Origin of the sequence: Nocardia cyriacigeorgica (assembly GCF_029868385.1) — a bacterium.
Classification (GTDB): Bacteria; Actinomycetota; Actinomycetes; order Mycobacteriales; family Mycobacteriaceae; genus Nocardia; species Nocardia cyriacigeorgica_F.
Window position 1 is genome coordinate 1 of record NZ_JARWNX010000042.1, and the last position, 115,343, is coordinate 115,343.

The window sequence follows — 115,343 nt, forward strand, 5'->3', positions numbered from 1 at the left end:
CGGAGAAGATCCACAGCGTGCGGCCGTCGGGCAGTTCCACCGAGTACGTGCTGTTCGCGCCGGTCCAGGTGAGCTCGCTGGAATTGTCGTTGCCGTATGCGGTGAACAAGTCCGTGAGCTCGTCACGTTCCACCGAGACGATGGCGGGTACCCGCGCAGGCGGACGACTCGAGTCCGACGAACCATCGTGCACTCGATCGGGCACCTCGGGCTCTCGATGGTGTTCGGCCAGTTCGGCAAGGTCGCGCAGGGTTGCGTCGAATGTGTCCGCGAACTCTGCATCGAGGGCCAGGATCCGAAGGCTTTCCTCGCGGGTGTGCATCGAAACGATGTACTCCGTGAGAGACTCCTGCGCATTGGACAGTGAGGAGTGAAGCCGGCTGATCGTCTGGGCGGCATCCCACGCCGCATCGGACTCCGGAATGCGCTGGGCGATGACGTTCAACGTGTAGTCGAGTTCGGCCAACATGCCGACCGCCGCCGCTGAATCACGAGTGCGGGTCAGCTGGTAGCGCACCAGGCTGAGTAGATCCCGCACGTACGGCGCGGCGGCCGCGGCGAACTCCCGGTCTCGGTAGCCGCCCGCCCTGGCGAACGCCGTCATGCCCTGGCCCAATGATCGGTGGGCCGCAACCACGTCGGGCTCGAAATCCGTCCCGAGCCGACTCACCAGAAACCCGTCGACCTCCGCGGCCCAATTCGTGGTGATGTCACCCGCGAGGAGATGCTTCTTCAGATCGCTCGCCTTCTGGAGGCCGAATTCTACTGAATCCCAGAACATCTCGGTTGTTCGCTCGGGCAGCGCCGCCCGCATCGCCTCTGGGATCCTGGCCAGGCTCACGCCACGGCGGAACTCATGGGCCATCCATTGCAGATGCTGGGGAAAGTGGTGCAGCGCGCTGAGGACGGCATGGGGATTGTTTCCGGCCCATTCCGGCAGCGGACGCCCCGGCACCTCCAGCGCCGACATCCCCACTATGTGATAGACGGCGTTGGCTGTCTCGGCGAGCTCTTCCGCTTCGGGGATGAGGTCGGCCACCTGGTTCGCGAGCTCTTCGGCGACGGCGGCGCCGGGGAACTCGCCGCGGGGTGCGGGTGCCTTCGCCATCAGATCGGCAGTGCGCTTGTGCAGCAACACGTTCAACTCTCGCGCCGATTCGATCACCTCGTCGACCTGCGGCGGCTCGCCTCGGCGGAACTCAGCCGCATGTTGCTCGGCCACTGCACGCAGATCCGTCATGAGCTGCCGGGCAGTTTCCGGATCCATCGCCGCGACCCAGTCCTCGAGATCCGCGAACGTCCGGGGGCTGTCTGTGGGCGGATTGTCCGAGGTTGACCATTCGGCGCCGTTGTTCGGGTTGTGGTGGTAACCCAGCCACGGCGTCTGGTTCACGAAGGTGAGTTCCGACCCGAAATCCTTGGATCCGCGACGCTGAGCACCGCTTCCACCGCCACGGGGAGACGGTGGTTGCGCACCACCCGCCTGCGGGATCGTCCGATCCGCGGGATGTTCCTCGCGCAAGCCCGCGCGGAGCAGGGCGAATGTCTTGGAGCGCACCTGGAGGACAACGCGGCGGGTGGTGGACAGTCGGCGCCAGGCGGATTCATGCGGTTCGCCGTAGAGCAGCACAAGCACGCTGTACGCCTGCCGTTGCGGTGACAGGTTTCCGACCACCTCGGCCAGACGCGTCAGATCACCGTTGGCCAGTTCCGCGATGTCCTGCGGCAGTCGCGCGTGCACCTCGGCTGCCAGTCGCGCGTACTCGGGGGATCCGGCCGGGGGGAGCGAACCCACCCATTCCGACAGGGCGGGTACGGGATCGGGCTCGCTGAGCGCAACAACGAGGTAGTCCTGAACGTCGCCGCGGATCACCTTGGCGGTGGCCTTGGACCTGATGTCCATATCGGACATGGCCTGCGCCATGTCCTGGCCCGACAGGTACCGCGCCTGCGCCCAGCGTCGATGTTTGCCCGACAGGGTGCCGATGGCGTCGAGCAGACGCCCCAGGTCACCTGCCATCGCCGTCCTGACCGGTTCCGGCAGCCGTGTCTCGATGGTGAACAGCAGCTCGAGGTATTCCGGCGAGCCGACCCGTGGGAGCTCGTCGATTCCGAGTCGGAACTCGACAATGGTGCGCGCATAGCCGTCGGGGGGAACCAGACTCTTGACCCAGGACACCCGCAATGCTGTGACCAGGTCCTTGGCCGCAAGCCTGCGCATGGTCTTCATCTGCGTCTGATTCGACAGTCCCAGCGCGCTTTGGGTGTCAGCATGACTCCAACCGCGCAACACCCGCAGCTCGAGATACTCGGCCCGGTCCGCGGGTAGCTCCGCGAGAACCTCGAGCAACCGTGGCAGGTCGCCGCCGAGGAACGGAAGGACTCTCTCCGGCAGCCGTGCCTCGATCGCCGCTCGCAGTGCGAGGTACTCGGGGGTTTCCCTGGGCGGCAGCTGATCCATGCCGGGCCGGAACGCCGGACCGCCGTCCGCGGTGGGCCGGTCCTCAGGGATGATCTCGTCGAACGCGTCGGGTTCCTCGGTGAGCGCCGGCTGAGGCACGCCGAGGGCCGTCGCCAGCGAATGGACCAGCAGGCGTACGGTGTCTTGTTCGACCAGCTCGACGTAATCCATGGGCTTCGCGAGCCGGGAAGCCGCGTCCCGCGACGACAGACCCCGGAGGTAGCGAAGTTCGGCGATCCGCCGTCGTTCCTGGCTCAGGTCTGCGAGCGCGGCTCGGATAATCGACCAGCCCACGCCCGCGAAGGGGTTCGCCGCCGACTCCAGGTTCCTGTGCCGCTGGACGGCCGCCGCCCACAGCCGGTCGCCGAACCGCCGTGCGCCATCAGGGGCCGCAATTGCGTCGGAGTTGCCGTTCCCGACGGCCGCCGGTGCGGCTTCGCTGGTACCCGAACGGATCCGGTCGTCGAGCTCATCCTCGGACTGGCCGAGCGGCACCTGCTGCCGGTCGGCTGCGGATCCACCGGTGTTCTCCGTGTGCCGCCGGTGCGGCGCCGCATCGGTGAACCGGCCGTCGGTCCGCAGGAAGTCGACGAAGAAGGTGGTGCGCCCCGAATCGGCCGCGATCCTCTGCTCCAGTAAGCGCATGAAATACGTGCGGTCCCGGCCCGTTTGGCCGTCGAAATAGCGCACCGCACCGTCGTCGACGACGACGTTGAGCACATGACTGGACGCGTTCGCACCGTCGGCGTCACGCTGTCCGTAGATGACGAGACCACGTGCGGACGTGCTGCCTGTCTGCTCGGCGGCGAGCAATTCGGCATCGATATCGCCCATACTGCGCACCGCCCGGAACTCTCCGGAGTAGTAGCCCGCGAAATACGATTGCCGCGCAGGAGCTTCGCCGTCGGGCCAACCCAGGGTCGTCGGCGGCGCGGGAGCGGCAACATAGTCTTGTCGGCCCGCCAGCGCGAGGTCGGTGACGACGGCGACCTCCGCGCAGTTCGTCTCGCCACGGCCCGGGTTCACCCCGCGCACCTTGTCCAGCAGCGGATCCGGCCGTGCGGCAAGTCGACTCATGGTCGCGTCCAAGGCCATATCGGCACGGCGGTAGCGGTCCGCCGCGGCGCTCAGCGCTGCGTCCTCGGACTGTCGGAGAGCGGCGTCGATCTGGGTGACCGTCGGAAATCCGATCAGCGGCCCCACGCCTGCGATCCGCATCATCTCCAGCAGCGCTGCCCGCCATTCGGCGGCGGCGTCGAGGTTGGCGATCAGCGATTCGACGAGCTCTGGGAGCGCGGTCGGCGCTGCGCCGCTCAACACCACGTCCAGCAGGTCATCGAGCCGCTCTTTCACCTCCCGCAGATGCCGCGCCGCGTCCGGCCACAGCGCCTTGCCCGGGTCCTTACCCTGTTCGACGAGCTCTTCCAGCGTGAGGTTGTGGTCCGCGAGTTCCTCGGCCAACGCCGTGCGAACCATGTCCAACTTCGCTGGGTCGAACCGATCGGCTACATATCCCTCGGCCCGGGTGAGCTCAGCCGCTCTCACCGCGACAGTGCCGGCGAGCGGCACATTCGGGCCCGAGTCGTGCGGCGTCTGCTCGCCGGGTTCGGGCAGGGTCAACTCGGTCGGATCGGCCACGACGACCAGGGCCACGACAATGCCGTTGCGCTCGGCGATGGTTCCGGTCACCGACAACCGCGTGCCCCTGGTGGCGTCACGTACATCGGCTCGGAAGGTGTCACCGTCCAGATACGTTGTGATATCGGTGAATCGGGGATCGGGGATCAGATCGGGCAGGTTGGCCAGCATTCTGGACACCGCACTCTCCGCGGTGCTCTCCACCTGCCACGGTTCGCGCGCCACACTCGCGGCCATACCGATGGCGGCGGCATCGGTATGGCGGGCCACCACCGCGGCGCGATAGATCGCGGCCCGTGTCTCGTCGACGACGACCGCGATATCACCGACGACATCCTCACCCCACAGTGGCGAGCCCACCGGGCGTTCCACCGGGGGATAATCGGGTGCAACGCCGAGCGTCTGCAATCCGATGTAGGCGCACAGATCTCCGTCGGGATCGGCGGTTCCCAGTGGCCGAGACCGACCCTCCGCGCCGAAGAATCCAACGCCGACAACGGTATCCGGAAGTATTGATGGCAATAGCACCTCATCGGCATCGAGACGGAAACTCATCTCGCCGATCGGGTCGATATCGGCATCCGGCCCCAGTGAGGTGCTCGGGAGGAGCTGTCGAAGTGCTTGCTCATCCGTTCGCAGAAACTCGAATCGGCCCAGCGCGTTCAGGTACGGGCGGATCGATTCGGTCACCTCCTCGTCCGCATGAGCGTCGAAATAGCGAACCCGGCCATGATCATGGAACACATTCAGCAGATGCTGATCGCCGCCGTCGCGTGGCTGGTACCGCAGAATTCCGCGAGCGAGGTTTTCGCCCTGGAGCAGGATCCGTTCGAGGGCGTCCGCATGCCGATAGTCGAGGAACTCCGTGGAGTAGTGCGTATCGACCGGGCCGTCGGGAACGGCCCATCTGGTCTGCTCGATGGTCTCGGCGGACACCCCGAAGGCGATGATCTTGATTTCGGCCAGTAGCGCACTGCTGCGACGGTCCAGGGCGCCGCGCGGATTCACGCTGCTGATCACGTCCCGGAGCGAAACTTCACCGTCGGGTCGATCGCCGGCGGTCCCGGCCTGGGCCGCGGCGACCTCGCTCGAGGTCAGGCCTTCGACGACAACGGCCGTGCGATTCAGCACCACCCAATACCCGTATTGTCCGATCTCGTAGGCGTCGTATCCCCGCGCCGCCGCGAAGCGTCCCAGGTCCCGCAGCACCTCACGGCGGTGCTGTAACTCCTCGCGGCGGGCCGCATTGCGCCAGGGCCACGGCGTCCAGCGCAGTTTCCTCTCGATGGACGCCAGCGCGGCCGCCTGCTGTTTGCGCAGCGTGGCGAGGTCGATTTTTTTCGCGTCGGGTCGCAACGCCATCCGGACCAACCCGCCGCCGGCATCTCCGCCGCCGTATCCGTCGGCGACGTTCCTCGTGGTCGCCGCATACGTTCCGTTGCCGTGAACCCCTTTCCCGGGGAAGTGACTGCCCGACCGGAACATCTCGACGTAGCTCGGTTCTGCCAGCCCCCGAAAGAGTTCGACACCGCCCGCCTCGATGACCGCGTCGAGGCCGTCGGCACCGGCGATTGTCGGCAATCCGTCGAATCCTTGGTCCCGCCAGATCAGCGCCAAACCATCGTCGCGGTGCTCGTCGGGGTTGATGGCGGCATTGATCGTCTGGTAGTCCAGTGCGCCGATCAGGTCCCGCCCGGGAATGCGATCGCCCATGCCGATGGGCTTGTCGAACTGTGCCAGGATGTCGGGAAGTTCTCGAGCGAGCGCCGAATGCAGCTCACCATCGTTCGCCATGCGGAGGAGCTCGTCGCGAGTCACCCACCGCGCCGCCAGGATCTCCTGTCCGTCGACCACCGGATCGATCCGAGACGGAGCGTCGGCCGCGAGATTGTAGTACCGCCACACTCCCGGGCCGTCGAAGACGTGGGTGCCCCGATACACCAGAGTGTCCAGATAGTCCTGGCCGACGCCCAGCTCTTCGCTCATCTCTCTGGCCGCGCCGTTTCCGGGTAGTTCGGCCGAATCCAGCGCGCCGCCGGGAAGCTGCCACTTGCCTTTGCCGGTGGTTCCTTCCTGTGCCAGAAGGAACGACTCGATGCCCGCGTCGTCGATATTCCGAGTCAATATGCCTGCGGCGCGACGGCCCCACACACCCGGAGCCACCCAGACGTCGCCGGACTCACCCGGATCGGCCAGGATTCGGAACACACGGACGCCGTCCCCCGCGGCGCCCAGCGGAGGTTCGGTCTCCCGAGTGTGCGACTGGCCGATGTCGAATTGCTCGGGTGTCACCGCCTTTTCCTGGACGGACGAGTTCGACCGCGCTTGGTCGGCGGTCGTCTCCGCCTGTTGTGTCCGACTCGCCGGTTGATCGGATCGGGTGTCCGGGTCGCCTTCTGGTGTGGGGTCGGGGAACTTGTTGAAGCGGTTGAAAACGCCGGGGGAGTAGCCATCCGGGCCGAGTCGGCGGCTCGGTGTGGACAGACGGGAGGTGCGTTCTGATGCTAGGGGGTTGAAGCCATGGGCGGGTTGATAGCTGACTTCTGGCCCAGGGGTCGTTGCGGTACCGCCGGAGGTGCCGCGTCCGGGCTGGGCGTGTGGGCTCGGGTCCGCGGACTGCATGAACCCTTGGCGGGGATCGGCCTGCGGGCTGGGCTGATCGGGTGTCGCCGCTGCTGGCTCGTGCCAGATCAGCAGGTTGGTCATGTTGTCGTGGTTGCCGGTGGTGTGGGCGTGCTCGTTGAGCGCGGCGGCGACGGCGCGGTGGTCACCGGGGGACTGTTGATGTGCCTGCTCGACGATCGCGGCGAGTGCGTGGGCCTGATAGGTGTCGTGCCAGACGCCGTCGGTGGCGATGAGTACGTAGCCGCGGCCTTCCACAGGGATCTTCGTCGCATGTGATTGCGCGTCGTCGGGGAGGGGGCGCCCCAACGACCGGGTGGTCTGACCGGCGTACGACAGTTGCAGCGCTTCGCCTTCGGGCATACCGGAGGCGATCAGCTTCGGCACGATCGTGTCATCGACACTGAGCTGCTTCGGTGTGCCACCGTCCACCGGCAGCCAGTACACGCGGGTATCCCCGGCTGAATCGATGACGAGGTTTCCGGATTGCATCACCGCGAGCGCGGCTGTGGAATCGGGGGAATTCGGCTGTCCGGGGGTTTCGGCAAGTTCCGCCACCGCGGCACGGGCGGCCGACATTCCGCGACGGACGACGCGGAGCGGATCGAACTGGCCCGTGGATCCGAGCTCTGCCGAAGCGGCCGACATGCTGGCAATGGCCGCCCGCACCGCTGCCTGCGCCGCCTCGCCGCCGCGAGGGGAGCCACCCACTCCGTCGGCGACCACGGCGAGCTGCACCGGTGCGCCGTCCACGGTCACCGTGACGAATCCGAACGCATCCTCGTTCGAGTCGCGGCCGCCATGTTCGGGACCAACACCGATATCGCTGACCGCGGCGATCGGGCCGGCCGCCTGCGTGGAATGGTCGCCGGGCGCCGCCGGCAGCCGGCTGGATGCGGCGTTGAATGCCGGTTGCGGTTCGAGGCCTGCGATGACCGCACCGAGGCCCGGATCGGATGGCGTGGGCAACGGGGGCTGCGTCGACGATTGCGGGCTGGGTTGCGGTGCATTCGATTCGGACGACGCAATGCTGTGCTCAGGCTGAGCCTTGGTGCGCGGGGGTTCAGGGGGTAGCGGTGGGAAGACTGCGACCGGGTCCGGTGCGGGAGTCACGTCCACGGCCGCCCATGGAGAACCGGCGTTGTCGCCTACCTGAGTTCCTGGACCTGCCACGACGGTCGCATGCAACAGCCAGTGGCCTTCGCCCATATCTCTGGTCCGGTCGATGCGGATCGACAGACCGTTCGGAAGCAGCTGCAACGGAAAAGTGGCCGGTGCCGAAGGCAGGACGAACAACGGGAAGCTCGGAGTGCCTGCGGGAACGGTCAGCACGACCTTGAAACGATCCCCCAATACAGGCGGTGTCACTCCTGTCATCGCCAGCGTCAGATCGGGCAGCCGGAACTCGGCCCCGGGCACGATCGGGTTGTTCGCCATGTCGACGAGTTCAGCGGAAAGGCTGATGCTCATCACCATCGGCTCCGGCAGCGGACGGCGAGCCAAAACGGCATTGGTGGCGGCCAGCGTCCGGGCGAGCTCCGGCGTGAGCTCGTATCCGCCCCGCAGGGCTTCTTTCAGCTGAACGATGGACTCATGCCAGAACGGATCGATCGTATAGGGCCGCATCGCCGCGACCTCTGCGTCGGTTAACTGCGGCACCACCTCCTCCCAGATCTCTCGCCCGTACTGCAATCTGCTCGCGTAGTTTGTCGAGGCTTTCGTGGAATCGAACAGCACACGCACCGGATGGGTTGCGCCATGCTCGGCGTTACCGGTGCGCGGCTCCTGGCCGCCGGAGGACCTCAGTGTTTCGCGAAGGTAGTTGATTCGGTCGTTGATCGGTTGCCGTTCAGGCGCGGGCGTAGCGTGCCGTGCCTCGACCGCGTGGAACAAGTGGGACAAGAGCCGGAATCGCTGCGGCTCCGTATCGGAGGGATGTTTGGTGTGGTCGAGCAGTTCGTCGAGCAGTCCACGCACCTCGACGAGCCGACTCGTATCGCTCGGTGGTACCGCCTTGTTCGCAAAGTCGAGCGAAATACCATTACGTGCCGAACGGATTCGCTGCTCGTCCAGTATTTCCAGAAGACTCGCCACCGTGGGATCGATGGCCTCACCATCGTCGCCGGCGGGTCGGCCTTTGATTTTACCTTTTTCTCGCGGGGCAGGCTGGTCAGGGTCGATGGGGTGGAGGTTGGTGAGGTTGTTGTCTTCGTCGATAGTGAGTTCGGCGATGTAGATTTTCTCGATGTCGTCGGCGTAGGGCAGTTCGTATTCGTCGCGGGTGCGGACGCGGGGGATGCGGTCGGGGTCGTCGGGGTCGGTGTTGGTGGGGTCTTGGATGTTGGTGTCGAAGATGAGGAGTGCGTCGTTGCCGATGTTGGTGGCGACGGTGGAGTGCATTCCTTTCTTTTTGCCGTAGTCGTAGAGGATGACGGTGGTGTCGACGGGGTTGGTGGGATCGGTGATTTTGTCGAGGTAGGCCGATATCGTGGCTTCGGGTTCGCCGGTGTGGGGGAGTTCGACGAGTTGGGTGGAAATAGCCTCGGCGAGGTGTTTTGGGTTGTTCCTTCGTTTTTTGGGTGTGGTGCCGTGGAGGAGGCCGAGTTCTTGGGTGGCTCGGGTGGTCTGCGAGATGCAGTCGAGCAGTTCGCGGGCTTTGTTGCGACCGAAGAGTCGTTGCAGGACCGTCCACGCTCCGACCGCGCCCGCACCCGCGGCGAGCGCGGTTGCCGCAGGCCCCTGTCCCATCAACTCGAGTGCGCCGCCACTGGCCAGGCCGCCCAGTGCGACAGAACCGGTCATCGTCATGTTGCGAACGGCATTTGCCTGCCCGAGCACTGCACCCGGGGTCTTCCTACGTCCGTAGGTACTGACGGGGATGCTTGTCGCACCGATGAGTGCCCAGCCTGCGGCGAATGCCGCCGAAGCCGGCAACGGGTCGCTGGTGATTGCCGGCACCATGGCAGTCCCGGCCAGTCCCGCCAACCTCATAGTGGAAAGGGTCTTGACCCGGAATTTGTCCATCAACTTGGTGGGGATGACATTCCCGATGACAGCCCCGGAAGGGACCAGTGTCGCCACCAATCCCATCTGTGTAGCCGACATGCCGGAGTTGACGAGCAGATAGGTGAACTGGCTGCCCTGCATTCCGAGGTAGAGATTGGTGAGGGTATGGGCATTGTTGATGCTTCGCAGCATGGGGTTGCCATAGATCGTGCGAGGTCCCACTACGACCGCGTCGAGTATCTGCTTTCGGAAACTGTTCTTTCTCGGTGTGGTCGGAATATCAGGTATCCCCGACATGGTCGTCAAATTGGCGACGTTCGTACCTAGGTTGATAAGTGGGGCCAACCATGGTCCGACAGCCAGCAAGCTGGGAGCCGCCCCTCTTCCAACAATTCGCGGAATATTTTGTTTGAGATTGTTGTAGCGGCTCAGGCCATGTTGCGCGTCGCCGGCCATCGCGTTGAGCACCTTCGCCGAACTGCTTCCATAGACGACGGAGGCTCCGGCTGCCACGAATGTGGATCCGAGAAGTATGGGTATGGTGTACGGAGTGCCTGTCGCCAGCGCGATAGTCGATGCTGCTGAGGTACTTGCGCCCACGAATGCGCTGCCCCACATCAACTTCCTCGGTGAGAAGTGATCGGTCAGATACCCTGCGATCGGGGCTCCGACGAACGCGGGCACAGTAATGAGCGCCGAAACGGCACTCGCAACGGCAGGCCCAGAGTTCGTCATGTACCACTGGTCGATCGCTGTTTGCACGATCGAAATGCCGGTCGCGTTGAGGAACTCGGAGCTGAAACGCATGCCGACCTTGTGGTCGGTGCGCATGAGCTTCCACAGGTTGGTGATCTTTTCGCGGTCAGCCGCTGGTTCGACGCCGGAATCGTTCGGGACGGCCGCTGCTGGAGTTGTCGGGGCCGACTTGGATTCGAGCGATTTGGGGTCGCGACCGGTGTCGTCGTTGTTGTCGGAGGTCGGGTCGGGAAAACGATTGAAGCGGTTGAAGACGAGCGGTGTGTACCCGTCGGGACCGAGCTGGGGGCGGCCGCCACCGACGAGCCTGTGGCGTTCAGGTGCGAGTGGGTTTTCATATCGGGAACCTGCCGGGCCGGCGTCGTGGAAGGGAACGACGGGGCCGGGGGCCTGCCCGCCACCTCCGGACGACTTCGGTATTCCATTGGGTTTGCTGGATGTTTCACCGGCGATCGGCCGTTGTCCGGTTGCACTGTCCAAATGGCCGACATCGGTGGCGCCGGCCAGATATTCGGGCGGAACGTGCCCCGGGGCTCGCGAAATATCGGAGTGCGACGCTATGTCGGAGTTGGGCACATCGTCCGGAATGTTCTTCGGGTTCGGTTTCGGGCCCTCGGCGGGAGCGGGTGTGGTGGGGGATCGATCGTCGGACGCCGGCCCGGTTTGTTCTGGCGGGTCCATGCGGAACTTCATGAAGATCGATTTGCCGGGGGCGCCGTAAGCCTCGAGTTCATATCCGAATGAGGTGGCGAGCTTCATGATGATGTCGCCACCGCGTTCGTGGGTGCCGTCGGCCAAAACGGAGTTCAGACCGGTCGGATCACCGTCGCCCGCCAACAGGGTATCGATGTCGATCATTGCGAGAAGCCGTGCTTCTGCCTCCGGATCGGCTCGGTCGAGTGGAGTTGTGTCGGCGTCGTCCATCGGTGCGCCGACTTCGGACAGCTTCCATCCCGGAACCACTCGGGATGTGTCCGAGATGTGCACCACCATCTCGTCGCCATCTTCGGACATCCACGCTCGTACCTGTGCGCCGCCCTCCTTGGCGTACCGCGAGATGTTGGCGAACACCTCTGTCACGGTCAGCCGGATATCTTCGCGTTGCCCCTCAGACCAGCCATTTCGGTCGAGCAGTTCGACGAAGGCACGTCGCACGGCCCCGCCCCCTGGGAACACCTCTTCCCGGCTGAAGGACAGGTCGACGGCTGGATCGCCAAGCGGTGGCAGCGGTCCGTCGGGTACGGCGGGTGTGGCGAGGGTGAACCGCCTGGATCGATCGCCGTTCTCGAAGAGTTCGATTCCCCAGGTCCGTGACTTCTCGTCCAGCAGTTCGAGGAGTCGCCCGGTCTCGGTCGGCGTGACGACACCGGTATCGGGGTCGGCTTTGTCCCGGACCGGGGCGACCCTGCTCTGGTCGATGACCTCGATGGCCACCCACTGTGCGTCCGCCTGGCCACCTCTGGTGGTGCGCACCACCGCCGGGCCGTCAGCAGTGCTCAGCAGCGCCTCGAGCATTTCTGCCGCCGCAGCGGTCTGCGGTTCGAGCGGTGATCCTGCCAGCGTGCCTGCGACCACATCGCGTGCCTTGGCGCCGTCGAGCATGTCGGGTTTCACCGAGATGTCGATGCGGGTCAGCGGCGGTGGGGCCTCGTTGCCTCGTGTGGTGGTGAGTGAGTCGACCACCTGCTGGTCGACGGCCGTGAGATCGGCGTGCACCAGCCAGTGGTCGGTGTTCGTCTGGGTGATGCTGGACTCGGCAATATCGAATTCGCGTGAGGCGAGTATCAGGTCCGGTGCGCCGTCCCAGATAGGCACGGTCCGTGCATCAGCGGCTATGACGGGGGACAGGCCGATCTCGTCGAAGATCGCCCCGTACGCCGTCTGCGGGCGATCGGTGTTGAGATCGCTGGCGATCACCACCGGGCCGGTGGCCAACGCCCGCAACATCTGCCCGATCTCTTCGGCGTGGACCGCGCCGTCGCCGTGCTCATAGTTGTACCCGAAGACGCCGAGCGGTGTCGGGTGCGTATTGATGATGGTGACCCCGCCGATCTCGACGACCTGCGCGAACCGATCATGGGGCGCCACCGGCCGACCGCCGATCCGGAGCTCGAGCGTGGTGACGGGCAGCAGGTGTCCTTCGGCCGCATCGATCGGGATTCGGCTGATCACAGCCAGACTCAGCATCTTCGTCTGGCTCGGATCCATGTGCGACGGACACATCACGGTCTCGTATACGTACGGGTAGCCGAGCAGTGCCGCCAACTCCTGCGCGGTAGTGCCGCCCGCGCCGGCCTCGGATTCCTGTATGGCGACGACATCGAGATCGGCCTGGCGGATCTGCTCGGCAAAGTACGCAACATCGATGTGGTCGTATTGCTCGAGCGGGAAAGGACTGTTCCCATCCTCCGGGGCCGCGTGATCATCCGAGGAGACCGCATGGTCATCCGAGGACCGCATAACGCGTCCCCCAGCGATATTCCACGTCGCCACCCGCAGCGAACGTCCGCGATCCGCTGGTGTCGCACCACCTGGTGTCGTTTGCTGCGCCTGAACCGGCTCGGAGGTCGGGGCGGGCGGGTCGGTGGCGATGGATCCACCAGGGTGCGTGGATGTCTCAGTGGTCGATGGCGGTTCGGTGGCAGGCGTTGTCGCCCCCGGTCGGGACGGAGTCTCTGCCAACAACTGTTCGGTTGCCGGAGTCCAGGAGAATCCCGAGTCCTCGAGCCACGGGGTCAGCCTTTTGTAGAGCTGACGCAAGATCGGATGGGTTCGTGCGGGTTCCGGTCCGGGATCGAAGTCACGAAGACTCGCTGTCGGTGCCTCGCCGGCCGGACTCATGTCCAGCACCACCTGCCCGGACTCTCCGCGAACCGCGTTGAGCGCGATGTCGATGTGCAACCCGCCGTCGGCTGGAATGGTGAAATCGACTACTTTTATCCAGAAACCGTCACCGGCACCATTGAGTATCTTCTCGAGACGTCGTTCGAGGCCATTCCGAGAAACGATGGATCCGGCTTCGGGAACGATCTCTGCCGCTGAATGGTTGGCGGGTATTTCTGCGCCGTCCAGCCATAGCAGGCCTTGGATCTCCTCGAGCATAGCGAAATCGACGCGCGACAAATCCACGTGCTCGCTGAGCGCGTATCTGAGGTATGCGAGGTGCTTTGGATCATGCGATGCCGCTTTGAACAGGCCGCTGAACGGTCCGACCAGGTCCAGCCTTCCGTCGATAATCCTCCAATACCCGAATGCCGAGTAGATGCTGCTGCCACGGTGATGTGAGTTGTAGAGATGCGGGTGCTCTCCGGACACATTTGGAGTGGTGACGAAATTTCCGTGGAGGTCCATCAGGAACGTATCGCCGCCACGTGTTCGAGTGTTGTAGCGCCGCCCGTCCGGTCCGACGAACCGATCGCCATCGAACCGGACGACGACGACCTCGACCGGATCGAGCCAGCCGGGATAGGCATCGGTGGGCGTACTCGGATCCGCGACGTCGAATGTCGGTTTGCTCGGGGCGGTGGCCGGGTTCGTCGATCGGCCTGCTTTGCCCTTGCCGTCGCCCGGCTCTCCACCGGGTGGGTTGCGGAAGGCCATATAGCCTTCTGCCGGGCCGCCCTTCGAGAATGGAATATGAGGACGGGCGCCCGGGTCGTCGTATTCCCCGCGACCGGTATCCAGGGCGCCGGACATCGAGCCCGGGTACGACGATGAACTCGGCGAGATTGTTCGAGCGGGTTGTGGTGCTGTTGTTTGTCCATCTGCGGTTCGGTGTGAACCTGTGCGGTCGGCGTCAGGTGCTCCGTCCACAGCGGAGCGAACTAGCGCGATCATGTCTTCGATCGACATCCACTTGTGGGGCAGTCCGGCCGCCGTGAACGCACCGGTGAGTGCCAGCTGCACGTTGGAGGCGAGCATGCGGGCCCTGCGGTCGTCCAACTCGCCGGCCTGGGCCAGCTCGACCATACGAATCGTGTCATTCGATGCCCGGAAAGTGTCGAGCATGGGCAATACGGTAAGGATGAAGCGCGCCGTGCTCGGCGAAGTGAGGGTGGCCGATTCGAGTACCGGCATTCCATTGCGATGTAGCGCAATCAAACCGTCGACGGCCCTCGGGCCTGGGCCGGCATACTGAAAATCGATAAGCGTGACGTTTCCGTGCGCATCGACCAAAACGTTGTTCGGCGTCACATCCATATGCAGAGGGACCCACGGTTCGATCGGCGATTCGACGAAGTCGGTGAGCGCCTGCTCCAGGGCGTCGGTCAGCCGGGGCCCGAATCCGAACGCTTGACGAACCGCATTGATCGCGACGGATCGTTCCCCGAACTCTTGGAACACCTGCTCGGCATGGGCGGCGTGAATTCGGATGAAGTCCGCGAGGGTCCCCGACCGGAGATGCTGTGGGATGTCCCCGAAGTCGCTCAACGGGAGATTGTGGAAATCGGTGATGATCGTGGTCAGCTTCTGCATGATCACGGGATCTGAGAAGAAGTCCGCTATCGGTTCGCCCGCATCACGGTCGATACGGAAATCGTCCCCCACGTAGAGGATGCGAGGCAACCCGCCCATCTTGCGGGCAGCGGCCTCGATGATCGCGGCCTCGTCGGCCCAGGTGACGTGGTCCAGCACATTGTCCGGGCGCGACATGATCTGGACCGCGAATCCAGAAATCTTGTACACATTGCGAGAACCGCCGATCCGCAGTTCGCCGTGTTCGACGGCGTAGTCGCGCAATGCCACCGCGGTCTCGTGTGACATCTGCACACCTGAATCCGGCTCTGCCCCGAGTGAGTGATACTCGTTCGGCCCCAGTAGATCTCGCAAGACGGCCGATGCCTGCACCGCCGCAGGACTCTCCTGAACAGTTTCGGGGCTGTTCGGCCATTGGCCCGCATCGGCGACGCGTGTACCGCTCGAGGGTTTGATCACGAGGTAGCCGTCGCCGGCCAGGCTGCGGAACACCCTGCGGACAGTGTCTTTCGATATTCCCAGCGCCTCGGCGAGCTCCTTGGCAGGTGTCATGCGCTGACCCTGGCCGACGTGGCCGTCGAGAATCATTTGCCGCAACAGCGGTGTCAATGTGGCGTGCCAGCCGATATCGGCGGCGGTGTCGGCGAGCGAACCCGGAGAGGGCTCACCGGTGAGGATGGTCAGAGTTTCTGCGGCCGAGAGCGGTGCCTCGGTACCAGGGGCTACGCTCGGCCATCGGTCCCTGCTCGCCACGGTCGTGCTGACCGGATGCCTGACTTGCAGATAGCCTTCATCGTCGAGTTGGTTATAGGCCCTGCGGACCGATTCCGAGGAAATCCCCAGTTCTTCGGCGAGCTTTTCGATCGGAGTGAGCCGTTGGCCTTCGGGTGGGTAGCCGTCGAGGATCGCTTGGCGTAGACCGTCGGCCAGTGCTGCCTGCCAGCTGGTTCGGGCCGCGGTGTCCGCGAGAGAGCCTGGAAGCGAGGCCTCGATGAGGCCTGCCTGCTCATCGGCCGGGAGCGGTACGGATGTGTCGGCGGGTGCTTGCTTCGGCCAGTGATCCTTGCTCGTCACCGTGGTGCCCGCTTTACCACGGCTCACCAGATATCCCGCGTCGGCGAGTTCGCGATAGGCCCTGGTGACTGTTTCGGTCGAGATCTTGACGCGTGACTTCCGCGCAAGTTCGTCGGCGAAAGTCCTGGCTGGTGCCAGCTTTTGCCCGGCGGAGATGGTCTCGTCGAGGACGATTCGACGCAAGCCGGTGGTCAGCGTTTCGTGCCAGCCGACGGCGGACACAGTGTCGGCCAGGCTGTTCGGCAGCGCGGCTTTGACGAGTTCGGTTTGCAGTTGGGCCGACAGTTGTGGTTTGTCGGACCGAACGGGCGGTGTGTCGGACGATTGCTGCTTGCGCTTCGCCACATTGTCGGCGCCCTTACCGACACCCGGTTCTCGACCCGGCGGCGTGTGGAAGGCCATGCCGCCGTCTGGCGGTCCGACCTTCTTCGCGAACGGGGTGCGTGGCCGCACGTCCATACCGTCGTGGCTGGTGCGACCGGTGTCCACTGCGCCGTACATCAATCCGGGGTACGACGTCGGTGGGCTGGTATTCGCGCCGGGTCGGCGGGGTGTGTCGGGTGTCGGATCGGCCGCGGGCAGAGCGGGCGCGGGCTGCCACTTGCGAAGCAGGCGCTCGAGGTATTCCGTTGCGGTGGTATCGAGGCCCGGCTCGGCCAACTTTGCTCGGATACCGTCGAGGAGCTGGGACCTTACGTTCGACAGCGTGAACGCTATGTGATCGACATGAGGGTAGCGGCGAGCGTACTCGTCGCTCTGGAGCAGGTAGCGGGCGATGCGGTCGGCTCGGTCGAAGGTGAAGGCCGCTGCTTCGAGGTGGTGCGCGGCGCTTTCCGCGGTGGTATTTGCGAACTCCGACAATGCGGCGAGCAGGTCGTTCGCCGCACGGGCCATCGTCGACATGAGCCGTTCGGGCGTGATGTCTTCGGCGCCCGCGGGGATCAGGCGGGACAGGATGGCGAACCGCTGCTCGGGGCTGATCGGTGTGTAGGCGGGAACATGGTTCGGGTCGTGGGGTTCGCCGACGATCTGTGCTCGGTCGGCGAGCAACCGAAGCAGCTCGACGGTGTTGTTCGTATTGTCGTACGCGCCGCCGGCACCGAGCCGCTTGGCGGCCTGGTACAGCAGCTGTGCGGTCGCGCCGTCGTCGGCGAACGACCAGAAGGGTTGCTGATTCTCACTCGACCTGTTGGGGAGGTCGAGGATGTACTCGATCATTCCGGCCGCGGCGTCGGCGGCCTTGGCCGCCTGCTCGGGATCCAACCCCGCCAACCCGTTCCGAGCCGCGTGCGCGATCGCCTGCACCAGGTTGTTCTGGTATTCGTCCACGAGATCGGCCAGTTTCGCGTCGACGGACGCAAGGGCGGATTGCTCCTCGGCCGCAGACCTGACGCCCGCATGCCGGAAGTCCTGGTAGAGGCGCTGGAGGTAATCTTTCGTCTGGGGTTGGAGATCCAGGTCCTCACGCTGGAAATAGAGCTTCTCGACTCGTTCGAACAGCTTCTTGTTCGTCAGCACATCGTGGTTGTGCCGTGCCTTCATGCCGGTGATCAAGTTGTCCACTTGTTCGGCAACCGAATTGCGATCTTCTTTGTCGCGCTTGAGGATCTGCTGTTCGGCCAGTCTGCGGTAGTCGGCACCTGATTCGGCGAAACGATGCAGGGTGTTGTCGACGGTCGGTTCTTCGGCATCGTTCGCGATGTCGTCCAATTCGGCGTTGTGTTCCGCGATCGCCGCCGCGAGATCTTTGGCGTGTTGGACGAGATCGACTTCCTCCCACCACGGATCCTCGGCGGGTGCGAACGGGAACGGGTTCGTGCCGCGAATGTTGTGCCGGGTACCGGGCGTCGAGAGCACGGGGCGCCGGGTCTCGATCTTCGGCGGGGGCGGCGGTGCGAGGGTCGCGCCGGAGACGCCGCCCTGCGTGGTTTCCACGCCGGGGCTGTCGAGGTATTCGAGGCTGTCCGGGTTCAGGCCGGGGCGGCCGCCGGGTGTGCCGGGTGCGCCCGGCGCCTTTTCGTCGACGTCGGTGGGGTATTTGCGGCCAAGTCCGGCGTCCATGGGGACCGTGGTCGGGCTGGCGTCGAGTGAGGTCGACTGGGTGGCCGGTGGGCGGGGGATCGGGGTGACCTCAGGGCCTACCGCCGGCTCTGGAGTGAGTGGGCTGGTGGGGTCGTGTTCTTCCTGGGTGCCGTCGGGGGTGAAGCGTGGTCGGTTGGACCAGGAGTCGAGGGAGCCGTTCTCGCGAGGTCGGGGAACGATCGGGGTTCGGTTGCGTGTGTCCTCCTCCGGGGGAATGGGGAAGGCGGGGTTGGTGTAGATGGCGGGTGGCGGGAGCTTGAACTCCTCGGGCGGATCGCCCAACGGGAAGCCGGGGATGCGTGGGGTGGTGGCGTCTGTGCCCGTGGGGAATTCGACTGTGCTCGGCTTCGGCGGGATGAATTCCTCGGGTTCGGCGGGGAGGTCGTCGTCTGCGGGGGTCCGGTTGGTCGCCGGGAGCGGAGTCGCGGTCGACGCTTCCGGCTGTCTGTCGGGGGCCGACAGCGCGGTGGTATCGGCTGCATCGGGAAGAGCGGCTGCCCGACCCGCGCTCGGATCCACCGAACGGGCGGCAGGGTTTTGTGCGGTGGGTGGGCTCGCGGCCCGACTCGGTTCGTGTGTGTCGGGACCGGGCGGACCCGAGAGATTCGGCGCCGATGCCGATGCAGCCGTTGGTGAGGATGCTGCTGCCGCTGTTGCTGACGACGTCGCCGCCGCTGCTGTTCGTGAGGAGGTTCCCGCCGTCGTTGGTGACGAGGATGTCGACGTTGTTGATACAGGTGCCGATGCTGTCGTCGGAGTGGCTGTCGGTGCGGAGGCTGCTGATGACGCGGCCGACAACTCCGGTGACGACGCCGATACCTGCTCTGCTGCCGCCGGGGACGTCGACGCCGAGGATGCTGACGTCGATGTCGTTGTAGCCGAGGATTCCGACTTCGATGTCGTTGCAGCCGAAGGGCTTTCGGCAGCCGACGAGAGCGAGGGCGATACGGACGGCGCGGCCGCCGGGCTCATTGCCTCGGGTGGCGGAGTTCCCGGTACGGGTTCGGACCCGGTGGATGCGTCGGGGGCGGTGCTCCTGGCGGTTGCGGTGTCGCTGCCGAGCGTCGCCGAGGCGGTTTCGGGGGTCGGCTTCGGTGTTGCGGCACCGGTTGCGTCCGGTGTGCGGCTCTGCGCCGGTGCGGCCGTGGCCTCTGGTGACGCCGGGGACGCGGGCGGGCTCGACGGATGTGCGCTGGCAACGGTCTGCTCGGTGGGAGTGTCGGCAATGCGTGACGAGGTGGTGGCGGGCCGCGGATTCGGTGCGGGTTCTGCGGCGCCGGACGGGCGCGTTGTCTGTGCTGCGGTGTCGCGGGATGACTGGGTGCCAGGGTCGCGGGGCGCTTGCCCGCCAGACTCGTGTGCGGCGGGTGTGGCGGTGTCGCGGGGCGTTTGCGTGCCAGGCTCGCGGGAGGCTGGCGTGCCGGTGTCGCGGGGCGTTTGTGTTGCGGTATTGCCTGGCGGCTCCGTGCCAGTGTCCCGAGAAGCTTGCGTGCCGTCGCGGCCTGTATTCGCTTCGGTATCAAGGCTTCTCGACGCCCCGACGTCGCGGGTTGTCCGAGCGTCAACGTCGCGCGATGGCTGCGCGCCGGTGTCGTGGGCAGTCAGGTCGGCGTCGGTGGACCGCGAGACCGTTTCGGTGGTCGTCGCACCCGCGTCGATGCTCCGCGGTGCGGCGGCTGTCGGGCCTTCCGGCTCGTCAGCTGTCGTGACACCCAACCGCTCCAGATCGCGCTGGAACGCTGCCTCGAATTGTTCCTGGTTCACGGGCGCGGCTTCGTCCATCGCGTCCCGTGCGGACGCGTCACGCTCCAGGAGTGCCGTGCCCTTCAGCGGATCCCAGTCCGCCTTCGGCTTCGGCGCCTCGCCCGGCGCCAGCTCGAGTTGTGGGCGCCACCGGCCGCTGTCGGGTGCGGATTCCGAGAAGACGACACCGAGCGTTTCCTTCACGCGCGGTGCGATATCGCTCAGCCAGTTCTGCACGGCATTGTCTTGGATGTCGATACGGGGCGCGCCGATCCGCTTGCCCTGCGCGTCGACGGTCCACTCGACCACCAGATCCCCGGAGATCTCGCGGACGATATTGCCCTTCTGCTCATGGATTTCGACGCGGCCGACGCTGTTGCGGCTGAATGTGGCGGCGTGTGCGCCGGCGCCGTCCTTGAATTGCACGGCCCCGGCGACTTTCACATTGTTGTTCGCGACATAGTCGACGAGTGCCTGCGGTGAGTCGAAGGTGCGCCAGTGCCCGTTGAGGGCTTGGGCCCACTGCTCGACTTCGACCCCTCGCAGGGGAGTCTGCGAGTTGTCCAACAGCGAGGTGTTGATGCCGTCGTAGCCGGTGATCTCCTTCATGTACGAGACGGATTCGGGGGCACAGTTGCCCAGGCTCTCGCCGTCCTCGCGCGCATACCCGAACGACGAGCTGCCATCGTCGGGCGATGCGGGCCGGGCACCGTTGTCCGCGATGGGCTCGGCCGAGTCACGGCCGGTCGGTGCGACCGAATCACCTGTCATTGCAGGTGATTCCGGTGCTATAGGCGCGTCGGGCGCAGATGCGGGTGCGTCTGCGGTGACGGAGGTCGGGCCCGACTCCCCGCCGCCGGTGTCCGGCGTCGCTCGCACCTGGCCTGGATCGCCCGTCGACGGGGGAGGCGTGGTGACCTCTGGCGCCGAAACTCGGCCGGTGCCCTCCGGCGATGCCGATACCGCCGAGCCCCGGTTCGGCTGCGACGATTCCGCACCGCCCCGAATATTGTTCTGCGCGGCCGTATTCGGCGTGCCCGCCCCGTCACTTGTCCCGGATACGGTCGAGACGCTTCGCGGCGGTGGTGCGGACTCCCGTACGCCGGTGACGTTCCCGTGCTCCGGTCCGGAACCGCCGCTCGGAACCGGCGGTCGACGCTCGGGTCCGGATCCACCAGATCCCGGTGAATCAGGTGAATTGCGTTGTCCAGGAGGTATTCCCGGTGCATCGCCATCGGATCGCGGTGCAGGCGATTGACCGATGCCCATTTCCGCCAGCTGCTGTCGATAGTGAGCATCGGCGCGCTGCTGGAATTCGGTGATACTCGATTCGCGGAAGGATCGTGGACCGCTGGAGGTGTTCTGGCTGTCGACGAACGCGGCGACGAGGTCTCGATGCGGCCCGGGTGGCAGGTCTTCGGTGCGCATCCGCCCGGCGAGTTCCCGGCCGAGATCGTTGATCTGCGCTTCCGGTGACAGATCACGTGGACGTGCGGTGTGCCCGTCGTCGGCACCGGTGAGCGGGGATCTCAGCCGGGGCGGGGGTTCGGCGAACCGCGGTGTTCCCGAACCGGAGCCATCGGCAGGCGCCCCAGCGTGGGCGGATCCAGGTGGCGGAGTGCGTCCCGCGCGGATGGCCGCACCGATAGAGCTGGCGACCCCGGACCCGAACCCGGTCCAGATCATCGCGGCCATCTCTTTGTCGGTGAGCTCGACGCCGGACAGCCATTCCATCGTCTTTGCCCCGGCATATGCGGCCGGCGGGCCGCTGATCGCGCCGGCGGCGACGACGGCGGCGATTTGGCGGGCCTTCCAGGAGACCGGCGAGGTCGAGCGGGCACTCGACCCCATCACCTTCCGTGCGATGGCACCGCCGAGAGCGGCGCCGACTATGCCGCTGCTGAGACCTGCGCCCGCACCGATCCCTACCTGCTTCCAGTCCATTTCGTCGCGATTGCCTTCGGCGATCTGTCGACCCATCGCGTACGCCTGTGTGCCACCACCGAGCGCAGTGCCCATCACGGCGCCCTTGACCACCAACGCCAACCTCGGGTACGCCACCGCGAACTTCGCGTTGAGCAGCCGCAGCATCGTCACCAGATTGCGCAGCGAGAGCACCATCGCTTCCCTGGCGGCCAGCCGACGCTGCATCATCACCAACACGGTCGCTGGATGCGGCCTGGTCAGGTCGAAAAGGATCTGCCCGATCAGGACGAAAGCGATGCTCTTGACCACATACTGCTGGAACTCGATCTGGAGCGCGCCCTCTTCGAGCTGTTTGGCGCGATCCTCATGGTCTTTACACAGCTCCCTGGCGTCGACCGCGCACTGCCGGTACCAGTCGCGGACCTCATCGATGTAATCGCCGGAAATGCCGAGGTCCTTGCCGTGCTGAACGACCTCGTCGATGTCGGCGCCCAGCTCGGCCAGTGCGTTCGCCGAACTTCGCCAGTACTCGGCGGCGGCGCGCATGGCATCCGGGTCTCCCTCTGGGAGATGGCCAAGCACCAGATCGACCAGCCAGTCGGGAAACCAGTCGGGAAGATCGACCATCACCCGCCGCCCGGACGACCACGCGGTATCTCGACGACGAGCCGGTGTAGGGCTTTCGCCGGACCCGACGCGTCGTCACCGCGCAACTCGACCTCGGCGAACGCGCTCTCGAGCGCCGCCTGAGCATGAAAACGTCTGTCCTGGAAGCTGTTCGGGCCCAGCTGGGCGCGCCAGATCCGGTATCCGGCGACCACACCGGCCAGGGTGTCGCGGTGGTCCCATGGGCCGTTGATCCGCCGATACTCGGTGATCAGCGAGCGTTGCGCCAGCTGCTGTGCGCGCGGTCCCGCCGCGGCGACGAGTATCCGGCCCAATGCGTGGACCACGGTCGCGTAGATCGGCCGTTGCTCGGATCCCGGCGGCATCCGCCCGGCCCTGGTGGCCGCCTTGACCGTGGTGTCGAACAGGTCGGGATTCGCGGCGAGCTTGGCGTCGAGCGAGATCCATGGGCCGGTGTCGTCTCGGTTTTCGATCACCTCGGCGATCGAACCGTCGGTGCGCGCGGTGATCTCGATTCCGCCGAGGACGAGGTAGGAGTACTTGCCGAGAATGTCGTCGACCGCGGCGGCGATCTCGTCGACCGTGTGTTCGGCGATTCCCGAGGTGTCGAACCCCGAGATCCGCAGGTTGCGCCGGGTGGCGAGGGCATGCGCGGCGGCGAGTGCCGCCGCGTTGGTCGTCGGCTGACCGGCGGAGACGCGTGCGGTGGATTCTCGTTTCGACCGGCGTGGCTTGTCGGACTTGCCGCGGGTCGGCGGTGGTGTCGGACCCGGTTCGCGGTCTCGGCGCCGCGGCGGCGGGATGGCCTGTCCGGGCGGCAGCATCGGCCCGGTGCTCGGTGGGCGTGATCGGGGTGCTCCGGGACCCCACGGTGTTGCTGTCTGGGGCCGCGCCCATGGTGTCTCCGCCGACGGCCGCACGCCCGCTGGCCTCGCACCGGGATCCGTGGGTTTTGCGATGGCATTGCCGGCCGTCGGGGACTGCGCGCCGGTGGCGCCGCGCCCCGGTGCTGCTGTGGGCGCCCCCGTCGCCGAGGAGGTCTTGCCCTGCTGGGGCGTACCGCGATCACCGGACGACGGCGAGGTCGGGTTGCCACTCGATGGTGCCGCCGTCCATGGCGAATTCCCTTGGCCACCAGCAGGATCAGGGTAGGAACCATCCGCGCTGCCGGGGTGGTCGATCGGGTTCGCTGTCGGATCGAATCCCTCGGCGGTGGGATCGGAGGTCGCGGGCACCTCGTCGAGCGGCTGGTCCGTCGGAACATCGACCGGTACGTTCGCGCCGGTTTCGCCACCGACCGGCGCCGCGTCGGATCCGGCGGTGCCGGGAGGATAGCCGCCGGGGACCTCGACCGGCACGTTCGGGCCGGGGCCGAGGCCGGGGCCGGACTCGGGCGCCTGGTAGACGATCTGGTCGGGTCCCTGCTGCGGAACGCTCAGGTCGAGGTAGTAGGGGTCGGCGTTGCGGATTTCGAGGGCGTTGTCGTAGTCGACGTCGTACAGATTCTGGGTGGATTCGCGGACCTGTCGGCTTGCCTGGTTGAGCCGATCGGCCAGATTCCTCAGCGCTGTGATGCTCTTCTCGGCACGCGGTTCATAGCCTTCGGCGAAGGCCTTCCCCGGCTCATCCGTGCCCCAGGGCTCGCCCTGCCCGTCCAGCCCAGTCGTCAGCGTGCCGACCTGATCGCGGGCTGTTGTGGCGAAGGCGCTCAGTCGTGAGATCAGACCGTTGATCCGGTCCGGGTCGATCCACAGCGGCTGGCTCATGCGTGATGAACCCTCCTCATGACTGTGCACCGGATCAGAGAGGAAAATTGTGCCCGATCCTGAGGGGGTTACGGCGGTGCGTTATTACCTGTCCTGGGAAGGACTGTCAGCGGATGACGTCGACCCTGTCACCGGGGTTCAGATACTCGAAAAAGCGGTGTGCGCCTTCCTCTGTCATGCGTACGCAGCCATGCGATGTGGCCTCGACCGGGCCCACGTGGAAGGCGATGTCGTTGTTGAAGAACACGGCCCAGCGCATGGGGGCGTGGTGCATGGTGCTCCAGTGGAAGGGACGTTTGAAATCGACGTCGAACACGCCCGGTGGGGTTTCGTACCCACGCATGCCGTGCGAGATCGGTGTCGGACCGAAGACGACCCGCCCGTTGTCCACCAGCCAGGCCTCATTGGTGCTCAATCGCATGCAGGCGCGGGCCTCGGGCGCGCACGGCGAGGCGGTCGGGATGATCGCCGGGACGCCGGGGATATCCGGTCCGCCGGGGAACAGCGGTTCGGCCCCGGCCGGTGCGGCGAGCAGGAATCCGGCGGACGCGGCGCCGAGGAGTACCGCGCAACGCGCCGACCAGCTGCGGAAACGGTTATTGCGAATCAATTGTCCGAACCTCTCTAACCCTGCCGGTCGGCCTGTCTCACGCCAGGACACCCGGACCATCTCGTCTGCACAAGCCTGGGACCACCGAGGTAGAGGTGATCATGACCGACCACGCGCACGTGGTCAACGATGGCGCGCGACTGGGACGAGTCCGTTACCTGCGGTCGGGCGCGCCGCTGGAGCGTTCAGTCCTCGCTGCTGTCGCGGTGCGCCAGGTAATCGAGCAGATCGGGGTCCGACGAGGTCAGCTGGTCGATTTCCTCGCCGCCGGTACAGGGGTAGAAGGTGACCGTGACCGAGCCGGGGCGGCGGGCCGTCACCCGCCAGAGGGCGCCGGAGTCGTGCCAGCGCTGGAGGACCGCGATCGGCGTTCGGGCCAGGTCCTCCGGCATGGTGTGGCGGTTCCTTCGGGCGAGGGCGGGTGGTGTCGACGTTACCGGCCCACGGGCAAGCCGGCGGCGGCTGCGGCTCGGGTGAGCATGTCCTCGATCATGGTGGGGGTCAGGCGGCCGGTAAAGGTGTTCTGCTGGCTGACGTGGTAGCAGCCGAACAAGTGCAGCGGCGCCTGTGCCGGATCGGTGGGTGTCAGCTCGACGTGGGCGCCGTGTCCGAACTTCGGGCGCGGTCGCGGGAGCTGCCAACCGGCCTCGGCCAGTACCGGCAGCAGTGCCTGCCAGCCGAAGGCACCGAGCACCATGATCGAGCGCAGGGTCGGTGCGAGTAGCCGCAGTTCGGTGTCGAGCCAGTGCCGGCAGCGGTCGCGTTCCTCCGGTGTCGGTTTGTTGGCCGGTGGCGCGCAGCGCACGGGTGAGGCGATCCGCACACCGTGCAGGCGCAGGCCGTCGTCGCGGCTCACCGCGAGGGGCTGGTTGGCCAGACCGACCGCGTACATCGCCGCGTAGAGCACCTCGCCGCTGCGGTCACCGGTGAACATGCGTCCGGTGCGGTTGGCTCCGTGCGCGGCGGGGGCGAGGCCGACGATCAGCATGCGCGCGTCGGCGGGCCCGAATCCGGGCACCGGACGACCCCAGTAGGTCTGGTCCCGGAACGCCGCCCGTTTCTGCCTGGCCACCAGCTCCCGCCACGCCACCAGGCGCGGGCAGGCGCGGCAGTGTGTCAGAGTCTCGTCGAGTTCGGCGATGGTGCGGCACACGAGCCGATTCGATCACATCGGCGGCGGTTTCCTGTGCAAATGTCCAGTTCAGCGGGATCGTCGCGAGTCGATCTTGTCGGGGCGCCGCGCGGTGCGATTGGTAGCATGGCGTTTCTGGCCGACCGGATGCGGACCTTGCCCCGGATTCATCTCGAAAGAGTCTTTCCATGCAGTTTGAAATCGTCGAGCGGGACGAGACGTGGGTTGCCGGGCTCCCGGTGCGCAGCCCCAAGCGTGCGCTGCGGGAACTGCGGGATCAGGATCTGGAAGCCGCATGGGCCGCGGTGCTGCACCATGATCTCGGCGGCCCGCTGGCCAGCGCCTACACCGACTATTCCGGCGAACTCGGCACCTACAACACCCAGATCGTCGGATATCAGTGCTCGTCGTTCGATCAGGTCACCCGCGGCCATCTGGTGGCCAGACTGCCGCGCGGCACCTATGCGCGGTTCTCCTCGATGGGTGAGTTCCCGCAGATCATGACGGGCCTGTGGACCCAGATCGCCTACGCCGAGGAACACAAGCAGATCAAACGCACCTTCACCGGCGATTTCGAGTGTTATCCGCATGCGTACAAGATCGATCTCTACCTGGCGGTCGATCCACGATGAGCTACTCCATCGTCGTCCGCAGCGAGGCGATCTACGGCGGTCTGGTGGTGCCGCGGGTGCGCCCGAGCTTCAAGGTGAGCAACAGCGAGCTGATCGAGTTCCTCAAGGATCGGCTGCGTGATCGGGCCGCCGGGACCGCGGCGGCCGATGGCCCGATGTTCACCGTGTACGTGCCGGATCCGACCGAGACCTACAACGCGCTGGTCGGGTTCGAGTATCCGTCCGCCGAGGCGGCGCAGGTCGGCGACGTGCTGGTCCGCGTTCCCAAAGGGGTGTACGCGCGGTTCGTGCCCAATGGCGATTACCACGATCCGGTGGAAGATGCCTGGGCCCAGGTCGACGACGCGACGGCATCGGCCGAGATCACCCGTGCCTACCGTGAAGAAATCGAGATCTGGCACGGCCCGCATTCGGTGGAACTGTTCATCTCCATTCTGGTATAGCTTGCTGCCAGTTAGCTGGACGCATACCAACCGGTTTGCTTTCTCCCTCGGTACCTGGACGTGACCGGCCTGACCTGCGGGTTTTTCCCGACCGAAAATTGGTTTTCGGAAGATTAACCAGATATCTAGTCAATTCTGGCTCCGATGACCCATACTGCCCATGACGTACTCACTCGCGTTCGGGGCGCCGGGTGAGTCTGTCGGATGGGTTCGATCACTGTGTGTGCGCACGCAGCAACAAGAGTAGGAACGTCATGGCTGTCGAAACGATCGCCGTCGACCTGGTTGAAACTTGCAGCACCGCGACGCTGCGATTTCACGACATAGTCTCCGGATGCGACGTCACCGCGACCACCCCGGACGCAGACCCGGAACTGTGGGATCGATATCTCCACGGTGCGCTGGATGTTTACCGGCACTTCCGTGTCCAGTCCGCCCTCGAATACGACGTGGTGGCCGACGGCCGCTCCACCTCGCTGTTCTTCGCCGCCACCGATCGGACGGGAGCGGTCGTCGCCGGTGTCCGCGCGCAGGGCCCGTACCTGCGCACCGACGATGTCGGATCGCTCGCACCCTGGTCCGGCCGCCCCGGTGAACGGGAGCTGCGGGCGATGGTTGCTCGTCGGCTACCGCGCGGCATCGTCGAGTCTCGTGGGGCGTGGGTGGCGCGCGATGCGCCCAACCGGCGCGAACTCGGCGCCGCGATCTCACGCTGTATCGCGCACACCCCGCGCCTCCTCGGTGTTCGATACGGTTTCGCCACCGTCGCCTCGTTCACCACCGGTAGACACCGCGGTAGCGGCGGCGTCGCGGCCGATCTGATTCCCCCGGTGCCCTACCCCGACGATCGCTATCAGACCGTGCCGATCTGGTGGGACAGCCGGATGTACCGGATGTTCGCCGATCGGTTGCAGTATCTGCTGATGTGCGATGAACTGCGTGATATGGGTGTGGCCGACGGCGCGCTCGACCGAGTGCGGCGCGGCAACGGACGCAGAACGGAGGGTCGGCTCGGGTATGGCCGGTGAGGGTGACCGGGGGGTCGAATATCGGCCGTTGATACTGGACCCGCGACACCCGGGCGATATGCGGGTGCTCGCCGAACTGCGGGCCCGCAGCGATATCGAATTCGGTGATCTGCGCGATTTGCTGGACCGCGAGTTCGCCGAACTCACCGATCCGCCCGAACGCGTGGAGGGCCGCGAATCGGATCGCTGGGTGTACTACCCGTGGCGGCGGCGCGTACTCGGATTACCCGGTCCGCATACCCTCCGCGCCATTCGGCTCGACCGCAATCGCAATAAGCTCACCCGCGATGAGCAGCGGCGATTATCCGAGATGTCGATCGGGGTGGTCGGACAGAGCGTCGGTCATGCGGTGGCCTACACGATTGCGCTGGAAGGTATTTGCGGATCGCTGCGGCTGGCCGATTTCGATGTGCTCGAGTTGTCGAATCTGAACCGGGTTCCGGCCGGGTTGTTCGATATCGGCGTGAACAAGGCCGTGGTCACCGCGCGCCGGATTGCCGAACTCGATCCCTATCTGCCGGTCGAGATCTTCCGTGCCGGAGTGGACCAGGACTCGGTGGACCAATTCCTGTCCGGGCTGTCGGTCGTCGTCGAGGAGTGTGATTCGCTCGATATCAAACTCGTCGTCCGCGAAGCCGCACGCAGACACCGCATTCCGGTGGTCATGGAGACCAGCGATCGCGGCCTGCTCGACGTCGAGCGCTACGACCTGGAACCGGAACGGCTCCCGTTCCACGGCCTGCTGGGCGGGGTGGCGGCCAGCGAGCTGCGCGGGTTGTCCACCCGCGACAAGGCGCCCTACGTCGTCGCGCTGATGGGGCCGAACGACCTGTCGTCCCGGATGGCGGCGAGCATGGTCGAGGTCGGCGAAACTCTGAGCAGCTGGCCGCAGCTGGCCGGTGATGTGATGCTCGGCGGCGCGAGCGTCACCACCGCGATCCGCCGCATCGGGCTCGGCCAGAAACTGCCCTCCGGACGCACCAGGGTCGATCTCGAACGTGATCTGGACGGTCTCGCCGAACCGGTCCCGGTCGACGACCTGGACTGGGAGGCCGCGGACGAGGCCGCAGCCACCACCACCGATCCGGTGCGGCGCATCCTCGACTGCGCCCAGCGGGCGCCCTCCGGCGGCAATGTGCAGCCGTGGACGCTGCACGCCGACGGTGGCGAGATCAGGATCGATCTCGACCGCTCGGCCACCACCGCCATGGACATCGGCTTCCGCGGCAGCGCGGTGGCACTGGGCGCGGCGCTGTACAACGCACGGGTGGCCGCGGCCGCGCACGGTGTGCTCGGCACCCACGAACTCATCGAATCCGACGACCCGTCGGCCGCGCCGATCAGCGCCGTGCTGCGCCGCACCGACCGGCCCGCCGACGCGCCCGCCGCCGACTATCCGCTGACGCTGACCCGCGAAACCAACCGCCGCCTCGGCGACGCGCGCCCCTTCCCCGCCGCCGTCCTCGCCGAGCTGGCGGCCGCGGCCGCCGCCGAGGGCGCGACGCTGCGCGCGGTCACCGACCGCGACGGCATCGACCGCGCCGCGGCGCTGCTGGCCGAATCCGATCGCATCCGCTACCTCACCCCGCTGCTGCACGAGCAGCTGTTCGCGGAGCTGCGCTGGGCGGGCGACGACCTCACCACCGGTATCGATGCCCGCACCCTGGAGCTTGCGCCCGATGAGCGAGCGGCCATGCAGATCGGCCGACGCGCCGATGTGATGGCGCAACTGCACAGCTGGTCCGCCGGGGTCGCACTGGGCGATTACGCCCGCGATCGGGTGCGCTCGAGTTCGGCGGTCGTCGCGGTCACCTTCACCGATCCAGCGGGCACAGACGAGAGGTCATTGGCCGGATATGTGCGCGCGGGCGGTGCCGTGCAGCGGGTGTGGATCCAGGCTCAGCGCAATGGTGTGGCGGTGCAGCCGATGTCGCCGGTGTTTCTCTATTCGCGACGTCACCGCGACTCGAACGCGATTTCTCCCGCGTACGCGGATACACTAGCGTCACTTCAAGGCTGTTTCCTGGACCTACTGGGAGTGCCGGAACATGAGACCATGGCGTTGGTTCTTCGCCTGAGCTACGCGGCCGCGGCCGGTGTACGCAGCAGGCGGCGACCGGTGCCTGGCGCGGACACCCGCAGTTAGCGTGATCGGAGACAAAGTGCCTCGGCGGACGCTCGACTCGTTGGTGACGGAGGTCGCCGCGGAGCTCATGGGCGTCGACGCCACGACGATGGTGTCGGCGACCGAGAAGGTACTGGCCACACTGGTCGAATACTTCGACGTCGATTTCAGCTACGTCCGGCACACCGATACCGAACGACGGGCGACGGTGCTGGTCGAGGAGTGGCCGCACCGGGCCAACGTCCCGGACCCCGACCCACTGCGGGTGGTGTATTTCGAACAGGCCGATTCGGTATTCCGCGCCCTCGAACACGCCACCGAACCGTTCCTGGTCACCGGCAGTGACGCCGACTATCAGGAGACCATCCAGCGCGCCTCGGGGCTGCCGAATGTCACCTCGGCCGCGGTACCGCTGGTCTCGCGCGGTCAATCCACCGGCCTGCTCGGGTTCATCAAGATCGGCGACCGGGAGTGGAGTACCCGCGAACTCAATGTCCTCAAGGCGATCGCCGCGCTGTTCGCCCAGCTCCAGGCCCGGGTGGTGGCCGAGGAACGGCTGCGCTACATCGCCCTGCACGACGATCTGACTGGGCTGGCCAATCGGCGAGCCCTGCTCGAACACATGGAGCACCGGCTCGCCGAGGGCAGTCCCGGCCCGGTGGCGGCGTTCTTCCTCGACCTGGACCGGCTCAAGGCGCTCAACGATTTCCTCGGCCACACCGCGGGCGACAACTTCATCCGCAGCCTGTCCACCCGGCTGCGGGAGAACCTCGACTCCCATGACATGATCGCCCGCCTCGGCGGCGACGAATTCGTCATCGTGCCCGCCAAACCGATGGACGCCGTCGCCGCCGAACACGAGGCGGGCCGTATTCAGCAGCTGATCGGGCGCCGTGTCACCGTCGGTGGCGAATCGGTCAGCCGTGCCGCCAGCATCGGCGTCGCGGTCGGCATACCGGGGGAGACCACGGTGGCCGATGTGCTGCGACGTGCCGACCATGCCCTGCTGTCGGCGAAATCCGGCGGCGGCAACGGCGTCGCGATCTTCACCGACGCCATGCGCGCGCAATTCGAACTCCAGGACGATGTGGAGCTGAACCTGCGCGGCGCGGTATCGGACGGATCGCTGATCCTGCACTACCAACCCGAGGTGGACCTGCGCACCGGGCGGATCGTCGCCATGGAGGCGCTGGTGCGCTGGCTGCATCCGACCAGGGGACTGCTGCCGCCGGGTGCGTTCGTCACCGTCGCCGAAGCCACGAATCTGGCCGGTGAACTCGGCCGCTGGGTGATCCGTTCGGCCTGCGCCCAGTTCGCCGAATGGCGCAGGCAGGGGCTGGCCGCGAATGTGGTGATGCGGATCAACGTGTCACCGGTGCAGCTGGTGAGCCTGGATTTCGTCGAGCGCATCGAAGACATCCTGCGCATGTTCGGCATCGACGGCAGCTCGGTGTGCCTGGAGATCACCGAGCATGTGGTGGTGCAGGATCTGGCCCGCACCCAGGTGACGCTGCGCGGGCTCAAACGGATGGGCGTGCAGATCGCCATCGACGATTTCGGCACCGGCTACAGCTCGCTGTCGCATCTGAAGGCACTGCCGGTGGACGCGGTGAAGATCGATCGCGGATTCGTGCAGCGGCTCGGGGCCTCCACCGACGATCTGGCGATCGTGAAGTCGATCATCGGGTTGGCCGGATCGTTCGGACTCGGCGTCGTCGGTGAGGGCGTCGAGACGCCGGTCGCGGCCCGCACATTGGTCGGGCTCGGCTGCTACCGGGCGCAGGGCTTCCTGATCGCTCGGCCCATGCCCGCCGAGGAGGTCGAGCAGCATCTGGCCGCGGGGCGGATTCCGCTCAATTTGGATCTGCCGCGCGTCGACCGGAACCTGACCGCGCGCTGACCGGCGGGTCGGCCGGTTCTTTCACCCCTGTTCACCTGCCGTTCTTCGCGACGGTTCCGGCGGTCACCCGGCTCGCGTCACCATCGGCGGCGTGCGCATCGTGCAGCTGGCGAACTTCTACGGTCCGCGGTCGGGTGGTTTGCGCACCGCACTGCATCACCTCGGCGAGGGCTATGTGGCAGCCGGTCACGAGGTGATGCTGATCGTGCCGGGCCCGCGCCGCCGTGAGGAGCTGCTGCCCACCGGCGCATTACGGATCACCCTGCCCGCCCTGGCTATCCCGGGGACCGGCGGCTACCGGGCGGCCGATCCGCGCCGGGTGGCCGATGTGCTCGACGGGCTGCGGCCCGATGTGCTCGAGGTGTCGGACCGGTTGACCTTGCGCGGTTTCGGCCGCTGGTCCCGCCGCCGTGATGTCGCGAGCGTGATGATCTCGCATGAACGCCTGGACCGGCTGCTCGGCCAGATCATGCCGCGCGCGCTCGCCCGTCGCTGCGCCGATCTGGCCAACCGCCGCACCGCGGCCGAATACGACATCGTGGTCTGCACGACGGATTTCGCGCGCGCGGAGTTTCACCGGATCGATGCGCCGAACGTCGAACTGGTCCCGCTCGGCGTCGACCTGGACCTGTTCAGTCCGCGCCGGGCCGATACCGGACTGCGCGCCGACCTCGGTGTGCCAGGCCATCCGCTGCTGGTGCATTGCGGCCGGCTCTCGGTGGAGAAGCGGGTGGACCGCAGTATCGAGGCGGTGGCGGCGCTGCGGCAGTCCGGGGTGGCGGCGCGGTTGGTCATCGCGGGCGACGGGCCGCGCCGCGACGCCTTGCATCGGCGCGCGCGTGCGCTGCCCGCTCTGCCGGACGGGCAGCCAGCCGTGCATTTCACCGGTTTCATCAGCGACCGCTCGATGGTGGCGAAACTCCTGGCCACGGCCGATGTCTCGCTCGCGCCCGGCCCGCACGAGACCTTCGGATTGGCGGCGTTGGAGGCACTGGCGGCGGGCACGCCGGTGGTGGCGAGCCGGTCCTCGGCGCTGGCGGATATCGTCACCGCCGAATGCGGCGCGGTGGCCGATGACGATCCGCTCGCCTTCGCCGACGCCGTCACCGAGGTGCTCGCGCTACCGCCTGCCCGACGTCGGCAGGCCGCGCGTCGCCGCGCCGAGCAGTTCACCTGGCCCGCCGCGGTCGCGGGCATGCTCGCCGTGCTCGGCGGTTGAGCGAACCGCTACCGATTCCGGCGCGGATCGGTAATGTCCGGCTGACATTCGCTGATGGACGAACAAGATCGGAAGTGGGATCGATGGGTCGCGTGCGGGCACGCCGGAGGACGACGGTTCAGGGCGCCAGGACCGTGATCACGGGCGCGGCGAGCGGGATCGGCCGGGCCACCGCCCTCGCGGCCGGTGCGCGGGGCGCCGAACTGGTGCTCACCGATATCGATGCGGCCGGTCTGGCGGCCACCGTCGCCGATATCGAACGCGACGGCGGAAAGGTCCTGGTCGCGACGCCGCTCGATATCACCGACCACACGGCCGTCGCCGCGTTCGCCGCCGATGTGCACTCCCGGTTCGGCAGCGTGGACGTGGTGATGAACGTGGCGGGTACCTCGGCCTGGGGCACCGTCGACAGCCTCGAACATCGGCATTGGCAGCGGATGGTCGACGTCAACCTGATGGGGCCGATCCATGTGATCGAGACGTTCGTGCCGGAGATGGTGCGGGCCGGTCGCGGTGGCGCGTTGGTCAATGTCTCCTCGGCCGCCGGGCTGTTGGCGCTGCCCTGGCACGCCGCCTACAGCGCGAGCAAATACGGTCTGCGCGGCCTGTCGGAGGTGCTGCGGTTCGAACTGGCCCAGCACGGCATCTCGGTGCATCTGGTGGCGCCGGGCGCGGTGAACACACCGCTGGTGCAGAGTTTCGAACTGGTCGGCGTGGACAAGGAGGATCCGCGGGTCGGCAAGCTGGTCTCGCGGTTCACCAAGCATGCGGTCTCGCCGGAGCGGGTGGCCGCGGCGATCCTGCACGGCGTCGAACGCAACCGGTTCATCGTCTACACCTCGTTCGACATCCGGTTCGGCTACTGGTGGAAGCGGAAGTTCGCCTTCCCGTACGAGCTGCTGATGCGGCTGGCCAATGTGCAGTTCAGCAGGCTTCGAAGCTCTCTGAACAATCCGGATTCTGCGCGCCGCTGACCTCGTCCGGGCAGTTGAGGTGCACATCGAGCACGCGCGCGCCCGGACCTTCCTCGCCGAGGTGGTCGAACTCGTTGACGATCTTGCAGCTACCGAGTGACAGGCAGCCGCAACCGATGCAACCGGTGAGGTTGTCGCGTAGCCGCTCGAGCTGAGTGATGCGCTCGTCGAGATCCGCGCGCCAGGTGGTGGACAGGGTCTCCCAGTCGCGTCGGGTGGGGGTGCGGCCTTCCGGCAGCCGGTCGAGGGCGCCGCGGATTTCGCTCAGCGGTATCCCGACCCGCTGTGAGATGCGGATGAAGGCGACCCGGCGCAGCGTTTCTCTGGTGTATCTACGCTGGTTGCCGCTGGTGCGACGGCTGGAGATGAGCCCCTCGCGTTCGTAGAAGTGCAACGCGGAGACCGCTACTCCGCTACGCTCGGACAGCTGACCGGGGGTCAGCTCCTTGGCTCGCCAATCTGCTGTCGTCGTCATCCGGCACTCCTCCTTTACCTGAACCCTACTTCAGGTTATCCGGTGCGTGCGGGCGAATCGCCACACACACCGACGAGCAGCAGCGGACACGCGGCAATTCCGTGCTCTGCGGGCGCGGGCGAACTACGGTCGGAACATGGGACCAGACGCGGTGCCGGTGAACCCCGGCGACGGAGCGATTCCCGGTATGGGATGGGACGCCGATCCGGGCGCCGAACCCGCGGCCGCGCCGCGGCTCGCGGTGACCTCGGAGGTCGGCACGCTGCGCGCGGTGTTGCTGCACCGGCCGGGTAACGAGCTGCGCAGGCTCACCCCGCGCAACAACGACCAACTGCTCTTCGACGGCATCCCATGGGTCGAACGCGCCCAGCAGGAACACGACACCTTCGCCGGGGTGCTGCGCGAACGCGGTGTCGAGGTGCTGCTGCTGGCCGATCTGCTCGCCGAGACGCTCGCCGTCAGCGGAGCCGCCCGCATCCAGGGCATCTCCGCCGCGGTCGATGCCCGCAGGCTCGGCCACACCCTGGCCGATGAGCTGGCCGCCCATCTGCGCGGCGTCCCGGCAAGGGAGCTGGCCGAGATCCTGATGGCTGGTATGACCTTCGACGAACTGCCCTTCGGCGCCGACACCACCTCGCTGGTGCGCCGGATGCATCACGGCGCCGACTTCGTCATCGATCCGCTGCCGAACCTGCTGTTCACCCGCGACTCGTCCTTCTGGATCGGCCCGCGGGTGGCGATCACCGCATTGGCCTTGCCCGCCAGGATGCGTGAGACCTCGCTGACCGATCTCGTCTACGCCTTCCATCCCCGTTTCCTCGGCGTGCGGCGGGCCTACGAATCGCATACCGCGCCCATCGAGGGCGGTGACGTGCTGTTGCTCGCGCCGGGCGTGCTGGCCGTCGGTGTCGGCGAACGCACCTCGCCCGCCGGTGCGGAAGCCTTGGCGCGCAGCCTCTTCGACGACAACCTCGCCCACACCGTCCTGGTGGTGCCCATCGCGCAGAACCGCGCGACCATGCATCTGGACACCGTGTGCACCATGGTCGACACCGATGCGGTGGTGATGTATTCGGCGATGCGCGACACCCTGTCCGCGTTCACCATCCGGCGCGGTGACGATTACGAGCGCGACGGCGGCCGGGTCGCCATGCGCGGACCCGATCCGTTCCTGCCCGCCGCGGCCGAGGCCATGGGCATCGGGAAACTGCGGGTGATCGACACCGGGCTCGACGGTGTCACCGCCGAACGCGAACAGTGGGACGACGGCAACAACACCCTCGCCTTGCGGCCGGGTGTCGTCGTGGCCTATGAACGCAATGAAATGACCAATGCCCGGCTGCTGGACGCCGGTATCGAGGTGCTGCCCATTCCTGGATCCGAATTGGGTTCGGGGCGTGGCGGTCCGCGCTGCCTGTCGTGCCCGCTGTCCAGGGATGATCTGTGAGCTGGGGGCCATGCTCGAAATCACCGTGTCGCACGAATCCGCCGTGCCACCCTATGAACAGCTCCGGCTCGGCGTCGTCGCCCAGGTGCGCGCGGGCACGCTGACCGCAGGCACCAAGATCCCCACGGTGCGTGCGCTGGCCGCCCAACTCGGGCTCGCCCCGAACACCGTCGCCCGCGCCTATCGCGAACTCGAAGCCGACGGCGTCCTCGAAACCCGCGGCAGGCTCGGCTCGTTCATCGCCTCCTCCGGCGACCCGACCCGCGATCAGGCGGGCCGCGCCGCCACCGAATACGTCGCGGCGGTGCGCAGGCTCGGCCTCGACGACGAGGCGGCGCTGCGCTACGTGAGGGCGGCGTTGGAAGGCTGAGCCGTGCTGGAGGGCTGGCGGTGCCGGGTGCTGCCGGTCACCGCCAGCTCGGCAACCACAGATGGTCCTGCCAGTTGCCCGGCGTGATCGGCATGGCCGTGAGGATCGGCCACAACCAGATGAAGTTCGCGATCACCAGGCCCAGATACAGGCTCACGATGAGCAGCCCGAGTCGATAGCGTTCGGTGGGCGGGGCCGCGACGAACGTGCCGGTCGGCCCGCGTGGGACCGGTACCCGGCGGGCCGGGCCGAGGATATCGCCGAGCACCAGCGCCACCGCCATCACCAGGAACGGCGCGAGCACGACGCCGTAGAAGAAGTACATCTGCCGATCGAGGGTGATGAACCAGGGCAGCAGGCCGGCGACGTAGCCGGTGAGCACCGCCGCGTAGCGCCAGTCACGGCGCACGATGGTGCGCCACAGCGCCCACGCCAGCACCGGGAACGCGACCCACCAGATGGCGGGCGTGCCGACCAGCATGACAGCCTTCACACACTGGTTCTGACCGCAGCCGGTGACGCCGGTATCGGCGTAGTAGTAGAGCATCGGCCGCAGACCCATCGGCCAGGTCCACGGTTTGGACTCCCATGGATGATGGTTGCCCGCCGAGTTGGTCAGCTCCTCGTGGAAGGTCAGCACCTTGGCGCTGTAGTACCAGAGTGAGCGCAGCGCGTCGGGAACGAAGGAGAAGAAGCCGCCGGTGCCGACCTCGGTGCCCACCGCCCAGCGGCTGAAACCGGTCTCACTGGCGAACCAGGCCCAATAGGTGGCGAGGTAGACCCCGATCGGGACGAGGACCAGCGCGTAGAGCGCGGGCCCGATATCGCGCAGCGCGGTCCCGATCCATGGCCGGCGCACCCGGTAGCCGCGGCGCGCGGCGAAGTCGAAGCACACGCTGAGCAGTCCGAACGCGGCCATGAAGTACAGGCCCGACCATTTGGTTCCGCAGGCGAGTCCGAGCAGGACACCGGCGCCGAACCGCCACCACCGCACGCCGAGCCGTGGACCGAGCGGACTGTCACCGATGCGGCCCTCCAGATCGACCTTGGCCATGCGTTCACGCACTTGGTCGCGGTCGACGATCAGACATCCGAATGCGGCGGTCACGAACAAGGCCAGGAAGATATCGAGCATGCCGATACGGGAGGAGACGAAGGTGACCCCGTCGGCGATCAGTAGCAGGCCCGCGATCGCGCCGATCATCGTCGAGCGCGTCATCCTGCGCACGATCCTGATCACCAGCAGCACCAGGACGGTGCCCGCCAGCGCCGCCGAAAATCGCCAGCCCCAACCGTTGTAGCCGAACAGCGCCTCACCGAAGGCGATGAGCTGTTTGCCGACCGGCGGATGCACCACCAGGCCGTAGGCGGGATTGTCCTCGATACCGCCGCCGGTCAGGATCTGATAGCCCTGCGGTGCGTAATGCTTCTCGTCGAAGACCGGGGTGCCCGCATCGGTCGGGTAGTTGAGCATGGTGAACCGGGTGACCGCCGCCAGCGCGGTGAGGAAGACCGTCACCAGCCAGCCGCGGGCGGTGTCGAGCGGCCCGAAATCGGGGGAGGGGCGCAGCGGCGCCGGGCTCGACCAGGAACGGATCGGCCGAGAGGGCGCGATGGAGCGCTGGTCGGTCACCTGGGTCACGCCCCGATCGTATGCTGTGCGCTCTGCGGCACCGTATTCGTGGGGCGCGGGCCGTTGCGCCGGACCGCCGCATGCGGGACTCGCTCGCGGCTGCCCGTACGCTGCCAGAGTGCGGTTGGTGACGAGCGGGGCGATCGAGGCGGGGCTGCGGTGACCGGGGAACCCGATCCGACGGGCAGGCTGGTGCTCGCGGCGACGCCGATGGGCGATATCGGAGACGCCTCACAGCGGCTGCGCGACGCCCTCGCCACCGCCGACGTCGTGGCCGCCGAGGACACCCGTCGCACCCGAGCACTGGCCAAAGCGCTCGGCCTGGAGATCTCCGGGCGGGTGGTGAGCTTCTACGACCATGTGGAGACCGCGCGCATTCCCGCGCTCCTCGACGACATCGAATCCGGCAATACCGTCCTGCTGGTCACCGATGCCGGTATGCCGTCGGTGAGCGATCCCGGATATCGGATGGTCGCGGCCTGCGTCGAACGCGGGTTGCCGATCACTTGTCTTCCGGGTCCGTCGGCGGTCACCACGGCGCTCGCCCTGTCCGGGCTGCCGGTGGAGCGGTTCTGTTTCGACGGCTTCCCGCCACGCAAATCCGGTCAGCGTCGGGAATGGTTGCGGGCCCTGATCGCCGAACCACGCGCCTGCGTGTTCTTCGAGGCGCCGCACCGCCTCGCCGACTGTCTGGCCGACGCCGTCGAGATCCTCGGTCCCGACCGGCGCGCCGCCGTCTGCCGTGAACTGACCAAGACCTACGAGGAGGTCGTGCGGGGCACCCTCGCCGAACTCGCCGCATGGGCTGTCGAGGGCGCGCGCGGTGAGATCACCGTCGTCGTCGAGGGCGCCGAGCCGAGCACCGCCGAACCCGCCGACCTCGTCGCCGAGGTGGAGGCCAGAGTCGAGGAGGGTGTCCGTCTGAAGGACGCCTGTGCCGAGATCGCTTCCACCACAGGCGTTTCCCGTCGTGAACTCTACGATGCGGTCCTCGCCGCACGTCGTGCCGTCGAATCCTGAGGTCTCCCAGATGTGGGAGTACCCGGCCGGGGAACCGGAGGTAACTTCGGCCCGTGCAGCAGACCGATAGTGAAGGTACGCAGGATGCGGCGGTGTCGGAATACACCGTCGGCGACGTCGTCGCGATAATGGTCGAACTCGGTCTCATCGATGCGGGCACACTCGCGCAGACCTCCGTCGCGGACGCCCTCGACGAATCCCTCGACTACTACGACGACACCGTGCAGGGCGCGGTCCGCGATCTGCTCAGCGAGGTGGAGATCCAGTACGTCCTCGACTACAAGACCTTTCGCGGCATCGGCGAACGTACCCGCGCCGAGCGGCAGCAGTGGTACGCGGAGGAACTCGAGGCGATCGCGCAATGCAGCCGCGGCACGGTGACGATCACCGACGTCCGGCTGGTCGGTGACGGCCTCGACCAGACATTGCAGTTCGAATCCAATGGCGTCACCCAGATCTGGCCGGTGCATCCCGGCGCCAACGAGGACATGGAGGCCTCGCTCATCTTCGCCGAATGGGTGACCGAGCTGCACACCGGCGTCGCCGAACGCTTCTATGCGGTGGACCCGCACGACGAGGACCTCAACGGGGAAGCCGTATTCGGCGAGCTGGGCGCGCTCAACCGGTTCGGCGCCCATTTCGGACTCACCTTCGGGCCGTAGAAACGCGATCGGCGCCCGGTCGGGTGCCATGATCGACGCCATGACCTCTCTCGAACACAAGGCCAAGGAACTACTCGCGTTGCATCGACCGGGTGATCCGGTGGTGCTGCCGACGGTATGGGATGCGTGGTCGGCGAATCTCGCGGTCGACGCCGGATTCGCGGGGCTGACCATGGGCAGCCATCCGGTCGCGGATTCGGTTGGCCGCGCCGACGGCGAAGGGATGAGTTTCGACGAACTGCTGGCCCGGGTCCGCCAGGTGACCGGCGCCGTCGAGGTGCCGGTATCGGTGGACATCGAGTCGGGGTACGGCCTCGAACCCGCGCAGCTGATCGAAGGGCTGCTCGGTGCGGGCGCGGTCGGGCTCAATATCGAGGACACCGTGCACAGCGAGGGCGGACGGCTGCGCGGCGCCGAGGAACACGCCGATGTCGTACGCGGCCTGCGCCAGTTCGCCGACGCGGCCGGGGTGCATGTGGTCGTCAACGCGCGCACCGACCTGTTCCTGCGCAAGGTCGGCGAGGAGGCCGACCGGATGGACCGCGCCATCGAGCGGCTGCGGCTGGCCGCCGAGGCGGGCGCGGACGTGCTGTACCCGGTCGGTCGCCACGCGGATGCGGATATGCGCCGCTTGACCAGCGAACTGCCGCTGCCGGTCAATGCGATCGGCCTGCCCGCCGAGGCCGATAAGGTGCTGTTCGCCGATCAGGGCGTGGCCAGGATCAGCTTCGGTCCCTATTTGCAGTTCGCGCTCGCGGCCGAAGCGAATCAGCTGCTCACGCGCTGGAGGTGAGCGCTCAGTCCTTCGGTTCGATATAGCGCGGGTACACCGGCTCCGGCGCGGGCAGCGCCACCCCGGGGACCAGCGGCCTCGCGATATCGGCGAAGGTCCGGTGCTGCTGGGCCAGCAGATCGAGGATCTTGGCCGCCGAACCGGGCATCACCGGCTGGACCAGGATGGCGACGATGCGCACCACCTCCAGCGTCACGTACAGCACCGTCGCCATTCTGGCCAGATCCGCTTCGGTACCGGATTTGCGCAGCGCCCACGGGGCCTGCGCGGAGAAGTACCGGTTGGTCTCGCCGAGGGTCAGCCAGATCGCTTCCAGCGCCAGATGCAGCTGCTGGGTGTCGAATTCGGTGCGGCAGCGTTGCAGCAGGCCGTTGGCGCGGTCGAGCAGCGCACGGTCGTCGTCGGTGAATTCGCCCGGCGTCGGGACCGCGGCATCACAGTTCTTGGCGACCATGGTCAGGCTGCGCTGCACCAGATTGCCGAATTCGTTGGCCAGATCGGCATTGATCCGGCCGACGATCGCCTCATGGCTGTAGCTGCCGTCCTGACCGTAGGAGATCTCCCGCAACAGGAAGAAGCGGACCGCATCGAGTCCGTAGGTGTCGACCAGCGCGAGCGGGTCGATCACATTGCCGACCGACTTCGACATCTTCTCGCCCTTGTTGTACAAGAACCCGTGCACGAACACGCGTTTGGGCAACGGCACCCCGGCCGACATGAGGAACGCGGGCCAGTACACGGTGTGGAAGCGGGTGATGTCCTTACCGATGATGTGCACATCGGCGGGCCAGAACCGTTGGAACGCAGTCGATTCGGTGTCGGGGAAGCCGACGCCGGTGAGGTAGTTGGTGAGCGCGTCGACCCAGACGTACATCACGTGATCGGGATGGCCGGGCACCGGAACACCCCAGTCGAAGGTGGTGCGCGAGATCGACAGATCCTTCAGCCCCGCCTTGACATAGCTGACGATCTCGTTGCGCCGCGTGGCCGGTGCGATGAATTCGGGATGGGTCTCGTACAGCTCGAGCAGCTTGTCCTGATACTTCGACAGCCGGAAGAAGAAATTGGATTCCTCGGTCCACTCCACCGGCGTCTTGGTGTCGGTGGAGATCCGGCTGCCGTCGTCGAGCAGCGTGGTCTCCTCCTCGGTGTAGAACGCCTCGTCGCGCACCGAATACCAGCCGGAGTAGTTGTCGAGGTAGATATCGCCCGCCTCGAGCATCCGCTCCCAGATCGCGATACTCGCGGTCTCGTGATCGGCGTCGGTGGTGCGGATGAACCGGTCGAAGGAAATGTCGAGCGCCTTGTCCAGCTGCTCGAACACATCCGAGTTGCGCGCCGCCAGTTCCTCCACCGGGATGCCCTCGGTGGCGGCGGCCTGCTGCATCTTCTGGCCGTGCTCGTCGGTGCCGGTCATGAAGAACACGTCGTAACCGTCGAGGCGCTTGAAGCGGGCGATGGCGTCCGACGAGATGTACTCGTAGGCGTGCCCGATATGCGGCGCACCGTTGGGGTACGCGATGGCCGTGGTGATGTAGAAGGCTGGTGCCTCGATAGGCTCGCTGCGCTCGGTCATGGTGCATCTACTGTAATGCGCGTGCCATCTGACCTTCGCGTGAATATCCCCTCAGTGCACGGCCGGGACGCCGCGACGGGCGGTGCGCGCCGATGAGCGCCGCACGCCCCGCGCCCGCAGCGCCCGAGCCGCTGGCTCCGCTGATCGACGCGCACACGCATCTGGATGCCTGCGGCGCAAGCGATGCCGAATCGGTGCGGGCGGTGGTGGATCGAGCCGCGGCGGTCGGGGTCGGTCGGGTGGTGACCGTGGCCGATGATCTCGCCGCGGCACAGTGGGCGGTGCGGGCCGCGCAGTGGGATGAGCGGGTATTCGCCGCGGTCGCGTTGCATCCCACCCGTGCCAATGCCCTCGACGACGCGGCGAAGGCCGAGCTGGAGCGCCTCGCCGCCGACCCGCGGGTGGTCGCGATCGGGGAGACCGGTCTCGACTACTACTGGCCGGGCAAGCTCGACGGCTGCGCCGATATCGAGACCCAGGTGGAAGGCTTCCGCTGGCATATCGACCTGGCCAAACGCAGCGGCAAACCACTGATGATCCACAACCGCGAAGCCGATCATGATCTGCTCACCGTGCTGCTGGACGAGGGCGCGCCGGAGACGGTGATCTTCCACTGCTTCTCCTCCGATACGACCATGGCGCTGGCCTGCGTCGCCGAGGGGTATCTGCTCAGCTTCTCCGGGACGGTCAGTTTCAAGAACGCGCACGAGCTGCGCGAAGCGGCGAAGGTGGTGCCAGATGAGCTGGTGCTGGTGGAGACCGATGCGCCGTATCTGACGCCGCATCCGTTCCGCGGCGCGCCGAACGAGCCGTACTGCCTGCCGTACACGATGCGGGCGCTCGCGCAGGTGCGCGGTCAGGATCCGGGTGAGCTGGCCGAGATCACCACCGCGAACGCATGCCGCGTGTACGGAATCTGAACCCATTTCCGGCGGCGCCGAATAGCGTTTTGCGGCTCCGAATAAAAATGTGTCTCAGGTCACTTTCGTTGTCGGGTTTGTAATCTACCTGCGCCGTCTATATCTGAACGTAATGTGAAAAACCGCTGCTCCACGGCGTGCGGTTGTCGGTTTCGCGGGTCTTCGTTATCGTCCTGTGACCATGTCCCCTTTAGCGAGGATCAACTCGTCTCGGTCGCCGCTGCTGTACGCGGCGATTGCGGCGCTGCTGATGATTCTGATCATCGGCGCTGCCATGGCGATCGTGAATCGCAAAACCGTCACCGTCGTCGTCGACGGCGCGAAATCCTCGCAGACGACCATGTCGCGTGATGTGCGCGGAGTGCTGAAGGCGGCGGGCTACGAGCCGACCGAGCGGGACATGGTCTCGCCCGCGCTCGATTCGGACGTCGCCGACGGCGCAACCATCACCGTCGAGCGGGCCAGGGAAATCGAACTGACCCTCGACGGCAAGACCGAACTGGTCTGGACCACCGGCCGCACCGCGGGCGCGGCCATGGAGCAGCTCGGCATCGCCGAGGACGCATTCGTCGAACGCGGTCGCAGTCAGGCGCTGTCGCTCGACGGCGCCGCGCTCACCGTCGCGACGCCGCGGACGGTCTCGGTGATCGACGGCGAGGCCGCCCCGCACCGGATGCGGCTGGCCGCCCCCACCGTCCGCGATCTGCTCGCCCTCGCCGGGGCTCCACTGAGCGACCACGATGTCGTCGAACCCGCCGCCGACACCCGGCCGGCCGACGATATGCGGATCACGGTGACCCGCAAGCAGATCGAGACCCGGACCGAGACGCTGCCGCTCGCCCCGCCGGAGCACATCATCGAAGACCCGGACATGAACATGAGCCGCACGGTGGTGGAGAACCCCGGTGTAGCGGGTGTGCACGACGCCACCTTCGAGGTCACCATGGTCAACGGGCAGGAAGTCGCTCGCGAGATGGTCTCCTCCGACGTCAAGGTGCCCGCGCAGCCACGCACCATCCGCAAGGGCGCCAAGCCGGGCACCGAAGTGCCGCCGGTTCAGAACGGCGACATCTGGGACGCCCTGGCAAAATGCGAAGCGGGCGGCAACTGGCGGATCAACACCGGCAACGGCTACTACGGCGGCATCCAGTTCGACCAGAGCACCTGGCAGCGCCAGGGCGGACTCAAATACGCACCGCGCGCCGACCTCGCCACCCGCGAGGAACAGATCGCCATCGCCGAGGTCACCCGCGCCCGGCAGGGCTGGGGCGCCTGGCCGTCCTGCACCAGTCGTCTGGGCCTGAGTTAGACAGGTTCGGATATCGCGAGCGCCACTTCGACGACAGGGTGGCGCTCGCGGCATATCCGCCGAAACCGTCGCGCTCATCGCTACACTCGTCCCGGTTTGTCACCATGTGGTCGGGGCAGAGGAGCGATGGATGAATCTGCTGCACATCGCCGGGCGGACGGCGCTCGCCGTTGCCGTGGCGGCCGGAGCCGTGCTCACCGGAGTGGGCGGGCCCGCCGTGGCGGAGCCCGCGGGCTCGGTGATCTCGGTGATCCCGCAGCCGACCGGATGGCACGGAATGGCCGACGGCTCGGTCATCGAATACTGGATGGCCGCCTCCGACGGCACACCGCGCCCGGCCAGCGGCGCGCTGTTCCTGCCGGAAGGCACACCGCCGCCCGGTGGCTGGCCGATCATCGCCTACGACCACGGCACCAGCGGGCTCGGTAGGGGGTGCGGTGGGATATCGACGCCCGAGACCGCACCATTCCCCTCCTTGCAGAGCCGTCAGTCGACGATGTTGCGGCGCCTGGTCGACAAGGGCTTCGCCGTCGTCGCGCCCGACTACCTCGGGCTCGGCCGCTTCGACACCGGTCCGCATCCGTACCTGGAGGTGCGTTCGGAAGCCACCGCCACTCTCGATCTGCTGCGCGCGGCCCGCGCCACCCATCCGGAGCTGTCGAGCACCTGGGTGGCGTTCGGCGCCTCGCAGGGCGGACAGGCCGCGCTGGGCGCCGGGCACCTCCAGTCCACCTACGCGCCGGAACTGGATTTCCGCGGCACCATCGCGGCCGATCCGGAATCCGATGTCGAGAAGGTGCTGCCGCTGGCCGGTCCCGTCATCCCGGCGGTGGACGGTACCGATGGCGCGATCAGCTTCTTCGTCAGCATCCTGGCCGGACTACGTGCGGCGCGGCCCGATGCGCGCGTCGACGACTATCTGACCCCGCTGGGCAGGGCCGTGCTGGACGAGGTGGGCACCATGTGCCTGGACCGGATCATCGAGCGGGTCGAAGGCCTCGGCATCGGTGATCTGCTGGCCCGCCCGCTGTCGGATGAGCCCATCCGCACCGCCTACACCGAGTACCTCACGGTGCCGGTGTCGGGCTACGACGCGCCGATCCTGCTGCTGATCAATGTTACCGACACCGTGGTGCCCTCGCCGCTGCACGCGGCGCTGATCGCCCAGCTGGCGGCCAACGGCACCGACTTCAGGACCGTTCTCGGCACCGGTGAGCACACCGAGCTGAACCCGCAGATGTGGGCGGCGATCGACGCCTTCCTCGCACCGATCGCCGCACGCTGATCCCGAGGTCCGCCCGGACCGGCCGGGTGGCCGGGGCCGGGCGCGGGAGTTGGTAGGTTCATCGGGTGTCCGATGCCGAAGTCTCCGCCCGCGGTAGCGCCGCACTGCTCGGCCCCGCCGAGGTGCGGACGTTGGCCGAACAGCTCGGTGTGCGGCCGACCAAACAGCTGGGCCAGAACTTCGTGCACGATGCGAATACGGTGCGCCGCATCGTCACCGCGGCCGGGGTGGGGCGCGACGATACGGTGCTCGAGGTCGGGCCAGGGCTCGGTTCGCTGACGTTGGCGCTGCTCGATGTGGTCGATTCCGTGGTGGCGGTCGAAATCGATCCGGTGCTGGCGAAACATCTTCCGGTCACCGTCGCCGACCGTGCGCCGCGGCTGAGCGCGAACCTCACCGTCGTCGAGGCCGACGCGCTACGGGTGCGCGCCGATGACCTGCCCGCCGCGCCGACCGCGCTGGTGGCGAATCTGCCGTACAACGTGGCCGTACCGGTGCTGCTGCATCTGCTGGCCGAACTGCCGAGCATCACCACCTCGCTGGTGATGGTGCAGGCCGAGGTCGCCGACCGGCTGTCGGCGACGCCAGGTGGACGTATCTACGGGGTGCCGAGCGTGAAGGCGGGATTCTTCGGCGCCGTCCGCCGCGCGGGTGCGGTGGGGCGGCAGGTGTTCTGGCCGGTGCCGCAGGTGGAATCGGGGTTGGTGCGCATCGACCGCTACGCCGAACCGCCGTGGTCGATGGACGCCGCGCACCGCGCGAAGGTGTTCGCCGTGGTGGACGCCGCGTTCGCCCAACGCCGGAAGACATTGCGGGCCGCGCTGTCCGGATGGGCGGGTTCGCCCGTGGAAGCCGAACGTCGGCTGACGGCGGCGGGTATCGACCCGACCGCGCGCGGTGAGACGCTCGATACCGCGGCCTTCGTTCGATTGGCCGACCAGGGCTGATCGCGGTCGGGTCCGGGTGCACTACTGCCGCTGCCCGGAGTCGGCTCGGTCACGATCGCCCCTCAGGAGCGTCCTGTGCCGAGTACGACACGAACAGCGGCAGTAGCGCCCGTCGATCGCGGCGAACGTCCGGTATCAGCTCGCGATCGCGTATCCGGCCTCGTCGACCGCGGCGGCGACATCGGCATCGGCCAGCGGGGCCGCGCTGTCGACGGAGACCAGGCCCGAAGCCAGATCGACATCGACGCTGGTGACGCCGTCGATCTTGCCGATCTCGGCCTTCACCGAACCGACGCAGTGCCCGCAGGTCATTCCGGTGACGGTGTAGGTGCTGGTGGCCATGTCCACTCCTTCGCTCGCGATCCATAATACGGTCCGGGGGTATCCCCGACACCGACGAACATACCCCTAAGGGGTATTAGTGCGCAAGTGTCGGTGCGGTGCTGATCCAGTGTGCCGCGGCGATTTCCGCCACCGCGGCCAATTCCGCTCGGGTCGCACCGTCCCTGGCCGACTGGGACATGCCGAACATGACCGCGCCGACATATCGGGCCGACGCGGCGGCATTCGTGTCTTCCGGTAGCAGGCCCGCGTCGATATCGGCCTGAATCCGTTCGGTGAAGGCGCGGATATTGCTGTTGCGGATGCCGCGCAGGAGCTCGGCGACTTCTTCGCTGGTGGTGTTGATCCCCGCGCTCGTCACCAGGCATCCGTGTGGGCAATCCGCGCGGGTGTACTCGGAAGCCGCCTCGCGCAGTATCCGGCGCACCATATCGGCCGCGGTGCGCTCCTCGGCCAGTGCGGCGGTGGTGAAAGAGCCGTATCGCTCGCCGAAGGTGCGCACCACTTCGGCGAACAGTGTCGCCTTGTCGCCGAAGGCCGCGTACAGGCTCGGTGCGCCGATGCCCATGGCCGAGGTCAGGTCGCCGATGGAGGTTGCTTCGTAGCCGTGGGTCCAGAACAGGCGCGTCGCCTTGTCCAGTGCGGCTTCGCGGTCGAACGAGCGGGGGCGCCCCCTGGGTGATGCGCTCACCGATTCATTCTATAGCGGCCGCTAGATAATGTGCTACGGTCCCTTTCTGTAGCGAACACTAGAGAAAGGTTCCGGCCATGGGAGTACTGGCGGGGAAAACGGCGTTGGTGACCGGCGGCAGCCGTGGGATCGGACGGGCGATCGCCGAACGGCTCGGCCGCGACGGCGCGCGGGTCGCGGTGCACTACAACGGAAACGAACAGGCCGCGAAACAGGCCGTCGCGGCAATCGAGGCAGCGGGTGGTTCCGCCTTCGCGATCCAGGCCGAACTCGGGGTGCCCGGCGACGCCGAACGGCTCTGGGCCGCATTCGACGCCCACGCCGACGGCGTCGACATCATCGTCAACAACGCTGGCATCGATGGCATCAGGGAACCCATCGAGGCCACCGATGAGGCCGCCTTCGATCGGGTGTTCGCGGTGAATACGAAGGCGCCGTTCTTCATCGTCAAACACGGACTCGACCGGTTACGTGACGGCGGGCGGATCGTCAATGTCTCCACCGGCCTCACCCACGGCGCCGCGATGCCGGAACTCATCGCCTACACCATGACCAAAGCGGCCATCGACTCCTTCACCGCCGCACTGGCCAAGCACCTCGGTCCGCGCGGGATCACGGTGAACGCGGTGGCGCCGGGCGTCATCGACACCGAGATGAACGCGGGCTGGCTGCACGATCCCACCGCGCAGGAACAAGTCGTGCGGTTGTCGCCGCTGCGTCGGGTCGGGCAGGCCGCGGAGGTAGCCGATGTCGTCGCGTTCCTGGCGTCCCACGATTCGAGGTGGGTGACCGGTCAGTGGATCGACGCCACCGGAGGCGCGCTGCTCTAGCCGCCGCTCGCCCGGCATTCGACACGCGCGCCTGTCGTATTCACCCATTACGCTTGGTCACCGTGCTGTCCGTTGTGCCGAGCCCCGTCATCGTGCGTGCGCCGTCGAAGGTGAACCTCCATCTCGGAGTCGGTGACCTGCGCCCCGACGGATATCACGATCTCACCACCGTCTTCCAGGCGTTGTCGCTGAGCGACGATCTGGAGATCGCGCCATCGGCCTCGCTGACGGTGCGGGTCACCGGCGAGGGCGCCGCCGAGGTGCCGACCGACCGGACCAATCTGGTGTGGAAGGCGGCTGTGCGCCTGGCGCATCTGGCGGGTCGTGCGCCGCTGGTGGAGATCGCGATCAGTAAGGGCATTCCGGTGGCGGGCGGTATGGCCGGTGGCAGCGCCGATGCCGCCGCCGCGCTGGTCGGGCTGAACGAGCTGTGGGATCTCGGCCTGTCCCGCGAGGAACTCACCGCCGTGGCCGCCGAACTGGGCAGCGACGTCCCGTTCTCCCTGCACGGCGGCACCGCACTCGGCACCGGACGCGGCGAGCGATTGCTTCCGGTGTTGTCGCGCAACACCTTCCACTGGGTGATCGCCCTGGCCAAGGGCGGTCTGTCCACCCCGGCGGTGTACGCCGAACTCGATCGGCTGCGCGAGATCGGGGAGCCGCCACGGCTCGGCGCGCCACAGGATCTCATGCAGGCCTTGGCCTCCGGCGATCCGAAACAGCTTGCCCCGCTGCTCGGTAACGATCTCCAGGCCGCCGCGGTGTCGTTGAAGCCGGAACTGCGCCGCACCCTGCGCGCCGGGGTGACCGCGGGTGCGCTGGCCGGGCTCGTCTCGGGCTCCGGGCCGACCTGCGCGTTCCTGTGCGAATCGGAGGAGTCCGCCGTCGCCGTCGCGGCGGAACTGGCCGGTGCCGGGGTGAGCCGCAGTGTGCGCACGGCGACCGGCCCGGTGCCCGGCGCGCGGGTGGTCGGCGGTGAGGGCCCACACCCACAGCCCACTCGCGACGGCGGCAGAATCGGCTGAGGTCCTCGATCCGTCCGGAGCGCCACGATCGGGCGCGCGGTGCGGGCAGGCCCGCTGGTGATCGGGGATTCCTGGCGTCATGTCCGCCGTCGATCACCGGGCGGTGGCGCGGACGGTCCGGTCGGTACCCTTGCTCCGGGCAGGTGCGAAGACCGGCCTCGACGAGGGCGGCGCCCCACGACGCCCGGTAAGGCACGGAAAGGTTTCATGTCCAACCTGATCAACCTCGAACAGGTCAGCAAGAGTTTCGGGATCAAGCCGCTGCTCGATGACGTCTCACTCGGTGTGCACGCGGGCGAGCGCATCGGCGTCGTCGGCCTCAACGGCGGCGGGAAGACCACCCTGCTCGAGGTGCTGACCGGTATCGAGGAACCCGACAGCGGCCGGGTCAGCCGGGTCGGCGGGTTGCGTGTGGCCGTGGTCACCCAGCGCGGTGTGCTGCCCGAGGGCGCCACCGTCGGATCGGTGGTGCTGGCCGGACTGGCCGTCGACGCCATGACCGATTCGGTCGCCGAACACGAATGGGCTGCCGATCCGCGCATCCGCTCGGTGATGGAAGGCATCGGCATCGCCGACCTCGGCCTGGACACGGTGGTCACCAACCTCTCCGGTGGGGAACGCCGCCGGGTGGCGCTGGCCGCCGCGCTGGTGCGCGATCTCGACCTGCTGGTGCTCGACGAGCCGACCAACCACCTGGATGTGGAGGGCGTGCGCTGGCTGGCCGATCATCTGCTGGCCCGGCGCAGCGCGCTGGTCGTTGTCACCCACGATCGCTGGTTCCTCGACACCGTCGCCACGCAGACCTGGGAGGTCGTCGGCGGCAAGGTGGAAAGCTACGAGGGCGGATACGGCGACTGGATCTTCGCCCGCGCCGAACGCGCCAGGCAGGCCGACGCCTCCGAGGCGCGCCGCCGCAATCTGGCCCGCAAGGAGCTGGCCTGGCTGCGCCGCGGTCCGCAGGCCCGCACCTCCAAACCGCGGTATCGGGTGGAGGCGGCCGAGGCGCTCATCGCCGATGTGCCGCCGCCGCGCGACAGCGTCTCACTGAGCGCCTTCGCCCGCAAACGCCTCGGCCGGGTGGTGATCGAACTCGAGGACACCACCCTCACCACCCCCGACGGACGCGAACTGGTGCGCGATCTGACCTGGCGGCTCGCACCGGGCGAGCGGGTCGGTCTGGTCGGCGTGAACGGTTCGGGCAAGACCACCCTGCTGCGCGCCCTCGCCGGCGACGTGGAACCTGCCGCGGGTAAGCGGATCCAGGGCCAGACCGTGCAGATCGGCTGGCTGCGTCAGGAACTCGACGATCTGCCGACCGATATGCGCGTGCTCGAGGCGGTACAGCAGATCGCGATGCGGATCATGCTGGGCGATAAGGAGATATCGGCCGGCCAACTGGCCGAACGGCTGGGCTTCACCCCGGCGCGCCAGCGCACCCCGGTGGGCGATCTGTCCGGTGGTGAGCGCCGCCGTTTGCAGCTCACCCGGATCCTGATGTCGGAACCCAATGTGCTGCTGCTCGACGAGCCGACCAACGACCTCGACATCGATACCCTCCAGCAGTTGGAGGATCTGCTCGACAACTGGGCGGGCACGCTGGTGGTGATCAGTCACGACCGCTACCTCATCGAACGCATCTGTGACTCCACCTGGGCGCTGTTCGGTGACGGCAAGCTGACCAATCTGCCCGGCGGTATCGAGGAGTACCTGACTCGCCGCGAAGCGCGGCAGGCCCGCCCGTCCGGCGGCGCCAAACCCGCCGATGGCGCTGCCCCCGTGACCGATTCGGCCGCCTACCGCGCCGCGCGCAAGGAACTGGCCAAACTGGAACGCGCCATCGACAAGCTCGGCGAACGCGAGCAGAAACTGCACGCGGCCCTGGCCGATGCCGCCACCGACCCGGACAAGCTGCTCACCTTGGGTGCGGAGCTGAAACAGGTGCTGGCGGAGAAGGAATCGGCCGAGGAACGCTGGATGGAACTCGCCGACGACGCCTGAGCCGCTGCGACGCCTGGGCCGCACCGCCGCCGCGTCAGCTCGTCTCGGCGGCGGGCCCTTCGTGCAATACGACGGGCAGGCAGGTCTGCACGAACTCCTCGCCGAAGCCGGTGAGGATGATGCTGCGGTAGGACACCTTGGTCCCGAACCCGGAGCGCTTCAGCAGATCACGCACCGGTGATTGCGCCTCCAGCAGCTGATAACGGTTGGGGTTGCCGACCGGCTCCTTGGCGAGTTCGATCACCCCGAGCCGGCGCAGGTTGGTCAGATAATGCTGGATGCGGTTGGGGAAGCGCAGACCGGCGTGCTCGCCGAGCAGGGTGAGCCCCGATTCCTGGCGCAGGCCGAGCCGTTCGGCGCCGAGCCTGCCGAGCCGCCCACCGTGCACTTCGAGCGAGGGCTGCGGGCCGTCCATCCGCAGATAGCGCAGAATGCGCGCCTCGTCGGGGGTGATCTCGGCGAGGATATTCGCGAACGCGGGATGTCCGTCGTCGTCGGTGTGGGTGCTCGCCGACAATCGCAGCAGTGCGGCGCCCTGTTCCCGCAGCGTCGGCGTGCCGCCGGAACCTCCTCGACGCTCCGTCTCGGGAAGTCCGAGGGCCCGGCGCAGCGCGCGGCGCACCTCGGCCTCGGCTTCGGCGCGGATCTCGGCCGGTGGCACGCCGGCGGCGCTGCGCCGCACGACCGTCCCGGTCACGTCGAGCACGGTGCCGACGCCCCAGCCCGCCGCTCCCGTCACCGTCGACCACGCCACCCGCACCACGCCGGTGGCGGTGCGGACGGTGGTGAGGGGGTTGGCGCGCGCCGCCGGCACGGGCTCGTGCTCGAACAGGCGCGCCACCTCGGTGGATGCCGCCGCGGACGCGGCTTTCGGCTCGTTGTCCTCGCCGGAATCCGAAGACGCCGCCGATTCCGCCGAGTCCGTTACATCCATGTAGTGGCCACTCCTGTCCCGAAGATCAGGATGTGAGCGTATCCGGCGAAGAGCCCGAGCACACCGCCATGGACGAAAAGCAACCATTCGTCCTGTTTGATCGCCGATCGCAGCATTTCCACGAAGTCGGTCGGGGACAGGACCGACATTTGTTTGGCGATGTAGTCGTTGATCTGCCTGCCCTGGCGGATGTTGAAGTCCGGGTCGGCGAACGCGATCGGGGCGATGGACATGGCCTCGGTGGTCAGCGTCGATTGCAGGGCGTTGTACTCGCGGCTGCCGAGCACGAACTTCACCGCGCTGCGGGCCGGACCGAGGGCGCGGTCGGCGGCCGGGCGCAGGGTGTCCTCCAGCATCTGCATCGTGCGATCCGAGCGCGGACCGTTCAACAGTTCGTCACCGATATTCGCGACCGTCACCACCTGGCCCGATACCAATTCGGCGTAGCCGGCGGTGATTTCGGGCTGCCGCTTGATCAGCAGGCCCTGACGCCACGGGCACCACCATTTCGGCTCGGCGGGCGCGAAGATCATATTGATGCCGACCCAGTTCACCACCCAGCCGATGATCACGCCGCCGATCGGCAGTACCGCGAGGGTCGGCCAGCCGGTCAGATGCAGAATCGCGACCAGCACCGCGCCCATCGGCGCGCCGAAGTAGAAGCCGAAGTTCTGCATGAACCGCAGTTCCTTGGCGCCGAGCACCTGGAACAACTGGTTGAGCAATTGGGGGCGTGCCTGGAAATAGCGGATGACCATTTGCTTGACGTCGAGCAGCTGATCGATGTTCGCGCCGAGTTCCTGGGTCAGTTCGCGCAGGATTTCCGGCAGCTGGGCGCGCACCCGGTCGTGCACCATATCGCGCACCTGGGTGGGCAGGTTGTACCAGAGCTGCGGGTGTTCGCGGCGCAGGATCTCTTCGACGATGTCGTGGATCTGATCGTCGGCGATGCTGGCCAGATGTTCGGCGAGGGCGTCGGGTTCGAGTTCGCGATAGAAATCGGCGACGCTGCCCAGTTTCGACAGACCCTTGTCGACGGCGATGCTCGCCATTTTGTCCGCACGCGAGGGCACGATGCCCTGCCAGCCCATACGCCCGTCGTAGCTGAGCAGCGGCAACACCTGAATTCGCTTGGGCAGGAATGGATACAGCGCGCGCAAGCCTGGAACGTGAATGCCGTGGAAGGCGATCGGCCGAAACAGCATCAGCACACCGGTCCAGTTGGTGATATAGCCGATGACGCCTGTGAAAAGAGGAATCGTCAGAAGTTCAAGGAGGATCGTGGGATGGACCCCGAACACACTCTCTAGCACGACACCCTCCTGCCGATTCACCGGTGATCGCCGCCTCACCGGCACCTCAAATTAGCACCCCGTCGGCAGCAGGACCCTATGTGACGTGCGGCGCCGACTCCAAGCGCGAGTGCGGCGCACCACAGGTAGTGTCTGAGACGTTTACCACAGTGTCCCCCTGTGATGTCGTGGTTCAACCCGAAGGTGGGGACAATGACCACCACCACATCTGATCGTGACTGGTGGGCAATAATCTGTGAGCGGATTCGTTCACCTGGCGATACATCGGAGTACGACGTGGCAGACGACAGGACCGGACAGGACGTGGCCCGGGCCGGTTCCCGTGCTGTGGAACGCAGCTCGGATGTCGAACAGCGGCAGATCAGCAATGAGGCCCGGCTGATCCGCGGTGTGTTCCGCGCCGCCGGACTGGCGGCAGGCACCGTGGTGCGCGGCGGTCAGTGGGCGGTCGAGACCTCCTACGAGATGACCAGGGAGATCACCCAGGCCGCGCTCGACGGTGAATCCTCGGCCGAGATCGCCGAACGCACCGGCAACGCCCTGCGGTCGATCGCGCGCAGCGCGCTCGGTGTCACCGAGGGCTCGGTGCGCGAGATCGTCAGCTATGTGCCCACCCAGCAGAACTCCGGGCAGCAGTCCATCCCGATGGCCTCGTACCTGCGCTCGGCCAATGTCGACGAGCTGCGCAGGCGCGGTGACGCGCTGCTGGCCCGTTCGGCCGATGTCTACTTCACCGAGGACGTGCACCCGGCCTACGACCGCATCCTCGACGAACTCGCCCCCGATGAGGCGCGCATCCTGCGCTTCATGGCGCTCAACGGCCCACAGCCGTCGGTGGACGTGCGCACCAACCGTCCGCTCGGGATCGGCTCGGAGCTGGTCTCCGGTGATCTGACCTCGGTGCCGGAACAGGCGGGCGTGCGCTATCCGGACCGGGCCCGCTCGTATCTGATCAACCTCAACCGCCTCGGCCTGACACTGACCTCCGACGATCCGGTGGTGCTGAGCCGCTATATGGTGCTCGAGGTGCAGCCGCTGGTAGAGGCGGCGTTGAAGAAGGCGGGTCGGGCGCCCAAGATCGTGCGCAAGAGTCTGCGACTCACCGAATTCGGCGAGGACTTCTGCCGCACCTGTTTCACCATCGGCGGCTGAGAATCGCGCCTCGCACACGGTGGGCGAGTTCGCCCGGTGATAGCGATCTGATACAGATCTGGCCCAATACCGTAGTATGCCCGTGTGCTGGTGGGATCGTTGAGGTATGGACCAGGACGAGGAGCGTAGGGACTCCGAGTCGGGCGCAGAACCGGAGCCGGTGGGCCGGGTTCTGTTCGGGCGGATACCGGGGCCGACTCCGGCGCCCGAGAACGGCGCGCGCGACGACGTGTCCGAGATCTGCCGGTTGAAGTACCGCTATCTGCGGACACTCGACACCAAACTATGGGACGAGTTCGCCGACACCATGGTCGCGGAGGCGACGGCCACCTACAGCGAATATCTGCAATTCGAATCCCGCGAGGCGTTCATCGCCTTCATGCGCAATACGCTCGGACCGCACGTCATCACCGAACATCGCTGCGATCACCCCGAAATAGATATCGACGGCGATGCGGCCACCGGCACCTGGTACCTGGCCGATACGGTGCTCATTCCCGAACACAACATGCTGCTGCGCGGTGCGGCGTTCTACTCCGACCGCTACACCCGCTGCGATGACGGGCACTGGCGGATATCGCACACCGGCTACGAACGCACCTATGAAGTGGTGCTCTCGCTCAGCGACCTGCCGAGCCTGCGGCTGACCTCCAGCCGATGGGGGCTGATCGCCAGGGACTCCGGGCTCGAATCGGTGGAACGCGAGCCGGAAGCGGGCTGAACAGGCCGCTCAGTCGGCGGTGGCGACGAGCGGTTCCAGGGTCAGCCCCGGATGCTCCTTCTCGATGTATTGCAGCCGCCATTTATCGCTGAACAACGCGAGCAGCGCGCCATCGCTGCGGGTGAACACCTCCACCCCGCGCTGGCGGCCGAGTTCGTCGGCGGAGGCGGCGTCGGTGCGCCTGGCCAGTGTGTAGGGCAGATGGTCCAGCTGCGTCTCGACGTTGTATTCGCCCTGCATCCGGGCGGTGACCACCTCGAACTGCATCGGACCGACCGCCGCGAGCACGGGGGAGGCGTCGCCGCGTGCCTCATTGCGCAGGACCTGCACCACGCCCTCGGAGTCGAGCTGGTCGATCGCCTTGCGGAACTGCTTGTACTTGCCCGCGCTCTGGGCCCGCAGCACGGCGAAATGCTCCGGTGCGAAGGACGGAATGGGCGGGAACTCCACCTTCTTGTCCACGAACAGCGTGTGTCCGGGCGCCAGCGCGGTCGCGTTCACCAGGCCGACCACATCGCCGGGATAGGCGGTGTCGACGGTCGCGCGTTCCCGGCCGAACACGGTGAGCGCGTACTTCGTCGCGAACGGGCGTCCGGTCTGGGCATGGGTGACCACCATGCCGCGCTCGAACTCACCGGACACGATCCGCATGAAGGCCAGCCGGTCGCGGTGGGCGGTATCCATCCCCGCCTGCACCTTGAACACCACGGCGCTGAACGGGTCGGTCGTTGCGCGCTCGCCGCCCTCGACATCACGGCGCGCGGCCGGTGCGGGCGCCAGCGCCACCAGCGTCTCCAGTAGCTGGCGCACCCCGAAGTTCAGCATGGCCGAGGCGTAGATGACCGGTGAGGTCTGCCCGGCGAGGAACATTTCCTGATCGTGGTCCTGACCGGTGGCCGAGAGCAGTTCGCTCTCCTCGGCGGCGGTGGTCCACGCCTCGCCCTCGCGCGCCTCGGCCGATTCCGGGCTCAGCGATTCCTCCGGCGCGATGGTGGCGCCGCCAGCGGTGCGGGTGAAATGGATGTATTCGACGGCCGCACCCTCGACGCCGCGGCGCAGCAGGCCGCGGAAATCACCGGCGATGCCGACCGGGAGGAACAGCGGCGTCGGGGTCAGCCCGATGCGCTCATCGATCTCGTCGAGCAACTCCAGCGGCGCCCGGCCCGGCCGGTCCCATTTGTTGATCACGGTGATCACCGGGATGCCGCGATGACGGCACACCTGGAACAACTTCAGCGTCTGCGGCTCCAGACCCTTGGCCGCGTCGATCAGCATGACCGCGGCGTCCACGGCGGTCAGGACGCGGTAGGTGTCCTCGGAGAAATCCGAGTGGCCGGGGGTGTCGACCAGATTGATCACATGGTCGACATCGGAGCCCGCGGCGCGATAGTTGAACTGGAGCGCGGTCGAGCTGACCGAGATACCGCGCGCCTTCTCCATCTCCATCCAGTCCGAGACCGTGGACTTGCGACCGGCCTTACCGTGGATGGCACCCGCTTCCGAGATCATCCGCGCGTGCAGTGCGAGCGCCTCGGTGAGCGTCGATTTACCGGCGTCCGGATGCGAGATCACAGCGAAGGTCCGCCGCCTCGACACCTCGGCGGGCAGCCCGCGTGAACCGGACGAGACGCCGTCAGTGGAGGCGGTCAACAGCGGCAACCTTTCGGGGATGCGAGGAGGAATAGCAACCGGTCCAGCGTACTGTGTCTAATTTGCGCCGCCTGCGGCGGCGCGTGTTCGCGGCCCCTTTGGGTCTCGCGTCTCCGCTGCCGCTGCTTGCCTTCGGCTTGCCCAGCGGCCGCGGAGACGCGAGACGGGCCGCGAACTCTGTGCTCGGTCTCGCTTCGCTCGAAAATTGGTGGGTTACCGACCGTTGTGGGTTGTTGACCACCCGATTCCGGTGCTCGGCGGGGCTTGCGCTATGGTGTTCAGGTTGTCTCGGCGAGGGTGACCGCAGACTTTTGCGACACCGTGATCGACGCGGCTCGGCTTCCGGCCGTCCTCGTTGTTGTCTTCGCCCGACGAGTAGACCAACCGAGCCAGGACTCTCACGTCCCTGGCACCCACAGTTGACCAGCCCGGAAGAGCCGTAGGAGTAGATCAGGTCATGTCCGACGCCAACCTTCTCGAAGCCGCAGTCCGCACCGAGTTCGGCAAGGGCGCGGCCCGCCGCACCCGTCGTGACGGCAACGTCCCCGCCGTGCTGTACGGCCACCAGTCCGATCCCCAGCACCTGGCGCTCGACGCCAAGGCGTTCGCGGCGATCCTGCGTGAGCACGGCACCAACGCGGTGCTCAACCTCGTCATCGACGGTAAGAAGCAGCTGGCGCTGACCAAGTCGGTCGTCGTGCACCCGATCCGCCGCTACATCGAGCACGCCGACCTGCTCGTCATCAAGAAGGGTGAGAAGGTCACCGCCGACGTGACCATCACCATCGTCGGCGATGCGGCTCCCGGCACCCTGGTCACCCAGGACGCCACCACCGTCTCCATCGAGGCCGACGCGCTGAACATCCCCGAGACCATCGAGGTCTCCGTCGAGGGTGTCGAGGCCGGTACCCAGATCAATGCCGCCGACCTCCAGCTGGCCGAGGGCATCAGCCTGGCCGTCGACGGTGAGACCCTGATCGTCAACGTCATCGCCGCCCCGGCCGCCGCTGCCGAGACCGAGGGTGAAGGCGAAGGCGAAGCCGAGGGCGAGAGCGCCGAATAAGGATCACGGATCGGTTGTCTCGATGACCGACTCCACGCCCGCGCTCGTCGTCGGCCTCGGAAATCCGGGCAGCGAATACGAGCGCACCAGGCACAATGTGGGATTTCTGGTCGCCGACGTGCTCGCCGAGCGCGTCGGCGGCCGTTTCAGCGTGCACAAGAAGTCCGGCGCCGATCTGCTCACGGCCCGGCTCGACGGTCGTCAGGTATTGATCGCCAAACCGCGCACCTATATGAACCTGTCCGGCCGCCCGGTCGCCGCGCTGGCCCGTTTCTTCTCCGTGCCCGCGACCGAGGTGATCGTCGTGCACGATGAACTCGATCTGCCGTTCGGTGCGATCAAGCTCAAACGCGGTGGCGGCGAGGGCGGGCACAACGGTCTGCGCTCGGTGTCTCAGGCGCTGACCACCAAGGACTATCTGCGCACCCGCATCGGCATCGGCCGCCCGCCGGGTCGGCAGGATCCGGCGGACTATGTGCTCAAGCCCTTTTCCGCGCCGGAGCGCAAGGAAGTGCCGGTCCTGGTCGAGCAGGCGGCCGATGCGGTGGAGCTACTGCTGCGGGTCGGGTTGGAAACCGCGCAGAACCAACTGCATTAACGCAGGTGCACCGCGGTGGCGGCACGGCGGAGCTTGCCCGAGGAGGTCTTCGGCAGGGCGCCGGGGCCGAGCACCGCGACCGTGCGTGGGCGGGCGCCCACCTCGGAGACCACCGCGTGCACGATCTCGCGTTCGATGCGTTTGACCTCGTCCGGATTGTGGTGGTCGTTGCTCTCCACCACCACCGCGAAACTCTCCCGCTTCTGGCCCGCGTCCAATCGCACCGCGACCGCATTGCCGGGGCGCACGCCCGCCACGCGCATGGCGGCCCGCTCGATATCGGTGGGGAAGATATTGCGGCCCGCCATGATGATGACGTCTTTGATCCGGCCGCAGACCACGATCATGCCCTCCTCGGTGAAGTAGCCGATATCACCGGTGTCGAGCCAGCCGTCGGCATCCTGCGCGGAACGGAACCCCTCGACGGTCACATATCCGGAAGTGACGGCGGGACCGCGCAATTCGATCACGCCCACCGAGCGGGTGGGCAGCGGCTGACGTTCGGCGTCCACGATCCGGCCCTCCAGATCGTCGACCAGGTAGCCGAGCGTCGGCAGCCTGCGGATATTGCCGTGATGGGAGCCCTGATCATGCACCGGGACGGCTTTGCCGAGAGCTTCCAGCAGATCCGCGTCGACGATATCGAGCACCTGGCCGTGCCCTGGATCGGGAATGGAGACCGCGAGCGTCGTCTCGGCCATACCGTAGACCGGTGTCAGTGCCATCGGGTTGAGGCCGAAGCGTTTTCCGGCCACCGCCAGTTTGTCCATGGTGTCCGGATCGACCGGCTCGGCGCCGTTCCACATATAGCGGACACAGCTCAGATCCAGATTCGAGCCTTCGACCTGGTCCAGGCGCCGGGCCAGCAGCGAGTACGCGAAATTCGGTGCCGCGGTGACGGTGCCGCGATAGCGGTCGATCAGCTCGGCCCACAGGATGGGCCGTTGCAGGAAGTCGATCGGCGTCACGCAGACCACCTCGGCGCCGAATTGCATCGGGACGCTGAGGAATCCGACCATACCCATATCGTGGAACAGCGGCAGCCAGCTGACCATCACATCATTGTCGAGCTGGAACTTCACCCGATTGAACATGGCGTAGGCGTTGACGAAGAAGTTCTCGTGGGTGATCCGCACCGCCTTCGGCGAACCGGTGGAGCCCGAAGTCAATTGTTGCAGCGCGATATCGGACTCGCCGGTCGGAACCGGGTCGGTATCGGCGCCCTCGTGCAACTGGTCGACCCGCACCACGGCGATACCGCGTTCACGCAGCAGCGGCTCGGCCGCCTCGAACGGTGCGCCGAGGATCACCGCCCGCGCTTCGATCATGCCGAGCACCGTCTCGGTATCGCGGGCCCATACCGCGAGATCTGTCCGTGGCGTGGGCTGATGCAGCATGGTGATCGACGCGCCGCGCATCCATACGCCCTGACATGCGGGCGCGATATCGACCGGCATCCCGGCCAGCACGCCGACGGCATCGCCGTGCCCGATTCCGGCAGCGGCAAGGCCGCCCGCCATCCGTCGCGCGATCCGATGGATCTCGGCCCACGTCTGCCGTCGTGGTGCATCCGGTTCCCCGGTCACCAGCCCGCGCGTGGTCTCCTGCGCCGTCGCGTACATCTCCTCGGTGAACCTGCTCAACGCCCGCTCCTCACCGGCCAACCGGCCGACAACCGACCTGCACTCAACTATCCCGCTCTCCGGGCCCTGCGTTAACCCCTCCCGTATGTGCGCTGGTCAGCGCCATATTCCCGCATGAAATGAAGGGTGCGCCTGCGAGGGGAAATCGTCGGCCGCCCCGAACCCGCGCACCCTGTCCCCACCGCACCGCATCCGCCCGCCCGTCGGCACCGCCGCCGACCGGCCCAGGGATAGTAGCCCGCCCCACCGCAGACCGGTCCCTCGCGCCGCCGGCGTGGCGCCGACCTGACACGCCGAGCGCCTCGGCGAGCCGCTCCGCGACGCGCGAAACCCATTGGGATCGCGCCGAAATGCCCGCCTACGCTCCCCGCATGCCGTCCCAGCACCACGAGGTGATCATCGATCTGTTCCGGAACCAGCCGGAGATGATCGCTCCACTGCTGACCGGTCTGGGTTGTCGACTGCCCGATTACGAGAAGGTCCGGACGGAATCCGGTGAACTTCCCGTACTCGCACCCACCGAATACCATGCGGATTCGGTTGCGGTGTTCCACGGGGCGGACTCACCGGTGCTGGCGGTCGTCGTAGAGATCCAATTACGCCCTGATCCGGACAAGCTGTGGTCTTGGCCGGTCTATGTGTCCGCATTGCGGGCGCGATGGAAGTGCCCAACCGTGCTGCTTGTGCTGTGTCCCGACAGACGCACCGCACGTTGGGCGGCGGAGCCGATCGACTTCGGCTATGGGCATCCGGCCGCACGCTTGTCGCCGCTGGTGTTGGACCCGTCCGGCGTCCCGGTGATCACCGATCTCGACACCGCCACCGAACTACCCGAACTCGCCGTGTTGTCCGCGCTGGCGCACCCCACCCACCCCGAGAACCGTGCGGTCTTCGAGGCTCTGCTCGCCGCGCTCAGCACGATGAGTGTCGACCGTGCTTCGCTGTACTATGACTTCATCCTTTCGAGGCTGCCGAAGGCTGCCCGAGCTGCTTGGGAGGCGCTGATGACCGCCGGACTCCACGACTATCGGTATCAGAGCGAATATGCCCGCAAATACTTCGCCGACGGGCAGCTGCGCGGGGAGCAGCGTGGTGAGGCGCGGGCTCTGCTCGAGGTGCTCGATGCGCGTGGGATCGAGGTATCGGAGCAGGACCGGGCCCGTATCACCGGATGCGCGGATTCCGATCGGCTGGCTCACTGGATCCGCCGGGCCGTGGTGGTAACGACGGCGGAGGAATTGTTCGCCGAGTAGGTCGGCGCTCCGGCGCGCAGCCGTGGACCGTCCCTCGATACGGCGCCGAGGATGATCGGTTCGCGGTGGGATCGATCCGTGTCGGGGGTCAGAGTGCTGCGACTGCGGTGAGGAAGCGGTCCAGTTCGGCGAAGTCGACGAAACAGTGTGGTGAGGCTCGGACCACGGCGGCGAGGGCGCGGGCGGACATGTCGAGCAGGGTGGAGCTGCGGTGGCTGACGGTGACCGTGATGTCCTGTGCGGCAAGCCGATCACGCACCTGTACGGGGGCCACCGCGTCGAGGGTGAACGAGACGATGCCGCTGCGGCGCAGGCCGAGATCGCGGACCGTGACGCCGGGGATCTCGGATAGGCCCTTGCGCAGGTATTCGGCCCTGGCGGCGATGGCGGCGTAGACCTCGTCGGGGCCGAGTTCCAGCAGATAATCGACGGCGGCGCCGAGGCCGAGCCGGGCCGCGACATCGTGCTCCCAGAACTCGAACCGGCTCGCGTCGGGGGCCAGGCGGTACTCGTCCGGCGCCGTCCATTCCGCGCTGTGCAGGTCCAGTCGGGTGGGCTCCATCGATGCGGCCAATTCTGGACGCACGTACAGGAATCCGGTGCCGCGTGGGCCGCGCAGCCATTTGCGGCCGGTCGCCGACAGTGCGTCCACCCCGAGTTCGGCGACGTCGAGTGGGATCTGCCCAGCGGACTGGCAGGCGTCGAGCAGCACGAGCGCACCGGCCTCGTGCGCGATCCTGGTGGCCTCGGCCGCCGGGTTCACCAGACCTCCATTGGTCGGTGCGTGCAGCAGCGATACCAGCTTCACACGGTCGTCGACGAGGGCGGCGAACGCGTCGAGATCGAGCTGGCCGGTGGCGTCGCTGGGAATGTGCTCGACCACGGCGCCGGTCGCGCGGGCGCGCTGTAGGGCGGCGATGGCATTGCTGGCGTAGTCCGAGCCGGAGATGAGGATGCGGTCACCGGGGCGCAGCGGCACCGAATAGAAGAAATCGGCCCAGGACCTGGTGGCGCTGTCGCTGAGCGCGATACTGCCCGGCGTGGCATTGATGAGCGTGGCGATCGACTGTTTGACGGCGGCCAGATCGTCGAGCCGCTCATTGGCCGCGCGATAGCCGCCGACCTCGGCCTCCCGGCGCAGATGAGCGATCACCGTGTCGGTGACCACCCGCGGCGGCAGCGACGATCCCGCGCTGTCGAGAAAGACCAGACCGTTGCCGACGCCGGGGGTCCCTTCACGTATCCGCTGCTCATCAAGCATATCGACGACGATATCGGTTCGAATGTTCGACCGCTTGTCGGTTACTTGTCGGTATCCGTCGCTACCCTGGAATCCACCGTCGACGACGACACATGAACTCGCCATATCGCAGTACCGAATATCCGCACGATCCATCGCGAAACAGATCCACCGCGTACTGGAACCACCTGGAGGTCGAGCATGGCGGTCACACTCGAGCGCAGGCAGGCGCGGCAGAGTGCCACGGACCGGGCGCTGTCCACTCGGGCAGCGGCCGAGGCCTATATCGGCGGCGTCTGCTTCAAACTGGGCCCGCCGGGCTTGATCGGCGCCGAACTCGAATGGCTCACCATCCACGGTGAGTGTCCGGCGTCAGGCCCAACGGCCGCCCCGCGTCCGCCACTCGATCTGCTCGCGGACGCCCTCGGACCATACGCACCACGGTCCATCGCCCCCGATTCGCCCGCTCTCGCGCTTCCGGGCGGCAGCCGGGTCACCATCGAACCCGGCGGTCAGATCGAACTCTCCAGCGCGCCCTACGCCACCGCCGCTCAGCTCGGCCAACATCTGGCCGGCGATGCGCGCCTACTGCGCGACCGCCTCGAATCCCACTGCCTCGGTATCGTTTCCGCGGCCGCCGACGCCGACCGTCGCGCCCGCCGTGTGCTGCGATTGCCCCGCTACCAGGCGATGGAGCGCTATCTCGCCGGTATCGGCCCGTTCGGCAAACTCATGATGTGCAATACCGCGGCGACCCAGGTCAGCGTCGACGCCGGAGCCGACCCTGCCGAAGTGGCGGCCCGCTGGGCCGCGCTGTACACCATCGGCCCCGCACTGCTGGCCGCTTTCGCCTGTTCACCGGAGCTGCGCGGCGCGCCCGCGGGGGAGTGGGCCTCCCAGCGGATGCGGACCTGGTTACGTCTCGACCATTCCCGTACCCGCCCTCCGGTCGAGGACTGGGCAGATCCGATCGCCGGCTACGCCCGCTGGGCGCTGGACGCGCCGTTACTGTGCGTGCGCTCCGAACCGGACGCCGCGACGACCATGTCGGGCGGCTCGTCGACCAGTGACGGTGCGTGGGGCCATCCCGGTTTCGTGGATGCCGCCGCGCCGACCGACGGTGGCTCGCTGCCCGGCCGTGCCTCGTCGATCGACGGTGCCTCGTCGACGGGTGGTGCCTCTGCGAACGGTGGTGTCTCACGGACCGGTCGTGCCTCGCCGACCGGCGGGTTCTCGCCGAACGGTGGTGTCTCGTCCACCGGTCGTGGCGCGCCGAACGGCGGCTTCGCAATCGGCGACGGCTCATCGCCCCGTGGCGCTTCCTCGAACGGTAGCGGCTCAGTGCACCGCGACGGCGCACGCAATGGCCGTGGCCGTGCGACCGGCGGCACCGATTGCGCATGGGCCGCCCCGCCCGGCGCGACCTTCGCCGACTGGCTCTCCGGCGCCTTGGACGACGAGATCGGCCGCAGGCCCGACCGCGGCGATCTCGACTATCACCTGACCACCATGTTCCCGCCGGTCCGCCCGTCCGGGCATCTCGAGGTGCGCTACCTCGACGCACAGCCCGGTGCGAGCTGGACGGTCCCGATCGACGTCATCGACGCCCTGATGTCCTCCCCTGCCGCCGTGGCCGAGGCGACGTCGATCGCGCGCCCCACCGTGGGCCGCTGGCTGGACGCCGCGCGCTGCGGACTGGCCGATCCCGAGATCCGCGCCGCCGCCGTCGACCTGCTCGAGGCGGCGGCCACCCATGCCGCCACCCCGGCCGCGGCGGCCGATATCGGCACGGCCGCCCGTCGCTGCCGAAGCGCACGGCCACCAGGAGTGGATGAAGCTCGTGCCGAGCCATGAGTGCGACGACCTCGGCCGCCACCCGTTCGACAGCGACGGGGCTCGTTTCGTGGCCATACCGCTGCGTCGACGCCGATGGGCCGTCAGGTCGACGCAGCGGATCGTCCCGCCGCGCCCATGGGCACCACGCACCGCGACCACGCCACTTCGCCGACCAGCCGCATCCCGCATCAACCCCGAGCGACCCGGAGTTCCATCGTGACCATCCACGTGCCCGCCGATGACACCTCCCAGACCGAACGACTCCGCGCCCATATCGCCGAAACGCTCGGCCGGGCGCGATCACGCAGCGCCGCGCTGACCGATTGCCTGGACGAGGCCGAACTCGTCGCGCAACATTCGCGGCTGATGAGCCCGCTGGTCTGGGATCTGGCGCATATCGGCAATCAGGAAGAACTGTGGCTGGTGCGCGATGTCGGCGGGCGGGAAGCGGTACGCGCCGATATCGATGAGCTGTACGACGCGTTCAAACACGCGCGGGCGAATCGACCGGAGCTACCGCTGCTGAATCCGGGCCAGGCCCGCGACTACGTCGGCACGGTCCGCGACAAGGTGTGGGATGTGCTGGAGCGCAGCACTCTGCGCGGTGCGCCGCTGGTGGACGGCGGGTTCGCGTTCGGCATGATCGCCCAGCACGAACAGCAGCACGACGAGACCATGCTCGCCACCCATCAGTTGCGTACGGGGGCGCCGGTCCTGTCCGCACCGGCCGCGCCCGCGAGTACCGCCGCGGTGCGCGGTGAGGTGATCGTCCCGGCGGGTCGTTTCATGATGGGCACCTCCACCGACCCGTGGGCGCTGGACAACGAACGCCCCGCTCATCCGGTGCATGTGCCCGGGTTCGCCATCGATGCCGCACCCGTCACCAATGAGCAGTACCTGGCGTTCATCGGCGACGGCGGCTACCAGCGCCCCGAACTGTGGTCCGAGCGCGGCTGGGCGCATCGCGTCGAGGCCGGTCTGGTGGCGCCGCAGTTCTGGGAGCGGGATCCGGCCGGGCGCTGGTGGCGGCGGGTCTTCGGGGTGATGACGCCGCTGCGTCTGCATCAGCCGGTGGTGCATGTGTGTTGGTTCGAGGCCGAGGCCTACGCCCGTTGGGTGGGTAAACGCCTGCCGACCGAGGCCGAATGGGAGAAGGCGGCGCGGCACGATCGCGCCGCCGACCGGTCTCGCGGCTATCCGTGGGGTGATGCCGAACCCGAGGCGGACCGGGCGAATCTCGGTCAGCGGCATCTGGAGCCGGCCGATGTCGGCGCCTATCCGGCGGGTGCGTCGCCGGACGGTGTGCACCAGCTCATCGGTGATGTGTGGGAGTGGACATCTTCCGGTTTCGAGCCCTATCCGGGCTTCCGCGCCTTCCCCTACCGCGAATACTCCGAGGTGTTCTTCGGCGGCGACTACCGCGTATTGCGCGGCGGTTCGTTCGGCACCGATCCGGTGGCCTGCCGCGCGACATTCCGCAACTGGGACCACCCCATCCGGCGGCAGATCTTCTCCGGCTTCCGGCTGGCCCGCGATCTCGCACCGGGGGAGGGCCGATGATCGGCTCTCGGACGACATCGCGGAGTGCGCATGTGTAGACATCTCGCCTATGTCGGCCCGCGCGTACCGGTCGGCGACCTGCTCACTCGCGGCCCGCACGCGCTGCGCACCCAGGCGTGGGCGCCCCGCGATATGCGCGGTGGCGGCACCATCAATGCCGACGGATTCGGCGTCGCATGGTGGCGGCCCGCCGACGGCACCGGTCCCGCTCATGCGAGCCGCTATCGCAACGCCGCGCCGATCTGGACCGATCCGGCCGTGGCGGAGGTGCTACCGCAGATCGAATCGTGGGCGGTGCTTGCCGCGGTGCGGTCGGCGACGGTGGGGATGCCGGTCGAGCGGGCGGCCTGCGCGCCGTTCATCGATGACGGCTGGGCGTTCAGCCATAACGGTGTGGTGCCGAATTGGCGCAAGGCGCTCACCGCGTCGCTGGCCGATCTGGACAGCGCGGCGACCCGCGCGGGCGCGACCCGCATGTTCCAGACCGCCGATCTGCTCGACGCCGAATCCGCCACCGATTCGGCCGCGCTCTGGGTGCTGCTGCGCGGCCTGCTCACCCCCGGCGCCCCCGAGGATCTGGTGGCCTCTCCTGGCGAGGCGCTGCGGCTGCTCGTCACCACCGTGGTCGCCCACGCACCGAGCGCACGGCTCAACCTGCTGCTCGGTGACGGCACCGCGCTCTGGGCCACCGCATGGGAGCACGCGCTGTCGGCGCTGGTCACCGATGACTACGCCGTCCTCGCCTCCGAACCCTACGACGCCGATCCACGCTGGCAGTCGATCCCCGAGCACAGCCTGGTGTTCGCGGGTCCGGGCAGGCTCACGATCGAGCCGCTCGCCCGTCGTGAATCCGATGCGGCGACCTCATGAGCGACGCGGCCTACCGCGCGACGCCGGAGCCCCACATCGGCGGCGGCGCCTCTGCCGCCGAAGAGATGTGCTGCGCGATCGGACCTGCCGTACGGCGAAGTGGCGCCACCGGCCACCGTGACCGGTGCAGTAGCGAAAGCACCCCGGCCGAGGGGTGGCAGTGACCGATACGACCGGGCCCATCTTCGACGACAAGGATTCCGCAATGACCACACCTACGCTGGAAATCCATCTCACCGACGCCGACCTCACCGCCGCCCTGCGCGCGGACGCTCGGCGCGGACTCACCGCCGACCCGAAGTGGCTACCGCCCAAATGGTTCTACGACGCCCGCGGCAGTGAACTGTTCGAGCAGATCACCCAGCTGCCCGAGTACTACCCGACGCGCACCGAACGCGCCCTGCTGGAACGGGTGGTCGCCGAGATCGCCCGCGCGGCGCAGGCGGAGGTACTGGTGGAACTCGGCGCGGGCTCGGCCGCCAAGACTCGGCTGCTGCTCTCGGCGCTGAGTGCGGCGGCTCCACTGAAAACCTATGTACCCCAGGATGTCTCGTCCGCGGCGCTGCGCGCATCGGCGGCCGAGGTGGCCGCGGAGTTCCCTGGGCTCACGGTGCACGGCGTGGTCAGCGATTTCACCGACACCCTGCACACCCTGCCGCGGGGTGGACGCCGGATGATCGCCTTCCTCGGCGGCACCATCGGCAATCTCGTCCCGGCCGAACGCGCCGAATTCCTGACCGCCATCCACGAGGTCCTCGAACCCGGCGAACATCTGCTGCTCGGTGCGGGCCTGGTGGTCGATCCGTCGATCCTGGTCCCGGCCTACGACGATGCCGCCGGGGTGACCGCCGAGTTCAACCGCAATGTGCTGCATGTCCTCAATGCCAGGCTGTCGGCCGACTTCCAGCCGGACAAATTCCGCCATATCGCCCTGTGGGACGCTGAGAACGAGTGGATCGAGATGCGGCTCGAGGCCACCGAGGATATGCGGGTGACCGTCGCCGACCTCGATCTTCTGGTCGACTTCGCGCGCGGCGAGCAGATGCGGACCGAGATCTCGGCCAAGTTCCGGCCCGAGGGCCTGGACACCGAACTGTCGGCCGCCGGATTCACCCTCGACAAAGCCTGGACCGACCCGGACACCCGCTTCACCCTGGTCTTGGCCACGCGCGATTGAGAACGGCTCCGGTCGAGCGGCGAGACCACCGGGGCGTGGGCGGGCCGCAGTCCGGTGCCGGGCCGGCCGGGGACGAACCGGATCAGTCCTGTTCCGGGACGATATCGGAGTTGAAGATCGCGAAGCTGAGGACCAGTCCGATGGCCATCGCCACACCGGCGGCGACCGCCGCCCATTTACCCAGCGGTTCGCCCTTGTTGTGGCCGATGATGCCGAGGATGATGCCGGCCGGTCCGAACAGGATCGGACAGAACAGCAGGCAGATGCCCGCGCAGACGAACCCGATGATGGAGAACACCTGCGTGCCGGAACGCTGCGGTTCGGCGTCATAGGGCTGGAAGGACTGCTGCGGATAGGACGGGAACCCGCCTGCCTCGCTGCCCGGCCCCGATGCGGGCGGATAGGTCTCGCCGCCGGGATATCCGGGTGTCGCGCCCGGCCCACCCCACTGCTCGCCGCCCGGCTGTCCAGCCGGATACTGCTGCCCAGCCGGATACTGCTGACCGTAGGGTTGCGCACCCCCGGTCCACGGCTGATCACCGGCCGGTGGCTGCCCGGACGTCGACTGCACGCCACCCGGCTGCGCACTCCACGCCTGCCCCGGCCCGCTTTCCAACGGCTCCTCGCGCCACGCCTGCTCGGGCACCCCACCGCCGGTGGGTTTCTGTAGCGACGGCGGCTCCGTCCCGGCGCCCTCACCGGGCGCCGAACCGGTCACCTGCTCGGGGGTCTCCGGTTCCGGTGGCGTGGCACGGGGCTCCCCGTCCTGCGGTCGGTCCCCACCATCGGGGTCCTGCGGATGCTGCGGCGTGCTCATAGCGCTCTCCTCATTCGTCCGATCAAGGCGTTTCGGGTACAGCGATGGAGCGGTCGAACGGATCTACTGGTCGGGTTCCTCCACGATCTCCATCGCGGCCACCTCCGCGGGCCGGTCGTCATCGTCGGCGATCTCGGCGGCCCGCCGCCGCGGGGTCCACTCCTGCTCGAGTTCCTCCTCGATGCCGAGGCGACCGTCGTCATCGCTGGCGCGATTGCGGATCCGCAGGTCATCGGGCGGATCCTCGATGGCGCCCTCGTAAGCGCGGATCTCGTCCGCCTGCTCGTCGTCCCCCATGTCATCGTCGAGTGGGTCACGGTCCATATCCGCCAGTATGCGCCGAACGGCACGCCGAACGCGGGAACCGGAACAACAAAAATGGCGGGCCCGGACCGAATGGTCCGGGCCCGCCATCAAGCATCGACTCAAGCGTTGCCGTTGAACAGCCCCGTCACCGAGCCGTTCTCGAACACCTCACGGATGGTGCGGGCCAGCAGCGGCGCGATGGACAGCACGGTCAGCTGCGGGAACTTCTTGTCCTCGGTGATCGGCAGCGTGTTGGTCACCACGACCTCCTTGGCGCCGCAGGCGGCCAGCCGCTCGGCGGCGGGCGCGCTCAGCACACCGTGGGTCGCGGCGATCACCACATCACCGGCACCGGCTTCCTTCAGAACGCTGACCGCGCCCGCGATGGTGCCACCGGTGTCGATCATGTCGTCGATCAGGATGCAGGTGCGGCCCTCCACCTCACCGACCACACGGTTGGACTTCACCTGGTTGGGCACCAGCGGGTCGCGGGTCTTGTGGATGAACGCCAGCGGCGAACCGCCGAGCGAATCGGCCCACTTCTCGGCGACGCGCACGCGACCGGAGTCGGGGGAGACGACGGTGATGTGCTCGAGGCTGTAGTTCGCCCGGACGTACTCGGCCAGCTGCAACTGGGCGTGCATATGGTCGACCGGGCCGTCGAAGAAGCCCTGGATCTGGTCGGTGTGCAGATCGACGGTGATGATGCGATCCGCGCCGGCGGTCTTGAGCAGGTCGGCGACCAGGCGGGCCGAGATCGGCTCACGGCCGCGGTGCTTCTTGTCCTGGCGCGCGTACGGGTAGAACGGCAGGATCGCGGTGATCCGCTTGGCCGAACCACGCTTGAGCGCGTCGATCATGATGAGCTGTTCCATCAGCCACTCGTTCAGCGGCGCGGGGAAGCTCTGGAGTACGAAGGCGTCGGAACCACGGACCGACTCCTCGAAGCGAACGAAGATCTCGCCATTGGCGAAATCGCGCGCGGTCTGGGGCGTGACGTGGACATCGAGCTCCTTGGCGACCTGTTCGGCCAGCTCAGGATGCGAACGTCCGGCGAAGAGCATCAGGTTCTTCTGATTGTCGATCCATGACGCGGTCACTGCTGTTTGCCATCCTTTAGCTCGATTGCCTGACTCGACATCTCGTTTGCCGCGATGGCTTCCGCCGCCGCGCGCGCCGCAGCGGTTCCGGGACGATACCGCTGCACCCAGTTCTCAATATTGCGCTGTGGTCCACCCGACACGGCGAGCGCCCCCGGCGGAACGTTTCTGCGCAGTACAGTACCCGCCGCCGAATAGGCCCCGTCACCCACGGTGATGGGTGCGACGAACATCGTGTCGCTGCCCGTGCGCACATGGGAACCGACCGTGGTGTGATGTTTGTTCACTCCGTCGTAGTTCACGAAAACGCTGGACGCGCCGATGTTGCTGTGCTCACCGATGGTCGCGTCACCGACGTAGGTCAGATGCGGCACCTTGGAGTGTGCGCCGATATTCGCGTTCTTGGTCTCCACGAAGGCGCCGAGCTTGCCGGAATCGCCGACCACCGTGCCCGGCCGCAGAAAGCTGAACGGCCCGATGGTCGCGGCGGGCCCGATCACCGCGCCCTCACCGTGGGTGCGGACCACCTTGGCGCCGTCGCCGACGATCACATCGGTGAGGGTGGAATCCGGGCCGATCTCGGCGTCCTCGCCGACGACGGTGTTGCCGAGCAGCTGCACGCCCGGCCGCAGCACGACATCGCGTCCGATCCGCACCCCGGCATCCACCCAGGTGGTGGCCGGATCGACGATCGTCACGCCCGCGCGCATATGCCGCTCGACGATATAGCGGTTGAGGGTGCGCGCCGCCGCGGCCAGCTGCACCCGGTCGTTGACCCCGGTGACCTTGGCCGCATCGACCAGGCGCGCGCCCTGCACCGGATGGCCCGCCTCGTGCGCGAGCCGCAGCACATCGGTCAGGTACAGCTCGTGCTGGGCGTTGGCGGTGGACAGCCTGCCGAGCATGGTGCGCAGCACCCTGACGTCGAAGGCGTACACACCGGAGTTGACCTCGTTGATATGGGCCTGCTCCGGGGTGGCGTCGGCGTGCTCGACGATCTCGACGACCTGGCCGTCGGCGTCGCGCACGATCCGGCCGTAGCCGTTGGGGTCCTCGGGGACGAAGGTCAGCACCGTCACCGCGGGACGATCGGCGTAACTGCGGTGCTCGTCGAGCAGGGCCGCGAGCGTATGCCCGTCGAGCAGCGGCACATCGGCGGAGGTGACCAGTACGTCACCGGTGAAGTCGTCGGGTAGCGCGGTCAGTCCGCACTGGACCGCGTGGCCGGTGCCGAGCTGCTGCTCCTGCACGGCCGGAGTGATCTCGCGGGCCTGTTCGGCGGCCACCGCCGCGACCGCGGCACCGACCTGTTCCCGGTCGTGCCCGACCACCGTGATCAGATACGCGGGGTCGATCTCGTTCGCCGCATGCAGCGCGTGCGCGAGCATGCTTCGGCCGGCCAGCGAATGCAACACCTTGGGGGTCTTCGACCGCATTCGTGTCCCGGCACCGGCTGCGAGAACGACGACGGCGGTCTGCTGTGGCATGAATCTCCCTCGGCTGCCTGTCATCGTGCTGGTCCAACGCGTGCGGGCCCACGCTGCTCACACTGCCCGTGAGCCGGCACGGTATCCGTAGCAGGCCACCGTGCCATCGGCCGGTCACCGCACCTGTGCGCTGGACACCGTACCCGCGAGCTGTCGCACTGTGCTCGCCTGCTCCGCCGCCAGGACTCGAACCTGAACTATCTGAACCAAAATCAGAGGTGCTGCCATTACACTACGGCGGATTGTCGCATCGACGGGACACATACGCGCCCGCCAGTGCGCCTCGGCACGGCAACGATACTCGCATGCCGACCTCGGATCCGTCGAACCGTGGGCGTGATTCGCGCGCCCGGCTGTGCCACGGCCCGAGCTGTCTGGAACAGTTGTCCCAGACCGTTACGTCGGCGTAGGTAGGGAGGCCAATGCACGAGACACCCACGACCGGCGAGAATCCACGGGCGGGCGGTCAGGCCGACAAATCGCGCCGGGGATCGCAATCGGCACGGCCGCGCATGACGGGTACGCAGCGCCGCCAGCAGCTGATCGAAATCGGTCGCGCATTGTTCGCCGAACGCGGCTACGACGCGACATCCATCGAGGAGATCGCCCAGCGCGCCCAGGTGTCCAAGCCGGTGGTCTACGAACACTTCGGCGGTAAAGAGGGGCTTTACGCCGTCGTCGTCGACCGTGAGATGTCGATGCTGCTGGACATGATCACCTCCTCGCTGACCCAGAACCGGTCGCGGGTGCGGCTCGAGCAGGTGGCGCTGGCGCTGCTCACCTACATCGAACAGCGCACCGACGGCTTCCGCATCCTGGTCCGCGATCAACTGCCGCAGACCGGCGACGGACGCTATTCGAGCCTGCTCAACGAGGCCGTCAACCAGGTCGCGCACATCCTCGCCGGCGATTTCGACCGCCGTGATTTCGATACGAGTCTGGCCACCCTCTACGCGCAGGCGCTCGTCGGGATGGTCTCCACCGCGGCCACCTGGTGGCTGGATGTGCGCACCCCCTCCAAGGAGGTTGTCGCGGCGCATCTGGTGAACCTGTGCTGGAACGGTCTCAGCCACCTCGAGGCCCATCCGCAGCTCAGTTCCGAGTGGCCCGCCGGGACCGAGAACTGACCGGGAGAGTTAACCGGTGAATTGCGAACGAGCTTGCACCACATGCTCGAATCGGTTGGCGGGCGGCGCGCTGGTGGTACGGTTCACCCATCCTTTGGGTGCTGTTCGGGCGGTATGTCGGTCAAATTCGGGATGTCGGTCTACTTCAGGATGGCTGGTTTTTGGGATGACAGGCGGATCTGATGGCTAGGCAAGCGCGCGCGGAGATCACCCGCGACTCCGTCCTCGCGGGCGCGGCCGATGTCTTTCTGCGCTTGGGTTATGCGAACGCGAGCCTGAGCGAGATCATCGCGCAATCCAACGTGACCAAGGGCGCCTTGTACTTTCACTTCGGTTCGAAGGAAGAACTGGCCCGCGCGGTCGTCGATCAGGGCAACGAGCGCCTGGTCAGTTCCTGCCAGGGTTTCTTCGATTCCCGGGTGCCCGCGCTCGAGGCGTGCATCGGCATCACCTACGTGGTGGCCGACCTCTCGATGAACGATCCGATGGTCGGCGCGATGCTCAAACTGACCCACCAGATCGGCGACTACCGCGGCGCCGCGGGCGACAACATCGCCAAATCCTGGGGCGAGACCTACCGGCTGCTCGCCGAACGCGCCATCGCCCAAGGCGACCTGATCGCCGACCTCGATCCGGAAACCATCGGCCTGCTGCTCAACGGCGTCACCACCGGTGTGCACATCGTCGCGGTCGGCACCGATTCCATCGACCAGATGGCCACCCGCATGGAACGCGCCTGGTACTTCCTGCTCCCCGCCATCGTCCCCCCGGACAAACTCTCCTACTTCCGCGAATTCGCCGCCCGCCGCCTCCGCCGCTACGTGCCGTAATATTTGGCGGCGCCTGCGGCGCCTGCGGCGCCGCGGGTTCGCGCTGTGTTTGATTTGCGCCGCCTGCGGCGTCGCGGTTCGCGGCCCCTTGGTGTCTCGCGTCACCGGTGCCCCTGCTTGCCTTCGGCTTGCGCCGCGGCAGCGGAGACGCGAGACGGGCCGCGAACTTTGTGCTCGGTCTCGCTTCGCTCGAAATGTGGGGTTGACCAGCCATTGTGCTGGGTGTGCGTCCCGGATGGATCGGGCCATCGACGCCATGGTTGTGGTCACGGCCGGGCCGGATCTGGACAGTATCTTGCGGTCGGTCGTGGCTACCCCGCGTGGTTCTAGCGGGGGCGTACCGTTGATCGTCTGCCAGTCGAATCCCGACCGCGGGGCGACCTCGAGGAGCCCGTTCGCGGCCCGGCTCGCTTTTCGGGGGCCGCTGCGTACGCCGAAGGCAAGCAGCGGCCCCCGAAAAGCGAGCCACCAGGGGGCCGCGAACACGCCGCGACGAAGGAGCGGCAAAATGGCAGAGCCGGTCGATTCGCCCGTTCGCTTGTAGGAGTTGAGCATGTCTGCCCCACGTCCACCTCTGGCGGGCCTGGCCGCCGCGGCCGGCGCCGATATTGCGCTGCGGACCGTATCCGACCTGGTCGGCACGTCGCGGGTGGAGTTGGTCGCGCCTGCGGCGGTGCGTGCGTTCGTGGCGGCGACGGTGGCGGGGAGCAAGCCTGTTGTCGTGGTGACGGCGACGGGGCGTGAGGCCGATGATCTGACCGTCGAGCTGTCGGAGATCCTCGGCGAGGCGGTCGCGCAGTTCCCCTCCTGGGAGACGCTGCCGCATGAGCGGCTCTCGCCGGGCGCCGATACCGTCGGCCGCAGGCTCGCGGTGCTGCGGCGGCTGGCCCATCCCGACGATCCAGTGTTCCCGGAACCGTTGCGTGTGGTGGTGACCACCGTGCGCTCGCTGATGCAGCCGATGGCGTCGGGGTTGGGTGAGATCGAACCGATCGTGCTGCGGGTCGGTACCGAGACCGATTTCGACGAATTGCTCACCCGCCTGGTCGAATTCGCCTACACCCGAGTCGATATGGTCGGCAAACGCGGTGAGTTCGCGGTGCGCGGCGGCATCCTCGACGTCTTCCCGCCGACCGCCGACCATCCGGTCCGGGTGGAGATGTGGGGCGATGAGGTCAGCGAGCTGCGCCCGTTCTCCGTCGCCGATCAGCGCTCGCTGGCCGAACTCAGCGTCGATGTGGTGGTCGCGCCGCCCTGCCGGGAACTGTTGCTGACCGAGACGGTCCGCGACCGCGCCGCCGAGGTGGCGGCCGCCAATTCCGCGGACGCGGCGCTGGTGGAGATGCTGGAGAAGCTGTCGCAGGGCGTCCCGGTCGATGGCATGGAGGCGCTGCTTCCGGTGCTGCAACCGGGTGAGCTGAGCTTGCTCACCGAGGAACTGCCCGAGGGCGCCCATCTGCTGCTGTGCGATCCGGAGAAGATCCGCACCCGCGCCGCCGACCTGATGCGCACCGGCGCCGAATTCCTCGAGGCGTCCTGGACCGCGGCGTCGTTCGGCGGTGACGCGCCGCTGGGCGGCCACGGCCTCGACCTCGCCGCCTCGGCGTACCGTTCGCTGCCCGAGATTCACGACAGCGCCACCGAACAGGATCTGCCGTGGTGGACGCTGAGCCCGCTGACCTCGGGTGATCCGGCCGAGGTCGTGCTTCCGGTGCTGGCCGGACCGGCCGCGCGTGGTTCGGAAGAACTCGTCGCCACCATCTTCGCCTCGCTGCGCGCGCACGTCACCACCGGTGGCCGCGCGGTCGTGGTGGTGGCCGGTCACGGTACCGCCCAGCGCGTGCTGGAACGCCTCGCCGACGCCGACGTGCCTGCCGCGGCCCTCGACGCGGGCGCCGAACCCGAGGCTGGTGTGGTCGGTGTGCTGTGCGGTTCGCTGCACGACGGCATCATCTTCGATGACGCGGGCCTGGTCGTGGTCGCCGAATCCGATCTCACCGGCAATCGGGTCACCGCGCCCACCGAGGGCAAACGGCTGCCGGCCAAACGTCGCAATCAGGTCGATCCGCTGGCGCTCACCGCGGGCGATATGGTGGTGCACGATCAGCACGGCATCGGCCGGTTCGTCGAGATGATCGAACGCACCGTCGGCGGCGCCCGCCGCGAATACCTGGTCATCGAATACGCGCCGGGTAAGCGCGGTCAGCCCGGCGACCGGCTGTTCGTCCCGATGGAATCGCTGGACCAGCTCTCGCGCTATGTCGGCGGTGAGATGCCGAGCCTGTCCAAACTCGGCGGCTCGGACTGGGCAAACACCAAGCGCAAGGCGCGAAAAGCGGTGCGCGAGATCGCCGGTGAGCTGGTGCAGCTCTACGCCGCACGCCAGGCGGCGCCCGGCCACGCTTTCGGCCCGGACACGCCGTGGCAGCAGGAGATGGAGGACGCCTTCGCCTTCACCGAGACCGTCGATCAGATGACCGCCATCACCGATGTGAAATCGGATATGGAGAAGGCCGTCCCGATGGACCGGGTGGTCTGTGGTGACGTCGGCTACGGCAAGACCGAGATCGCGGTGCGCGCGGCCTTCAAGGCGGTGCAGGACGGAAAACAGGTCGTCGTGCTGGTCCCGACGACACTGCTGGCCCAGCAACATCTGCAAACCTTCACCGAGCGGGTCGCGGGCTTCCCGGTCACCGTCAAAGGCCTGTCACGCTTCACCGACCCCGCCGAATCGCGCGAGGTGCTCGAGGGCATGGCCGCCGGTGAGGTCGACATCGTGGTCGGCACGCACCGGCTGTTGCAGACCGGGGTGCGCTGGAAGGATCTGGGCCTGGTCATCGTCGATGAGGAACAGCGGTTCGGTGTGGAGCACAAGGAGCACATCAAGGCGTTGCGCACCCACGTCGACGTGCTGACCATGTCCGCGACCCCGATTCCGCGCACACTGGAGATGAGCCTGGCGGGCATCAGGGAGATGTCGACCATCCTCACCCCGCCGGAGGAACGGCATCCGGTGCTGACCTATGTCGGCGGCTACAGCGATAAACAGGTCACCGCCGCCATCCGGCGTGAGCTGCTGCGTGACGGCCAGGTCTTCTATGTGCACAACCGGGTGTCCTCGATCGACAAGGCCGCCAAGCGGATTCGCGATCTGGTGCCGGAGGCGCGGGTGGTGGTCGCGCACGGCCAGATGAACGAGGACACCCTGGAGAGCACCGTGCAGGGCTTCTGGCAGCGTGAGTTCGATGTGCTGGTGTGTACCACCATCATCGAGACCGGCCTCGACATCTCCAATGCCAATACCCTGATCGTGGAACGCGCCGATACGCTCGGTCTGTCCCAGCTGCATCAGCTGCGTGGCCGGGTGGGGCGCAGTCGTGAACGCGGTTACGCCTACTTCCTGTATCCGCCGGAGAAGCCGCTCACCGAGACCGCCTACGACCGGTTGGCCACCATCGCGCAGAACTCCGATCTCGGTGCCGGTATGGCGGTGGCGATGAAGGATCTGGAGATCCGCGGCGCGGGCAATGTGCTGGGTGCCGAACAGTCCGGGCATGTGGCGGGTGTCGGTTTCGATCTCTACGTGCGGCTGGTCGGTGAGGCGGTGGAGGCCTATCGCGCCGCCGCCGATGGCAAACCGATCACCACCGAGGAGACCAAGGAGGTGCGCATCGATCTGCCGGTGGACGCGCACATCCCGCCCGATTACATCACCAGTGATCGGCTGCGACTCGAGGCCTATCGCAAACTGGCCGCCGCGCAGGATGATCCGGCGCTGGCGGCTGTGGTGGAGGAGCTGGTCGACCGGTACGGGCCGCTGCCGGTGGAGGTCGGCAGGCTGGTATCGGTGGCCAAACTGCGGTTGCTGGCCCGCGAATACGACGTCACCGAGATCGCGGTCACCGGAACCACGGTGAAGATCTCGCCGCTGAACCTGCCCGATTCCAAACAGTTGCGGCTCAAGCGGATCTACCCGAGTGCCACCTACCGGGCCGCGAGTGGTGTGGTCGGTGTGCCGCTGCCGCGGGTGGAGGACAGTGTGGGCGCCGACCGGTTGCGTGATGTGCCGCTGCTGCAATATCTGGCCGATCTGCTGCTGGCACTGGACGGTAAGGCGAAGGGCGCGGTCGACCTCACCGTCGCCACCGAGGTCTCGGTGGCCCGATGAGCAATCCACTCGACGCCCGGCCGTTACCTGATGCGCTGCGCCTGGAATCCGATACCGCGACGCTCGCGGCGGGGTTGGCCGAGGCGGTCGAGGTGATGGATCGGCTGTGGCATTTCGGTGGTTGGGAATCCACGCAGACCCATGATTCGCTGCGCCCGTATCTGCTCGAGGAGACCTATGAGCTGCTCGACGCCATCCAGCACGAGGACGCCGAGACCATCAAGGAGGAACTCGGCGATCTGCTGCTCCAGGTGCTGTTCCATTCCCGCATCGCCCAGGCCGCGGGGGAGTTCACCGTCGATGATGTGGCCGCCGCGTTGGTCGCCAAGCTGGTCAACCGCAGCCCTCATCTGAGCGCCTCCGATCTGCCGCCCGATGCCGGGGTGGATGAAAAGATCGCCGCCCAGGAAAAGGCATGGGAGGAGCGCAAGACCGCGGAGAAGGCGCGCAGATCCTGCCTCGACGGCATCGCCATGGCCCAACCTGCGCTGGCTTTAGCTGAGAAGGTCAGGGGCCGCAGCAACCGGGCGGGGCTGCCGGAGGACCTGATTCCGCCCGCTTTGCGCATGGTGCGCCTCGGTGGCCCAGACAGTGCTGAGGAGCGGTTGCGCAAGGCCACGCTCGCCTTCGCCGATGCGATCCGGGCCGCCGAAGATGCCGCCGAAGCCGATCGCGGCGCCCGCGCACCACTCGACGCGGCCGCCTGGCGACGATACTGGCCAGCCGTTCGCTGATCGGCCCGCTGCCGGTCCGTCACTGTGACCTGCGCCGCAACCGCGTCCCAACCCATCACATCGGCCTGTCCTGTCTCGTCCGAGTCGTGTATCCACCCGCGATGACGCGACTAGGAGGCAGCGATGCCGACGGGACTGATCGATCTCATCATGCGGCGCAGACGCGCCGTACTGATTCTCTTCGCGATACTGCTCGTACTGGCCGGAGCAGGCAGTTCGACCTTGTTCGACAAACTGAAGGGCGGCGGATTCAACGATCCGGGCGCCGAATCCGGGGTAGCGGCCGAGGTGTTGCGCGACCAGTTCGGCCAGGGCCAGCCGAACCTGGTCCTGCTGATCGACGCGCCGGGTTCGGTCGACGACGCGGGCGTGGCCGCCGCCGCGACGGCGCTCGTGCAGCGGCTGACCGGGGAGAGTGACGTCACCGGTGTCACGTCCTATTGGACCTCGGGCGCACCGCCCGCACTGCGCAGCGCCGACGGTTCCAGCGGTCTGGTCGTGGCCACCATCCTCGGTGACGACGATGCGGTCGAGGACCGGCTCAGCGATCTGGCACCGCGCTATTCCGGCATCCACGACGGCCTCGATGTGCGGATCGGCGGCTACGCCATGCTCCAGCACGAGATGGTGGAGCAGTCCGAGAAGGACGCGATCACCGGTGAATCCATCGCCTTCCCGATCACTTTGATCGCGCTGGTGCTGGTCTTCGGCAGTGTCATGGCCGCACTGCTGCCGCTGGCGGTCGCGATGGTGACGGTGCTGCTCACCATGGGCGCGATGTGGTTGCTGGCCGGGGTGACGGATCTGAACGCATTGGCCATCAATGTGGTCACCCTGCTCGGGTTGGGCCTGGCGATCGACTACAGCCTGTTGATCGTCAGCCGGTATCGCGAGGAACTGGAGGCGGGTGTCGAACCAGGGCAGGCGCTGCGCAACACCATGAACTCCGCCGGACGCACCGTCGCGTTCTCGGCGGTCACCGTGGCCGTCGCGCTGTCGGGTCTGGTCTTCTTCCCGCTGCTCGCCGTCCGCTCGGTCGGCTATGCGGGTATCGCGGTGGCGCTGATCGCCGCGCTGAGTTCACTCACGGTGCTGCCCGCGCTGCTGGCGATACTCGGCACCCGCGTCGACAAATGGCGAATCCGGCGGCGCGACAACGCATCCCGCCAGCTGCACGAGGGCCGCTGGCATCGGCTGGCGATGTTCGTCATGCGCAGGCCGGGGACGGTGGCGGTCACGGTGACGATGGTGCTGCTGTTGCTCGGCGCGCCGTTCCTCGGGCTGAAGCTCGGCTACCCGGATGAGCGGTCGATGCCGGAGGCGTCCTCATCACGTCAGGTGGCCGAGGCGGTGCGCGCGGATTTCGACACCAGCGAGCAGAGCGCGCTGAGTGTGGTTCTGCCGCAGGGTGGTTCGGGCGTGACCGAATATGCGCAGCGGTTGTCGGCGCTGCCGGATGTGCAGCGGGTCGACACCGTCAGCGGCAGCTATGCCGATGGCGCCCTGGTCGCGCCCGCGACCGAACGCAACGCCCGATTCGCCGCCGAGGGCGGTGTGTACCTGTCGGTGGTGCCCTCGACCGATGACGCGACAGTGCTCGAAGATCTGGTCGGCACCATCCGCGCGGTAGACGCGCCATCGCAGGTGCTGGTCGGCGGCGTGTCGGCGGTGAGCGCCGATGCCACCGACGCCCTGCTGGAGCGGCTCCCGATCGCGCTCGGCACGGTGTTGACGATGATGTTGATCCTGTTGTTCCTGCTCACCGGCAGCGTCTTCCTGCCGGTGGTCGCGGTGCTGCTGAGCTGCCTGAGTCTGACGGCGACCTTCGGCGCACTGGTCTGGATCTTCCAGGACGGACATCTGTCGGATCTGCTCGGCTTCACCGTCACCGGGACGCTGGCCTCGACCGTGCCGATCATGCTGTTCGGTGTCGCGTTCGGTCTGGCCATGGACTATCAGGTGTTTCTGCTGTCGCGCATCCGTGAGGAGTACGAGCGCACCGGTGACGGCACTGCCGCCGTCGCGGTGGGTCTGGAGCGGATCGGTCGGATCGTCACGGCCGCCGCGGTGCTCATCTCGGTGGTGTTCCTCGGCTTCCTGGTCTCCGATATCACCTTCATGAAGGCGTTCGGTATCGGATTGCCGCTGGCCGTGTTGGCCGACGCGACCCTGATCCGCGGGTTCCTGCTGCCCGCCACCATGAAGCTCGGTGGCCGCTGGACCTGGTGGGTGCCGGGTCCGCTGCGGAAGGTGCATGCCCGCTTCGGAATTCGTGAGAGCGTCGACAGCGGCGAACCGGACCGCGATCTGGTGGGCGCGTAGCGCACACGGCGGGTGCGTGAAATCCATACGCACCCGCCGTTTTCGGTATGTCCGACTCAGATGTTGACGCCGTAGTCGCGGGCGATACCAGCCAGCCCGGAGGCGTAGCCCTGGCCGATGGCGCGGAACTTCCACTCACCGTTGTGGCGATAGAGTTCGCCGAAGACCATCGCGGTCTCGGTGGAGGCGTCCTCGCTGAGGTCGTAGCGCGCCAGTTCGGCGCCGGTATTGGTGTCCAGGACCCGGATATAGGCGTTGCGCACCTGGCCGAAGGACTGCCTGCGGGCATCGGCCTCGTGGATCGATACCGGGAAGAAGATATTGGTGATCGACGGCGGCGTGGCCGCGAGATCCACATTGATCACCTCATCGTCGCCTTCGCCCGCACCGGTGAGGTTGTCACCGGTGTGCTCGATCGACCCCTCCGGCGAGCGCAGGTTGTTGTAGAAGACGAAGTGCAGATCCGACAGCACTTTCAGGTCGGGACCGGTGGCCAGCGCGCTGGCGTCCAGGTCGTAATCGGCGCCGGTGCTCGTGCGCACATCCCAGCCGAGCCCAACCGTGACCTTGGTCAGATTCGGAGCCTGCTTGGACAGCGAGACATTGCCGCCTTTGGCCAGTGTGACGCTCATGTTCCCCTTCCTCGCGGCGCTGTCGCCCCGCCCTTGCTCACGATTATGGCCGAATGGCCGATGCCGCCGCCGCGTTCAGTGCTGGCTCTCGGCCCAGGACCGCAGTGTGGCGACCCGGCCCTCCAGTGCGTGCAGTTCGGTGTCGTCGAGCACGGTGCGCTGAATTCCCTTGTCCACCGCGAACGCCGACTGGCGGTGATCATCGATCACGGAAACGTCGATGCGCACCGCCACATAATCGGTGGCCTCCGGCATCTCCTCTGCGATCACCTTCGCGGTGCCGCGCGCGCACAGTGCCACATTGCCGCCGCCGAGGATCAGTAGCGCGACGTCGGGCCGTTCCCGTAGCCGGGCCAGCGAACCGCGATCGAACTTCAGGCTCAGCAGAATGGTGCGGTCACCGGCGCGCACGGGCCAGGACACCGGAATCGCATGCGGCGCCGGATCGGTGGTGACCAGGACGGCGATGGTCTCGGTCGGCCACTCCGGCAGCACGGCCAGCTCGGGATGATCGGTCGAGGGGTCCTGATGCTGCGCAGGGCTGACTCCGGCTGCCATGTTCATCACCTCATGAATCGACGCGCGCGCGACGGGGCTGTGCCGCACTGGAACCCAGTTTACGGGCAGGCCCCGACAAGCGGCCCGAGATGATCGGGCCGCGAACCGGACGATATGGGCGAGGCAGTCGAGCACGAACACCGGGATCAGGCCGGTGTCAGCGCCGCCACCTCGGTGATGGTGAGAGCACGTGCCCACTCGCGGGCCATGTCCCTCGGCTTGATCTCGGTGGACGCGTCGTGGCGGGCATGCTCACCCACCTGCACCGCACCGCACGCGATCAGCTTCTCGGCCGCGATCTCGCCGCCACGGTTGAAGGTGTCGCCGTAGACGGAATCGCCGAGGCCGAAGACCGCGAAACGCAGACCGGTCAGGTCCGGGCGGCGGGCGTCGACCGCGTCGAAGAACGGTTCGGCGCCGGTCGGCAGGTCGCCGTCGCCGTAGGTGGAGCAGACGATGATGTGGAAATCGCGCACGTCGAGGTCGTCGACATCGAAATCGAGCATGTCGTAGACCGATACGTCATGGGCGGCCAGCTCATCGGCCATGACGTCGGCGGCGGCCTCGGCCGTGCCCATCTCCGATCCGAACAGAATGACGACGCGCACGGCGACTCCTCTCCAGCCTGGGTATGGTGAGGCTAGCCTAATATGTAGGCTCGGGGTGGGCAATGGCGTGCCGACGATGGCGCACCGATCAGCTCGGCGTCTCCAACGCCTGCGGCAGCATCCCCGGATGCTCCCGCGCCGCGGTATCGAGCAGGGCGAAGTAGCGCCGCAGCATGAGCACGGCCGTCGCGGCCAAGCCCGCGGTGAGTCCCCACCAGACACCCGCGGCGCCGAGCCCGGCCGGAAATGCCAGCAGCAGCGCCGTCGGCAGACCGACCAGCCAATAGCCGACCAGCGATAGGCGGAAGCCCGCATTGGTGGCTTTCAGCCCGCGCAGCAACCCCGTGCCGATGTTCTGTGCGGCGTCGAAGAACTGGAGCACGATTCCGATCAGCAGCAGTGTCCTCGCCACGTCCATGGTCGCGGTGTCGGCCGGATCGAGGAACGGACGCAACACCAGCTCCGGCACCATCACATACGCGACGCCGGTGATCGCGGCGACCACCGCGGCGTGGCGCAGCGCCAGCCACGCCATGGCCCGCGCGTGGTCGAACTCGTCGCGGGCCACCGCATGGCTGACCAGGATGGACGCACCGTGCGACAGGCCGATCGCCACCTGGAACACGATGTAGATGATCTGGTAGACCACATTGTGCGCCGCCAGCGCCGCCGGACCGATACTGCCCATCACCAGCGCGAGCACCGAGAACATGCCCGCCTCGGAACCGTAGGTCAGCGAGATCGGCAGACCGAGCTTCAGCTCGGCGGCGACCGTGGACTTGCGCACCGGCCACGGCCGCAGCGACAGCGTCGCACCGAGTTCGTCGTCGCGGCGCGCCATCGCCCAGAACACCGCGAAGGTGATCAGGAAGACCAGCGAGGTCGCCACGCCGATGCCGGTGAGTCCGAGCGCGGGCAGCCCGGCCCAGCCGTGCATGAGGCCAAGTGCCAGCACCAGATTCAGCGCCACCGATCCGAGGGTCACCCTCAGCAGCGCCTGCGGGCGTTGCATGCCGACGGTGTATTGACGCAGCACCTGGAACCACAGGCAGGGCAGCAGTCCGGGAGCCAGCGCCACCATCATCGGGCGGGCGTCGGCGAGCACACCGGCGTCCTGGCCGAGCCATGGCAGCGCCCAGCCGAGCCCGACCAGCAGCACCCCGCCGAGCAGACCGGCGACGGTGGCGATCAGGAAGCTGGAGCGCACCACATCGCGGACCTCGTCGTCGGCGCTGTCGCCGCGTTTGCCCGCCGCGCTCACCGCCGACGCGATCTGGTTGCCGCTGCCGGTGATCAGCCCGACGCACATGGTGCGGATCTGGTTGAACAGCACGATGGCCAGACCACCGGCGGCGACCTGCCGCACGCCGAGGCTGCCCATCAGAGCGATATTGGTGGTGGAGACCGCGATCTGCGCCAGCTGCGTCAACGCGATCGGCGTGGCGAGGGCGGTGAGCCTCTTACCGTCGGCGCGGAAGTCGGACAGGTTCACCGACGACCCCCGTTCGGGTTCGGCCCCGAAGCGACTCCCATCGCCGCTACGATGGCGCCGCGCCGCGATCCGGTGGACATCCGTCGCGTCGCGACGGTCGCGTGGACCAGGCGGCGCCTCACCGTGCCTGCACCAGATGATCTCGGCGGGATGCGGGCGTGTAGCGCGTGAGCATCTCGCGTACCTCGTGTTCGGCCTCGGGATCGAGCAGATCGCGGGCGCGCATCCACTCGTCGTCGAAGACGGTGTCGAGATACTTCTCCCCGCCGTCGCAGACGATGGTGACCACGGTGGATCCGGCCGGGAATTCCTCGAGCCTGGTCAGTGCGGCATGTACCGAACCACCGGCGGAGCCGCCGAGCATCAGCCCGAGTTCGGCCGCGACGGCGCGCGCGGTGGCGAAGGCCGCCACATCGGTGACCTTGACGCCCTCGTCGAGCAGCGAATAGTCGACGGCGGTGCCGATGGTGGCGCCCGGCGGAGTGCCGGTGCCGGACTGCCAGTACGGGCCGCCCGGTCCACCGAAGGCGATCGAGCCCACCGGCTCGACACCGATCACCCTCGGCACGCAGCCCAGTTGCCGCAGCCGGGTGGCGGTACCGAACAGCGAACCGCCGGTGCCGACCGCGGACAGCAGGATATCGACGCGCTCGACATCTTCCAGCAACTCTTCGGCCACCGCGTAATAGCCGACCGCGTTGGCATCGTTGTTGTGCTGTTCGGTGAAGTACGCGTCGTCCTGCGCGGCGGCCATCGCCTCGGCATGGTCCTCCCGTGCCGAGGTGGCCAGGTTGTCGTCGCCGTCGTCGGCGACGAACACCAGTTCCGCACCCATTGCTCGCATCGCGCGCAGTTTGTCCTTACATGCGTGGTGGTCGACCACCGCGGTGAAGCGGTAGCCGCGTTCGGCGGCAACCACCGCAAGGCCGAGCCCGGTATTACCGGATGTCGATTCGATGATATGCCCGCCAACGCCCAGCAAACCTCTTCGCTCGGCATCGAGCACCATTTCGCGCGCCATTCTGATCTTGGCGGCGCCGGTCGGGTTGAACTGTTCGAGTTTGAGCAGCAGCCTGGTGCCGTTCGCGGTGGCCGCCAGCTCGAACAACGGGGTGCGGCCGATCAGGTCCGTCACACGCGTGACGAGCGGCATGGAGGTCTCCTCGGTCGGTACTGTCCGGCATCGAGCCGGGGTCGGTCTGTCGGTGCGGTGCGGATCAGCGCGCGTCGAGCGTCCAGCGATATCTGCCGCCGGGCGCGTCGTGCAGCGCCACCTTCGGCGGAAGCGGTAGTTCATGGAACGCGGACTCGTTGGAGTCCATCTGATAACCGGCGGTGTTCGGATAGATCAGCAGATCACCGATATCGGCCGGGCCGGGCAGCGGAATCCGGCGCCAGCTGAGCATGTCCGATTCCAGGCAGGTGGCCGCGCCGACGACGGTCGGGGTCGCGGTGCCCTCGCGCGGCGGCCAGAGCATCGGATCGGGCAGGTATTCGCTGTCGAACCACTGCTCGGAGAGGCTGAGGCTGCTGCCGTCGACGGTCAGGATGCGATACGGATGCCCATGGGCGAGCCGGGTCTTGCTGCCCTGGACCCGGAAGACGGTGCTGCCCGCGCGGTCGAGCAGCGCCCGGCCGGGCTCGATGGCGAGCCGGATGCCGTTGTCGCGCAGGAGCCCGGCGAGCCCGTCACGGTCGAGGATCGCGGTGAGCATGGCCGGACCCGGTTCGGGACAGTGGTACGGGTAGTAGCTGTCGAACTTCTTACCGGTGTGGAACCAGCGCCTGCTGGCCTCGCCGGTGAACTCCGACCATGCCTCGGATCCCACATAGTCCACGCCGAATCCGCCGCCGATGGAGAGAGTGCTCGCCGGATGGCCGAGCGTTCTGGCGTGCAGGCAGCGTCGGACGAGGTCGGCGGCCAGTTCGGCGCGTGGCACCGGATCGTAGCCGGACAGGTGGAAGCTGAAGCCCTCCAACCGGACCGAGGGCATGGTGAGGGCAGTGGTGAGGGCCTGCTCGATTTCGGCATCGATCATCCCGAAACGGCTGGCCGATGCGGGCGGCAGCACCCGGAGCAGCACCCGCACCGCGAGACCGAGCGCGGCGATCCGTTCGAGTTCTCCGCAGCTGTCCACCGCGATCAGCGAACCGTGTCTGGCCGCGAGCCACAGCAACTCATCGGACTTCTCCGGTCCGGTCACCATCAGTTCCGCGCCGCGAACACCCTGTGCCAGTGCCGCCGTCAGCTCGCCGGTGCTCGCCACGTCGACGCCGGCGCCCTGCTCCGCGCACGCGCGCGCCACACATGCCGCCTTGTTCGCCTTCTTGCCGAAGTACACGAACCCTTCGACGCCCGCGTTCGCGAAGGCGTCCTGGAAATCGCGGATATTGCGGGCCACGCGCGCCGGATACATCAGATGGAACGGTCCGCCGACGGCGAAAGCGATATCGCCGAGCAGGTTCGGATCCGCCATGACCCGCTGCTCCCACTCGTCACGGTGCGCCGGTAGCGCCGACGCGGTGATTCCCCCGTCGCCGGGGTTCGCCGCCGGCGAGTGCCCAGCACCGCCGGTCGCGGAGGTACTGGCTTCCGCTGTCGAGCCGATGGGTCGCTCGGCAGGACCCACTGGGCACTCGACGGTTCCGACCACGGGTGCGGGGACCGGGATATCGGTCACTGCCACTGCGGCACTGCTGTTTGTGCGATGCGCGGGTGCGATGAGCCCGCCCTGCGGTGCCATCGCGTCGACGGCCACCGAGGCGGCCACATCATCGATCTCCGTCAATCCCACAGCGGTACCTCCGTGCCGCGGCCTTCGGCGATGGCGCGTTCGGCGAGAGCGTGCGCGACGGCGATATCGGTGAGCACCAGACCGCTGTTGTAGACGAAGATCCGCTCGTCCTGCGAGTGCCGGGCGACGGCCCGTCGGCTGAGGATCTGCGGTAGCTCGGCGTCGACGCTGCGCAGCACACCATCCGGGCCTGCCATATCGGTGCCGGTCACCGCCATCTGCGCGGCACTGGTGGCGACCACGCGATCGGCGTCGACGAGCGTGGACGGCGCGAGCCCGTAGCCGACGAGCACCGCCACCGAACCCGCTTTCAGATCATCGGATTCGAGCGCGACCTCGGTGCCGGGCCCCGCCGTCGCGAGCACGATATCAGCCACGGCGGCGGCTTCGCGTGGATCGGCGACGGTGTCCAGGATGGCGTGCGGATGGTGTTCGGCCAGCTGCCGGTGCACGGCTTCGATGCCCTCGGGATGTGTTCCGTACAGCATGAGTTTGCGCAGTCCCGGATTCGCGGCCAGCAGATGCGGCAGGGCATTGCGGCCCTGGGTTCCGGTGCCGATGAGCAGCACGGTGTCGGCGTCGCGGCGCGCGGTTTCGCGCACCAGCAGCGCCGACACCGCTGGCGTGCGCAACGCGCCCACTCGCGAACAGTCCATCATCGCGATCGGCGCACCGGTGGTGTCGTCGTAGAGGGTGATGGTGGTGTAGTAGCGCTTGGTGCTGCGATCGTGGCCTGGATCGAATTTGTAGGAGGTCTTCATCGCGACCACGCGGCGTCGGCCGTCGCGGCCGAGCATCGCGTAGGAGACCGACCAGCCGTCCGGGTTGGCGACGCTCAACTTGCGCGGATTGTCCGAATCGCCCGCCGCGAAGGCGATATACGCGTCTTCCACCGCACGCACCACGGCCGAGGGTGAGATCGGTACGTCGGCGAGGTCGCTTCGGCTCAGCACCCGCAGCGGGGTGGCTCGATCACGCGTGCTCACAGGGTCCTCGATCATGTGCTGTGCCGTCCCGCTCTACCTCCGCCGGAACCGTTTCCGGCCCGGCCGCCCGGAATGGGCGGACCAATTGCTGTCCATACCCATTCTCTCCGGCCTCGGCGTCGCGGCGGCGTCGTTCCGGTAACCGGATGTTCACCCGTTTCAGCCAGCGGTCGGTGCCGTCGTAGCGTGCGGTGAACGGGATGCGGCCGTGTACGGCGACATCGTTGTCCACCAGCAGGAGTTCACCGGGTTCGAGCGCGGCGGTGACGCAGACGCGCTCGAGTTCATCGGTGAGGTGGGCGTAGGCGTCGCGGAACTCCGGGTCGGCATCGTCGAGGGGAGTGTAGGCGGGGTCGTAGCGCATGGTCAGATCATCGGTGTGGCAGTTGTTTTCGTCGGCAGACCACACCGTGGGCACCGGTGTCGCGGTCGCGCGATCGTAGCCGGAGCCATAGGAGACGTCGGGCAGGATCGGCAGTACCGGCGTGCTCAGCAGCCGACGCTGCCGCGCGCTCAGCTCGACCCGCCGCACCGAGGAGACGGTGGTGCCGACGCGGTCGGGATTGCGCAGACACGACAGCATCAGCAGATGCGCGCGGCCGGGGTGGAAGGCGTCCTCGGTATGCGGGCTGAGCAGGGTTTTGCTACTGGCGCCGGACTGTTCGTGCTCATGGCCCGCCGCGGGGACGATGTTGTTGACCAGACGGCCGTCCTGTTGGCCCTGCCAGCCGAATGGTTCACCGGCCGACCTGGCCAGCAGCAGCATGACGATATCGAATTCGAGCGAACACGAGCGCGCGCTCGAATCACCGCTCCACAGTGCGGCTTCGCGCCAGCTGGGCGGGGTAGGACCGCATTCGGCGTCGGCGAGTGGCAGGCGGCCGACGACGGTCGCACCGGCCGCCGTCGCGGGCGGGCGCATGGCGTGGCGCACCGCGGCGGGTAACTCGTGCGCGCGGGACTCCACCAGCTCGATGAGCGCCGGTTCGGTGAGGGTGCGCGCGGCGGCGCCCGCCGAGGCGCCGAGTGTGGTGTGGATCGCACGAGCCAGCTCACGTACCGCCTGCCCGGCGGCCGGGGGGAGTTCGCGTCGTTCGATCATCTGGGGGTGAAGCGTCTTACGTTCGGAGAGAACGCTTTTCACCAGGGTATTCCCTTCTTCGCATCGGGTCGAAAAGCGATGGTGACGATTCGAATTGCGAAGCTAGTGCTTCCCTCTAGCTAGAGCAAGGCTTACCTAAGTCGGGCATTTGGATAGCGATGTAGCATAACCGAGTCGAGGCGCAGCTAGTGGGCGGTATCACCCATTCGGCTCATCGACTGCCGAGAGACGTAGAACACGATTAGGCTAGCCTTCCCTGAGTCATTTCTCCAGTGGCTTCCGGGTGGAAGCGCCCGGACGGAAGGCGGCGCAATGGGTTTGAACCGGCGACAGCTCCTGCGATCAGGGGTGGGTGTGGGGGCGGTGCTGCTGGCGGCCGCGTGTTCCGGCAGCACCGAGTCGGCCGGTCCGCCGCGTCCGGGCGGGACGTTACGCGTCGGCGCGTTGGGGACGGCCGCTCGTGTCGAACGCGATCCGCACGGCAATCTGAGCAATGACAGCGATTTTCTGATCACCTCACTGATCTACGACCCGCTCACCGTTCCGGCCGCGAGCCCGGTGGTGGCGGCCCGGCTGGCCACCGCGTGGGAACCCGACGCCGAGGGCAGGCGCTGGCGGTTCACCCTCGCCGAGGGCGCCACCTTCCACGACGGGTCGCCGGTGACCGCCGAGGACGTGGTGTGGTCGCTGCGCCGGCTGCGTGAACAGGCGGGGCCGTCGAAAATGCCTGCGGCGGCGCAGGACATCACCGTCGACGGCCCGGGCCATATCGTGCTGGCGACACCCGAACCCAACTCGCAGATCCCGTTGCTCGTGCGCCTGATGAGCTTCACCATCAAGAAGGACACCACCGACTTCACCCGCCCGATCGGCACCGGACCGTTCCGCCTGGAGTCCTTCGACGGCGGCACCGCGCGCCTGGTGCGCAACGATCGCTGGCACGGCACGCCCGCCTTGCTGGACGCCATCGAGGTCACCATGTTCGACAGTGTCACGGCGCTGGGCAATGCGGTGCTCGGCAATCAGATCGATCTGGCCTCCAATGTGGGTGCCATCGCGGGCCGTAGCGCCGCCGGGCGCAGTGACCTGAAGGTTGTACGCCGCCCGAACGATACGGTCGTCGGTGTCGCCATGCGCACCGCCGACGACCCGTTCGCCGATCCGCGGGTGCGCACCGCGGTACGCCTCGGCGTCGACCGGGGTGCGCTGGTCGATCAGGTGCATTCCGGGTACGGGACCGTCGCCAACGACATCCTCGGCACCGCGGACCCGTTGTACGACACGACGATCGCGCAGCGAACGCGCGATATCGACCGGGCGAAGACCTTACTGCGCGAGGCCGGATTCGACACCGCACGCGGCTATCCGCTGGTGACCAAGGCGGAAGCGCCGGGGGAGGTGGAGTCGGCGCAGGTGATCGCCACCCAGCTGGCCGATATCGGGCTGCGGGTCGAGGTGGTGACCCAGGAGCCGAACACCTTCTACGACCAGACCTGGTTACTCGCGCCGTTCTACACGATCTCGTGGGGCACCAACGATTCCACGCTGTTCTTCGCCAACAACCTGATGTCGAGCGGATCGAACCGCAACGAAACCGCCTTCCATGACGCGGCTTTCGATGCCACCACCGCGAAAGCGCTGGCCGCGCGCAACGACACCGAGACCTCGGCGGCCTCGCGGGAACTGCAACGTATCCAGCACGAGCGCGGTGGGTACCTCGTCTGGGGTATGGCCGACGGTATCGATATCGCGACGACCCGCGTCAACGACCTGCCCACACTCGGCGGTTTCGCGCGGGTGCAACTGGAACGCGCCTGGCTGTCGTGACCAGGTTCGCGCGATTGCTGCTCCGGCGCGTCCTGCTGCTGGTCGTGCTGCTGGCCGCGGTATTCGCGGCCGTCGATCTCTTGCCGGGCAGCACCGCGCGCGCCGTGCTCGGCCGCGACGCCACCGAGGCGGCGGTCGCGGCGAAGGAGCGGGAACTGGGCCTGGACCGTCCGCTGGCGCTGCGCTTCGGCGACTGGCTGGCGGATGTGCTGACCGGAGATTTCGGGCAGACCGCGCGTGGCGGGTCGGTGCGTGAACTGCTCGCGGGCACCTTCCCACAGACGCTGCTGCTCGGGGCTATCGCCTTCGCGCTGACCATCATCGTGTCGCTGGCGTTGGGTGCCTGGTGGTCGGTCCGACCCCGCGGTGCGCTCGGGCGCGCCCTGCAACCTGCGACGACCACCGCCGTCGCGGTACCCGAGTTCGTCGTGGCGACGCTGCTGATCCTGGTGTTCTCGCTGGCCACCGGGTGGCTGCCCGCCGTGACGATCACCGGCCGCTCCGGTTTCCCGGCCGCGCCCGACATGCTGGTGTTGCCGGTGCTCGCCTTGGCGATTCCGCAGATCGGCTGGAACACCAGGGTGGTGCGGGCCGCGCTCGCCGAGGCGTTCGGTCTGCCGCATGTGGAAACCGCTGTGCTGGATGGTCTTCCGGAGCGGACCGTGCTCACCCGGCACGTATTGCCCTTCGCCCTGCCGACCATCGTGGCCAGTTTCGCCACCACGGTCGGCATGCTGCTCGGTGGGGCGCTGGTCGTGGAGACGATCTTCAATTATCCGGGGCTCGGGGCATTGCTCGCCGCCTCCGTCGCCGATCGTGACACCACACTGGTGGCGGCGGTCGTCGCCGTGGCGGGGGTGCTCATCATGCTGATGCTGGCCGCGGCCGATGCGGTGCGCGCGTGGTCGTTGCGGGGGCGGATATGAGGTACCGGAGGAACCTGCGGCGGATCATGGCGGTAATGCCCGCGGTGCTCGTCGTGGTGCTGGCGGTGCTCGGTCCGAGCCTGGCCGCGCGGGGCGCGGAGCAGCCCGTCGGCATTCCGTTCGCGGGTCCGGGTGCGGGGGCTCTGCTCGGCACCGATCGGCTGGGCCGGGATGTGCTCAGCCGCATGCTCTATGGCGGGTGGGGCCTGCTGGTGACGGCCGCGGTGATCGCGGTGATCGTGACGGTGGTGGCGAGCGTGCTCGGCGCGGTGGCGGCACTGCGTCCGCGCGTGGGCGCGGTGATCGAGGTGGGCACGGATTTCGTGATCCTGCTGCCCGCCATGCTCGGCATCCTGCTGGTGCTGACCTCCTGGCCGGAGGCGGGCGTGGCCGGGCTGATCGTGATCGCCCTGCTGTTCGGCGCACCCTATTGCGCCCGCGTGTTCGCCGCCGCGGCCGCCGGAGTCGCCGCCAGCGGCTATGTGGAAGCCGCCGAGGCGAGCGGTGAAACCCTGCCGCATCTGGTGTTGCGGGAGATGATGCCGAATCTGCGTGAGGTCTTCGCCGTCCAGCTGGGTCTGCGTTTCGTGGCGGGTGTGTACCTGGTCGCCACGGCCTCCTTCCTGCAACTGCCCACCACCCTCGGCGCCACCAACTGGGCGGTCATGGTCCGCGACAACACCTCCGGGTTGCTGCTCAACCCGTGGGCGGTGCTGGCGCCGAGTTCGGCGATCGCGGTGGTCGCGGTCAGTGTGAATCTCGCCGTGGCCGAATTCGGTAGGGGAGACCGGACATGATCGCCGGGAGCAGGCCGCAGACACGATGGGCGCCGGTGCGATGACGAGCGGTGATGTGAGCGAAGCCGATGAACGCCGATACGGCGACCCGGACGAAAGCCCTACCACCGGCGCCGACACCGGGCAGCGCGCCGATCTTTCGAGCACCGTGGTCGTGGACTCCGTCGTTGCCGTCGGGTCGACCGGGCAGAAGCTGCTCGGCCCGGTGTCGTTGCGGGCGGAGCCGGGCAGCGTCACCGCGCTGACAGGGCCGTCGGGGAGCGGGAAGACCACACTGCTGCGCTTGCTGCTCGGGCAGCTTCCGGACAGGGACACGCGGGTCGATGGCCGCCTGACTGTCGCCGGGCTGGAGGTGCTGGCCCTCGGGGAAGCGCAGCTGCGCGCGTTCCGGCGCGAACGGATCGCCTATGTCGGGCAGGACCCCGGTTCTGCGCTGAATCCGCTCATGCGAGTGCGGGCATTGCTCGCCGAAGTCGCGCGCGATACCTCCGCGGCAGCATTGGTGGAGGCAGTGCAGCGGGTGGGGTTGTCGGCCGAACATCTGCATCGTCGGCCGGGGGAATTGTCCGGCGGCCAGCAGCGCCGGGTGGCGCTGGCGCGCGCACTGGTTCGCCGCACCGGAATCCTCGTGCTCGACGAGCCGTTCGCGGGTTTGCACGCCGCACTCCGCGCCGAGATCGCGCAGGTGATCGCGGATATCGCTGCGACCGGGGTGACGGTGGTGCTCACCGGGCACGACACCGACACCGTGCATTCGATCGCCGATCAGGTGGTGGAACTGGGTGCTGTGGGAACACGCGACATCCGCGCCGCCACCGACTCGATCGGCGCGCGGAACATTCTGCGCGCGAAGGGGATCGGTGCGTCGATCGGCGGTAGAAGAGTGCTGTCCGACATCGGCTTCGTACTCGCCGAGGGATCCGCGTTGGCTGTGGTCGGCGCATCGGGTGCGGGTAAGACCACCCTGGCGCGAGTGCTGGCCGGGCTGCATCGCGATGCCACCGGTGCGCTGGAATTGCACGGCGCACCGTTGCCGATCGGCGCGGCCCGCCGGGCTCGGTATGCGGGCAACGGCATTCAGCTGGTCACGCAGAATCCGAAATCCGCGCTCAACCCGCGCCGCACCGTGGCGCAGACCCTGGCCCGCCCGCTGCGTCGCATCGGTAAGGTATCGAAAACCGAACTGCCCCAGCAGATCACGGCGCTGCTGGAATCGGTCGACCTCGACCCGGCATGGGCTGCGCGCTATCCGCATGAGCTGTCCGGTGGTCAACGCCAACGTGTCGCACTGGCCCGCGCCCTCGCCGCCGACCCCGCGGTCCTGCTGTGCGACGAGATCACCGCAGCCCTCGATCACACCACCGCGGCCGCCATCATGGCCCTGCTCGACCGCATTCGCGTCGAACGTGGCACCGCGCTGATCCTGATCACCCACGATCTGACCATCGCCGCCGCGCACTGCCCGCACATCCTCGTCCTCGAGCACGGCCACCCGGTCGAATCCGGCCCCACCGCGACCGTCCTCGCCGCCCCGCAGCACGCGGCCACCCGAGAACTCCTGCACTGAGGTCGGTAGCCCCGCATGTTTCAGCGGCGGAATTCAGCGTGGTGTTCACCACGCGTCGCGGCCTGCCGACGCCGCCGATCTGGATGATGGAATGGTGCTCTCGACAAGGACCGGCGCGATCGCCGTAACTCTCGCCGCGCTGGTGCTCGCCGGATGCGGTATCGACCGCGACCTGGTGCCGATCCCGGAGGGGCTGCCGCCGGGCCCCGGCACACCGCTGCCGCTGATCGATATCGACTCACCCGGCCGTACCGCCGCCCAGTTGAACGGCTGGGCCGCCGAACAGGCCGATACGCTGCGGATCCCGGTGCCCGCGCTGGAGGCGTACGGATACGCGGCGGCGGTGATGGTGCGGGCAAGGCCGGACTGCGGAATCGCCTGGACCACGCTGGCTGGCATCGGCAGTGTGGAGAGCAAACACGGCACCTACCGCGGGTCGCAGGTGAGCGAGACCGGTCGTGTCGACCCGCCGATCATCGGCATCGCACTGGACGGTTCACCCGGAGTCGCGCGGATCGCCGACACCGACAACGGCGCCCTCGACGGCGATCCGGTGCACGATCGCGCCGTCGGTCCGCTGCAATTCATTCCCGAGACGTGGAAGCGCTGGGGCGTCGACGCCAACGGTGACGGCGTGATCGATCCGCACAGCATCGACGACGCCGCCCTCACCGCCGCCCGCTATCTGTGCGACAGCGGTGGCGTGCTCACCTCGCCCGAAGGCTGGTCCAAGGCACTGTTCACCTACAACCGCTCCGAGAGCTACATGATGGACGTCCGCGACCGCGCCGCCGCCTACAGCGTGGGCAGGCGGGTGTGACGATGCCCACGTCCACATCGCGCCCAACAGCGGCGCACCCGGAGTGCCGGTTACCCGCTGCGGCCGGTGGGCGTTAGGCTCGCAGCGCACGGCTTTTCTCGTCATGACCACCGTGCCAGCAGCCGAAGGAGTGTCGTTTTCGTGGCCATCATCGAACAGGTCGGAGCTCGCGAGATCCTGGATTCGCGCGGCAACCCCACTGTCGAGGTCGAGATCGCCCTCGACGACGGCACGCTGACCAGGGCGGCCGTGCCGTCCGGCGCGTCCACCGGTGAGCACGAGGCGGTGGAACTGCGCGACGGTGGCGACCGCTACCTGGGCAAGGGTGTGCAGAAGGCCGTCGAGGGCGTGCTCGACGAGATCGCTCCGGCCGTCATCGGTCTGGACGCCGTCGAACAGCGCACCGTCGACCAGGTCCTGCTCGATCTGGACGGCACCCCGGACAAATCGCGCCTCGGCGCCAACGCCCTGCTCGGTGTCTCGCTGTCGGTGGCCCGCGCCGCCGCCGAGTCCTCGGGTCTGGAGCTGTTCCGCTACCTCGGTGGCCCGAACGCCCATGTGCTTCCGGTGCCGATGATGAACATCCTCAATGGTGGCGCGCACGCCGATACCGGTGTCGACGTCCAGGAGTTCATGGTCGCCCCGATCGGCGCCCCCACCTTCAAGGAGTCGCTGCGCTGGGGCGCGGAGGTCTACCACGCGCTCAAGTCGGTGCTGAAGTCCAAGGGCCTGGCCACCGGCCTCGGTGACGAGGGCGGTTTCGCCCCCGATGTCGCCGGTACCCGTGAGGCGCTGGATCTGATCAGCACCGCGATCGCCAAGACCGGCCTGAAGCTCGGCAGTGATGTGGCGCTTGCGCTGGATGTGGCCGCCACCGAGTTCTACTCCGACGCCGGTTACAAGTTCGAGGGCAGTGTGCGCACCGCCGCCGAGATGGCGCAGTTCTACGCCGATCTGCTCACCGCCTACCCGCTGGTCTCCATCGAGGACCCGCTGTCGGAGGACGACTGGGACGGCTGGGTCGCGCTGACCGATCAGATCGGCGACAAGATCCAGCTGGTCGGCGACGACCTGTTCGTCACCAACCCGGAGCGCCTGGAAGAGGGCATCACCAAGGGCGCCGCCAATGCGCTGCTGGTGAAGGTCAACCAGATCGGCACCCTCACCGAGACCCTCGACGCCGTGGAACTCGCCCACCGCAATGGCTACAAGACCATGATGAGCCACCGTTCCGGCGAGACCGAGGACACCACCATCGCCGATCTGGCGGTGGCGGTGGGCAGCGGTCAGATCAAGACCGGCGCGCCCGCCCGCAGCGAGCGTGTGGCCAAGTACAACCAGCTGCTGCGCATCGAGGACGCCCTCGGTGATTCGGCGCGCTACGCGGGCGACGTCGCGTTCCCGCGTTTCGCGTTCGAGGACTGACAGCAGCGGAACATGGGGCAGTAGAGCGATGACGGAGCGACGTGCGCGCGGTACCAGTCCTACCGGACGAGGCGACCGCCGCACGTCGCGTACCGCCCGCTCCCGTCCCGTCGCCGATCAGCACGGCCGAGCCGCGGCGCCCAGCCGCACCGCACGCCGTCGCCCCGACGACAAGGCCGAGCCCCGCAAGATCGGCGCCCGTAAGAAGGCCGCGAGCGCCAAGGGCAAGGATTCCGCCGAACGCACCATCCTCGGGTTGTCCACCGGTAAGGCGGTCATCCTGGCGATGGTGGTGTGCGCGCTCGCGTTGACCCTCGCGGTGCCGATGCGCACCTATTTCAGTCAGCGTGCCGAGGCCGCGCAGCTGGCCCAGGAACGCCGACAGCTGGAATCGGATCTGGCGCGGTTGCGGGACCGCCGGGCCCAGCAGCAGGATCCGGCCTATATCCGGTCCGAGGCCAAAGACCGGCTGCGGCTGGTCATGCCCGGTGAAACGCCCTATATCGTGCAGGTTCCCGGGATCGAGGCGCCCGCGCGCCCCGGTCCGACGACACCGTCGCGGGAACCGGACCCCTGGTATACCGGCCTGTGGCGCAGCGTGTCCGAACCACAGCCGACCCCAGCACCAGCGCCCGTGACCACGCCGCCTCCGGCAGCGCCGGCGCCGAACCCGGAAGGACCCAGGTGACCGAACCCGACGACCGGGATCTGCGGATCATCGCCGAACAGTTGGGCCGCACCCCGCGTGGGGTGCTCGCCATCGCCTACCGCACTCCCGACGGTGTGCCCGCGGTGGTGAAGACGGCGCCGCGGCTGCCCGACGGCACCCCGTTCCCGACCCTCTACTACCTGACCGACCCACGGCTCACCGCGGAGGCGAGCAGGCAGGAATCGGCGGGCGTGATGCGCGAGATGACCGAACGCCTCGGCGCCGACCCCGAACTTGCGGCCGCCTACCGGGCCGCGCACGAGAGCTATCTGGCCGAACGTGACGCCATCGAATCGCTCGGCACCGATTTCACCGGCGGCGGCATGCCCGAGCGGGTCAAATGCCTGCACGTGCTGATCGCGCATTCGCTGGCCAAGGGTCCGGGGGTCAATCCGCTGGGTGACGAGTCGGTGGCGTTGGCAGCCGAACACGGGTTGCGCGGTATCGCGGTCCCGGCCGATTGGCCGACCTTCGAGCGCGAGGACAGCGATCATGAATGATCGGGTGGCCGCCGTCGACTGCGGCACGAATTCGATCCGCCTGCTGATCGCCGATATCGGGCCCGACGGCACGCTCACCGATGTGCACCGCGAGATGCGGATCGTGCGCCTCGGTCAGGGGGTCGATGCCACCGGCAGGCTCGCTCCCGAGGCCATCGAACGCACCCGCCTGGCTCTCGCCGACTATGTGGCGCTCATGCGCGAACACCAGGTGAGCCGGGTGCGTATGGTCGCCACCTCGGCCACCCGTGACGCCGCCAATCGCGAGGATTTCTTCGCCATGACCCGCGCCGAACTCGGCGCCGTGGTGGCGGGCGCCGAGGCCGAGGTCATCACCGGCGACGAGGAGGCGCGGCTGTCGTTCTCCGGTGCGGTCGGCGAATTGTCCGGGGACAAGGGACCGTTCGTGGTCGTCGATCTCGGTGGCGGTTCCACCGAACTCGTGGTCGGCGACAGCGACGGGGTGCATGCCGCCTACTCCGCCGATATCGGTTGTGTCCGGATCACCGAACGCTGCCTGCCCGGCAACCCGCCCGATGCCGAACAGGTCGCCGCCGCACGCGCTTTCGCCGCCGAACGGCTCGACGAGGCCTTCACCCATGTGCCGGTGGATTCGGCGCACACCTGGGTCGGTGTCGCGGGCACGATGACCACCATCGCCGCCGTCGCCCTCGATCTGCCCGAATACGATTCGGAGCGAGTGCATCTCACCCGTCTGTCACTGGATGAGTTGCGCGCCGTCTGCGATCGCCTCATCGGGATGAATCACGATCAGCGCGCCGCCCTCGGTCCGATGCATCCGGGGCGGGTGGATGTGATCGGTGGTGGCGCGGTCATTTCCGAAGTGCTGTCGGAGGAGCTGTCGCGCCGCGCCGGGATCACCGAGTTGGTGGTCAGCGAGCACGACATCCTCGACGGCATCGCGATGTCGATCGTCTGAACGGGGGGTGTGGCCCCGGTTCAGGATGTGGCCGTGTCCTGCAACATCCGCTGGTAGTCGGTCATCCCGGGCGTATGCCACCAGATCGGATGCGCACCGGGACCGCAGTCCTGGCTGAAGGTTCCGGTCGAGGTGCCCGCGAGGCGGAAATGGGCCTCGTACAGGATGCGCAGATTGCTGCACAGACCGATGAGTGATCCGGTGCCGGCGCCGACGTCGGTGTTGGTGCAGGTGACATCCAATCGCGAACCGACCGGCGTTGCACCGCAGGTCACGTATCCGGGTGGCGCCGCCTGCGCGACCGGTGCCGCGAACATGACGGCCAGTGCGGCGACGGCCGTCAGTCCGGCGCCGCACGCCGCTGTGGAGAACCGCATGGTGAAATCCCTCCCGTAATATGAACAGCTGTTCAGGGAAGAGATTACCCAGAACCGTTGTCCCGGCGGAAGATACGAAATCTACTGCCACGGTTCACGTCTGATCATCGGCGCGACCGATGATCAGATGGGCGAGGCGGTCCAATGACTCCTGGTTGCGTGGCGTGAACACGAGGTTCTGCGCGAACTCGGGAACGAACGCTCCCGGCCCGCGGGAGGCGTGTTCGAACATGCGGATCCTGGTCACCCGCGGTTGCGGCTCGTCGAGCTCGAACCGGATCCACGCCGCGCCCATCAGCCACAGCCGCGCGTCCAGCTCCAACATGCGCGGCGGCTCGACCGCGCTGACCTTGGTCACATCCTGCACGGTCAGCGGCCACAGGCCGACGCTGTGGTGGATGCGGGTGCCGACGGCGGGCCAGTTGCGGTCGACCATGCGGATATGCGAGGCGCCGACCACCCAGCTCGCGTACAGCCATCCGTCGGCAAGGGCCGCGAAGGCCTGCTCGATCGGCACCGGCACCGTCACTTCGACTTCCGTCATCAGCGCACCGCCTCCGTCGTCTCGACTGCCGGACCGCCCGCACCGGACTCGTGCGGTGCTCGGAGCCGAGCCTAATCAACATGGGCGAACCCGGCGCGCGATGGATGGGACCACCTGCGGAAAATGCGCGTCCACGTCGCGGTTCGATGCATTTTCGGTGTGGATGCCTGTGAACGACCGCCGAACGTGCGATCGTCTGACCATGTCCGACGCAGTAGCCACCGACCCCGCCGAACGGACGCTGTTCGGCCATCCGATCGGGTTGACCAACCTGTTCGGGGTCGAGATGTGGGAGCGGTTCTCCTTCTACGGCATGCTCACCATCCTCGGGTACTACCTGTACTACTCGGTGTCCGACGGCGGTCTCGGGATGGAGCAGAGCACCGCGGTCGGTATCGTCGGGGCCTACGGCGGGCTGGTGTATCTGTCCACGGTGCTCGGTGGCTGGGTCGCCGACCGGCTGCTCGGCATGGAACGCACCGTCTTCTACGGCGGCGTCGTGGTGATGGCGGGCCATATCGCCCTTGCCATCCTGCCCGGACTCACCGGTGTCGGCGTCGGGCTCGTGCTGGTCGCGCTGGGCAGCGGTGCGCTCAAAGCGAACGCCTCCTCACTGCTCGGCACTCTGTATCCGCACGGCGATCCACGCACCGACGGTGGCTTCACCCTGTTCTACCTGGGCATCAACCTCGGTGCCTTCGTCGGCCCGCTGCTGACCGGCCTCCTGCAACGGGAATGGGGTTTCCACGCGGGCTTCGGCGCCGCGGCCATCGGGATGGCGCTCGGCCTCACCCAGTACGTGGTGTTCCGCCGCAATCTCGGCACCGCGGGCAGGCAGGTGCCCGACCCGCTGCCACGCAGCGCCATCGGCAAGATCCTCGGGCTGGTCGCGGCGGCAGCGGTGATCATCGTGCTGGCTGCCGTCACCGGTCTGGTGACCCTCGACAACCTCGCCGACGTCACCACCGGCGTCATCGCCGTGGCCGCCATCGTCTATTTCGCGGTCATGCTGACCGACACCAAAGTGAGCGCGGTCGAACGCAGCCGGGTGCGCGCGTTCATCCCGCTGTTCATCGCCAACGCGGTGTTCTGGTCGCTGTTCCAGCAGATCTTCACCGTGCTCGCGGTCTACTCCGATGAGCGGATGGACTGGAACATCTTCGGCTGGACCGCCCCGTCGAGCTGGATCGGCTCGGTCGAGCCGGTGTGGATCATCGTGCTCTCGCCGCTGTTCGCGCTGATGTGGACCAGACTCGGCTCCCGCGCACCGAGCACCCCGCGCAAGTTCGCGCTCGGCGTGATCGGCATGGGCCTGGCCTTCTGGCTCTTCACGCCGATGTCGCAGACCACCGGCCGCGCCGTGCCCGCGCTGATCGTGCTGTTCATCATGGGCCTGTTCGCGGTATCGGAGCTGCTGATCTCGCCGATCGGTCTGGCCGTCACCACCCAGCTCGCGCCCGAGGTGTTCCGCGCGCAGATGATGGCGCTGTACTTCTTCTCTGTCGGTCTCGGCACTTCGATGTCGGGCACCCTCGCTCGCTACTACGATCCGGAACACGAGTTCGCCTACTTCGGCATCATCGGCGCGGTCGCGATCCTCGCCGGTCTGGTTGTCGCCGGTCTGTCGCCATGGGTGAGCAGACATATGCAAGGCGTCCACTGACCACCCAACTGGAGACCTCGACCCGAAGGAGATCGCCGTGGCGATACCGACCAGCCGCCGCCAGATATTCCGCACCAAGAGCGTGGAACAGTCGATACGCGACACCGACGAACCCGATTCGAAACTCCGCAAGGAACTCACCGCATGGGACCTGACGATCTTCGGTGTCGCCGTCGTCGTCGGCGCGGGCATCTTCACCCTCACCGCGCGCACCGCGGGCAATGTGGCGGGGCCCTCGGTATCGCTGGCGTTCGTCTTCGCCGCTATCGCCTGTGCGCTGACCGCCCTGTGCTACGCCGAGTTCGCCTCGACCGTCCCGGTGGCCGGTAGCGCCTACACCTTCTCCTACGCCACCTTCGGCGAGCTGGCCGCCTGGATCATCGGCTGGGACCTCATCCTGGAATTCGCCCTCGCCGCGGCGGTGGTGTCCAAGGGATGGTCGCAGTATCTGGGTGAGTTGATGGGTTCGCGCTCACCGATCCTGCATATCGGTTCCGTCGATTTCGACTGGGGTGCGGTACTGCTCATCGCGGTGCTCACCACCTTGATCGCGATCGGTACCAAACTGTCGTCGCGGGTGTCGGCGGTGGCCGTCGCCATCAAGCTCGGCGTCATCGCATTGGTGCTGGTGATCGGCGTGACCTACTTCGATTCCGACAACCTGACCCCCTACGTCCCGGAATCCAAGCCGGGTGAAGGCGGCGAAGGTATCCATCAGACGCTGTTCTCCTACCTCACCGGCGCGGGCAACAGCACTTTCGGCTGGTACGGCCTGCTCGCCGCGGCGAGCCTGGTGTTCTTCGCGTTCATCGGTTTCGACGTGGTCGCCACCGCAGCGGAGGAAACCAAGAATCCGCAGCGCGATATGCCGCGCGGCATCCTCGGTTCGCTGATGATCGTGACCGTGCTCTACGTGGCGGTATCGCTGGTGCTCACCGGCATGGTGCCCTACACCGATCTCGCCGGTGACGACGCGACATTGGCCACGGCCTTCGCCATCCACGGCGACACCTGGGTGAAGAACATCATCTCCGTCGGCGCGCTCGCCGGTCTCACCACCGTCGTCATGGTGATGCTGCTCGGTCAGACCCGCGTGCTGTTCGCCATGTCGCGTGACGGGCTGATGCCGCGCAGGCTCGCCCACACCGGTAACCGCGGCACGCCGGTGCGGATCACCGTCATCGTCGGTGTGGTGTGTGCGGTGCTCGCCGGTTTCGTCGAGTTCGGCACGCTCGAGGAGATGGTCAATATCGGCACGCTGTTCGCGTTCGTGCTGGTCTCGATCGGGGTGCTGGTGCTGCGGCGGACCCGCCCGGATCTGCCGCGCGGGTTCAAGGTGCCGTTCGTGCCCCTGCTGCCGATTCTGGCGGTGCTCGCCTGCCTGTGGTTGATGCTGAACCTGTCGGTGGAAACCTGGCTGCGTTTCATTGTCTGGATGGGGCTCGGTTTGGTGGTGTACTTCGCATACAGCAAGCGGCATTCGGTGCTCGGGAAGTCCGTCTCAGAACAGAGGTGACACGATGCGCAATCCGTGGCGACGCAGGCGCCGGGCGCAACCACCCGCCCGCACGGTCGACCATTCCGGCACCGACCTGGTCATCCGCTGGATAGACGCGGTGACCACCGGTCTGGCCGATGCGCCTCCTGGCCCACCGGAGGCGGCGCCCGCCCGGGTCTGCGACGGTATGTTCACCGCCGCGACCATCGCCGCGGTGCTCATCGAGCGTGTCTCCGACCGAACGGAGTATCGCGTCGCGAACAACCGCTGTCTGGCGGCGTCGGTCGAGTTCATGAAGGTCCTCGGCGAGGACACCCTGCGCCGTTACCGCATCCAGGCCGACGCCCAGCCCGTCGGCCTGGACGAGGTGAACTCCGATGCCGACGAACTCGCCATCGCCCGCCACCTCGCCCTGCTCGGCGAAGCCCTCCAGATAGCCCTCTGCGCCGTCACCACCGACCCGGCCCTGTCCGCCGAAATCCGCGAAACCGCCAACGATTCCGGCCTCCTGGCCGCCGACGTCCTCGTCGAAACCTGCCAAACCATCCAATCCGACCCCACCACCTGACCACCCCTCTCAGCCCTGGGGGATTCCGGTACACCCGTACGAGTCGGTAGGGTGAGCCGACGCCCCTATAGCCCAATTGGCAGAGGCAGCGGACTTAAAATCCGCCAAGTGTGGGTTCGAGTCCCACTGGGGGCACTACGCAACCGCAGGTAGACCACTACCTCGGTTCGTGCCGTCCGGGTGATCGGCTGTCTCCGTCCGAAGCGAGTCCGCAGCAGCACCGCCCTGAGATGACCGGAGGTCTCTGAAGTGGCACGATGATGATGCGGCGGACGGCCGCCGTGACGTGGACGCACGGGAGTCTTCGATAGCCGGTGCGCAGCCGGAAGGGATCGTCATGCAGTCGGTTGTGGCTCTGATCGTCCGTACCGGTTGCGCGCTGGCCATGATGCTGGCGGCGGTGGGGCTCGCCGCGCCGGTGTCGGCGGATCCGCCGGATTCGCCGCTGTGCGCGTGGCGGTTCATGTCCAACAGCACGGTGTTGAACGTGGCGTTTCCGGACGCGAACTCGACGTACTGGCTGATGCCGTACGCGCTCGGACCGGGCGACTCGATCGAATTGTCCGGTACCTATCCGGCCGCCAGGTACTTCTCGCTGAACACCTACGGCACCGACCTCGACACGGTGGACACGTTGCGCGACAACCAGATCGTCGCCGACCCGGGCAGCGCCAACCCGTTCGTCGATGCCGCCGCCGCATCGCTGCCCCCGTCGCAGCAGCGTTGGCACGCCAGGCTGGTCAACGGCCCGGCCGACCACAGCCGCAATGAGCTGCGCGCGGTCCCGAGCGGACAGAGCACCCCGATCGGGTTCGTCATCGTCCGCGTCTACGTTCCGGACGATCCGGCCTCGCTCAGCGGCGGTGTCGCGCTACCGGACGTGAAGCTCTCGCTCGCGGGCGCCGACGTGCCCGCCCAGCCGTGCGCGCAGCCCTTCGACCCGGCCACCTACACCGGCCCGATCGCCTCTGCCGCCAAGGCCGCCTTCGATCGGGCGATCGCCGCGGCGGCCTCCGGCGCCTTCCCCGGCAATACACCGGAGGCGAGTTTCGGCAACCCGGCGAGCACCTCGGGGCTCTTCCCGAACGGTGACAACAAGTACATCGGGACGCGCATCAGCTATCAACCCGGCCGCCTGCTCGTGGTGCGCGGTATGGCGCCGACCTTCCCGGACACCAGGGCGGGGCAATCACCGACCGATCCGAGCCAGATGCGGTACTGGTCGATGTGCCAGAACGACCTGCGCTCGCCCTATCCCGTCGTCGCCTGCGCCGCCGACTTCCAGACCGCGCTCGACAGCTCCGGCTACTACACCTATGTGGTCGCCGCACCCACTGACCTGCCGCCGAACCTCGGACCGAATGTGACGGTGATTCCGTGGGGCAGCACCGATGTGGACAAGGTGCTGTTCCTGCGGAACATGACGCCGAGCGCGGCGTTCTATCCGAATTCGATCCAGGCGTCGCAGGACTCCGGTACAGACCCGGCCAGCACGATGGGCCCGTATTACCCGAGGACCGCCTATTGCAGCACCGAAACGTTCGCGACCGGCGGCGCGGATGCCTGCCTCGGCATCTGAGCGGGCTACGGGCAGTCGGGAGCGGGGGCGTCCACGAAAAGTGGTTCTCCCGCGCGGTTGAGATAGGCGACGTACAGCTCGGCCGGTGCGGTGCCGAGATTGCGGCCGACATGGACGTGGTCGGGGCCGACGGTCTCCGACAGTCCTTGACCAGCGGAGTACGTGATCGGCTGACAGTCCGTCTCGTATCGCGTCACCTCGCCGGCCGTCACCAGTGCGAGGACATTACCGTCGTGGTAGTGCCATCCGAGAGTCCCGCCGGGCGCGATGGTGATGCGTCGGAAGGTGTAGACGCTCGGCAACGCGGCGAACGGGTTGAATCCGCTCACATCGACCTGCGTCAGTTGTTCGACGGTCACGCCCGAGGGTGGCGTGGCCGACGTCGAGGGCGCGAGGGCGACGATCGCGGCGGCGACCACGGCGCCGCTGAGGGCAATCCGGTGGATGCGCATTTTCGCAGTATACGAGCCTGCTACCTGCGTGAACGGCGGTTCTGGCGCATTCATGGCCCGACCGTTCCCGACCATGCGGCGGCGATGAACGAGCCACCGCACGCCGTATGCGAACGTGCCTCAGCGGAGCGGGAATCCGTGATTGCGCAGGGATTCGCGGAGCCGGTCGCGGCCGTTGAGCGCGCGGGCGGAGGCGAGGCGGGCGAGCACGGCGGGAACCCAGGAGCGGTCGAGGTTCTGGTCGGCGTAGAAGTCGGTGAGCCTGCGCTCGTACTCGGTGACGTGGGGTCGCTGGCCCGGCAGATCGTAGGTCTCCTGGTGCAGGACCGCTTCGCGTGGGAGCCGGGGTTTCACCTGCGCCTGCTCACTCGGATCGGGGTGGCCGACCACGAGGCCGAAGGTCGCGAACACGTGCTCGGGCAGACGCAGTTCGGCCGCGACCTGTTCGGGATTGTTGCGGATCGCGCCGATGTAGACGGTGCCGAGCCCGAGCGATTCGGCGGCGACCACCGCGTTCTGTGCGGCGAGGGCGGCGTCGATGAAGGCGACGTAGCTCGACTCCAGATAGTCGGCGCCGTCCAGCGGTGCGCCGGAGTCCGCGGCCAGCTGGCGTAACCGCGCGAAATCCGCGGTGAACACCAGCAGGACCGGGGCCTGCCGGATATGCGCCTGATCGCCCGCCAGCTCGGCCAGCCGCGCCTTACGTTCCGGATCGCGCACCGCGACCACACTCCACACCTGGAGATTCGATGAGGTCGGCGCCGACTGGGCGGCCGAGATCAGCAGGCGCAGAGTGTCATCCGATACCGGGTCGGGCAGATACCGTCGCACCGAACGATGCTCGAGCAGCACCTGAAGCGTCGGATTCCATTCGGCCGGTAGTGTGCCGGGCTCCGGGTCCCGGTAGCGCTGCCGTAGCGCCTCGGCCGCGGAGATCAGGGTGCGAGTCATGGCGATCATTGTCGTCGGCGCAGCGGAGATGGTCGCGGGTTGCTGTCACCGTGAACCTAAGCCCGTTGCGCACCCCGCGGCAGTGTGCGCCGCGAACAGGGTCGGTTATGCCCCCACCAGTCCCTTGGCGATGTGGGTGACCTGGATTTCATTGCTGCCCGCGTAGATCATGAGGGATTTGGCGTCGCGGGCGAGCTGTTCGACCTTGTATTCGGCCATATAGCCATTGCCGCCGAAGAGTTGCACCGCTTCCATCGCGACCTCGGTGGCGGCGCGCGAGGAGTACAGCTTCATGGCCGAAGCCTCGGCGAGAGAGACCTTTTCACCCGCTGCGGTGCGTTCGATGGCGTTGAACACCATGTTCTGCACATTGATCCGGGCGATCTCCATTTCGGCGAGTTTGAGCTGGATGAGCTGGAACTGTGCGATCTCCTTGCCCCACAGCTTGCGTGACTTCGCGTAATCGACGCACAGCCGATGACATTCGTTGATGATGCCGAGCGCCAACGACGCGATGCCGATGCGTTCGGCGGCGAAGGATTCCTTGGCGCTGTCCTTGCCGTCGCCCTTGGCCGGATTCTCGGTTTCGCCGAGCAGGCGGTCGGGGGTGATGCGCACGTTGTCGAAGAACAGTTCGCCGGTGGGGGAGGAGTTCATGCCCATCTTCTTGAAGGGCGGGCTCTGGGTGAAGCCCGGCATGCCCTTGTCGAGCACGAACGTCAGGACTTTCCGATCGCGTCGGTCGGTGCCGTCCTGCTCGTCCAATTTGGCGTAGACGACGGTGACGTCCGCGTACGGGCCGTTGGTGATGAAGGTCTTCTGCCCATTGAGGATGTAGTCCGCGCCGTCGCGGCGCACGTAGGACTTCATGCCGCCGAACGCATCCGAGCCCGAGTCGGGTTCGGTGATCGCCCAGGCGCCCACTTTCTCCATGGTGACCAGTTCGGGCAGCCAGCGCTTCTTCTGCGCGAGCGTGCCGCGGCTGCGGATGGTGCCGACGGTGAGTCCGAGACTCACCCCCATCGACGCGACCATGCCGAGGCTCACCCCGGCGAGTTCGCTGTTGAGGATGACCCCCATGCTGCCCGCCCCACTGAACCCGCCGCCCGGCTTCCCCGTGGTTCCGGCCTCTTCCTTCGCGAGCGCTTTCGCGAGCCCTTCCCTGGCCATCTCGTCCAGACCGAAGGTCGCGTACAGCTTGCGGATGATGTCGAACGGCGGCAGCGCACCGCTTTCCAGCTGGTCGACGTGGGGTTTCAGCTCCTTGTCGATGAAGCCGCGCACGGCGTCGCGGAACATCAGGTCTTCGTCGGACCACTGGTACATCTCGTGAACTCCCGAGGGCTCGCCGGAACAGTCCCCCTGAATATAGAACACGTTCTAATTTGTGTCCGGCGGTGTGCCGTTTACCACGAACGGGTGTAGCCGGGTGAACGGAAGTTGGACAATGGTCGGTATGGCACCGGTAACTCGCGTCGGCATCGTGCTGTCGGTCCTCGCCCTGGGGATCCTCGCGGCGTCGATTCTCTTGCAGATCATCAACGACCGGCCCGCGATGCTGGTGGCCGTCACGACGGCGGTCTGGGTCGCCCTCGCGGCGTCGACGTCGGTCGGCGCGCGTCGAGCGCTGGTGCATCCACGGCACTGAGTCCGGCGAAGGCGCCTTCGGCTCGACCGATCACCGCTCGTACAGGCTCGGAGAAATCACGGGCTCGGTTGCGCCGGCCTGTAATCAGTCGTTTCGGGGTTCCGCTGATCCCGTCGTGGCGCCCACGACGGCGGCGGACTTCCGCCACGGCGGCCGCTGCCGGTAGGTCGCCGCACGCAGGACCCACTCCACCGGCCCGTATGGATGCCCGCGCAACCAGCGTTCGCTCACCCACAGCTGGGCGAGGTAGGTGGCGACGGCGATCGCGAGTACCGCGAACGGTGGGATGCGGTCGCCGAGGGCCAATCCGTAACCGGTGAACACGACCGCCATCACCACGGATTGGCCGAGATAGTTGCTGGCGGCCATGCGTCCGGCGGGCTGCATCCGGTGCAGTGCGGGCACGCGGCCGGAGCGGGCGAGCCAGACGAGCGCGGCCACATAGAACACGGTTATGAAGGGGTTGATCAGCTCCTGCGCGCCGAACAGGTACGTCGGCACCTTCCCGTACAGCGTGTGCACGACCACGGTGGCGATCGAGATCGGCAGTCCGATCGCCGCGCCGATCAGCAGGGCGCGCGGCGTCCACCGGCGCAGCCGATCCGCATCCTCGAACAGGCGCGCCTTGCCCGCGGCCAGGCCGATCAGGAACATGCCCATGCTGGTGAATCCCTGGCCGACGAAGGTGAACAGCAGGAATCTCGGCCCGGTCTCGAGCTGGGTGGCGAAGGTTTCGGGAACGCTGCCGAGGAATCCGGTGCGAATGGCCTCCAGATCGAAGATCTGGCCCAGCATCCCGATGCCGCCGCCGCTGCCCGGTATGAACGCGAGCGAGGCGAACAGTACGTACAGCACCGCACCCGTGATGAGGGCCGTGCGGGGCCGAATCTTACGCAGCAGCACCAGGATCACGCCCAATACCGCGTACAGGGTGAGGATGTCGCCGATCCACAGCAGGCAGATGTGTGCGATACCGATCAGCAGCAGTGCGGCGCACCGGCGGAGTAGCCGCGGGACGGGTGCGGCGCCGGCGCGTTCGGCGGCGGCGATCTGGAGTGTGAACGAGTAGCCGAACAGGAACGCGAACAGCAGATAGAACTTGCCGAGGAACAACCCGTAGATGATTCCGTAGGCGAGACGGTCCCAGGTCCCGTCGTACAGCGGAACCGGATCGGAGTTCGGCCCGGTGAACGACAGCAGGATGGTCAGCACCGCGGCATTGGTGACGAGAATCCCGAACAGTGCGAAACCACGCAGCATGTCCATGTCACCGATGCGCCGGGTGAGCGTCGCCTGCGCCGTCTGCACCATGTGGTCAACGTAGGTGGCGCGGGATGTCGTGCACATCGGCCGCCCGGATGATCTGCGGCGGGTGGTGATCAGCCTCGAGAATGACACCGGGTGGATCGGGGGTGGCGACGTGCGCTTCGGCTCGGTGTGATCACGGTTTCGGGTCCTGGCTGCCGTCATGGGCCGAGAGTTGTTGCAGGGCCCGGACGAAATCGCGGCGGAGATCCGGGGACAGGATGGACAGGAGTTCGTCCTCGCGTCGCTGGATCGCCGCCTGCGCGCGATCGCGTAGCTCCCGGCCCGCCGGGGTGAGTGACAGCAGGCGGGCCCGGCGGTCGGCGGGGTCGGGGGTGCGGGTGATCAGCCCGCGCTCCTGGAGATCATCGAGGGTGGGAATGATGCGGGTCTTATCGGCGCCGATGGTCTGGGCCAGCGCCGACTGGGTGCGGACCGGGGACTCCTCGAGGCCGAGCAACACGGCATAGGCCCACATGGTGAGGCCGTGCGATTCCAGGATGGGACGTTCGGCGGCCATCAGGGCGCGGCCGAGCGGCGCGATCATTGCTGCTAGGTCGGGACGGGCCGGCATGGGACGACGATACCCCTGGGCAAATAATAAGCGATCGCATACGATAAGCCTATGCCTACTGAAATACGAGAACTGCACCGCGAGTCCGTTCGACTGTGCCGCGGCGTGATCGACCGCGTCACACCGCGACAGCTCGCCGATCCGACGCCGTGCGCGCAATGGGATCTGCGCGATCTGCTGCACCACATGGCCGTGCAGAATCGCGGTTTCGCCGCGGCATCGGCCGGTCGCGGGAGCGAGTACGACTGGTGGAGAAAAGAATTCGCCGCCGACCCGATCGCCGATTGCGCGGCCTCCTGCGATGAGGTCGTCACCGCGTTCGCCGCCGACGTCCTCGACAGTCCTTGGTCGCTCCCCGATATCACCGACGTCACCATTCCCGGCCACACCGCCATTGGCTTCCATCTCGTCGACTCGGTGATCCACGCCTGGGACGTCGCCCGCGCGATCGGCGACCAGCTCGCGGTCGACCCCGAACTGGCCGCGATGGCCCTGCACATCGCCGAAAAGGTCCCTACCGGCTCGATCCGAGAAGAGCCCGGCGCCCCCTTCGGCCCGGACCTGCCCACCACAGCCGAGGACTCACCCCTGGCCCGAACCCTGCGTCTACTCGGCCGATCCCCCTCCTGGCCCGACACCACCCCGGCCCACGCGTAACCCGAGCCTGTCGAGTGGCACCCCAGCGTGGGGGCTACTCGCGAAACGCCGCGGTCAGGTGCCGCTCGCGGCTCAGGTGGGTGCAACGATGCGGTCGGGTCCGATGGCTTCGCGTGAGCGTTGCGGTCGGCGCCGTCGAGGCGAGAGTGTCGATGGGGGAGATCTCATCGAGACTAACCAGTGATCAAAAACGAGCACGTTCCGGCGGCGAGGGGGCAATACTCGGGACGAATGGCCGATTCCCGCGCGAGCCCAGGAGGAGATTGGTGCATATCGTGATCCGCTCCGTCGCCGGTGCGCTGGCCGCGATAGCGCTGGCCCTCGGGTTCGTCATCGGTGGTTCCGGCCCCGCGGTGGCCCAGCCGACCACGGTGTTCCCGGTGCCGGTGGTGTTCAACTACACCTTCGACCTCTCGCCGTCGGTCGGTGTGGTCCATGTGTCGGCGACCCCGACCGGGGCACCGGGCGAAACCGCGCTGACCGTCGAGGACCCCATTTTCTCGCTCATCCCGTTCTCCCCGTCGGTGCAGGTGAACTGGCGCAACTGGAACACCGGAGCCAACGGCACGATCGAACTGCCGACGACGACCGGTTCGACGACGGGAAAGCCGAAGCCGGTCATCGTCACCACCGGAACGGGCCTGGTCACCGCGACCGTCTTCGCGACGAGCGGCAACCTCCTACCGGGCTTCGGCACCTTCCAGACCCCGTAGCCGCGACCCGGTGGCGGGCGCAACCGACGCCCGCCACCGTCCGGCGTCAGTTCTGGCCGAGCATCTGGCGCATCTGGTCGATCTCGGCCTGCTGGGCGGCGACGATACTGGTCGCGAGTGCCTTGGCATCGGGGTTCACGCCGTCGGCCAGTTCCGTGTTCGCCATATCGATGGCGCCGGTGTGGTGCTCGATCATCATCTGGATCCACTGCCGATCGAACTCGGGTCCGGTGGCATTCTCCAGCGCCGTCATCTGCTCGGGCGTCATCATGCCCGGCATCTGCATACCGTGCTCACCGTGCATATCGTGCCCACCGTGCTCGTCGGCGCCGGGCACCGGCTTCCCGAAGCTTTGCAGCAGCGTGGTGATCTGCTGCATCTCCGGCGCCTGCGCGGCCTCGATCGCGGTGGCGAGGGCCAGCAGCTGCGGGTTCTGCGTGCGGCTCGGCACCATCTGCGCCATATCCACGGCCTGCGCGTGATGCGGGTACATCATCTCGAGGAAGGTGACGTCGGCATCGTTGAAATCGGTGCGCGTCGCCGTGCCGCTGGCTGCGCTGGTGGTCGCGGACGCGCTGGTGGTCTCGCCCGAGGTGGTCGAGGAATCATCGCTACATCCGGCGGCGGTGAGCACCGCGGCGGCGGCGAGGGCGACGATGATCCGGGTACGGGTGATGGACATGGTTGTGCTCCTGGGGAATTGGAAGAATGTGGGTAGGCTGGGTCGTGCCGTGGTCTTCTGGCCAGGACACGAGCGCCCATCAGACCCGCAGAATCGACAATTCCGACAGGGACGGCACCGTCCACGGCGGTGGACGCTCCCGACGAGCCGGGCGCCGCACGGTGAGCGTGCCCGAGCCGTAGAGCGGCTGGAACGCCAACCGGAACAACAACACCAGCCCGATCACCAGACCGAGCATGGACAGGATGAAGACACAGGCGTGCATCCCGCCCTGAGCACCACAACCGCCGCCGCCACAATCCTGTTCGTGCGTGCCGATTCCGGTAGCGGAGACGTGCGTGCCGATTTCGGTTGCGGAGACGCGCATCCCGGTACCAACGGCGGGGATGGGCTCGGTGCCTGCGGTATCGGCGGGCGATAGGGCTTCAACCGTGAGATCGCTTGTAGCGGGGCGGGGTTGATGCGCACCGCGGGCCGCGGTACCGGGCGCGTCGGCGGCGGCCGCTGGGGAGACGCTGCCGTTGTGATCCAGCTCGGCGGTGCCGCCGTGCTGGAGTCGATGCTCGTGCCGGGTGAGTCCGGAAGGCTCGGCACGCGCGTGACCGTGACCGGATGACGTGCTCACCGCACCGTGCGCATGCGCCCCGGCCTGCCCGATGCTGAACACTCCCGCGTGCATCGCGACGATCCCGCCGAGCAGCACGACCAGCGCGAACAGCCGGGCGTACCCGAGTGCTCGTGGAGGAAGGTGCTGGTCGGTCACGGTACCCAGTCTAGAGATCGGTCGTGCGGATACCCCCGCGAGGTACTTGCTAATAGTCCTCGCAGGCGTCGACCGCGGCGTCCTTGGTGGTGTTGAACGTGTCGATGTGGTCGTTCATGGTGTCGGTCGGCGCGTCCTGCTCGAGCAGGTCGGCGAGCTTCTTGCTGTCGTCGCGGTAGTCGCGCAACGCCTGGGATACACCCGAGGGGAGGTTCTTCACCAGCTTGCGGTCGACGTCGTCGGCGCCGTCGCGCAGCGCGGTTTCGGCATCGGCGGCCTTGGTCGCGGTGTCGGGCGCGTCGGCGTTGCTGGCGTCGATGTAGGCGTTGAACTTGCGGATCGAATCACCGTTGGCGGTGCTGAAGGCGTCGCAGGCCGCCGTCGCCGCCGACTTGGCCGCCGCCGACGAGGAGGCCGCCGCCATCGAGGTATAGGTGGCGAGATCGCTCTGGTTGACCTGCGCGGTGCCGGTGACGCTGTTCGAACACGCGCTGATCAGAACGATTCCGCCGGTGATCGCTACCGAGGCAGCGGCCAGGCTCGTGCGTTCGAATCGTCGCATCGGTCTTTCTCCCCTCGCGGATGCCCGGCCGCCCCGTGTCTTCGCGGAGACAGACATTGCCAGGCATCTGACCGTAAGTTCTCCTGACCGTACTGTGTCGTCGACGCCGATGGCCAAGCGTGGCGCGATAGTTGGCGAACCGATATCCCGGTCAGCTCTGCCGCGCCAGGGCCTGCCCGATCGCCCGCGCGCCGTCGGGGAAGGCGCCGGGGTTCGGCCCGGAGTAGTTGAGCCGCAGATGCGGTCCGGTCGGTTCGGCGGGGAACCATTCGTCACCGGCCGCCACGATCACACCGTCGGCCGCGCAGTCGCGGACCAGTCGGGCCAGATCGGTGGCGTCGGGCAGTCGCACCCAGAGGTTCAGGCCGCCTTCGGGAACCGCCGTGACGTGCGCGGTGGGCGCGTGCTCGGCCAGGGCGTCGATGAGCAGGTCGCGGCGAGCGGCCAGTTGCTGGCGCTGTGTGCGCAGATGGTTGCGCCAGGCCGGTTGGGTGACCACGTCGAGCGCGACGGTCTGCAACATGGCGCTCACATACATCGATTCGGCCTGGGTATCGGCGAGGATGCGGTCACGCGCCGGTCCGCGCGCGATAACGGCGGCGATCCGCACCGCCGGTGACACGCTTTTGGTGAGCGAGCGCAGGTAGACGACGTGTCCGGCGTCATCGCGCGCGGCGACGGGCACCGGGGCGGCGGTGATGCCGAAATCGTGTGCCCAATCGTCCTCGATCAGGAACGCGCCGTGGCCGCGCACGATCTCGAGCACCCGGTCGGCCACGTCCGGTGGCCAGCACGCACCGGTGGGATTGGCGAAGTTCGGTTGGGCGTAGAAGGCGCGCGCGCCGGTGCGGCGGAAGGCGCGGTCGAGGTCGTCGGGGTCGGGTCCGCCGCGACCGCTCGGTACCGGAACGACCTGGATACCGGCCTGCGCGGCGGCGAGCATGGCGCCCCAGTAGGTGGGCGATTCGATCAGCAGCGGTTGTCCGGCCCCGACCAGCGCGCGGAAGGCGCTGCTGAGTCCGCTCTGACTGCCGGGGATGACAATGGCGTCATTGTGCGCGGGGGTCGCGACGCCGACCGGTGCGGCGGCGGCGAGTTCGGAGACGAACCAGGACTGGAGTTCGGGAAGTCCCGCGACCGGCGGACGCGACATCGTGGCGGCGCTGCGCGCGGCGCGCGAGAAGGCGGCTCGGACCAGGCGCTCGGGTAGCAGTTCACGGTCGGGATATCCCGAATGCAAGGCGATCGCGTCATGCGGTGCGGTGCGTAGTGCGGCGGCGAGCTGCGGTGCGCGACCGACCGGCGATCCGAGCGCGGCCGTCTGCCAGCCGTAGTCGTTGGGCCGGGCGACGCGCACCGCTCGCACGAAAGTGCCTACACCGGGCCGACTTTCGATCATCCCCTGCGCTGTCAACGTCCGCAGCGCCTTCTGCACCGTGACCGGGCTCGCGCCGTACTTCGCCACCAACGACCGGGTCGACGGCAGTTTCGCGCCCGGTGCGGCCGTGGCGATCCACGCGCGGAGTTCGGCGACGATACGCGCACTGCTATCGTTGTACATGAGTGTACAGAGTAGCGCTATCGTCGATTCGCGCCCACCGCTACCCGTCGCGCAGAGCGGATTCCGGTGGGGTCTGCTCGGTGTCCTCGCCTTCTCCC

At 67.4% G+C, this 115,343-nt stretch carries 88 protein-coding genes and 2 tRNA genes (1 of these 90 running past the window's edge); 51 read left to right on the plus strand and 39 right to left on the minus strand.

Going from position 1 to position 115,343, the window contains the following annotated elements; genetic code table 11:
• From QH168_RS11390 to QH168_RS11410, 5 genes are all read right to left on the minus strand, one after another.
• Positions 1–22,411, minus strand: a 22,411-nt coding sequence (locus tag QH168_RS11390) for a GntR family transcriptional regulator (protein ID WP_280234557.1), incomplete at its 3' end; no start/stop codon positions are given.
• A complete protein-coding gene (locus QH168_RS11395) occupies positions 22,411–24,177 on the minus strand; it encodes a hypothetical protein (protein ID WP_280234558.1) in 1,767 nt (588 codons plus the stop codon). The genes QH168_RS11395 and QH168_RS11390, both read right to left, overlap by 1 nt.
• Positions 24,178–24,283: 106 nt before the next feature.
• Positions 24,284–24,787, minus strand: coding sequence for a L,D-transpeptidase (locus tag QH168_RS11400; RefSeq protein ID WP_280234559.1), 504 nt, complete (start codon positions 24,785–24,787; stop codon positions 24,284–24,286).
• Between the two features lie 185 nt (positions 24,788–24,972).
• Positions 24,973–25,179 (minus strand): hypothetical protein, encoded by a 207-nt coding sequence (locus QH168_RS11405; RefSeq protein WP_280234560.1) that lies wholly within the window; start codon positions 25,177–25,179, stop codon positions 24,973–24,975.
• A gap of 41 nt (positions 25,180–25,220) precedes the next feature.
• Positions 25,221–25,940 (minus strand): uracil-DNA glycosylase, encoded by a 720-nt coding sequence (locus QH168_RS11410; RefSeq protein ID WP_280234561.1) that lies wholly within the window; start codon positions 25,938–25,940, stop codon positions 25,221–25,223.
• 167 nt (positions 25,941–26,107) lie between these two features.
• Here QH168_RS11410 and QH168_RS11415 point away from each other — a divergent pair, with 167 nt between their 5' ends.
• The 7 genes from QH168_RS11415 to QH168_RS11445 all read left to right on the plus strand — a co-directional run bounded on the left by QH168_RS11415 (position 26,108) and on the right by QH168_RS11445 (position 34,240).
• Positions 26,108–26,551 carry a GyrI-like domain-containing protein gene (locus QH168_RS11415; RefSeq protein WP_280234562.1) on the plus strand — a complete coding sequence of 148 codons (444 nt, stop codon included), beginning with the start codon at positions 26,108–26,110 and terminating at the stop codon, positions 26,549–26,551.
• Positions 26,548–26,994, plus strand: coding sequence for an effector binding domain-containing protein (locus QH168_RS11420; RefSeq protein ID WP_280234563.1), 447 nt, complete (start codon positions 26,548–26,550; stop codon positions 26,992–26,994). Before QH168_RS11415 ends, QH168_RS11420 begins: the two co-directional genes overlap by 4 nt.
• A gap of 254 nt (positions 26,995–27,248) precedes the next feature.
• Positions 27,249–28,022 carry a hypothetical protein gene (locus QH168_RS11425; protein WP_280234564.1) on the plus strand — a complete coding sequence of 258 codons (774 nt, stop codon included), beginning with the start codon at positions 27,249–27,251 and terminating at the stop codon, positions 28,020–28,022.
• Positions 28,012–30,168: an Rv1355c family protein gene (locus QH168_RS11430; protein ID WP_280234565.1), complete on the plus strand. Its 2,157-nt coding sequence runs from the start codon at positions 28,012–28,014 to the stop codon at positions 30,166–30,168. Before QH168_RS11425 ends, QH168_RS11430 begins: the two co-directional genes overlap by 11 nt.
• A gap of 43 nt (positions 30,169–30,211) precedes the next feature.
• Positions 30,212–32,047 carry a putative bifunctional diguanylate cyclase/phosphodiesterase gene (locus QH168_RS11435; protein WP_280234680.1) on the plus strand — a complete coding sequence of 612 codons (1,836 nt, stop codon included), beginning with the start codon at positions 30,212–30,214 and terminating at the stop codon, positions 32,045–32,047.
• Between the two features lie 91 nt (positions 32,048–32,138).
• Positions 32,139–33,266 carry a glycosyltransferase gene (locus QH168_RS11440; protein WP_280234566.1) on the plus strand — a complete coding sequence of 376 codons (1,128 nt, stop codon included), beginning with the start codon at positions 32,139–32,141 and terminating at the stop codon, positions 33,264–33,266.
• A gap of 83 nt (positions 33,267–33,349) precedes the next feature.
• Positions 33,350–34,240 carry an SDR family oxidoreductase gene (locus tag QH168_RS11445; RefSeq protein WP_280234567.1) on the plus strand — a complete coding sequence of 297 codons (891 nt, stop codon included), beginning with the start codon at positions 33,350–33,352 and terminating at the stop codon, positions 34,238–34,240.
• Here QH168_RS11445 and soxR read toward each other — a convergent pair.
• Entirely contained in the window at positions 34,191–34,715 is a 525-nt protein-coding gene (soxR, locus tag QH168_RS11450) for a redox-sensitive transcriptional activator SoxR (protein WP_280234568.1), read from the minus strand. The two genes, QH168_RS11445 and soxR, sit on opposite strands and share 50 nt — an antisense overlap.
• A gap of 187 nt (positions 34,716–34,902) precedes the next feature.
• Between soxR and arcA the strand changes: the two genes are divergently transcribed.
• The gene (arcA, locus tag QH168_RS11455) at positions 34,903–36,162 is read left to right on the plus strand and encodes an arginine deiminase (protein WP_280234681.1); all 1,260 of its coding nucleotides are present in this window, start codon (positions 34,903–34,905) and stop codon (positions 36,160–36,162) included.
• A 10-nt stretch (positions 36,163–36,172) separates the two neighbouring features.
• A complete protein-coding gene (locus QH168_RS11460; RefSeq protein ID WP_280234569.1) occupies positions 36,173–36,532 on the plus strand; it encodes a GntR family transcriptional regulator in 360 nt (119 codons plus the stop codon).
• A 37-nt stretch (positions 36,533–36,569) separates the two neighbouring features.
• Here QH168_RS11460 and QH168_RS11465 read toward each other — a convergent pair whose 3' ends face one another.
• Positions 36,570–38,174, minus strand: coding sequence for a dolichyl-phosphate-mannose--protein mannosyltransferase (locus tag QH168_RS11465; RefSeq protein WP_432421077.1), 1,605 nt, complete (start codon positions 38,172–38,174; stop codon positions 36,570–36,572).
• Between the two features lie 150 nt (positions 38,175–38,324).
• Here QH168_RS11465 and rsmI point away from each other — a divergent pair, with 150 nt between their 5' ends.
• From rsmI to QH168_RS11480, 3 genes are read left to right on the plus strand one after another with little or no spacing between them, the layout of a single operon-like run.
• The gene (gene rsmI, locus QH168_RS11470) at positions 38,325–39,185 is read left to right on the plus strand and encodes a 16S rRNA (cytidine(1402)-2'-O)-methyltransferase (RefSeq protein ID WP_280234570.1); all 861 of its coding nucleotides are present in this window, start codon (positions 38,325–38,327) and stop codon (positions 39,183–39,185) included.
• A 53-nt stretch (positions 39,186–39,238) separates the two neighbouring features.
• Positions 39,239–39,847, plus strand: coding sequence for a hypothetical protein (locus QH168_RS11475; RefSeq protein WP_280234571.1), 609 nt, complete (start codon positions 39,239–39,241; stop codon positions 39,845–39,847).
• Positions 39,848–39,887: 40 nt separating this feature from the next.
• Positions 39,888–40,640, plus strand: coding sequence for an isocitrate lyase/PEP mutase family protein (locus QH168_RS11480; RefSeq protein WP_280234572.1), 753 nt, complete (start codon positions 39,888–39,890; stop codon positions 40,638–40,640).
• Positions 40,641–40,644: 4 nt separating this feature from the next.
• Here QH168_RS11480 and metG read toward each other — a convergent pair whose 3' ends face one another.
• The gene (metG, locus tag QH168_RS11485) at positions 40,645–42,216 is read right to left on the minus strand and encodes a methionine--tRNA ligase (protein WP_280234573.1); all 1,572 of its coding nucleotides are present in this window, start codon (positions 42,214–42,216) and stop codon (positions 40,645–40,647) included.
• A 92-nt stretch (positions 42,217–42,308) separates the two neighbouring features.
• Between metG and QH168_RS11490 the strand changes: the two genes are divergently transcribed.
• The 4 genes from QH168_RS11490 (at position 42,309) to rsmA (ending at position 46,677) form a co-directional block, all read left to right on the plus strand.
• Entirely contained in the window at positions 42,309–43,136 is an 828-nt protein-coding gene (locus tag QH168_RS11490) for a TatD family hydrolase (RefSeq protein ID WP_280234574.1), read from the plus strand.
• A 181-nt stretch (positions 43,137–43,317) separates the two neighbouring features.
• A complete protein-coding gene (locus tag QH168_RS11495; protein WP_280234575.1) occupies positions 43,318–44,445 on the plus strand; it encodes a resuscitation-promoting factor in 1,128 nt (375 codons plus the stop codon).
• 130 nt (positions 44,446–44,575) lie between these two features.
• On the plus strand, positions 44,576–45,730 hold the full coding sequence (locus QH168_RS11500; RefSeq protein WP_280234576.1) for a lipase family protein: 1,155 nt from the start codon (positions 44,576–44,578) through the stop codon (positions 45,728–45,730).
• A gap of 65 nt (positions 45,731–45,795) precedes the next feature.
• A complete protein-coding gene (gene rsmA, locus QH168_RS11505) occupies positions 45,796–46,677 on the plus strand; it encodes a 16S rRNA (adenine(1518)-N(6)/adenine(1519)-N(6))-dimethyltransferase RsmA (protein ID WP_280234577.1) in 882 nt (293 codons plus the stop codon).
• A gap of 135 nt (positions 46,678–46,812) precedes the next feature.
• Here the strand turns inward: rsmA and QH168_RS11510 are convergent, their stop codons facing one another.
• Entirely contained in the window at positions 46,813–47,019 is a 207-nt protein-coding gene (locus tag QH168_RS11510) for a heavy-metal-associated domain-containing protein (RefSeq protein ID WP_280234578.1), read from the minus strand.
• 76 nt (positions 47,020–47,095) lie between these two features.
• Positions 47,096–47,710 (minus strand): TetR/AcrR family transcriptional regulator, encoded by a 615-nt coding sequence (locus QH168_RS11515; RefSeq protein WP_280234579.1) that lies wholly within the window; start codon positions 47,708–47,710, stop codon positions 47,096–47,098.
• A gap of 77 nt (positions 47,711–47,787) precedes the next feature.
• Between QH168_RS11515 and QH168_RS11520 the strand changes: the two genes are divergently transcribed.
• The 3 genes from QH168_RS11520 (at position 47,788) to QH168_RS11530 (ending at position 51,563) form a co-directional block, all read left to right on the plus strand.
• On the plus strand, positions 47,788–48,540 hold the full coding sequence (locus QH168_RS11520) for an SDR family oxidoreductase (RefSeq protein WP_280234580.1): 753 nt from the start codon (positions 47,788–47,790) through the stop codon (positions 48,538–48,540).
• 62 nt (positions 48,541–48,602) lie between these two features.
• Positions 48,603–49,565 carry a 4-(cytidine 5'-diphospho)-2-C-methyl-D-erythritol kinase gene (locus QH168_RS11525; RefSeq protein WP_280234581.1) on the plus strand — a complete coding sequence of 321 codons (963 nt, stop codon included), beginning with the start codon at positions 48,603–48,605 and terminating at the stop codon, positions 49,563–49,565.
• 207 nt (positions 49,566–49,772) lie between these two features.
• Positions 49,773–51,563 (plus strand): ABC-F family ATP-binding cassette domain-containing protein, encoded by a 1,791-nt coding sequence (locus QH168_RS11530; RefSeq protein ID WP_280234582.1) that lies wholly within the window; start codon positions 49,773–49,775, stop codon positions 51,561–51,563.
• Between the two features lie 34 nt (positions 51,564–51,597).
• Here the strand turns inward: QH168_RS11530 and QH168_RS11535 are convergent, their stop codons facing one another.
• On the minus strand, positions 51,598–52,497 hold the full coding sequence (locus tag QH168_RS11535) for an Abi-alpha family protein (protein WP_280234583.1): 900 nt from the start codon (positions 52,495–52,497) through the stop codon (positions 51,598–51,600).
• Positions 52,488–53,810, minus strand: a complete 1,323-nt coding sequence (locus QH168_RS11540; RefSeq protein ID WP_280234584.1) for a hypothetical protein — start codon at positions 53,808–53,810, stop codon at positions 52,488–52,490. Before QH168_RS11540 ends, QH168_RS11535 begins: the two co-directional genes overlap by 10 nt.
• A 276-nt stretch (positions 53,811–54,086) precedes the next feature.
• Here QH168_RS11540 and QH168_RS11545 point away from each other — a divergent pair, with 276 nt between their 5' ends.
• Positions 54,087–54,962 carry an Abi-alpha family protein gene (locus QH168_RS11545; protein WP_280234585.1) on the plus strand — a complete coding sequence of 292 codons (876 nt, stop codon included), beginning with the start codon at positions 54,087–54,089 and terminating at the stop codon, positions 54,960–54,962.
• Positions 54,963–55,068: 106 nt separating this feature from the next.
• A complete protein-coding gene (locus QH168_RS11550) occupies positions 55,069–55,683 on the plus strand; it encodes a nuclear transport factor 2 family protein (protein WP_280234586.1) in 615 nt (204 codons plus the stop codon).
• Between the two features lie 9 nt (positions 55,684–55,692).
• Here the strand turns inward: QH168_RS11550 and QH168_RS11555 are convergent, their stop codons facing one another.
• The gene (locus QH168_RS11555; protein WP_280234587.1) at positions 55,693–57,333 is read right to left on the minus strand and encodes a peptide chain release factor 3; all 1,641 of its coding nucleotides are present in this window, start codon (positions 57,331–57,333) and stop codon (positions 55,693–55,695) included.
• Positions 57,334–57,790: 457 nt separating this feature from the next.
• Between QH168_RS11555 and QH168_RS11560 the strand changes: the two genes are divergently transcribed.
• Both QH168_RS11560 and pth read left to right on the plus strand, forming a co-directional pair.
• Positions 57,791–58,396, plus strand: a complete 606-nt coding sequence (locus tag QH168_RS11560; protein WP_280234588.1) for a 50S ribosomal protein L25/general stress protein Ctc — start codon at positions 57,791–57,793, stop codon at positions 58,394–58,396.
• Positions 58,397–58,418: 22 nt separating this feature from the next.
• Positions 58,419–58,994: an aminoacyl-tRNA hydrolase gene (pth, locus tag QH168_RS11565; RefSeq protein ID WP_280234589.1), complete on the plus strand. Its 576-nt coding sequence runs from the start codon at positions 58,419–58,421 to the stop codon at positions 58,992–58,994.
• On the opposite strand, the gene QH168_RS11570 is transcribed toward pth, so the two are convergent.
• Positions 58,991–60,637: a fatty acyl-AMP ligase gene (locus QH168_RS11570; RefSeq protein WP_280234590.1), complete on the minus strand. Its 1,647-nt coding sequence runs from the start codon at positions 60,635–60,637 to the stop codon at positions 58,991–58,993. The two genes, pth and QH168_RS11570, sit on opposite strands and share 4 nt — an antisense overlap.
• 371 nt (positions 60,638–61,008) lie before the next feature.
• Between QH168_RS11570 and QH168_RS11575 the strand changes: the two genes are divergently transcribed.
• Positions 61,009–61,890: a hypothetical protein gene (locus QH168_RS11575; RefSeq protein WP_280234591.1), complete on the plus strand. Its 882-nt coding sequence runs from the start codon at positions 61,009–61,011 to the stop codon at positions 61,888–61,890.
• Positions 61,891–61,978: 88 nt separating this feature from the next.
• Here QH168_RS11575 and QH168_RS11580 read toward each other — a convergent pair whose 3' ends face one another.
• Positions 61,979–63,151, minus strand: coding sequence for an aminotransferase class V-fold PLP-dependent enzyme (locus QH168_RS11580; RefSeq protein ID WP_280234592.1), 1,173 nt, complete (start codon positions 63,149–63,151; stop codon positions 61,979–61,981).
• A 180-nt stretch (positions 63,152–63,331) separates the two neighbouring features.
• On the opposite strand from QH168_RS11580, the gene QH168_RS11585 reads away from it, so the two are divergent.
• The 4 genes from QH168_RS11585 (at position 63,332) to egtD (ending at position 68,573) form a co-directional block, all read left to right on the plus strand.
• A complete protein-coding gene (locus QH168_RS11585; RefSeq protein ID WP_280234593.1) occupies positions 63,332–64,984 on the plus strand; it encodes a glutamate-cysteine ligase family protein in 1,653 nt (550 codons plus the stop codon).
• A gap of 204 nt (positions 64,985–65,188) precedes the next feature.
• Positions 65,189–66,526 (plus strand): ergothioneine biosynthesis protein EgtB, encoded by a 1,338-nt coding sequence (egtB, locus tag QH168_RS11590; protein ID WP_432421080.1) that lies wholly within the window; start codon positions 65,189–65,191, stop codon positions 66,524–66,526.
• Between the two features lie 30 nt (positions 66,527–66,556).
• Positions 66,557–67,396, plus strand: coding sequence for an ergothioneine biosynthesis protein EgtC (egtC, locus tag QH168_RS11595; protein ID WP_280234594.1), 840 nt, complete (start codon positions 66,557–66,559; stop codon positions 67,394–67,396).
• 205 nt (positions 67,397–67,601) lie between these two features.
• Positions 67,602–68,573, plus strand: coding sequence for an L-histidine N(alpha)-methyltransferase (gene egtD, locus QH168_RS11600; RefSeq protein ID WP_280234684.1), 972 nt, complete (start codon positions 67,602–67,604; stop codon positions 68,571–68,573).
• Positions 68,574–68,655: 82 nt separating this feature from the next.
• On the opposite strand, the gene QH168_RS11605 is transcribed toward egtD, so the two are convergent.
• From QH168_RS11605 to QH168_RS11625, 5 genes are all read right to left on the minus strand, one after another.
• Positions 68,656–69,390 (minus strand): hypothetical protein, encoded by a 735-nt coding sequence (locus QH168_RS11605; RefSeq protein ID WP_280234595.1) that lies wholly within the window; start codon positions 69,388–69,390, stop codon positions 68,656–68,658.
• A gap of 63 nt (positions 69,391–69,453) precedes the next feature.
• The gene (locus QH168_RS11610; RefSeq protein ID WP_280234596.1) at positions 69,454–69,714 is read right to left on the minus strand and encodes a hypothetical protein; all 261 of its coding nucleotides are present in this window, start codon (positions 69,712–69,714) and stop codon (positions 69,454–69,456) included.
• A gap of 101 nt (positions 69,715–69,815) precedes the next feature.
• Complete coding sequence (locus QH168_RS11615) at positions 69,816–70,796, minus strand: ribose-phosphate diphosphokinase (RefSeq protein ID WP_280234597.1); 981 nt, start codon at positions 70,794–70,796, stop codon at positions 69,816–69,818.
• Positions 70,793–72,283: a bifunctional UDP-N-acetylglucosamine diphosphorylase/glucosamine-1-phosphate N-acetyltransferase GlmU gene (glmU, locus tag QH168_RS11620; protein ID WP_280234598.1), complete on the minus strand. Its 1,491-nt coding sequence runs from the start codon at positions 72,281–72,283 to the stop codon at positions 70,793–70,795. The genes QH168_RS11615 and glmU overlap by 4 nt, the downstream gene beginning before the upstream one ends.
• Before the next feature lie 171 nt (positions 72,284–72,454).
• Positions 72,455–72,525, minus strand: a tRNA-Gln gene (locus QH168_RS11625).
• 270 nt (positions 72,526–72,795) lie between these two features.
• Here QH168_RS11625 and QH168_RS11630 point away from each other — a divergent pair.
• From QH168_RS11630 to QH168_RS11650, 5 genes are all read left to right on the plus strand, one after another.
• A complete protein-coding gene (locus tag QH168_RS11630; RefSeq protein ID WP_280234685.1) occupies positions 72,796–73,410 on the plus strand; it encodes a TetR/AcrR family transcriptional regulator in 615 nt (204 codons plus the stop codon).
• Positions 73,411–73,592: 182 nt separating this feature from the next.
• Complete coding sequence (locus QH168_RS11635) at positions 73,593–74,240, plus strand: TetR/AcrR family transcriptional regulator (protein ID WP_280234599.1); 648 nt, start codon at positions 73,593–73,595, stop codon at positions 74,238–74,240.
• 553 nt (positions 74,241–74,793) lie between these two features.
• Complete coding sequence (gene mfd, locus QH168_RS11640; protein ID WP_280234600.1) at positions 74,794–78,408, plus strand: transcription-repair coupling factor; 3,615 nt, start codon at positions 74,794–74,796, stop codon at positions 78,406–78,408.
• Positions 78,405–79,142, plus strand: a complete 738-nt coding sequence (locus QH168_RS11645) for a MazG family protein (RefSeq protein ID WP_280234601.1) — start codon at positions 78,405–78,407, stop codon at positions 79,140–79,142. The genes mfd and QH168_RS11645 overlap by 4 nt, the downstream gene beginning before the upstream one ends.
• Positions 79,143–79,265: 123 nt before the next feature.
• Positions 79,266–81,464, plus strand: coding sequence for an MMPL family transporter (locus QH168_RS11650; protein ID WP_280234602.1), 2,199 nt, complete (start codon positions 79,266–79,268; stop codon positions 81,462–81,464).
• 56 nt (positions 81,465–81,520) lie between these two features.
• Here the strand turns inward: QH168_RS11650 and QH168_RS11655 are convergent, their stop codons facing one another.
• From QH168_RS11655 to QH168_RS11690, 8 genes are all read right to left on the minus strand, one after another.
• A complete protein-coding gene (locus QH168_RS11655; protein ID WP_280234603.1) occupies positions 81,521–82,096 on the minus strand; it encodes a TerD family protein in 576 nt (191 codons plus the stop codon).
• A 75-nt stretch (positions 82,097–82,171) separates the two neighbouring features.
• Entirely contained in the window at positions 82,172–82,654 is a 483-nt protein-coding gene (locus tag QH168_RS11660; protein WP_280234604.1) for a pyridoxamine 5'-phosphate oxidase family protein, read from the minus strand.
• Between the two features lie 146 nt (positions 82,655–82,800).
• Entirely contained in the window at positions 82,801–83,262 is a 462-nt protein-coding gene (locus QH168_RS11665; protein WP_280234605.1) for a flavodoxin domain-containing protein, read from the minus strand.
• 88 nt (positions 83,263–83,350) lie between these two features.
• Positions 83,351–84,754: an MATE family efflux transporter gene (locus QH168_RS11670; RefSeq protein WP_280234606.1), complete on the minus strand. Its 1,404-nt coding sequence runs from the start codon at positions 84,752–84,754 to the stop codon at positions 83,351–83,353.
• A gap of 118 nt (positions 84,755–84,872) precedes the next feature.
• Complete coding sequence (locus QH168_RS11675; protein ID WP_280234607.1) at positions 84,873–85,907, minus strand: PLP-dependent cysteine synthase family protein; 1,035 nt, start codon at positions 85,905–85,907, stop codon at positions 84,873–84,875.
• A gap of 64 nt (positions 85,908–85,971) precedes the next feature.
• Entirely contained in the window at positions 85,972–87,231 is a 1,260-nt protein-coding gene (locus QH168_RS11680; RefSeq protein ID WP_432421081.1) for an alanine racemase, read from the minus strand.
• A 308-nt stretch (positions 87,232–87,539) separates the two neighbouring features.
• A complete protein-coding gene (locus QH168_RS11685; protein ID WP_280234686.1) occupies positions 87,540–88,502 on the minus strand; it encodes an ornithine cyclodeaminase family protein in 963 nt (320 codons plus the stop codon).
• Between the two features lie 19 nt (positions 88,503–88,521).
• Positions 88,522–89,637: a TauD/TfdA family dioxygenase gene (locus QH168_RS11690; RefSeq protein WP_280234609.1), complete on the minus strand. Its 1,116-nt coding sequence runs from the start codon at positions 89,635–89,637 to the stop codon at positions 88,522–88,524.
• Between the two features lie 312 nt (positions 89,638–89,949).
• On the opposite strand from QH168_RS11690, the gene QH168_RS11695 reads away from it, so the two are divergent.
• The 9 genes from QH168_RS11695 to QH168_RS11735 all read left to right on the plus strand — a co-directional run bounded on the left by QH168_RS11695 (position 89,950) and on the right by QH168_RS11735 (position 99,148).
• Positions 89,950–91,464 (plus strand): ABC transporter substrate-binding protein, encoded by a 1,515-nt coding sequence (locus QH168_RS11695; protein WP_280234610.1) that lies wholly within the window; start codon positions 89,950–89,952, stop codon positions 91,462–91,464.
• Positions 91,461–92,390, plus strand: a complete 930-nt coding sequence (locus tag QH168_RS11700) for an ABC transporter permease (protein WP_280234611.1) — start codon at positions 91,461–91,463, stop codon at positions 92,388–92,390. The genes QH168_RS11695 and QH168_RS11700 overlap by 4 nt, the downstream gene beginning before the upstream one ends.
• A gap of 26 nt (positions 92,391–92,416) precedes the next feature.
• Positions 92,417–93,187, plus strand: a complete 771-nt coding sequence (locus tag QH168_RS11705; protein WP_280234612.1) for an ABC transporter permease — start codon at positions 92,417–92,419, stop codon at positions 93,185–93,187.
• 55 nt (positions 93,188–93,242) lie between these two features.
• Entirely contained in the window at positions 93,243–94,754 is a 1,512-nt protein-coding gene (locus tag QH168_RS11710) for an ABC transporter ATP-binding protein (protein ID WP_280234613.1), read from the plus strand.
• A gap of 91 nt (positions 94,755–94,845) precedes the next feature.
• Positions 94,846–95,574, plus strand: a complete 729-nt coding sequence (locus QH168_RS11715) for a lytic transglycosylase domain-containing protein (RefSeq protein WP_432421078.1) — start codon at positions 94,846–94,848, stop codon at positions 95,572–95,574.
• Between the two features lie 141 nt (positions 95,575–95,715).
• Positions 95,716–96,999, plus strand: a complete 1,284-nt coding sequence (gene eno / locus QH168_RS11720; protein WP_280234614.1) for a phosphopyruvate hydratase — start codon at positions 95,716–95,718, stop codon at positions 96,997–96,999.
• A gap of 28 nt (positions 97,000–97,027) precedes the next feature.
• Positions 97,028–97,687, plus strand: a complete 660-nt coding sequence (locus QH168_RS11725) for an FtsB family cell division protein (RefSeq protein ID WP_280234615.1) — start codon at positions 97,028–97,030, stop codon at positions 97,685–97,687.
• Complete coding sequence (locus tag QH168_RS11730; RefSeq protein ID WP_280234616.1) at positions 97,684–98,208, plus strand: DUF501 domain-containing protein; 525 nt, start codon at positions 97,684–97,686, stop codon at positions 98,206–98,208. The genes QH168_RS11725 and QH168_RS11730 overlap by 4 nt, the downstream gene beginning before the upstream one ends.
• Positions 98,201–99,148, plus strand: coding sequence for a Ppx/GppA phosphatase family protein (locus QH168_RS11735; protein WP_280234617.1), 948 nt, complete (start codon positions 98,201–98,203; stop codon positions 99,146–99,148). Before QH168_RS11730 ends, QH168_RS11735 begins: the two co-directional genes overlap by 8 nt.
• A 20-nt stretch (positions 99,149–99,168) precedes the next feature.
• Here the strand turns inward: QH168_RS11735 and QH168_RS11740 are convergent, their stop codons facing one another.
• Both QH168_RS11740 and QH168_RS11745 read right to left on the minus strand, forming a co-directional pair.
• Complete coding sequence (locus QH168_RS11740) at positions 99,169–99,525, minus strand: hypothetical protein (protein ID WP_280234618.1); 357 nt, start codon at positions 99,523–99,525, stop codon at positions 99,169–99,171.
• A 94-nt stretch (positions 99,526–99,619) separates the two neighbouring features.
• A complete protein-coding gene (locus QH168_RS11745) occupies positions 99,620–100,069 on the minus strand; it encodes an SRPBCC family protein (protein ID WP_280234619.1) in 450 nt (149 codons plus the stop codon).
• Positions 100,070–100,271: 202 nt separating this feature from the next.
• Between QH168_RS11745 and QH168_RS11750 the strand changes: the two genes are divergently transcribed.
• The 5 genes from QH168_RS11750 (at position 100,272) to QH168_RS11770 (ending at position 105,377) form a co-directional block, all read left to right on the plus strand.
• Positions 100,272–101,732: a peptide MFS transporter gene (locus QH168_RS11750; protein WP_280234620.1), complete on the plus strand. Its 1,461-nt coding sequence runs from the start codon at positions 100,272–100,274 to the stop codon at positions 101,730–101,732.
• A gap of 37 nt (positions 101,733–101,769) precedes the next feature.
• The gene (locus QH168_RS11755) at positions 101,770–103,248 is read left to right on the plus strand and encodes an amino acid permease (RefSeq protein ID WP_280234621.1); all 1,479 of its coding nucleotides are present in this window, start codon (positions 101,770–101,772) and stop codon (positions 103,246–103,248) included.
• A 4-nt stretch (positions 103,249–103,252) separates the two neighbouring features.
• Positions 103,253–103,798: a hypothetical protein gene (locus QH168_RS11760; protein WP_280234622.1), complete on the plus strand. Its 546-nt coding sequence runs from the start codon at positions 103,253–103,255 to the stop codon at positions 103,796–103,798.
• 61 nt (positions 103,799–103,859) lie between these two features.
• Positions 103,860–103,933, plus strand: a tRNA-Leu gene (locus tag QH168_RS11765).
• A gap of 202 nt (positions 103,934–104,135) precedes the next feature.
• A complete protein-coding gene (locus QH168_RS11770) occupies positions 104,136–105,377 on the plus strand; it encodes a hypothetical protein (protein WP_432421079.1) in 1,242 nt (413 codons plus the stop codon).
• Between the two features lie 5 nt (positions 105,378–105,382).
• Here the strand turns inward: QH168_RS11770 and QH168_RS11775 are convergent, their stop codons facing one another.
• The 3 genes from QH168_RS11775 to QH168_RS11785 all read right to left on the minus strand — a co-directional run bounded on the left by QH168_RS11775 (position 105,383) and on the right by QH168_RS11785 (position 108,106).
• Entirely contained in the window at positions 105,383–105,829 is a 447-nt protein-coding gene (locus tag QH168_RS11775) for a cupin domain-containing protein (protein ID WP_280234623.1), read from the minus strand.
• 120 nt (positions 105,830–105,949) lie between these two features.
• The gene (locus tag QH168_RS11780; RefSeq protein ID WP_280234624.1) at positions 105,950–106,780 is read right to left on the minus strand and encodes an NADPH-dependent oxidoreductase; all 831 of its coding nucleotides are present in this window, start codon (positions 106,778–106,780) and stop codon (positions 105,950–105,952) included.
• Positions 106,781–106,885: 105 nt separating this feature from the next.
• On the minus strand, positions 106,886–108,106 hold the full coding sequence (locus QH168_RS11785; RefSeq protein WP_280234625.1) for an acyl-CoA dehydrogenase family protein: 1,221 nt from the start codon (positions 108,104–108,106) through the stop codon (positions 106,886–106,888).
• 130 nt (positions 108,107–108,236) lie between these two features.
• Here QH168_RS11785 and QH168_RS11790 point away from each other — a divergent pair, with 130 nt between their 5' ends.
• Complete coding sequence (locus QH168_RS11790; protein WP_280234626.1) at positions 108,237–108,428, plus strand: hypothetical protein; 192 nt, start codon at positions 108,237–108,239, stop codon at positions 108,426–108,428.
• 84 nt (positions 108,429–108,512) lie between these two features.
• Here QH168_RS11790 and QH168_RS11795 read toward each other — a convergent pair whose 3' ends face one another.
• Positions 108,513–109,739: a DUF418 domain-containing protein gene (locus tag QH168_RS11795; protein WP_280234627.1), complete on the minus strand. Its 1,227-nt coding sequence runs from the start codon at positions 109,737–109,739 to the stop codon at positions 108,513–108,515.
• 130 nt (positions 109,740–109,869) lie between these two features.
• A complete protein-coding gene (locus QH168_RS11800) occupies positions 109,870–110,307 on the minus strand; it encodes a MarR family winged helix-turn-helix transcriptional regulator (protein ID WP_280234628.1) in 438 nt (145 codons plus the stop codon).
• Positions 110,308–110,358: 51 nt separating this feature from the next.
• Here QH168_RS11800 and QH168_RS11805 point away from each other — a divergent pair, with 51 nt between their 5' ends.
• Together QH168_RS11805 and QH168_RS11810 are read left to right on the plus strand one after the other, a co-directional pair.
• The gene (locus QH168_RS11805) at positions 110,359–110,964 is read left to right on the plus strand and encodes a TIGR03086 family metal-binding protein (protein WP_280234629.1); all 606 of its coding nucleotides are present in this window, start codon (positions 110,359–110,361) and stop codon (positions 110,962–110,964) included.
• A gap of 266 nt (positions 110,965–111,230) precedes the next feature.
• Positions 111,231–111,677, plus strand: a complete 447-nt coding sequence (locus QH168_RS11810; protein ID WP_280234630.1) for a hypothetical protein — start codon at positions 111,231–111,233, stop codon at positions 111,675–111,677.
• Positions 111,678–111,723: 46 nt separating this feature from the next.
• Here the strand turns inward: QH168_RS11810 and QH168_RS11815 are convergent, their stop codons facing one another.
• The 4 genes from QH168_RS11815 to QH168_RS11830 all read right to left on the minus strand — a co-directional run bounded on the left by QH168_RS11815 (position 111,724) and on the right by QH168_RS11830 (position 115,245).
• Positions 111,724–112,359, minus strand: a complete 636-nt coding sequence (locus QH168_RS11815) for a DUF305 domain-containing protein (RefSeq protein WP_280234631.1) — start codon at positions 112,357–112,359, stop codon at positions 111,724–111,726.
• Between the two features lie 79 nt (positions 112,360–112,438).
• The gene (locus QH168_RS11820; protein ID WP_280234632.1) at positions 112,439–113,122 is read right to left on the minus strand and encodes a hypothetical protein; all 684 of its coding nucleotides are present in this window, start codon (positions 113,120–113,122) and stop codon (positions 112,439–112,441) included.
• Positions 113,123–113,171: 49 nt separating this feature from the next.
• Entirely contained in the window at positions 113,172–113,684 is a 513-nt protein-coding gene (locus tag QH168_RS11825; protein ID WP_280234633.1) for a hypothetical protein, read from the minus strand.
• A 151-nt stretch (positions 113,685–113,835) separates the two neighbouring features.
• Positions 113,836–115,245, minus strand: a complete 1,410-nt coding sequence (locus QH168_RS11830; RefSeq protein WP_280234634.1) for a PLP-dependent aminotransferase family protein — start codon at positions 115,243–115,245, stop codon at positions 113,836–113,838.
• On the opposite strand from QH168_RS11830, the gene QH168_RS11835 reads away from it, so the two are divergent.
• A protein-coding gene (locus tag QH168_RS11835; RefSeq protein ID WP_280234635.1) for a DMT family transporter crosses the window boundary here: on the plus strand, positions 115,244–115,343 show its start. The gene runs 824 nt beyond the window's last position; the window shows 100 of its 924 coding nt (coding positions 1–100); it begins with the start codon at positions 115,244–115,246; its stop codon lies off the right edge, out of view. The genes QH168_RS11830 and QH168_RS11835 overlap by 2 nt on opposite strands.

Bases quoted from the DNA above. Each gene is read 5' to 3' on its own strand.
- QH168_RS11825 (WP_280234633.1), bottom strand. From the start codon at position 113,684: ATGCGACGATTCGAACGCACGAGCCTGGCCGCTGCCTCGGTAGCGATC.
- QH168_RS11405 (WP_280234560.1), bottom strand. From the start codon at position 25,179: ATGCCGGAGGACCTGGCCCGAACGCCGATCGCGGTCCTCCAGCGCTGG.
- QH168_RS11675 (WP_280234607.1), bottom strand. From the start codon at position 85,907: ATGCCGCTCGTCACGCGTGTGACGGACCTGATCGGCCGCACCCCGTTG.
- QH168_RS11795 (WP_280234627.1), bottom strand. From the start codon at position 109,739: ATGGTGCAGACGGCGCAGGCGACGCTCACCCGGCGCATCGGTGACATG.
- QH168_RS11775 (WP_280234623.1), bottom strand. From the start codon at position 105,829: ATGCGCATCCACCGGATTGCCCTCAGCGGCGCCGTGGTCGCCGCCGCG.
- QH168_RS11605 (WP_280234595.1), bottom strand. From the start codon at position 69,390: ATGAGCACGCCGCAGCATCCGCAGGACCCCGATGGTGGGGACCGACCG.
- QH168_RS11635 (WP_280234599.1), top strand. From the start codon at position 73,593: ATGGCTAGGCAAGCGCGCGCGGAGATCACCCGCGACTCCGTCCTCGCG.
- QH168_RS11430 (WP_280234565.1), top strand. From the start codon at position 28,012: ATGGCCGGTGAGGGTGACCGGGGGGTCGAATATCGGCCGTTGATACTG.
- QH168_RS11680 (WP_432421081.1), bottom strand. From the start codon at position 87,231: ATGGCGGATCCGAACCTGCTCGGCGATATCGCTTTCGCCGTCGGCGGA.
- QH168_RS11500 (WP_280234576.1), top strand. From the start codon at position 44,576: ATGAATCTGCTGCACATCGCCGGGCGGACGGCGCTCGCCGTTGCCGTG.
- QH168_RS11490 (WP_280234574.1), top strand. From the start codon at position 42,309: ATGAGCGCCGCACGCCCCGCGCCCGCAGCGCCCGAGCCGCTGGCTCCG.
- QH168_RS11510 (WP_280234578.1), bottom strand. From the start codon at position 47,019: ATGGCCACCAGCACCTACACCGTCACCGGAATGACCTGCGGGCACTGC.
- QH168_RS11690 (WP_280234609.1), bottom strand. From the start codon at position 89,637: ATGATCGAACGACGCGAACTCCCCCCGGCCGCCGGGCAGGCGGTACGT.
- QH168_RS11695 (WP_280234610.1), top strand. From the start codon at position 89,950: ATGGGTTTGAACCGGCGACAGCTCCTGCGATCAGGGGTGGGTGTGGGG.
- QH168_RS11725 (WP_280234615.1), top strand. From the start codon at position 97,028: ATGACGGAGCGACGTGCGCGCGGTACCAGTCCTACCGGACGAGGCGAC.
- metG (WP_280234573.1), bottom strand. From the start codon at position 42,216: ATGACCGAGCGCAGCGAGCCTATCGAGGCACCAGCCTTCTACATCACC.
- QH168_RS11705 (WP_280234612.1), top strand. From the start codon at position 92,417: ATGGCGGTAATGCCCGCGGTGCTCGTCGTGGTGCTGGCGGTGCTCGGT.
- QH168_RS11445 (WP_280234567.1), top strand. From the start codon at position 33,350: ATGGGTCGCGTGCGGGCACGCCGGAGGACGACGGTTCAGGGCGCCAGG.
- mfd (WP_280234600.1), top strand. From the start codon at position 74,794: ATGTCTGCCCCACGTCCACCTCTGGCGGGCCTGGCCGCCGCGGCCGGC.
- QH168_RS11770 (WP_432421079.1), top strand. From the start codon at position 104,136: ATGCAGTCGGTTGTGGCTCTGATCGTCCGTACCGGTTGCGCGCTGGCC.
- QH168_RS11645 (WP_280234601.1), top strand. From the start codon at position 78,405: ATGAGCAATCCACTCGACGCCCGGCCGTTACCTGATGCGCTGCGCCTG.
- QH168_RS11745 (WP_280234619.1), bottom strand. From the start codon at position 100,069: ATGACGGAAGTCGAAGTGACGGTGCCGGTGCCGATCGAGCAGGCCTTC.
- QH168_RS11425 (WP_280234564.1), top strand. From the start codon at position 27,249: ATGGCTGTCGAAACGATCGCCGTCGACCTGGTTGAAACTTGCAGCACC.
- QH168_RS11395 (WP_280234558.1), bottom strand. From the start codon at position 24,177: ATGAGCCAGCCGCTGTGGATCGACCCGGACCGGATCAACGGTCTGATC.
- QH168_RS11650 (WP_280234602.1), top strand. From the start codon at position 79,266: ATGCCGACGGGACTGATCGATCTCATCATGCGGCGCAGACGCGCCGTA.
- QH168_RS11785 (WP_280234625.1), bottom strand. From the start codon at position 108,106: ATGTACCAGTGGTCCGACGAAGACCTGATGTTCCGCGACGCCGTGCGC.
- QH168_RS11660 (WP_280234604.1), bottom strand. From the start codon at position 82,654: ATGGCAGCCGGAGTCAGCCCTGCGCAGCATCAGGACCCCTCGACCGAT.
- glmU (WP_280234598.1), bottom strand. From the start codon at position 72,283: ATGCCACAGCAGACCGCCGTCGTCGTTCTCGCAGCCGGTGCCGGGACA.
- QH168_RS11530 (WP_280234582.1), top strand. From the start codon at position 49,773: ATGTCCAACCTGATCAACCTCGAACAGGTCAGCAAGAGTTTCGGGATC.
- QH168_RS11535 (WP_280234583.1), bottom strand. From the start codon at position 52,497: ATGGATGTAACGGACTCGGCGGAATCGGCGGCGTCTTCGGATTCCGGC.
- QH168_RS11575 (WP_280234591.1), top strand. From the start codon at position 61,009: ATGCCGTCCCAGCACCACGAGGTGATCATCGATCTGTTCCGGAACCAG.
- QH168_RS11750 (WP_280234620.1), top strand. From the start codon at position 100,272: ATGTCCGACGCAGTAGCCACCGACCCCGCCGAACGGACGCTGTTCGGC.
- QH168_RS11715 (WP_432421078.1), top strand. From the start codon at position 94,846: ATGGTGCTCTCGACAAGGACCGGCGCGATCGCCGTAACTCTCGCCGCG.
- QH168_RS11480 (WP_280234572.1), top strand. From the start codon at position 39,888: ATGACCTCTCTCGAACACAAGGCCAAGGAACTACTCGCGTTGCATCGA.
- QH168_RS11735 (WP_280234617.1), top strand. From the start codon at position 98,201: ATGAATGATCGGGTGGCCGCCGTCGACTGCGGCACGAATTCGATCCGC.
- egtC (WP_280234594.1), top strand. From the start codon at position 66,557: ATGTGTAGACATCTCGCCTATGTCGGCCCGCGCGTACCGGTCGGCGAC.
- QH168_RS11580 (WP_280234592.1), bottom strand. From the start codon at position 63,151: ATGCTTGATGAGCAGCGGATACGTGAAGGGACCCCCGGCGTCGGCAAC.
- QH168_RS11790 (WP_280234626.1), top strand. From the start codon at position 108,237: ATGGCACCGGTAACTCGCGTCGGCATCGTGCTGTCGGTCCTCGCCCTG.
- QH168_RS11415 (WP_280234562.1), top strand. From the start codon at position 26,108: ATGCAGTTTGAAATCGTCGAGCGGGACGAGACGTGGGTTGCCGGGCTC.
- QH168_RS11800 (WP_280234628.1), bottom strand. From the start codon at position 110,307: ATGCCGGCCCGTCCCGACCTAGCAGCAATGATCGCGCCGCTCGGCCGC.
- soxR (WP_280234568.1), bottom strand. From the start codon at position 34,715: ATGACGACGACAGCAGATTGGCGAGCCAAGGAGCTGACCCCCGGTCAG.
- arcA (WP_280234681.1), top strand. From the start codon at position 34,903: ATGGGATGGGACGCCGATCCGGGCGCCGAACCCGCGGCCGCGCCGCGG.
- QH168_RS11740 (WP_280234618.1), bottom strand. From the start codon at position 99,525: ATGCGGTTCTCCACAGCGGCGTGCGGCGCCGGACTGACGGCCGTCGCC.
- QH168_RS11830 (WP_280234634.1), bottom strand. From the start codon at position 115,245: ATGTACAACGATAGCAGTGCGCGTATCGTCGCCGAACTCCGCGCGTGG.
- QH168_RS11805 (WP_280234629.1), top strand. From the start codon at position 110,359: ATGCCTACTGAAATACGAGAACTGCACCGCGAGTCCGTTCGACTGTGC.
- QH168_RS11495 (WP_280234575.1), top strand. From the start codon at position 43,318: ATGTCCCCTTTAGCGAGGATCAACTCGTCTCGGTCGCCGCTGCTGTAC.
- egtD (WP_280234684.1), top strand. From the start codon at position 67,602: ATGACCACACCTACGCTGGAAATCCATCTCACCGACGCCGACCTCACC.
- QH168_RS11760 (WP_280234622.1), top strand. From the start codon at position 103,253: ATGCGCAATCCGTGGCGACGCAGGCGCCGGGCGCAACCACCCGCCCGC.
- QH168_RS11815 (WP_280234631.1), bottom strand. From the start codon at position 112,359: ATGTCCATCACCCGTACCCGGATCATCGTCGCCCTCGCCGCCGCCGCG.
- QH168_RS11460 (WP_280234569.1), top strand. From the start codon at position 36,173: ATGCTCGAAATCACCGTGTCGCACGAATCCGCCGTGCCACCCTATGAA.
- QH168_RS11560 (WP_280234588.1), top strand. From the start codon at position 57,791: ATGTCCGACGCCAACCTTCTCGAAGCCGCAGTCCGCACCGAGTTCGGC.
- QH168_RS11520 (WP_280234580.1), top strand. From the start codon at position 47,788: ATGGGAGTACTGGCGGGGAAAACGGCGTTGGTGACCGGCGGCAGCCGT.
- QH168_RS11655 (WP_280234603.1), bottom strand. From the start codon at position 82,096: ATGAGCGTCACACTGGCCAAAGGCGGCAATGTCTCGCTGTCCAAGCAG.
- QH168_RS11630 (WP_280234685.1), top strand. From the start codon at position 72,796: ATGACGGGTACGCAGCGCCGCCAGCAGCTGATCGAAATCGGTCGCGCA.
- QH168_RS11550 (WP_280234586.1), top strand. From the start codon at position 55,069: ATGGACCAGGACGAGGAGCGTAGGGACTCCGAGTCGGGCGCAGAACCG.
- QH168_RS11780 (WP_280234624.1), bottom strand. From the start codon at position 106,780: ATGACTCGCACCCTGATCTCCGCGGCCGAGGCGCTACGGCAGCGCTAC.
- pth (WP_280234589.1), top strand. From the start codon at position 58,419: ATGACCGACTCCACGCCCGCGCTCGTCGTCGGCCTCGGAAATCCGGGC.
- QH168_RS11610 (WP_280234596.1), bottom strand. From the start codon at position 69,714: ATGGACCGTGACCCACTCGACGATGACATGGGGGACGACGAGCAGGCG.
- QH168_RS11585 (WP_280234593.1), top strand. From the start codon at position 63,332: ATGGCGGTCACACTCGAGCGCAGGCAGGCGCGGCAGAGTGCCACGGAC.
- QH168_RS11420 (WP_280234563.1), top strand. From the start codon at position 26,548: ATGAGCTACTCCATCGTCGTCCGCAGCGAGGCGATCTACGGCGGTCTG.